This is a genomic window from Agromyces sp. NPDC060279 (assembly GCF_042726785.1).
In the GTDB taxonomy this organism is placed as follows: Bacteria; Actinomycetota; Actinomycetes; order Actinomycetales; family Microbacteriaceae; genus Agromyces.
Genome location: NZ_JBHXBK010000001.1, coordinates 1,663,559 through 1,773,029 on the forward strand (window position 1 = coordinate 1,663,559; position 109,471 = coordinate 1,773,029).

The window sequence follows — 109,471 nt, forward strand, 5'->3', positions numbered from 1 at the left end:
ACGGGGGGTGTGGGGGGGGGGGGGGGGGGGGGGGGGGGGGGGGGGGGGGGGGGGGGGGGGGGGTGTTTCCGCGGCCTTTCGGCCGCCCCCACCCCGGATCATCCGGCCGACCAGTCGGTCCAGCGCTGGATGACCTCGTCCTGGTTCTCCCCCCACCAGGCGTTGTCGATCTGCCAGGAGAGGTCGCGGTGCTCCTGCAGGGACGAGTCCCAGGCGGATGCCGCGGCGTCGAGCTTCGGCGTGGCGGTGAGGTTCGCCGGGCCGTACGCGATCGACTCCGCCCAGACCGTCTGCGGGCCCTGCGAGACGGCGAAGTCGATGAACTGCTGGGCGGCCTCGCGGTTGGGCGAGCCCTTCACGATCGCGAGCGAGGCCCAGTGGTAGGAGTTGTCCTCCCACATGGGCGCGTAGGGCGCGCCGTTCTGCACGGCCTCGTAGCCGCGGCCCGACCAGACGAGGATCATGTCGGCGCGCTGCTCCTCCATGATCGCGACCTGCTCGGCCCCGGAGCTCCAGAACACGGTGTCCGCCTTGACCTTGTCGAGCATCTTGAAGGCCCGGTCGTAGTCGAGCGGGTACAGCTCGTCGGGCGCGACCCCGTCGGCCATCAGCGCGAGCTCGAGGTTGCCCTCGGCCGGGTCGCTGCCCATCGAGCGGGTGCCGGGGAACTTCTCGAGGTCGAAGAAGTCGGCGATCGAGGTGGGCGGGTTGTCGCCGTACTTCTCCTCGTTGTACGCGACCATGTACGAGTAGGTGTCGACGGGCACGCCGCACTTCTCGACGGTGCCGGGCGCGAAGTCCGCCTCGTCGATGTTCGAGAGGTCGAGCTCCTCGAAGAGGGTGCCGCAGTAGGCGGGCACGTCCTGTTGGCCGGCGAGGTAGACGTCCCAGGTGGGGTTGCCGGCCTCGACCATGACCTTGAGCTTGGCGGGATCGACGGGGCTCTCGACGGTGACGTCGATGCCGGTCTCCTCGATGAACGGGTCGACCATCGACTTCTCCTGCGCCTCCTGGAAGGCGCTGCCGTAGGTCACGAAGGTGAGGCGCTGGTCGCCGCCTCCGTCGCCGCTGCCGCCGTCGGCGGGGGTGGAACTGCAACCGGCGAGCAGAGCGACGCCGACGGCGCCCGCGAGCAGGGCCGTCCGGGGGATGGTGCTTCTCATGGTGCTGACTCCTCGTGGTGATGAGTGCTGCGGTGGTGTGGGTCGTGCTGGTCGTGCGAGTGGTGCTGGTGGTGCGTCGGTGGTGCGGTGCCGGCGGCTGCGCCGGCACGTTCGATGGCCTCCAGCTGGTGCGGGAGGAGGTCCTGTTCGGGCGTGTGCAGGTGCCGCCCGTAGGGGTCGTGCAGCTCGGTCTCCGCCTCGGCCTCGAGCAGGGCGGCGACGACCGCCGCGCCGCAGATCGGGGTGTAGAGCGGCGAGTAGCCGCCCTCCTGGGCGATGACGAGCCGGCCGCCGCAGAGCTCGTCGGCGAGCTCGATCGTGCGGCGGGTGAGGTCGCCGAACGTGGCGCTCGTGAGCGCCATCTGGCTGCTCGGGTCGAGGAAGGCGGCGTCGTACCCGCAGGCGACGACGATGAGCTCGGGCTGGAAGGCCCGCAGCGCCGGGGCGACGACCCGGTCGAAGGCCGCGAGATAGGCGCCCTCGCCGCTGCCGGCCGGGAGCGGGATGTTCACGGTGGCGCCGAGGGCGGCCTCACCACCGCGCTCCTCGACGGCACCGGAGTCGACAGGGTAGAGCCGGTCCTGGTGCAGGCTGATCGCGAGCACCTCGGGGTCGTCCCAGTAGATCCGCTGCGCCCCGTTGCCGTGGTGCACGTCCCAGTCGACGATCGCGACACGGCCGAGCCCCTGCCGGGCGCGGGCGAGCTCGAGCGCGATCGGGATGTTCGCCAGCAGGCAGTAGCCGCGGGCCCGGTCGGGCTCGGCGTGGTGGCCGGGCGGCCGCACGAGGGCGTAGGCGCGATCGAGTTCGCCGTCGAGCACCGCGCGCACGGCGGCGGCGACCCCGCCGGCGCTGCGCACCGCGATCTCGTAGGAGCCGTGCCCGAAGCCGGCGAAGTCGCCGAGCTCGCCGCCGTTCGCGGCGGACTGCGCCCGGAACGCGGCGAGGTAGTCGGCCGTGTGCACCCGGGCGAGATCGGCCTCGGCGAGCGCGAGCGGCTCGAGCGGCGTCATCCGGCGGCGCAGACCGAGCCGCTCGATGAGGTGCAGCAGGCGGCGGCGGGCCTCGGGCGTCTCGAGCTGCACGCCGGGCTCGACGGAGGGGCCGAAGTCGGCCCTGGACTCGTGCCAGAAGCCCGCTTCGTCGGCGACGAGGCCCACGCGGCGATGGGTGGATCGGGGCATCCGTTCCCTTTCGGTTCTGGGCGGCACCGCGCGGCGCGTGGGCCGCGGCGGTGCGGCGATGGCTGATCGACTCGACGAAATATCGTCGTGTTTTACAACAACGTTTTATGAAGGGTAGCCTTGGAGCACAGACCCGTCAAGGTCGCATCCGGACCGTGGTGCACTAGGGTCCAATCAGCCCGCATGCGGGCGCGCGGAGGGGGATGCCGAGATGCCGATCGAGGTGGACGAGAGCGAGCGCCTCGCCGAGATCGCCGACGCCACGGTGGCCGTCGCGAGCGAGCGGGGCACGCGCGCCGTGACCCTGCGGGCCGTCGCGGAGCGCCTCGGCCGGTCGACGGCGTTCATCACGAACTTCGTCCCCTCGCGGGCGCACCTCATGGTGAACGCGCTCGAGCACGCGCAATCGCACTGGCGCACCGAACGCGCCTCCCTGCTGCGCGACGCCACTGGCATCGAGCGCCTCGTCGCGGTCGCCCGCTGGATGTGCTCGACGACGCCGGAGGACAACGTGCTCCGCAGCCTCTGGGTCGAGGTCATCGGCGATGTCCGCGGCGACACCCGTCGCGCGTACGACGTCGTCCGCGAGGTCACCGACGCCACCTACCAGGAGTTCGTGTCGAGCGCCGAGGCGACCGACCTCGACCACCCCGAGTACATCGCCGACATCCTCTACCTCTACTGCCGCGGCTTCCACGTGAAGACGGTCGAGGACCCGGAGGCCTGGACCGACGAGCGCGTCAACGCCTCCCTCGAGGTGCTGCTGCGGGCCCTGCTCGGGCCGCGGCTCGACGCGCTCACCGGCTGACCGCGGTCGCTGCGTGCCTCAGAGCGCGAGCGGAGGCGGGGTCGCCTACAGCTCGAGCGCTGACCCGCCCACCGGTTCGATTTCCGGGAGCCCTGCGGCGAAGATGCGCTCGAGTCGTTCCGCCGCCTGCTCGTTGAGAGCATCGCCTGGGAAGAACTCCTCGAGCAACTCCTCGGCGTCCTCCGAGCGGCGGATGCCGTTGACCGCGAGCAGGTAGGCGACATCGCGCTCATCACGACCCCTCCGCCCCGCCATGGCTTTGAGCTTCATCGCGAGCAGTGCGTCGGCGGGCGCGAGCCAGATCGAGATGGTGACATCGTCATGCAATGGCACCCACTCGACCGTCTTGCCGTAGCCGGGGATGAACTTCGCCGCGTCGTCATTCAGCCAGTCCGACGGCCAGCCTCGTTCCGCGGCGATGTCGGCGATGATCGGCGCAAGCACGGCCTTCGGCTCGATCCGCGCATCGATGTCGAAGGTCGCGGGCCGATCGAAGTAGCCGAGGCGGATCGCCGCACCGCCGACGATGAAGATGCGCACCCCGCCGATGCCCGCGGCGCGCACCCGTGCGGCGAGTTCACGAAGCCCGCTTTCGAGCTCGGCGAGCCCCAGCAGCGCGGGCATCAGACGCTCGCCAGGGTCGACTCGTCGAGCAGCACGTTTCGTTCGAGGAATGCCGTCGGTACGCGATCAGGGTCAGGTGCACCGACGTACGGTCCGAGGTCGAGCGGGGTCGCCTCCGGCAGCCTCCGGTCTCCCCGTGCGAGCCATCCAGGGATCGGGAGCCGCCCCCGTTCCAGCCAGTACGCGCTGAGCCCCGCGACCGCGGCATCCCACTTGGGGTCGCCGATCGTGGCCGGTTCTGCAGCGGTGAGCACGACCCTGCCGGTTGCATCGGCGGCTTTGAGCGCGTCGGAGTAGCTCAGGAAGACCCGGAACGCCCGCTCGCCGTCAGCACCCTCGATCGACGACGCAATCTCGGCCGCCGCTTCGACTCCGCTGAGCCCCAGCACGGGAGCCGCGATGAGTTGATGGCCGGCGCTTCGGAGGATCCGCTCGAGCGTGTCGACCGTCGGAGTGCGCCGGCCCCGCTCGATCAGCGACAGGTCGGGCTGCGCCGTGCCGGCACGTCGGGCGAGTTCTGCCTGGGGAATGCTCTGACTGAGCCTCGCTGCCCGCAGCAGCTGCGCTGCGCGCTTGGCTGAAATCTCCATGCGGCCCTCCGTTCCCTCTGCCCTTCTGAACCCAGAATATCGCCTTCGATATATTTGCGCCGGAGTTCTCCACAGCGTGCGCCCCCGCGACCCCTAACGGCGGGACACCGCGCGGCCGAGAGTGGAGAGCGGCGGCCGCCCCGGTCGCCCCTGCAGCTTCGGGGGACCCATGATCGTCGTGACACGACTGAACGGCAGCAGCTTCGCGCTGAACGCCGACCTCGTCGAGCGCATCCACGCGACTCCCGACACGACGCTCCTGATGGTCGACGGCACGAACTACGTCGTGACGGAGTCCGTCGAAGAGGTCATCGAGCGGGTCGTCGAGTTCCGCGCCCGCGTGCTCGCCCGCGCGCAGGAGCTCGACCGCGGCACCCCCGCCCCCGTGACCCGCCTGACCCTGGCACCGAAGGCGGACTGACCGTGGACCCCTCCCTGCTCATCGGCCTCGTCCTCGCGTTCGGCTCGCTGTACGCGATGATCACGCTGGAGGGCGCGCACGTCGAAGCGCTGCTCCTCCCTGCGCCGATGGCGCTCGTCTTCGGCGCGACGATCGCCGTCGGCATCGCCGGCGCGACCCTCAGCGACGCATTCCGCGCGGTGAAGGCCCTGCCCCGCGCCTTCCGCGGCAAGACGGCGAAGCCGCAGGGCACGATCGACCGCCTCGTCGAGATCGCCGAGAAGGCGCGGCGCGAGGGTCTCCTCTCGCTCGAGCAGGATGCCTCGGAGACCGACGACCCGTTCCTCCGCAACGCCCTGCAGAACATCGCCGACGGCACCGACGGCGACGAGCTGCGCTCGCTGCTCGAAGAGGAGATCGCCTCCAAGGAGCGCGACGGCATGCAGTCCGCGAAGTTCTACAAGGCGCTCGGGGGCTATGCGCCGACCATCGGCATCATCGGCACCGTCGTCTCGCTCACCCACGTGCTCGAGAAGCTCGACTCCCCCGACACGCTCGGCCCCTCCATCGCGACCGCCTTCGTCGCCACCCTCTGGGGCCTGCTGTCGGCGAACTTCATCTGGCTGCCGATCGGCGACCGCATCGCCCGCCTCACCACGCTTGAAGCCGAGCACATGACCCTCGTCATGGAGGGCGCGCTCGCCATCCAGTCCGGCAGCCAACCGCGACTCCTCGGCGAACGCCTGCGGGCCATCGCCCCGGGCCTGGGGCAGCAGCAAGAGGCGGCATGAGCGCCCGGCGGAAGCGTCGCGCGTCGAACGGCGAGGTCCACAACGACGAGCGCTGGATGGCGTCGTACATGGACATGGTCACCGTGCTCATGTGCATGTTCATCGTGCTCTTCGCCATGTCGACCGTCGACGCGGAGAAGTTCAAGGCGCTCAGCAATTCGCTCGCCACGGGCTTCGGCCAAGAGGTCAGCGACAAGGTGGATGTCTCGGACGGCTTCGTCGTTCCCGCCGACATGCGCAGCGAGGAGACGGAGCAGGAGCCGACGCCGCTCGAGCTCGCGAAGCAGGAGCTGCAGGACCTCGTCGAGATCCGCGACCGCATCGACGCGGGGCTGAAGCAGGCCGGTCTGCGCGACGCCGTCGCCTTCGACATCGACGAGCACGGCCTCATCATCCGCCTCGTCGGAGCCGAGACGTACTTCACCGGCAACAGCGTGGAGCTCAGCGAGCTCGCGCAGCGGGTGCTGACGATCGTGGGCGGGGTGCTGAAGACCATCCCGAACGAGATCCGCGTCGAGGGGCACGCCGACCCGCACGGTTCGCCGGGCCCCTTCCCGACCGACTGGGAGCTCGCGAGCGGCCGCGCGGCCCGCGTCGTGCGGTACTTCGTCGAGCAGGGCTCGCTCGCGCCCGAGCGCGCCGTCGCGATCGGTTACGGCTCGGCCCGGCCGATCACGGCGCGCACGGACGAGGCGGGGATGTCGCTGAACCGCCGCGTCGACCTCGTCGTCGTCTCCGACCAGCCCGAGGACGTGCGGGCGCTGCTGCCCGCGCTGTACGACGAGCTCGAGGCGGCGACGACGGCAGGGCGGTAGCCGCCCTCGTTCCCCGAGCTCGTCGAGGGGCGCTTCGACAAGCTCAGCGAACCAACCCTGGTTCCCCGAGCCCGTCGAGGGGCCCGCTCGTTCCCCGAGCCCGTCGAGGGGCCCGCTCGTTCCCCGAGCCCATCGAGGGGCGCTTCGACAAGATCAGCGAACCAGCGCTTCGACAGGCTCAGCGAACCAACGCTTCGACAGGCTCAGCGAACCAACGCTTCGACAAGCTCAGCGAACCTGGCTAACCGCGCCGGGGACGGCGACCGATAGTCGGAGTCGTGCTGACGAGAACCGAGGAGCAGGCCGAGACGCCGACGCGCGCCGCCGAGCCCTACGACTTCCGTCGCCCCACGACCCTCGCCCGCGAGCACTCCCGCGTGCTCGAGCTCGCCTTCGAGAGCTTCGCCCGGCAGTGGGGCACGCAGCTCACCGCGAACGTGCGCGCCCGCTCGCAGGCGACGTTCCTGCAGGTCGGCATGCACACCTACGACGACTACGCCGCCTCGCTGCCGCCCGCGACGACGATGGTGCTCTGCCGGCTCGCGGGCGACGAGGCGAAGGCCGTCATCCAGTTCCCCGCCTCGGCCGCGCTCGGCTGGATGACGCACATGCTCGGCGGCTCCGGCGAGCGCATCGAGCCCGAGCGCACCTTCACCGAGATCGAGCAGCAGCTGCTGCGCGCGCTCCTCGACGACCTGCTCGACGACCTGCAGTACTCGCTCGGCCGCATCCTCCCCGCCCGTCCGGAGTTCGACTCGCTCCACCACACGGCGCAGTTCGCGCAGGCCGCGCCGACCTCCGCGCTGATGATCGTCGCGAGCTTCATCGTGGAGTGCGCCGAGCGCGAGACGACGGCGACCCTGGCCCTGCCGGCCGACGCGGTGCTGCGCGGCCTCGGCGAGTCGAACCCGGTGGTCGCGACCGACCGCGCCCGCAGCCTCGTCGCGGCGCAGATCGAGCTGACCCCGGTGCCGCTCGGCGTCGGCCTCGCCCCGGTGCCGGTCACCCCGCACGACATCCTCGAGCTCGCCGTCGGCGACGTGATCCCGCTCGCGCACGCCGCGAGCGAGCCGTTCCTCGTCACGGTCGACGGTCGTGCCGTCGGCCGCGCCGCGATCGGCCGCACCGGCAACCGGCTCGCCTGCACCATCACCGAGACTCTGGAGATCCCCTGATGACCACGACCGCCTCCGCCGCGCTCGCCGCCGACGCCGCCGCCGAGCTCGCCCGAGCCCTGCCGAGCGAGAACGGCTACACGGTCGGCGGCCCGGCGGGCCGGGTGGCCCCCGCGGAGTCGTTCGAGGCGAGCTCGGTCGGGCAGGTCTCGGTCGACGTCGCGGTCGGCTTCCTCGGCGTCGGCACGATCGCTCACGACGGCCTCGCCGTGCAGAACCTCGTGCACCCGGCGCTCGCCGCCGCGGCGCGCGTCTACGGCACGGGCGTGCTCGGGGAGGTGCGCGAGGGCGCCGGACTCTTCGACGACCCGGACGCCGAGGTCTTCGAGCTGCTCGACGGCGAGACGATCGTCGGCTGGTTCGCCGTGCGGCCGCGCCGCTCGGCTCGTCAGGGCGGTCCGCTCGGGGGCGATCCGGAGGAGCGCCTGAACCGCATCAACGGCGTCGAGATGGCGCTCACGGTCGAGATCGGCCGGACGCGGATGACGGTGCGCGACGTGCTGGGGCTCGAGCCGGGCGCCGTGGTGGAGCTGGACCGCTCCGCCGGCGCCCCCGCCGACATCCTGCTGAACGGCCGCATCATCGCGCACGGCGAGGTCGTCGTCGTCGACCAGGACTACGGCGTGCGCGTCACCCGCATCCTCGACGCCCAGGAGGGCGCCCGCTAGTGGATGCCGTCTTCCTCGTCCTCCGCGTGGTCGTCGCCCTCGGCGTCGTCCTCGCCGTCATCTGGGTGGCGCACCGCCAGCTCAGTCGGCGGCGTTCGGGGTCGAAGAAGGCGAGCCTCGTCCAGGTCGTGGCGCGCCAGTCGCTGTCGCCGAAGGCCTCGGTCGCGATCGTGGATGCCGACGGCCGCCGTCTTGTGCTGGGCGTCACCGAGCACGGGGTGTCGGTGCTGAGCGACCGGCCGGCGCCGGTGCACGACGCCGAGTTCGACGCGGTGCTCGCCGCCGCCGTCGCGCCCGCCGAGCCCGTGCCCGTCGAGGCATCCGCGCAGCCGTCGGCCGACACGGACGCCGACGCGCCCCCCACCCGCCGCGCCGCCCTCGCGGCGGCCTCCACCGGACCCGCATCGCACGGATCGCGCCGCGGGTCGATCCTCTCGGCCGAGACATGGAAGCGCTCGCTCGCCGGGGTGAAGGAGGGCCTCGGCATATGACGCGCCCCTCGGCCGGCAGCAGCCGGTCGGGGAAGCCTCTGCGGATCGCCGCCATCGCGGCCGCTTCCATCCTGATCGCGCTCCTCTGGGTCGTGCTCTCCTCCGCAGCCGGCTTCGCCGTGGAGATCGACCCCAACGCCCCCACTCCGCCGAGCGACCCCGTCGCCCCCGTGGATCCCGGGCAGGGCGGCTTCGGCGTGTCCATCAACGGCCCGGACGGCACGCCCTCCTCGGCGATCGTCACCCTCATCGGCCTCACGCTGCTCGCCGTCGCCCCGGCGCTGCTGATCATGACGACCTCGTTCACGAAGATCTTCGTGGTGCTCGCGATGGCCAGGAACGCGCTGTCGCTGCCCGCCATCCCGCCGAACCAGGTGCTCGCCGGCCTCGCCCTGTTCCTCTCCTTCTTCGTCATGCAGCCCGTGCTGGCGCAGGTGAACGAGCTCGGCATCCAGCCCTACCTCGCCGGCCAGCTCGACGCGAGCCAGGCCTTCGAGGCGGGCGTCGCGCCGCTGCGCGACTGGATGCTGTCGTTCACCCGCGAGGAGGATCTCGCCCTGATGACCAGGGCCGCAGGGCTCCCGAACCCCGCCGACCCCTCGGCGGTCGACCTGTGGACGCTGATCCCTGCCTTCGTCATCTCGGAGCTGCGCTCGGCGTTCATCATCGGCTTCGTCGTGTTCGTGCCGTTCCTCGTCATCGACCTCGTCGTCTCCGCGGTGCTGATGTCGATGGGCATGATGATGCTGCCGCCGGTGATGATCTCGCTGCCGTTCAAGATCCTGCTGTTCATCCTCGTCGACGGCTGGGGCCTGCTCGCGACGACCCTCGTCTCCAGTTACCGGGGAGGCTGAGTGGACACCGCCGCCGTCCTCGACATCGGCCTGCAGGGCCTCCTCGTCGCCGCGAAGCTCGGTGCGCCGGCGCTGCTCACGGCGCTCGTCGTGGGCTTCGCGATCTCGCTGCTGCAGTCGATCACGCAGATCCAGGAGGTGACGCTGTCGTTCGTGCCGAAGGCGGTGGCCGTCGGCATCGCGCTCGTCGTCTGCGGGCACTGGATGATCAGCGAGATCGTCGCCTTCACGCTCGGCCTGTTCGAGCGCATCCCGAGCCTCGTGGGGGCCGGCTGATGGACTTCGCCTTCGACCCCGCCTGGCTCGAGGCCGTGATGCTCGCGAGCGTGCGGATGGCCGCCTTCCTCGTGATCGCCCCGCCGTTCTCGAACCGGGCGGTGCCGATGCGGGTGAAGGCGGGGCTCGCGCTCGCGCTCGGGCTCGCCGTGTCGCCGGCCGTGGTACCCGGCTACACGCCGCCCGACGGCGCCGGCTTCCTCGGCGCCCTCATCGCCGAGGTCGGCACGGGGGCGCTGCTCGGCTTCCTCGTCTACGCCGTGTTCAGCGCGATCCAGTCGGCCGGCGGGCTGCTCGACCTCTTCGGCGGCTTCCAGCTCGCGCAGGGCTTCGACCCGCAGTCGATGGTGCAGGGCGCCCAGTTCGCCCGATTCTTCAACCTCGCGGCGATCGCCCTGATGGCCGCCTCGGGCGCGTACCTCGTGGTGCTGATGGGCATGTTCCAGTCGTTCGACGCGATCCCGCTCGGCGTCGGCATCGACGTGGCCCGCTCGGCGGAGTCCGCGGTCGACGCGGCGAGCGGCATCCTCGTCTCGGCGGCGCAGATCGCGGGCCCGCTGCTCGTCGTGCTGTTCCTCGCCGACGCGGGCCTCGGCCTGCTGACCCGCGTTGCGCCCGCCCTGAACGCCTTCGCGATGGGCTTCCCGCTGAAGATCCTGCTGACCCTCGCCCTCGCCGGAACCGTCTTCGTCGCCCTCCCCGGCGTCGTCGACGCGCTCACGGAGACCGCGATCGGCGCGATGCGGAAGGGGTGGTGAGCGATGAGCGACGTCGGTGAGCGCAGCGAACAGGCGACGGACAAGCGGATGCGCGAGGTGCGCCGCGAGGGCAAGCTGCAGCGCTCGCAGGACCTCACGGCCTGGGTCGGCATCGGTGCGATCGCCGTCGTGCTCCCGGCGACGATCGCGGTCGGGACGGATGCCGCGGTGGCGCAGTTCCACCTCGTGACGGATGTCGCCTCCGCCCCCTCGGGCGCCGCGGCGACCCAGGCGCTCGAAGCCGGCCTCGCCTCGATGCTGCCGACCCTCGGCCTCGCGTTCGTCGTCGTCTCGATCGTCGTGCTCGCCGCGGCGGTGCTGCAGGGCGGCGTGCACTTCCGGCGCAAGTTCTGGCGCTTCGAACAGTTCGACCCGGTGAAGGGCATCGGCCGGGTGTTCGGCTTCCAGGCGCTCTGGCAGGGCGCCAAGGCGCTCGCGAAGACGGCGGTGCTCGGCATCGTGCTGTGGTCGGTCGTGCAGTCGCTCATGCCGATCCTCGCCGGCGCGGGCGGGCTGCCGCTCACGACCGTGCTGCAGGCCGCCTCGGACGGGGTCGCCGCGCTCGTCGTCACCGCCGTCGCGGTGGGCCTCGTGCTCGCCGCCCTCGACGTGCTCGTCGTGCGCCGCCGCAACCGCAAGCACACGATGATGACGAAGAAGGAGGTGCGCGACGAGGCGAAGCACACCGACGGCGACCCGCTCGTGAAGTCGCAGCGCCGCTCGCGGCAGCTCGCCATGAGCCGCAACCGGATGATCTCCGCGGTGGCCGACGCGAGCGTCGTCGTCGTGAACCCCACCCACGTCGCCGTCGCCCTGCGCTACGAGCCCGGCCGCAGCGCACCCCGCCTCGTCGCGAAGGGCAAGGGGCACATCGCCGCCCGCATCCGCGAGGAGGCCGAGCGCGCCGGCGTGCCGATGGTGCGCGACGTGCCGCTGGCCCGCGCCCTGCACGCCGCGTGCCGGCTCGGCGAGGAGATCCCCGTCGAGCTCTACCAGGCCGTCGCCGTCGTGCTCACCTTCGTGCAGGCCCTCCGCCGCCGCGGCAGCGTCGCCGGCGTGCACGCCCTGACCACCATGACCCCCGCCGGAGGTGTCGGATGAACCGCAGGCTCTCCATGATCGCGGTGCCGCTCGGCGTCGTCGGCATCCTGCTGCTGCTGATCGTGCCCGTGCCCGCCTGGATGCTCGACGCCCTCATCGTCGTGAACATCCTCTTCGCGCTCGTCATCCTGCTGACGACGATGTTCGTGAAGAAGCCGCTGGACTTCTCGGTGTTCCCCTCGCTGCTGCTCGTGGCGACCCTGTTCCGGCTGGGTCTCAACGTCGCCTCGACCCGCCTCGTGCTCGGCGAGGGCTACGCGGGGCAGGTGATCGCGGCCTTCGGGCACGTGGCGGTCGGCGGCTCGATCATCATCGGCGCGGTCGTGTTCCTCATCCTCGTCGTCATCCAGTTCGTCGTCGTGACGAAGGGCGCCGAGCGCGTCGCCGAGGTCGGCGCGCGCTTCACGCTCGACGCGATGCCCGGCAAGCAGATGGCGATCGACGCCGACCTGAACGCGGGGCTCATCACGGAGACCGAGGCCCGTCGCCGCCGCGAGGAGGTCTCGGCCGAGGCCGACTTCTACGGCGCGATGGACGGCGCCTCGAAGTTCGTCAAGGGCGACGCGATCGCCGGCATCGTGATCATCCTGATCAACATCATCGGCGGCATCACGATCGGTATGGTGCAGCGCGGCATGGAGATCGGCGACGCGCTGAACACCTACACGCTGCTGACCATCGGCGACGGCCTCGTCACCCAGATCCCGGCTCTGCTGATGGCGGTGTCGACGGGCATGGTCGTCACCCGCTCGAACAGCGAGACCGACATGGGCGACAGCGCGGCGGCGCAGCTCATGCAGTCGCGCACGGCGCTCGGCATCGCGGCGGGGGCCGCGGTGCTGATGGGCTTCATCCCCGGGATGCCGATCCTGCCGTTCCTCGGCGCCGGCATCGTGCTCGCCATGCTCGCGCAGCGGGTGCGCACGAGGGAGCGCACCGCGGAGCAGCAGGCGCGGGCCGACGAGATCGAGGCGGCGGCGCCGCGCGCGGAGACCACCGAGGACCTGCTCGCGCAGGCCCGGGTGCACGCGCTCGAGATCGGCCTCGCGACCGACCTCGTCGACCTCGTGAACGGCTCGGCCGACGACCTCCTGGCCCGGGTGAAGGCGCTGCGGCGCAAGCTCGCGATGGAGATGGGCTTCGTCATCCCGCCGGTGCGCACGCGCGACAGCGTCGAGCTGCCGCCGTCGAGCTACTCGATCCGCGTCGCGGGCGTCGAGGTGGGCCGCGGGCAAGCACCGCCCGGCCGCGCCCTGGCCCTCGGCGACCACCTGGAGTCGCTGCCCGGCGAGCCGACGATCGAACCCGTGTGGGGGCTCGCCGGCAAGTGGGTGCCGACGGAGTCGCGCCGCAACGCCGAGCTGCTCGGCGCGACCGTGATCGACCGCGTCTCGGTCATCGTGACGCACCTGTCGAGCATCGTCGGCGACCACGCCGCGCGCCTGCTCAGCCGTGAGGACGTGCGCGTGCTCACCGAGGGCGTGCGGGCCGAGAACCCGGCGGCCGTCGAGGAGCTCACGCCGACCCCGCTGTCGCTCGCGGAGGTGCAGCGGGTGCTGCAGGGCCTCCTCGCCGAGCGGGTGCCGATCACCGACCTGCCGCGCATCTACGAGGCCGTCTCGCTGCGGGCGAAGACGACGACCGACCCGGAGCTGCTCGTCGAGGCCGCCCGCGACGCCCTGGGCGCGGTGCTGCCGGCCGCCTTCGCCGACGACGGTGTGCTCCGGGTCGTGATGATCGACCCGATGCTCGAGCAGCGCATGCTCGAGGGGCTGCGGCCGAGCGAGCACGGCAGTCAGATCCTGCTGCCGCCCGAGACGATCGAGCGCGTGCTCACGGGCGTGCGCGAGCGGATCCGCTCGGCGGAGGCCGAGGGCGGCCGGGCGGTCCTCGTCTGCGCTCCCGCGCTGCGGCCCGCCGTGCACCGGCTCGTCGCGGCGCAATCGCCGGGGACTCCGGTGCTGTCCTACCAGCAGGCGTCCGCGGGCGCCGCCACCATCGAGACCGTGGGGGTGATCCGGAGCGATGCCGAGCTTCCGGCGTAAGGCGGCCAGCCTCGAGGAGCTGCGCATGCAGGTGCTCCTCGCCTACGGGCCCGAGGCCCGCATCACCGAGGCGACCCGGGTGACCCGCAAGGGCCTCGGCCGCTTCCTCGCGCACGAGGAGATCGAGGCGACGGTCATCGTGCCGGACGACGCAGCGCCCGCGGGCGGGATCGCCCCCGAGCGGGTCGACCGCGCGGGCATCGCGGCCCTCCTCGCCGACGCGGACCGGGCGGACGGCGGCGCGGGCCCGGGCGGCCCCTCCTCCACCCGTGCGGCCGCAGCGATCGAGCCGGCCGCCGGCCCGCAGGCCTCGACGTCGAGCCGGGCCTTCGCGACGCTGCTCGCCGACGTCGAGCGGGCGATCGCCGTGCCGCCGCTCGCGGGTCAGGCGGCCGCACCGGCGGCGGCACCGGCGGCGGATGCCCCGGGCGGCGACGGCGTCGCGGCCGCACTCGCCGAGACGGACGCCGAGGACCGCCCGATCGTCCTCGAGGCCGTGCGCTCCTCGCTCGTGGAGTTCGAGGCTCCCGGCATCCCGCTCGTCGCCGACCGCGCCTCGCCCGGCGACTTCGTGCTCGTCGTCGGCCTCGGCGACGACGCCGAGACGGCGGCGCGCGGACTCATCGGCCAAGCGGCCGGCGCGCCCCTGCTGCTGCACGGCCGGGCGGCGGACGCCGAAGCCGACGTGCCCGACCGGCGGGCGGCGCTCGCCGCGCGGATGCGTGCCGTCGAGCAGCACGCCGCCGTCGTGCTCGCGGTCTCGCTCGGGCTCGACGACGACCTCGCCGCGCTCGCCGAGCTCCGGCCGGACGAGGTGTGGGCGGCCGTCGACGTCAGCCGGCGCACCGACGACACGGCGTACTGGCTCGCCCGGGTGGATGCCGCGCTGCCGATCTCGGCGCTCGCCGCCGTCGGCACGGAGCGGACGAGGCATCCGCTCGACGTCTCGCGCTTCGGCCCGCGGATCGGATGGCGCCAGCCGCAGAACCGGTGACTGCCGCGCATGATGGTGGTGAGGCCGCCGGGGAGTCTGCGGCCAGGAGGAGTGAAGCAGGGATGCTGGTACTGACCCGCAAGTCGAACGAGCGCGTGCTCATCGGCGACGACATCGTCATCACCGTGCTGGAGGTGCGGGGCGACAGCTCCGTGCGGCTCGGCATCGAGGCCCCGCGCGATCGGCGCATCCAGCGCGAGGAGATCGTGGTCGGCGTGAGCGACGCGAACCGCGAGGCCGCCGTGCTCGGCGCGGGCGCCGAGTCGGAGCTGCTCAAACTGCTCGGTCGCTGAGCCCGCCGAGCGAAGGGACGGATGCCGTCGCGACGTGCGCGACGATCCCGAACGTTCGGGTCATCCGAGGTCGCATCCGCCCCTTCTCCGAGCGCGTGTCGATCACGCCTCGGCCGTGCGCTTCGTTTGGAATACCAGGTCCGACCGCCGTGTGCTGCGTTCGGGGCATACGAAGTGCGCCGCGCCCAGCATATGGGCGGCCAGCCGGAAGCGCCATGGGTAGTTCTTCCCGCGCTCGCCACCCTTCACCGAAAGGGTCGTTTCGCGACCCCCGCTTGGGACCGCGGCCGTGGCGCTGCCGGAATTCGACCCCCTCGAGGGAGGAGCGGGGAGAGGTGCGAGGAGAGGGGCGGAGGGCGGGGACGCCGCGGGGTCAGGCGGCGGCGAGCACCTCGGCGAGCGGGGCGCGGAGCGGCCAGTCGCCCCGGTCGAGGATGGTCTGCCGGGCGCGGCCGTCCGCGGCGACCACGATCGGCGCCTGCAGGTTGACGGTGGTGGGCTCCGCCGAGGGGTTCACCACGACGTAGACGGCGGGCTCGGCGTCGCCGAGCTCGTCCAGGTCGATGCGCGGCACGATCGGGTGGTATCCGGGCAGATGCAGCGCGGCATCCAGCAGGTAGAGGCGCGCGTCGCCCGACTCCGCGCGGAGGGCGAGCAGGCCAGGTGCGCCGTCGACCCCGGCGAGCTCGAAGTCCGTGTCGGCGAGCCCGAAGGGCGGGGCGAGGAAGGTCAGTCGGGTCATCGCAGGTAGTCCATCAGGGTCGGGCGCACGGCGCGGGCGGTGGCGGCGAGCGCGGCCTGGTGCGCGATCTCGCTCGTCGAGAGCTCGATGGCGGCCGTGGCCACGTCGATGTCCTCGAGCCGGCTGCGGGTGGCCTCGAGGTCGATCTTCTGGGCGAGGTTGCGGTCGACGGCCTGGAGCACGGTGGCGTGCCTCGCACCCGCCGCCGCGTGCGCGTCGAGCACGGCCGAACGGTGCGCGTCGAGTGCGCTGAGCTCGGCGCCGACCGGGGTGCCCGCGCGGAGGCCGGCGGCGATGCGGTCGATGGTCGCGAACACGGAGTCCGCGCCCACGCCGAAGACGCTCGAGCCGTCCACGTCGACGCGGACGGTGGTGCCCGCGTCCACCCGGCGCTCCACGGTGCCCGCCCCGCCGGAGAAGGCATAGCTCGCATCGAAGGCCGGCTGGTCGGAGGTGCCGGCGAACACCTGCCGCCCCGCGTAGCTCGAGTTCGCCTGCGCGAGCAGCAGATCGCGCACGGCGTCGAGCTCGGCGGCGATGGCGTCCTTCTGCGTCTGCGAGAGGGCGCCGTCGTTCGCGCCCTGGAGGGTGAGATCGCGGGCCCGGCCGAGCAGCGAGGTCGTCGACTGCAGCGCGGAGTCGATCGTCGAGAGCCAGGCGTTGCCGTCCTGGATGTTGCGCGCGTACTGCAGATTCGCGCGCTGCTCGGCGCGCACCTGCATGGCGCGCGCGGTCGCCGCCGGGTCGTCGGAGGGCTTCGTGATGGCCTTGAAGTCGGTGGCGCGCTGCTGCGCCCTGGCCAGCTGGGATGCCGCGAGCTGCAGGTTGCGCGCCGAGGACTGCGCGATGGACATCGTGGTGACGCGGTTCATCATGGTTACCTCCCGACCACGCCGGTGCGGGTGATCAGCACTTCGAGCATCTCGTCGATCGCGGTGAACACCCGCGCCGCCCCCTGGTAGGCGGTCTGCGCGGTGACGAGCGCGAGGTTCTCCTCGTCGAGGTCGACCGCCGACTCCGACTGCTGGCGGCCCACGGCGTCGACGAGGCCGAGTGCGGCGACCTGCGCCCGCGAGGACTCCGCGCCGGAGGCGATGCCGACCTTCCCGACGAAGGAGCCCCACAGCTCGTCCGGCGAGCCCGCCGCCCGGCCGATGCCGGCGATGCGGTCGGCGATGGTGCCGTCCTTCGCGCCGGCACCGGGCAGGGCGGCGGCGATGCCCGAGACGTCGGTCGGGATGACGCGCAGGCCGAGCGCGGCCGGCACGCCCGGGTCGAACGCGAAGAAGTCGAGGCCGGTCGTGCCGTTCGGCGTCGCGCCGGTGCGGTGCACAGCGTTCACCTGCTCGGCGAGCGCGGTCGCGACCGTGTCGTAGGAGGCGAGCGCCTCGTTCAGCGGGCCGCCGGTGCCGCCGGAGGCCGGCGCGAGCATGGAGAGCGCACCGGCGAGCTCGCCGCCGTCGAGGTCGATGGCGGTGCCCGGACGGCGCTCCCACTGCACGGAGACCGCCCCGGTGCCGCCCGGGGTCGTCGGCCCCGCGAGCACGAGCCGGTTGGCGGTCGTGCCCGTGACGATCGGGTTGCCGGCGACGAGCACGTCGACGGTGCCGTCGCCGCGGTCGTACACCTGGCCGCCGGCGATGGAGGCGAGGTCGGCGGCGACCCGGTCGCGCTCGTCGAGGAGCTCGTTGACCTGCCCGCCGGCGAGCGTGGAGCGGCGGATGGTGTCGTTCAGCTCGGCGACCCGGGCGGCGGCGTGGTTGACCTGGTCGACCATCGTCGCGGCATCCTTCCGCAGCGCCGTCCACTGCGAGGAGACCGCGCGGGAGCCGTCGGCGATGCGCGCGGCGAGGGTGGCCGCCTGCTGCAGCACGACGGCCGCCGCCGCGCCGTCGCCGGCCGCGTTGCCGAGGTCCTGCCACGACGCCCAGAACTCCTGCATGCGGGCGGAGAGGCCCTCCTTGCCGGGCTCGCGGAGGCCCGTCTCGAGGGTCTCGAGCGCGGCCGCGCGGGTCGCGTGGTACCCGGAGCTCGCGGAGGCCTCGCGGACCCCCTCGTTCAGCATCTCGTTCGCGAGGCGGGCGATGCCGGTGACCATGACGCCCTGGCCGGGGCCGGGGCGCGAGAGCGCGAGCACGCCGATGGGGCCCGCGACCGGCGAGGAGGCGAGCTCCGCGCGCTGACGCGTGTAGCCGGGCGTCTTCACGTTCGCGATGTTCTGGCCGGCGACGTCGACGGCGGTGCGCGCGGCGTTCAGGGCGGTGTGGCTGGTGTTCAGCCCGCCGAAGGTGCTCATCAGGTCTCCTCGTCCACCAGGGTGGCTTCGACGACGTCCCGGGTCAGGCCGCGGGCGTCGTAGGTCGTGGTGCCGCGCCGGGCGGCGTGCTGGGCGACGCCGGCGGGGCGGGCGGCCTGCTTCAGCAGCTGCTCGTTCGCGTCGCGGAGCTCGCTGATCTCGCCGGTCACCTCGCGGAGGGCCGCGAGATGGGCGAGCAGGATGTCGCGCCAGACCTCGTCGCCGACGGTGTCGGCGAGCTCTTGGAGCGTCGCCTCCGCCGGCAGCTGCAGCTCCTCGGCGACCTCGGCGGACTCGACGGCGCGCGCGAGCCCGACCTCCTTGAGGCGGGCGGTGAGGAACTCGATCTCGTGCGCCGCGCGGCCGAGCCAGCGGCGGCGGTCGGTGGCGAGCAGCAGGCGCTCCACCTCGAGCTTGTAGAGCAGCACGTCGAGCAGCTCCCGCTCGCGCCAGAGCACGGCGGAGAGTTCGTGCAACGACATGCGGACCGCCTCTCCTCGATGCATCCGACTATCGGCCGTGCGCCCGCCCGCGGTAAGCGCGCTCCCCCGTTCCCCTTGCCGACTTGCCCGACTTTCATGAAAGTCGGGCAAGTCGGCACAAAGGCGGACCGTGCCGCGCATGTATCTCTTGCCGGGATGTCCGCACTAATGAGGACACCGCCGATGGCACCGAATCGGCGGCCCGGCGGGTGGACCCGCACCCGCTGCACACACGATCCAGGGCCCGCGAGGGCCGAACCCGAGGAACGAGCACGATGCCAGCAGAACAGACCACGACCGCCCCGCACCCGCTGGAGGGGTGGACCGAGCGCCGCGACCACGCCGACGGCGTCTCATACTGGCGCCGCGGCGAACGGCACCGCGCCGTCGGCTGGGCGGTCGACCGCGCCGGCGCCCGCGAGGCGTGGCTGTTCGGCCGGCGCATCCCGACGCCCGCGCACCCCGAGGAGCTGTGCTTCGCCGGCCAGGCCGCCGACGGGGTGCTCGAGTGGCACGACGAGGCCGGCCGGGTGCGCGTGCTGCGCTGGACCACCGCCGGCGGTGTCGAGGAGACCCGCTACCTCGGCGAGAACGGCGCCCCCGAGACGCACCCGGGCGGCTACCACCGCGTCCGCGTGCTGCGCACCGGCGAGCGCCGCTACTACGAGGAGGCCGCGGGCGGACCTCGCCTGCACCGGCTCGATGGCCCGGCCCTCGAGGACGCCGGCAGCGCGCGCCGCTCCCGCTGGCTCGAGCACGGCGCGCCCGTCGCCTCGCCCGAGGAGCTGCTGAACGACGCCAAGCGCCGCGCGATGGCCGCCTGGAACCGGGGCGTCGACGCTCCGGCGCACGTGCTCGCGGAGGCGGATGCCGAGCGCATCGCCGCGGTCGTCGCGGCCGAGCCCGACTGCGAGCTGGCGTGGGAGTTGTCGATCGCGTTCCCGACGCCGTGGATCGCCGGGATGCGACGCGCCGGACTCGCCGAGCGTCCCCCAGTCCGGGGGTGAAACGGACGGGTCCGCCCGCGTCGCCGACCCCCTGCTCGCCCGGAATCACGCGGATCCGCCGGGGGTGAGCGCGCGCTCCCGAAGCGGATTCGTCAGGGGCCCTTCCCACCTCCTTGCCCAAGCTGTGCAACGGCTGTGAGAATCGCCGCAGCGGCCGGTGTTCCGGCGTTCGGATTCGGGTTCCGAATGTCTCCGGCCGCCTCGGCGACCGCGGGGGCGGTCGCCGTGGCGTGCGCGCAGCGCCGCCGGATTCGGGGTATGGAATGGGCGACGACAGCTCGGCGCCGACGCAGTACGCGTCGGGTCCTGGCCTCGCCGTCGCGCGCCCGCGCCACGACGCCCCGCCCACTCGCGGGATCTCCACCCCGCACGGCGTCGTCCGCCCCGGCGCCGCCCGGCACGGCGTCGCCCTGCACGACGGCGACGCCGAATGGGAGGCGCGCGTCTCGCGGCTGCGCGAGCACCTTGCCACGAGCGGGCGACCGCCGCGGGATGCCGCGAACGCCCCCGAGGCGGAGCGCGCCACCGCCCGCTGGCTGAAGCGGCAGCGCGAGCTGCTCCGCGCGGGCGCGCTGCCCGAGCGCCGCCTCCGCCACCTCGACTCCGTCGTGCCCGGCTGGCGCGACCCCCGCGGCACCGACTGGCACGGCACGGCCGTCGCCGTCGGGCTGCACCTCGCGGAGACGGGCGCCTACCCCTCGCCGAGCGCGCCCGACGCCGCCGAACGACGCCTCGCGACCTGGCTGCGCACGCAGCGGCGGGCCGAGGCATCCGGCCGGCTCGCGCCCGACCGCCTCGCCTGGCTGGAACTGAACCTGCCGAGCTGGCGGCGCCCCGCCGACGAGGGCTGGGACGACACCCTCGCCGCCGTCGCCGGCTTCATCGCCGAGACCGGCCGCTTCCCGCGCGAGGCGGCCCAGGAGGAGCCGTCCGAGCGACGACTGGCGGGCTGGCTGCGCCGGCAGCGCGAGGCCGCGGCCGACGATCGACTGGACGACGAGCGTCGTCGGGCACTGGACGACGCAGTGCCCGGCTGGCTCGACCCGGCCGCCGCGCGGTGGACCCGCACCGCGCGGCGACTCGCCGGATGGGTCGCGGCGCACGATCGCCTGCCTGCGAAGCACGCCGCCGACCCCCTCGAGCGCCGACTCGGTGAATGGCTGGCCGGGCAGCGCCGGCTCGCCGCCGCCGGTTCGCTTCCCGCGGCCCGTGCGGCCCGGCTCGACCGTTCGGTGCCGAGCTGGCGCGAGCGGCCGGATGCCGCGTGGCGCCGGCGTCTCGACGAGCTCGTCGCGTTCATCGCCGAGACGGGCCGAGCCCCGGCGCGCACGACCGACGCCGGCGACGACGAGCGCCGTGCCGCCGCGTGGCTCGCCGAGCAGCGCACGGCGGCGCGCGCGGGCAGCCTGAGCGCCGCCCGCCGCGCCGCGCTGGACGCCGCGGTCGTGGGCTGGTTCGACGACGAGCGCGAGTGGCGGCAGCAGGCCGACCGGCTCGCCAGTCGGCTCGCGCTCGGGGCCGCGGCGCCCGCGAGCCGGGCCGAGGACCCCGAGGAGCGTTCGCTGGCCAGGTGGCTGCAGCGGCAGCGCAGCCTCGCCGGAACCGGCGAGCTCGACGAGTCGCGCGAGCGCTGGCTCGACCGCCAGCTCCCCGGCTGGCGGGACCACCGGTTGAACGCCTGGGAGCACACCGCCGCCCGCCTGCTCGCCTTCCGCGCGGAGCACGGCCGGCTGCCGGCCCGCGGAGCCGGGGCGACCGCCCTCGAGCTCGAGCTCGGCGTCTGGCTGAACAACCAGCGCTCGGCGGCCCGCCGCGGCGGCCTGAGCCCGGCGCGCGAGCGGTGGCTCGACGCCCGCATCCCGGAGTGGCGCGATCCGCGCCTCGCGAGCTGGCTCCGCCGCGCCGCGGAGCTCGCGGCCTACGTCGCGGAGCGCGGACGCCTGCCCTACGAGCGGTCGACCGTCGAACGGTCCCGCCGCCTCGGCACCTGGCTGCAGACGCAGCGGCGGGCGCACCGCGACGGCACGCTCGATGCCACCCGCATCGCCTGGCTGGATGCGAACGCCCCGGGCTGGGCCGGCCAGGGCAGCGGCCCGCGGCCGATGCCGCCGTCGGAGCCCGCGACGCCCCAGCGCGTGCCCGGCGAGCGGCGCCTCGGCGACGACGACGGCCTGCCGCGCATCGCCTGACCAAGCGCGCCGCGCGGCCCGCGCGCGTGCCGCGGCCTGCACGCCCCGTGCGTTACGGCCGCAGCAGCACCTTCACCGCGCGGCGCTCGTCCATCGCGGCGTACGCCTCGGCGGCCTCCTCGAGCGGCAGCTCGAGGTCGAAGACGAGCCCCGGACGGATGGCGCCGGAGCGCACGTCGGGCAGCAGCTCTTCGATGTAGCCGCGCACCGGTGCGACGCCGCCGTTCACGCCGACGTTCGTCTCAAACAGCCGGCGCACCGGCAGCTCGGGCCCGCCGTTCGGCACGCCGACGTAGCCGACCATGCCGCCCGGGCGGGCCGAGCGGATCGCCTGGTCCATGGACTCCTTCGTGCCGACGCATTCGAGCACGCGGTCGGCGCCGATGCCGCCGGTGAGCTCGCGGACCGCCTCGATGCCGGCCTCGCCGCGCTCGGCGACGACGTGCGTGGCGCCGAACTCCCGGGCGAGCGCCTGCCGCTCGGGGTGTCGACTCATCGCGATGATCGTCGTCGCGCCGAGCCGCTTCGCGGCGATGACGGCGCAGAGGCCGACCGCGCCGTCGCCGACGACGGCGACCGCGTCGCCCGGGCCGACGCCGGCGGAGACGGCGGCGTGGTGGCCGGTGCCCATGACGTCCGAGAGGGTCAGCAGGCCCGGCACCTCCTCGTCGGCGACGGGGCCCGGCACGACGGCCAGCGTGCCGTCGGCGAGTGGAACTCGCACCCGCTCGCCCTGCGCCCCGTCGGCGAAGCCGCCGTCGCGGTCGGCGGAGCCCCACCAGCCGCCGTGCAGGCACGAGGTGGACACGCCGTTGCGGCAGTTCGCGCAGCTGCCGTCGCAGACGTAGAAGGGGGCGATCACGAAGTCGCCCGGGCGCACCCGCTCGACCTCGTCGCCGACCGCCTCGACGACGCCGACGAACTCGTGGCCGATGCGGCGCGGCTCCCGGGTCGGCGTCACACCGCGGTACGGCCAGAGGTCGGAGCCGCAGACGCAGGCGGCGACGACCCGCACGATCGCGTCGCGGCCGGTCGAGAGCACGGGGTCGGGCACGGTCTCGACGCGGATGTCACCGGGGCCGTGGATCAGAGTGGCACGCATGAGGGCGAGCCTACGCCCTCATGCGCGCACGGTCGTCGCTAGGCGCTGCGGCGGCGGCGCACCGCGAGCAGCACCAGCAGAGCGAGCCCCGCGAGGATGCCTCCCGCCGCCAGCAGCATCGGCAGCAGCGTGTCGATGCCGGTGTGGCTGAGGCCGCCCGGCGTGCCGCCGCTCCCGCCCTCGCCGCCGTTCCCGCCGTCGCCGGGCACCGGCGCGGGCACCACGAGGCGGGTCTCCGCCGCGAGGAGGCGCGCCGAGCCATCCGCTCCGACGCCGCTCGCCGCGAGCGCGTGCCCGCCGGCGGCGAGCGTCTCGGGAACGGTGACCTCCGCCGAGAAGGCGCCCGAGGCGTCGGCGACGGCCGAGCCGAGCGGCGTGAGGGTCGAGTAGACGCCGAGCGCGATCGGCGCACCCGGGAGGAAGCCCTCGCCGGAGACCGTCAGCGTCTGGCCGCGACGGAGCTCGGCGGGCACGCCGCCGAGCGCGCCGTCGACCGCGGCCGGCAGCTGCGACGGCAGCGCGACCTCGTCGGTCACGGTGAGCGAGAACTCGAGCACGTCGTCGCCGGAGGCGTTCGTCGCGGTGAGCTCGATCGCCGACGTCGCGGCGTCGCCGAGCGCGGGGGTGCCGCTCAGGGTCGCGGTGCCGTCGCCGTGGTCGACGAGCGAGAGCCACGCGGGCAGCCCGCTCGCGGTGATCGCGGGGGCGGGATGGCCCGTGGCGGACACCTCGATTGTGCGGGCCGCGCCGGGCAGCACCGTGACGTCGGACTGCGCAGCGAAGGCGGGCACCTCGCCCACGGTGAGCGTCGCCTCGGCGCTCGTGGCCTGCCCGGCCGCGTTCGTGAAGACCGCCCGGTAGCGGGTGCCGTCGTCGGCGAGGGCGGCGGTGAGCGTCAGCGTCTCAGCGGTCGCGCCGGCGATCGGCTGCCAGCTGGCACCGTCGTCGGCCGAGCGCTGCCACTGCACGCCGGGCGCCGGGAAGCCGCTCGCCGCGGCAGCGAGCTCGAGCTCGGTCCCCGCGACGACCGAGGCGTCGACCGGGTTCTGCGTCACGAGCGGGGCCTCGTTCACCGTGAGGCGGACGAGCTGCCGGTCGCTGCCGTAGGCGTTCGAGATGAGCAGCCCGACCTCGACCGTGCCGCCCGCGCCGGCCGGCGGGGTGCCGACGAGCCGCTGCGAGCCGACCGGGCCGGTGAGGCCCAGCCAGGTGGGCACCGTGCCGTCGAAGACGACCGCACCGGCGGCGGGGTAGCCGCCGTCGACGGTGATCGGCAGCTCGCCGGGGGTGCCGACCGTGAAGGTCGCGGTGCCGGGGCTCGTGATCGCGGGCGCGCGCCCGACGACGAGCTGGATCGTCTGGTGCAGGGCGCCCACGCTGTTGGCGACGTCGATACGGGCCGTGTAGAAGCCCGCGTCGGCGGGGGCGGCCGTGCCGTGCAGTCGGACGCGCCCGTTGCCGAGGTCGGTGAAGGTGATGCCGGTCGGCAGCGCGGAGTTCTCGAGCGCCGTCACGGTCGGGACGGGGGCGCCCGAGAAGACGAGCGTCTCGTCGATGCTCGTCCCGGCCGCCACCGAGTAGAAGCTCGGGCCGTGGTAGCTGGGGGCGGACTCGACGGTGAGGGTGAAGGACTGCGTCGCCACCCCGGTGCTGTTGCCGAGCCAGAGCGTGAAGGTGTGCGTGCCGCCCGCGTTCGCCGGCGGCGTGCCGACGAGCCGGGTGCCCGACGTGGTGTCGATCCGGAGCCAGGACGGCGCGCCGCTGAGCTGCGGGACGCCCGTCGCGGCGGGGTAGCCCGGCGTGAAGGTGATCGGCACGCTCTGCTCCGTGCCGTTCGAGGTGAAGGTCGCGAACGCGCTGCTCGTGATGGTCGGCGGGGCCGTCACCGTGACCGCCATGACGTCGACGCGGTCGCCGAAGACGTTCGTCGCCTGGAGCGTGATGGGCTGCACACCGGTCGCCGTCGGCCGCCCCGTGAGCTTCGCGGTCCCGTCGCCGGCGTCCGACAGCGTCAGCCCGGCGGGGAGGGACCCCGTGGCGACGATGGTGTCGGCGACGTCCCCTCGCGTGCGGATCGTGACGTCGACGTTCTCGCCTTGCTGCACGGTGAGATCGCTGAGCCCGTCGAAGTCGGGGGCCGAACCGACCGCGATGGTGAGCGTCTGCTCGACCGTCGCCCCGTTGTCCGCGCGCAGCACGATCGGGTAGCTGCCCCGGGCGCCTGCGGTGGGGGTCCCCGAGATGTTCGCGGCGCCGGGCGCGCCGGGCGAGAACGACAGGCCGGTCGGGAGCGCGCCCGAGACGAGGCTGATCGTCGGCGCCGGGGCGCCCGTCGCCGTGACGGGGAAGGAGACGGCGTTGCCGATCGGGGCGACGAGGGTCGCCGGGCTCGTGAAGTTCGGCACCGCGCGCACCGAGATGGCGATCGGGATGGTCGCGGCGTCGAAGCTGAGGCTCGCACCGCCGGCCCCGCCCGTCGCTCCGGCCGTGAACGTGGCGCCGGCCGTGCCCGCGCTGAGCGCCGCCGACGCCGGGGAGACGCTGGAGCCGCTGGGCCCGGAGGCCGCCCAGGCGACCGTCGCCCCGTCGAACGCGGTGAGCTTGGCCGGGGCCACCGGCAGGCCCGCGGAGTCCCGGCCGAACGAGGCGGTGAGCGCGGTCGAGCTTCCCGAGTCGACGGTCGAGGCCGCGGCGCTCGCCGCGAGCGTCAGGAACGGCGCGACCGTGCCGCCCGGCAGCTCCGCGAGATCGCACGGCGCGGTCGACGGACCGGCGTTGCAGCCCCACCAGTTCAGGGTGGCGCCGACGGTGCTCGAGGCATCCGCCCGGAACGCGGCCGCGCCGCCCGTGTTGCCGGCGATGCGGTTGTACTGGGCGGTCGCCGGCCCGTCCGCGAACGCGACCGCAGCGCCGAAGCCCGCCGTGCCCGCGACCGCGTTGCCGGTGAAGGTGTTCGCCGTGATCGTGGCCGGGCCGGAGAGCTGACGCACCGCCCCGCCGAGGGCCGGCGACTGGTCGCCCGTCGTCACCTGGTTGCCGCTGAACACGGAGCCGCTGATCGCGACGGCGGCCCCGGCCGCGTCGTAGGCGACGGCGCCGCCGCCGTTGTCCAGGCCGGCGGCCGCGACGACGGAGTTGCCGGTGAAGGTCGAGCCGGTGATCGTGAGCGCCTGGTCGCTCGGGTCGCCGAGCGCCTGGTAGAAGACGGCGCCGCCCGCGCCGAGTCCGGCCCAGTTCTGGTCGAAGAGGGAGTCCTCGATGGCGAGGCTGCCGCCCATGACCTGCACCGCGCCGCCCGGGGCGAAGGAGCCGGCCGTCGAGCGGTTGTCGCGGAAGACGGCGTCGCGGATGACGAGCTCGTCGCGGGCGGCCGCGTCGGCGGAGCCCGCGATGATCGCGCCGCCGCCGATCTGCGCGTCGCGCCCGCCTTGGAAGGTGAGTCGCTCGAGCGTCACGGCGACGCCGCCGCCGACGTTGGGGTCGACGCTCAGCAGCTGCGTCGTGCCGTTTCCGATGATCGCGGCCTCGCCCGAGGCCGGGCCGGTGACCGTGATGTCGGCGCCGGGTGCCGTGCCGAGCTCGAGTGCGCCGGCCGCGCCGAGCCGGTAGTCGCCGGCGGGCACCGAGATCTGCTGCGCGCCGCCGAGGTTGTTCGCCACGCAGAACGCGTTGCGGAGCGTCACCGGGTCCGCCGTCGTCGTGACCGTGTCGTCCCCGCAGGCGTTGTTCGCGTCGCCGTCGGCGGTGGTCGTGACGGTGATCGCGTCGGCGGCGTACGCCGGGGGCGAGACGAGCACCCCGCCCGCGAGCAGTGCTGCGATGGAGAGTGCCGCTGCGGCACTCCGGACGTGTCCAGCCCGCAAACGAAGCCCTTTCCCGATGCGCCGTCTCGAGGGCGCGTTGCACCCCAACTGGGTACGTCGGAATGCTATCGGCTGATTCGATCGGAGAGATAGTGTGGGCCCGCCGCCCAGTTCGGGGGGTCTCGGGATCTCAGGAGCGACGTGACGTCAGGACTCTCACGCCGCACCGCTCTCGGCGCCGGCGCAGCTGCGCTCGGTGCCGCGGCGGTCGGCACGGCTGCGCCGGCGCAGGCGCAGCAGGCGGCGCGCACGGCGGCCGCCGCGCCCCCCTCGGCCGCGAGCAGCGGCCTCGACCCGGCGATGCCCGTCCGCTCGCAGTTCCTCGGCCGCGAGGGCACCGGCTACGACGGCGCGTCGCAGTGGTCCGCCCATCGGCTCGAGCTCGCCTTCGTCGGCGACCTCCCCGGCGACGGCGACGCGGAGCACCGCTTCGCCGTGCGGTTCACGACGGATGACTCGGCGCGCGACGGCATCTACCGGCTGACCGCGCCCGGCGAGCCCGACGCGATCCTGTACCTCACCCGCGTCGGCGGCGGCGCGCCGACGCTCGAGGGCGTCGTCGATCGGAGGTCCGCCTGATGGCCGAACCGTTCCTCGGCGAGATCCGCGTCTTCGCCGGCTCCTACGCGCCGGTCGGCTGGGAGCTCTGCGCTGGACAGCTGCTCTCGATCAGCGAGAACGAAGCCCTCTACACCCTCATCGGCACCTTCTACGGCGGCAACGGCGTCACGACGTTCGCCCTGCCCGATCTGCGCGGCCGGGTGCCGGTGCACCAGGGCACCCTGCCCGGCGGCGGCACGTATGTGCTGGGCGCGCCGGGCGGCGTCGAGCAGGTGACGCTGACCACGAACCAGCTCCCCGCCCACACGCACACGGCCCGCGCCACGGCAGCCCCCGACCGCACGACCCCCGGGGATGCGATCTGGTCCTCGCAGACCACTGGCGCGTACCAGGCCGCGAACCCCTCGACGACGATGAAGCCGCAGGCGGTCCAGGAGGTCGGTGGCTCGCACCCGCACGACAACATGCCGCCGTCGCTCGCGGTGACGTACATCATCGCCACCAGCGGCATCTACCCGAGCCGGCCCTGAGGAGCAGCGCACCATGGCAGATCCATTCGTCGGCGAGATCCGCCGCATCGCCTTCGACTGGGCCCCGAGAGGCTGGCTCCTGTGCCACGGCCAGTTCCTCGCGATCCAGACCAACCAGGCCCTGTACGCGCTGCTCGGAACCACGTACGGCGGCGACGGGCGGACCACGTTCGCCGTGCCGGACCTTCGCGGCCGCAGCCCGATCGGGGTCAGCCAGAACGTCCAGTGGGGCGCCGTCCTCGGCGAGGAGAGCCACGCCCTCACGCAGAACGAGATGCCGATGCACACGCACCAGGTGCTCGCGACGAACAGCGCCGCCGCCGGCACCTCCCCGGCAGGCGCGGTCTGGGCGCAGACGGAGCAGGCGGCGTACGGCACCGGCTCGCCGACGACCCAGCTGCGGCCCGGCGCGATCCCGTCGGTCGGCGGCAATCAGCGGCATGAGAACCGGTCGCCGTTCCTCGTCGTCAACTACATCATCGCCACCCAGGGGATCTTCCCCTCGCGCAACTGAACGCGCGGACGGTCCGAACGGAGCATCATGGCAGACCCCTACATCGGCGAGATCCGCACCGTCGCCTTCAGCTACGCACCGTACAACTGGGCGCCCTGCAGCGGGCAGCTCATGCCCATCGTGCAGAACTCCGCCCTGTACTCCGTGCTCGGCACGACGTACGGCGGCGACGGCAAGTCCACCTTCGCCCTGCCCAATCTGAACGGCCACCTCGCGATGGGGCAGGGCGACGGCCCGGGGCTCACGCCCCGCTCGCTCGGGATCGACGTCGGCAGCGCGACCGTGACCCTGCTGTCGACCGAGATGCCGCGCCACACCCACGTGCCCGGGGCGGTCGACGCGGGCGGCACGACCGGCTCCGCGACGGACGGCGTCTGGGCCCAGCCCCGCTACGGCCGGGTCGGCCGGAAGGCGTACGCGAACGTCACGGACGCGCCGATGCGCGGCGACGCCCTGGCGATGGCCGGCGGCGGCCAGCCCCACAACAACCTGCCGCCCGTGCTCGGCATGTACTTCGTCATCTCGCTCGTCGGCGAGTGGCCGCCGCGCCCCTGACGCGCCGATGACGGTCGAACACGACCCGCGGCATCCGCTCGTGCAGCAGATCGCGAGCGAGGTGCTGCGCGAGCGCCTGGCCGGCCTGCCTGCGGAGCTCGCCGCGCCGCTCGTCGGTGCGCAGCTGCGGGCGAAGTTCGAGGCGATGCGCGCCTCACGCCCTGCGGCCACCGCGGAGCTGCTGCCGACCGGTCGGGGCGACGCCGACGACGCGCTCGGCTACCTCCTCGTGGACCGCAGCGGCGAGGAGCTCCGGCTCGTCGACCTCGCCGTCCGCGCGGAGGCCCGCGGCCGCGGCGTCGCGAGCGCGGCGCTCGGCTCGCTCACGGCCGAGGCGGATGCCGCGGGGCGCGCGATCACGCTCTCGGTGTGGGCGGGCGACCCCGCCGAACGGCTGTACGCGCGGCACGGCTTCGTCCGGATCGAGGAGGCCGGAGCGCGTGAGGATGCAGCCGGCGGCTACGTCGAGCTGCGCCGGCCGCCCCGGCCGACCGCACGCCAGAGCAGCGTGTGCACGGGCGACACCAGCACGAGCAGCAGCAGCGCCCAGTAGCCGATCGCCGGCACGAGGATCGATAGGGCCAGCGCGACGAGGAAGAGCCCCGTCGTGATCACGTCGGCGAGGATGCCGCGGCGCAACCGCACCTCGGCGACCGAGTGCAAGGCGGGGTGCCGCAGCAGGTACCAGCGGATGGCGAGCGACATGCCGCTCGTCAGCACGAGACTGCCGATGTAGACGAGTTTCTGCGCGGCGTCGGTCTGCATCGAGCCGAGCATCGCGGTCGGCACCGGCAGCCACACGATCGTGAACATCCAGCCGATCGTGAGCCAGAGCAGCACCGGGCTCGTGCGCTCGACGCGGGCGAACACCCGGTGGTTGGCGAGCCAGAATGTGGCGATGAGCACGAAGCTCAGCGCGAAGCTCATCAGCTGTTCGGCGTGCTCACCGAACCAGGACGCGACGCCGCCGCCCTCCGCGCCGGCGTCGGTGACGCTCTCCATGAGCGGCAGGATCAGCAGCGTCATCGCGATCGCGACGACCGCGTCGGTGAAGGCCTTCAGCCGCTCGGCGGAGGTGGTCGTCGGCCCGGTGCCGTCGTCGGGCTCGTCGCGCTCCTGCGAGGTCATGCAGGCAGGCTAGCGGCTCACACATGGGGGACGAAGCGCTGCCACGCGACCCGCCGCTCACCGCGGGGATCGGCCTCCACCCGGTCGCGTCGATCGAGGATCAGGGTCAGCCGCTCCGGCTCGGCGTACTGCGGCCAGTCGAGCCATCCGTCGTCGCCCGGCGCCGCCTCCCCTCGCCCGAGCGGGGAGCGCGCCAGCTCGGGACGGCCGCTTGCGGCGAACGCCGCCCAGCGCGCCTGCATCCGCCGGCCGACCGCCACGAACATGCCGCGGTCGCCGAGCACCGTGAGCCCGACGCCGACGGGGGTGTCGAACTTCTCGAACAGCGCGAACAGCTCGAGGCCGTGCGTCGCGTCGAGGCCGAGCAGCCGGGCCATCCGCGGGGCCGCGTCGAAGCGGTAGCTCCACGTCGGTGCGAAGCGCGCGTGCCGTTCGGCGAGCTTCACGCTCGGGAACCAGAACGTGAAGTCCCCGGCGAAGTCCGCGGCCGGCCGACGATCGGGCAGGCCCGGGTACTGCCGCTTGATCTGCTTGCGCGCCTTCTTCTTGGTGTTCGCGAAGATCGCCCGGATGCGCGGCTTCGTCGTCGGCAGGATGTCGATGCGGCCCTCGAACAGCGAGCCCTCCCGGTCGTTCGTGCCGATCACGAGCGGCACCCGGTGAGCCCGCCCCTCCTTGAAGGCGTCGAGCGGCCGCCAGGGCAGCAGCTCCCCATCGATGACGGGGGCCAGGCTGATCGTGCCCGGGTTCTCGTCGGGCGTGCGCACGGCGAGTTCCGTCGTGGCGCGGGCGAGCACGGTCGGGTCGGCGGTGCGGAGCATCCTGGCCGCGTCCTCCGGCGCCTCGCTGTCGAGGTCGTCGTCGTCCACCAGGCGGCTGAGGAGGCGCACGTACTCGGCCGCCCAGCGCTGCGCGACCTCGGCCGGATACACCGCGTTGGCCGGGGAGGACTGCGCGATGGCCCGCGCGAAGAGCCCCTCGGCGGCGGGCACCGTCATGAGCGTCGTCACGGAATTCGCCCCGGCGGACTCGCCGAAGAGCGTCACCCGCGAGGGGTCGCCGCCGAACGCGCGGATGTTCCGCTGCACCCACTCGAGCGCGGCGAGCTGGTCGCGGAGCCCGAGGTTCGCCTCGATCGGATGCTCCGGCGTCGAGTAGGCGCGCAGATCGAGCCAACCCAGGGCGCCCAGGCGGTAGTTGCAGCTGACGTAGACCACGCCGTGCCGCGCGGCGAAGAGCTCGCCCTGGCGCGGATACTCGCCCGAGGAGCCGACGCTGTAGGCGCCGCCGTGCAGGAACACCATGACCGGCAGCCCGGCCGTCGGCCCGGCGCCCTCGGGCGAGAGCACGTTCAGACTCAGGCAATCCTCGCTGCGCGGCAGGTGCGGCGCAGCCCCGATGAACTGGCCCCGCCGCAGCTGCGGCGCGACGGGCCCGAACTCGTGCGCGGCGCGCACGCCGTCCCAGCCCTCGGCCGCGCGCGGCGCGCGGAATCGCCCGGCACCGGCGGTCGATGCGGCGAAGGGGATGCCCCGCCAGCTGCGCACCCCGCCGCGGCGCACACCGTGCACCGCGCCGAGCTCGGTCTCGACCAGCAGTCCGTCCACCGCGGCCCCGCCTGCAGCCCTTCGCCCAGCCCTCCCCATGCGCGCATGCTAGCCGTCCCGGGTGACCGGCGAGGCACCACGAGCCCCCACCTGCCAGACTCGGGCCATGGAGCTCGGAGTGCACTTCCGTCTGAACGATGCCGAGGCCGCGCGGGTGCGCGAGGCCGCCGGCGACGACGAGCGGCTCGGCGCGGTGCTCGCCGAGCTCGAGGCCGACGAGGAGGTCTGGGCCCGGGCGTGCGAGACCGACAAGGCCTGGGACCCGATCGCGTGCGCACTCGCCCCGGCCGGCGAGTCGGACGAGTGGCCGGCGCGCGGCGTCATCGGCGGCGCACGCTCGCTGCAGGAGGACGACGACGAGTCCTGGGTCACGCACCTCGACCCGGCTGAGGCCGCCGAAGTCGCCGACTACCTCGCCGGCCTCGACGACGCGGCGTTCGCGGCCGCCTACGCCGAGATGCCCGAGGAGCTGCGCAACCCCGAGTTCGGCCCCGACGAGCAGGAGTACGCGCTCGCGATGCTCGCGGGACTCCGCCCGTTCTTCGAGGCGGCGCGCCGCGAGGGCCAGCACGTCGTCTTCACCGTCGGGTTCTGAGCGCGCCGCTCCCGACGCGGCTCAGCGCTCGAGCGCGCGGATGGCGAGCCAGGCCGCCGTGCGATCGTCGGGGCTCGCGAGCGAGAGCCCGGTGAGCTCCTCGATACGGTGCAGGCGCGAGGCGAGCGTCTGCCGGTGGACGCCGAGGGCGGCCGCGGTCACGCCGAGCGCGCCGTGCTCGGCGAGGTAGACGCGCAGGGTGCGCAACAGTTCGCCGTCGCCGCCCGCGAGCGGCTCGAGCAGATCGCCGATGCGCGCCGAGGCATCCTCGTCGAGCCGGTCGAGCACGTAGGCGACGGTCGGCAGCGCGCGGTACCGCACCACCGCCCTGGCGTCGGCGACGGCCGCCTCGTGCGCCTGCCGCGCCTCGCCGGCGCTGCGGGCGAGGGCATCCACCGGCGCGGAGGAGCCGAGCCCGAGCCGCAGCACGACCCGGCCGTCGAGCAGGAACTCCTCGACCCGGCGGGCGAAGCCGTCGACCTGGCCGTCGCGCAGGAAACCGATGACCCGCTCGTGCGACTCGGTCACGACGTGCACCGCACCGAGCTCGTCGAGCCAGCGGGTGACCAGTCGCTCGAGATCGACCCCCTTCGAGCGGCTGGTCAGTGCGAAGGCGGTGAGGCTGCGGTCGCGCACGCCCCAGCGATGCAGGAGCTCGGATGCCTCGGCGCCGCCCGCGAGCAGCGTGTCCACCATGACCGAGCGGCCCAGCCGTTCGGTGCCGCCGTGATCGTGGGTGCGCAGCAGCAGGTCGAGGAGCGCGGCGGCCTGCGAGGCGAGGTCGCGGGTGCGGCTCGTCGAGGCCTCCCGCGTGGAGACGACGAGGTAGGCGGTGAGGTCCTCGCCGGGGCCGACGGCGTGCACCTGCAGGCCCGGATGGCGCACCCGGACCGGTCGGTGGAACGCGACGGCCACGGCGTCCTGCACGTGCAGCCCGCCCGCGCCCGCCGTGGTGATGACTTGGCCGTGCACGTCGAGCAACACCGCCCAGCCGTCGATCCGGTGCGCGAGCTCGGCGACCACCGCGCGGGCCCCGCCACGACGGGCGACCTGCGTGAGCACCTTGGTGCCGGTGGTGACGAGCCGGTCCTCGGCGGCGCGGTCGTCGGCGAGCTGGGCGACGAGCGCGGCGAGCAGCAGCTCGGGCGGCTGGCCGCGGCCGAAGACGGCGGTCGCCCCCGTCTCGGCGAGCGCGGCGCGCAGCGCGGTCGTCGCGGCGGGGGCGACGAGCACGGCTCCGGCGAGCGCGGCCGAGCGCGCGTCGCCCGCGCGGAGCGCTGCGCGGAGTTCGGCCGCGGTCCCCACGACGAGCGTCGCGAAGGCCGGATGCCCGACCACTGCGAAGTCGGCGAGCGGCAGGGCGGCGTCGACGGGGGTCGAGGGGCCGACGCGCCCCTCGACGAGTTCGCCGCCGAGCGTCGCCGCGACGGAGTCGAGTCGGCGGGCCATCCCTCGATTGTACGGAATGTCGATCGAATGGGCCTCGGTTCACACTTCTTCGCAATGACGGACCCTCGACTCCTTGCCTAGCATCGGCATGCCCAGCAACAGATCCAAGGGAGCATCATGAAAGCCATCGTCTTCCGCGAGCCGGAGGCGCCGATCGAGGTCGCCGAGGTCGCCCTCGCCGCCCCGAAGGCCGGCGAAGTCCGCGTGAAGATCGCCGCGGCCGGAGTCTGCCACTCCGACCTGCACGTGAAGCGAGGGGAATGGGATGCCCCGGCCCCGCTCGTGATGGGCCATGAGGGCTCGGGCGTCGTCGTCGAGCTCGGCGAGGGCGTCACCTCGCTCGCCGTCGGCGACCACGTCGTGCTCAGCTGGGTGCCGCCGTGCGGCGAGTGCCGCTACTGCCGCTCGGGCCACGAGGCACGCTGCCAGAAGGTCGCCACCGTCGTCGCGCCGAAGGGCGTACTCTTCGACGGCACCTCGCGCCTGAGCAGCGGCAACGAGGAGCTGCACCACTACCTCGGCGTCTCCTCCTTCGCCGAAGAGGTCATCGTCCCCGCATCCGGTGCGGTGAAGGTGCGCGACGACGCCCCCCTCGACGTCATCGCCGTCGTCGGCTGCGCCGTCGCCACCGGCGTCGGCGCCGTGCTCAACACCGCGGCCGTCGAGCCCGGCTCGACCGTCGTCGTCATCGGCTGCGGCGGCGTCGGTCTGAACGTCGTGCAGGGCGCGAAGCTCGCCGGCGCCGAGCGGATCGTCGCGATCGACGTGCTGCCCGAGAAGACCCAGCTGGCGCTGCAGTTCGGCGCCACCGACCGCATCGACGCCTCGAAGGGCGACGCCGTGGAGCAGCTGTTCGAGCTCATCCCCGACGGCGTCGACTACGCCTTCGACGCGATCGGGCGCACCGTCACGACCGAGCAGGCCATCCGCATGCTCGGCCTCGGCGGCGCCGCCGTCATCGTCGGCCTGCCGCCGACCGGCGCGAAGGCCAGCTTCGAGCCGCTCGTGCTCGCGGAGGCCGACCAGCGCATCCTCGGCTCGAACTACGGCTCGGTGCGCCCCTCGATCGACATCCCCGCGCTCGTCGACCGCTACATGGACGGCCAGCTGAAGCTCGACCCGCTCATCTCGGCCCGCCGCCCGCTCGTCGAGGCCGCCGCAGCGTTCGACGACCTCGAGTCGGGCGAAGCGCTGCGCACCCTTCTCATCCCCTGACGCACCGCTCTTCCTCCGTTTCCCCCAACCCGACTCATAGGAGAGTTGCCATGACCGCCCCCACCCAGGCCGGCGCCCCCGCGCAGGCCCCCGTCGACGCCGGCCTCCGCCGCGGCGTCATGAGCGGGCCCGAGCTCGCCGCCCAGGCCATCGCCAACATCGCCCCGAGCGCCGTCATCGCGTTCACCGCCGCCGGCATCTACCTCGGGGCGGGCAACGGCACGATGCTCTCCTTCGTGCTGGCCACCCTCGTCATCCTCGCCGTGGGCTACTGCGTCGCCGTGTTCGCCAAGCGGCATGCCTCGGCCGGCTCGCTGTACACCTACGTGTCGAAGGGCCTCGGGCCGTTCGGCGCGTACCTCGCCGGCATCGCCCTCCTCGTCGGCTGCTGGGGCATCGCGGCCGGCTCGCTCGGCGGCGCCGTCTCCTACATGAACCAGTTCCTGCTGCTCATCGGCGTGCCCGCCGAGGGCCTGGGCTGGTCGATGGCGCTCGCGGTCGTGCTCGGCGGCCTCGCGACGCTGTTCACGATCCGCGGCATCCGCCTCTCGGCGCGCGTCTCGCTCGTGCTCGAGCTCGTCTCGGTCACGATCATCCTGATCCTGCTCGTGCTCGCCCTCGTCTGGGCCGGCCCGGCCGCGTGGGACCCGGCGCAGTTCTCCTTCGAGGGCGTGCCGTTCCAGGGCGTCGCGGCGGGCATGGTGCTCGGCATCCTGGGCTTCGTGGGCTTCTCCTCGGCCGACGCGCTCGGGCGCGAGGCGCGCAACCCGTACACCGCGATCCCCCGCGCCATCATGTGGAGCGCGGTCACCGTCGGCATCCTCTACGTCTTCGCCGCCTACACGCAGATCGCGGTGCTCGGCGAGGACCTCGGCACCGTCGCGAGCCCGCTCGAGGCGATCGCCACGCAGATCGGCATGCCGGCGTGGTTCGCCCCGATCCTGACCTTCGGCGTCGGCGCCTCGTTCTTCGCCGTCGTGGTCGCCCCGCTGAACGTCGTCGGCCGCATCATCTACGTCATGGGCAAGGAGGGCGTGGTCGCCGAGCGCTTCGGCCGCACCCACGACCGTCACCTCACGCCGCACCGCGTGCTGCTCATCGCCGGCCCCGCCGCGATCGTGCTCGACCTGATCCTGCTCGCGATCGGCGTGAACCCGATGGACATCGTCGTGTGGGTCGACACCTACGGCACCTACGGCTACATGGTCGCCTACGCGCTCGTCGCGATCGCCTGCGTGGCCTACACGCAGCGCGAGAAGATGCGCAACGGCCTCGTGTGGTTCTGCGCGATCGTGTCGGTCGCCGCCATGGCCTACGTGTTCTTCGCGAACGTGTGGCCGGTGCCGGCGTGGCCGCTGAACGTCATCCCCTACCTCTTCCTCATCACGATGATCGCCGCGATCGCCTGGTACCTGCACCTCGCCAAGCGCCGCCCCGAGGTCATCGCCCGGATCGGCAACACCGAGACCGACGCGCTCGAGGGCGTCGGCTAGGCCCCACGACTCGCGCTTCGTCGTCGTCGATCCGGCGGTGGGGCGTGGCTGACCGCAACGGCGTCCGGTTCCCCCGACCGGACGCCGTTGTGGTATCCCCGGCCCAGCTCGATGGATGCGTGAGGCGCGGCCGCGCGTGTACGGTTGCCGTGTGCGCATCGAATCGACGGGCGATACGGCGGTGGACCGGGTCTTCACCGGCCTGCGGGACGACATCATCGCTGGCATCCGGCCGCCCGGTACGCGCATCGTCGAGCGCGCGGTGGCCGAGGAGTTCGAGGTGAGTCGACTGCCGGTGCGCATCGCGCTGCGCCGTCTCGAACTCGACGGTCTCGTCGACCATCGCGCCCGCCACGGCACGACCGTCCGCGCGATGTCCGTCTCGGAGGCCGCGGACCTCTCCGAGGTGCACTCGGCGCTCGACCGCCTCGCGGTCCGTCAGGCCGCGATCCGCCGCACCGAGGCGGATCAGCTCCGCTTCGCCGACCACGTCGACGCCGCGCAGCGCGCGGTCGACGCCCACGACGTCGAGCAGCTCATCGCGGCCGGCGTCCGCTTCCGCTCCGACGTGTACCGCGCCACCAGGAACGCGCCGCTCCTCGCCATCCACGACGGCACCCTCGGCCGCACGCTCCGCATGTTCACGCTCGGCGAGCCGGCGGCCGTCGAGCCCATGGCGCACGTCCGCAGCGTCGCCGACGCGCTCGAACGACGCGACCCGTCCGCCGCCGAGCGTGCGATGGTCGAGTTCAACGAGTACATCCGCTCGGTCAGGCGGGAGCACGTGCTGGCGCAGCTCGACGACGACTCCGCGACCTCGCCGCGACGGGTGCGCCCGGAGGACGGCCCGTCGGAGGACGAAGAGCCGGCCGGCGCCGGGCGCGTCACCGCCGACGTCCGTGCGGCGATCCTCGCCGGTGAGCTGCGGCCGGGCGACACGGTCTCCGAGCGCATCCTCTCCGAGCGGCACGGCGTCGGTCGCATCCCCGTCAGGCATGCCCTCGACGCCCTCGCCGGCGAGGGCCTCATCACGGTGCCGACGTCCCGGGTCTCCGCGAAGGTGCGCGACCTCTCGCGGGAGGAGACCGAGGACCTCTTCGACGTCTGCGTGACGCTCGACGTGCTCGCGACGCGGCTCGCCGCCGAGCGGCGCACGAGGGAGGAGATCACCCGGCTCGAGGCGGAGCTGCGCACCGTCGAGCGGCTGGCCGAGCGCCCGATGGGTGCCGCGGAGCGCGCGGAACTGCTCGACCGCATGTTCGCCTTCCGCCGGCACATCTACGTCATGGCCGAGAACCGCGCGCTGCTCCAAGTCGACCGGATGGTCGAGACCCGGATGCGGCTCGCCGTCGCTCGGCTGCCGATCACCGGGGAGGCGCTTCGCGGGCAGCGCTTCCTGTTCGAGGCGATCGCGAGCCGGGAGACGAATCTCGCCGAGGCGATCTACCTCAACGTGTTCCCCGGTCGCGCCCGCCGCGCACGCGTGTTCGGCGAGAGCTACGGGCGGCCCGGCGAGGGCTGAGCGCGCGGCGGCTCCGGCTCCAGGGGCACGAAGCGGCGCGCGCCGTCCTCGACGACGATGCGGCCGAACCGCTGCCCCGGGAGGTGGGCCGCGACGACGAGGTCGCCCCGCGCGGCGGCCTCGTCGGCGAGCCGATTCCGGGCGCTCGACGCCGCCAGCGGGTCCCGGTCCCAGACCACGGTCCAGTCGCGTTCGGCGAGCTGCACGGGCGAGTGCACGACATCGCCGAGCAGCAGCGCGCGCGAGCCCTCGGAGGAGAGCTCGACCACCGTCGAGCCGGGGGTGTGCCCCGGCATCCAGCGCAGTGCGACCCCGTCGACGAGCTCGACGTCGGCGTCGAAGCGTTCCAGCAGCGGCTCGATGGGCCGCAGCTTCTCGAGCACGTCGGCGCGCGCCCCCGGCCCCTCGACGAAATGCGCCCAGTCCGCGCGGTGCACGCGGTGCACGGCGCCCGGGAAGGTGGGGATGCCATCGACCGAGGCCCAGCCGATGTGGTCGAAGTGCAGGTGGGTGAAGACGACGTCGGTGACGGACCGCGGCGAGACGCCGTGGTCGGCCAGCCGGTCGATGAGGCCGCCCCCGGCGTAGTCGCCGTCGTCCATGGGCCCGACTCCCGCGTCGACCACGATCACGCGCGCACCTGCCCGAACGAGGAAGCCGCCGACGGGGAACTCCCAGCGCCCGTCGTGGCCGAACGCCTCCGGATGCGCGCGCCAGGCGTCGGGGTCCGAGAACCGGGAGATGATCTCGCCGGCGAACTCGCGCCCGACGCCGTCGATGAGGGGGTGGACGTCGATGGCACCGATTCGCATGGAGCCACCGTACGCGCCCGAGGCCCCGCTCCGGTCGATCGCTGCTCGCGCGGCGCATCGCTCGTTAGGCTGGCGACATGGCGCCGCCCGAACCGTCCGTTTCCGCCCCCGACGCGCCCACCGCCCCCGGAGCTGTGAAACCCCTACACAGTTGAGGGATCCGCGTCATCCGCCCCGGCATCCGCCGTCTCTCAAGGCATGACCCGTTCCCCCGCCCTCCCCGGTGCCGCCCCCATCGAGCACGCGGAGATCTTCACCGTTCCCGAGACCGGCGAACGCATCCGCGTGCGCTGCCGCTGCGGCCGCGCCGCCGACCACGAGTTCCGCCGCGAGAGCGGAAGCCAGGACGGCGGCAGCACGACCGTGCTCGCCGATCCGGTGCGGATCAGGCGCGACTGAGTTCCAGCGAGAACTCGACCGAGCCGTTCGGCTCGACCGAGACGAAGCCGAGGTTCGGCGCCTCGACGCCGAAGTCCGCGAAGGTGATCGGGATACTGCCGGCGACCTGACCGGTCGCACCGTTCAGCACCGCCTGCAGCTCGACCGTGACCGCCTTGGTGACGCCTGCGAGCGTGAGCTCGCCCGTCGCCTGGACGGTCCGCACCTCGCCGACCGTCGGTGCGGCATCCACCGTGATCGGCTCGGTGAGCACGAAGCTCGCGGTCGGGAACTCGTCGGTGCGCAGCGCCTCGGTGCGGAAGTAGTCGTCACGGTTCGCCGAATCGGTCGCGATCGAGGCGACGTCGACTTCGAAGGAGGCCGATTCGAGCGTGAGGCCCGCGACCGTCAGCTCACCCGTGACCTGCTCGGTGCGGCCCGTCACGGTGACGTCAGTGCCGTTCAGCACCTCGTCGACGCGGTAGCCCGCGAAGGAGCCGTCGGCGACGGTCCAGCTGCCGCTGAGGTCGCCCGACTCGGCGGGGTCGCTCGTGCTCGCCTCGGGCGCCGCCGTGACCGTGGGGGCCGTGTCGGGCTTCGCCGCGATCAGGTCGCGGTAGACGATGGGGCCGGCGATCGCGGCGGTGGCGCCGAGCACGAGGGCTCCGGCGACGATCGAGGCGGTGATGATCTTGGTGCGCTTCTGCATGGGACTCTTTCGTTCATCGTGTCGACGGTTCGCGTCGGGTCGCGGTGACGGGATTCCAAGCGTGGCGCACGAACGTATGAGAAGCCATGGAGTTTCCCTGGAAGGCGCCGCAGATGACGCGACATGACGACATCCCGACCGATCCGGCGGATGACGCGCGAGCTGCGAGACTCGGTGGATGGACAATGCGCCGATCGACACCGACGCCGCCCACGCCCTCTGGGCCGAGTACCGCGCCTCCGCGCCGGCGCACTGGATCGAGGACGGGGCGCCCTCGATCGAACGCTTCGGCGACCACGCCGAGCTCACCGACGAACTGCTCGGCCTCGTCATCGACGGGCCGAAGCGCGCCACCGCGGGGCTCGTCGCCGAGTTCGAGGCGGCGGGCGAGCCGCTCCCGCGGGTCGGCAGCCACTGGATCGCGTGCGACTCGACGGGCCGGCCCCGCGTCGTGCTCCGTTCGGTCGAACTCCGCGTCGGGCCGTTCACGAGCGTCGACGAACAGTTCGCCTTCGACGAGGGCGAGGGTGACCGCACCCTCGCGAGCTGGCGGGAGGGTCACCGCGCCTACTGGACGCGGGTCGGCGGGGCGCTCGGCATCGAGTGGACCGAGGCGCACGACATCGTCTTCGAGCGCTTCGAGATCGTCTGGCCGCCCGAGCACGCCGACGCCCGCCCGTAGCGGGTCGGCGGCACGCCCTCGCATGACGGCACTTTTTGCGGGTCAGCGGGCCACGGCACCCGCAAAAAGTGCCCGCATGGCCCAGCGACCGAGCAGCAGCACGACCGTCGCGGCGATCGCCCACATCGCGACGGCGGTCTCAGTCATCCGCCACGCCCTCGCATGACGGCACTTTTTGCGGGTCAGCGGGCCGCGGCACCCGCAAATACTGCCGTCACTCCATCGCAGGCCGCCGCACCCAGCCCCGTGGTATCCACCCAGAGCCCACACGCATACGTCGAGGCAGTGAGACGCTGTCTATACGGGAGGGAAGTGCTTGACGCGTGGCATCCCGTGAATTCACAATGACGTGAGTCCAGAACTGAGGGAGAAGCCGATGAGCACATCAATCCCGGCCGCCCTGGCCGGCGCGGCGGGCGCGCTGCTCCTGCTCGTCGGCTGTACGAGCCCCGCGGCAGAAGCCGAGAGCGCGCCGATCACCCGAGCAGAGCTGCCCGCGATCTCCCCGAGCGAGGAGCAGCAGGCCGCGATCGCCGACGGCGAGGTCGACGAAACCGAGTACACCGACGGCTTCGAGCGCTACGAATCCTGCATGCGCGAGGCCGGCTGGAGCCTCGTCGGCGTCGACCGGACCGGATACCTCATCGAGTACTCGGTGCCCGACGAAGCCGTGGTCCGAGGCGACGACGACCGCTGCTCCCAGCGGGAGTTCGCCGAGATCGACACCCTGTGGCAGCTCGCGCACGAAGACGAGTCGTACACCACGCGCCTGTACCAGCACTGCCTCCGCGAGGCCGGTGTCGACCCGGCCGAGGACGCAGCCGCCGTCTTCGCCCAGCTCGGCGAACACGACCTCGACCCGAAGGACTGCCTCGTGTACGCCGACCTCGTGCGCCCGTAGTGCCGGCGCCGCGACGCGACCGCTAGGCCGTCGTCGGCTTCCAACCGAGGCTCGGGGCGACGTGCTCCGCGAACGCCGTGATGAGCCGCAGGTTGAACGCGACGCCGAGCTGCGACGGGATGGTGAGCATGAGCGTGTCGGCCGATCGGATCGCGGCATCGCGCTGCAGCTGCTCCACAAGGCGCTCGGGGGTGTCGGCGTAGGTCTTGCCGAACGTCGAGCGGAAGCCGTCGATGTAGCCGACGCCGTCCGACTCGTCGCGCCCGCCGAAGTAGAGCTCGTCCTCGGCCGTGGTGATCGGGAAGATCGAGCGGCTCACCGAGACGCGCGGCTCGCCCGCGTGGCCGGCCTCGCGCCAGGCGGCGCGGAACGCCTCGATCTGCTCGGCCTGCAGCTCGTCGAAGGGGATGCCGCGGTCCTCGGTGAGGAGCGTGGACGACATCAGGTTCACGCCCACGCGCCCCGCCCACTCGGCGGTGTCGCGGCTTCCGGCGCCCCACCAGATGCGGGAGCGCAGGCCGGGGCTGTGCGGTTCGATGCGCTGCAGACCGGTGCCGCCGCCGAACGGCGACGAGGCATCCCGCTCCGCGAGCCCCTCGCCCTCGATCGCCTGCAGGAAGCGGGCGAAGTGATCGCGGGCGAGGTCGGCGCCGCGCGGGTCCTGCGAGCCGGTGTAGCCGAAGGCCTCGTAGCCGCGCACGACCGTCTCGGGTGATCCGCGGCTCACGCCGAGCGCGAGTCGCCCGCCGGAGATGAGGTCGACGGCGGCCGCGTCCTCAGCCAGGTGCAGTGGGTTCTCGTAGCGCATGTCGATGACGCCGGTGCCGACCTCGATGCGCTCGGTACGCGCCGCGATCGCGGCGAGGAGCGGCATGGGCCCGGCCTGCTGCCGCGCGAAGTGGTGCACGCGGAAGTACGCGCCGTTGACGCCGAGCTCGTCCATGCCCTGGGCGAGGTCGATCGCCTGCAGCATCGAGTCCGCGGCGGTGAGCTCGCGGCCGCCGCCGAGGGGGCCGTAGTGACCGAAGGAGAGGGTTCCGAAGCGTTCCACGTCGGTGGCAACAGGCGCCGGCGCAGGTCTATTCCGACGCATGGATGCCTCGCCGGCATCCGTGCGTCCGGCTACGCCTGCGCGGTGGAGCCGGCGAAGCGCTCGGCGATCCAGTCGGCGGCGAGCGAGGGCGCGTGCTGCGGATGCATCGTGCCCGAGTGGTGCGTCGGCCACCAGCGGCTCGTGAGCTCGACGCCCGCGCGGCGGTAGGCCCGCAGCAGCGCGGCGGAGAGCGGCGCCGGCGCGACCTCGTCGAAGCGCGCGGCGTCGATGCGCACCGGCGCGCGGAAGCCGCGCAACCCGGCCACCTCGTTCGCCCGGAACGAGGCGAAGAGGCGCTCGAACAGTTCGTCCCCGCGGGCGCCGCCGATCCGGCCCGGCGCGAGCGCCCCCCAGGAGTCGGCGGCAGCGAGCTCGCTGAGGCAGCGCTCGTCGAGCTCGGCCCAGCGTGCCGCGGCGGCCGGGCTCAGGCCGTCGCCCGCGATGAGCTCCCGCAGCCGCTCGTCGCCCGTCGCGGCGCCGCGCAGCATGAGCGCGACGAGGGCCGAGACGATCCCCGATCCGGGGAAGCGCACCCCGATCCGCACGGCCACGCCGATGCTGCGGTCCATGCGCGTCACCGGGGCGAAGGCGGCCGTGCCGAGCAGACGGGACGCGGCATCCGGCTCGGCGGCGACCGAGGCGTGCAGTGCAGCGACCGCGCCCTCCGAGTGCCCCGCCGCGACCCACTGGTCGCCGAGCGGGGCGCCGAAGCGCTCGCGTGCACGGACCATCGCGGTCATCGACTCGGCGAGCGAGGCGCCGATCAGGTACGGGTGCACGCCCGGGCCGCCGATGCCCTCGTAATCGGGGCGCAGCACCGCGATGCCGCGGGCGAGGAGCGCGTCGCACAGCACGTCGCCCTGCGACATCCGCCGCCACTCCGGGTGCGAGGGCTCGCCTGTGCTCGGCGCGGAGCGCGGCGAACCGCCCGTGGTCATGTGGCCGTACACGACGATGGGGAAACCGCCCGCGGGTGGGCGCATCTCGGGAAGCTGCAGGAGCCCCGTCTGCTCCTGCACCGCCCCGTCGATCCCGCGCGCGGGGAAGGCGACGACCCGACGCCCGGCCGTCACCAGCGCCCCCGTGGCAAACGCCGGCGGAGCCCGGCCGGCATCGTGCCGAGCCGCCGTCCGTCGTGCCGCTCGGCGTCGTCGACGACGTCGGCGAAGAAGTCGACGACCGGCACGAGCTGCGCCCGGTCGATGCGGTCGATCGTGTCGGCATCGTCGTAGAGGTACAGCGGCCCGGAGATGAGGCTCACGGTCGGCACCCCGGAGACGAAGGTGAACGAGGCGTCGGTGGGGATGCCTCCGGCGAAGAACTCGAGCGCGCCCGCCCCGAGCAGGCTCGTGCCGTGCAGTCCGCGCCGACGCACCGCGCGGGCGATGCGCCAGGTGAACGCCGGGTTCACGTTCACGAAGATCCCGCGCGGCTCGGTCTCGCCGGTCGAGGCGAAGCCGCCGTCGGCGCCTTCCACCGCGCGCAGCCCGATGTGCTCGATCGTCGCGTTGAGCACGACGTTCCAGGGCGCGTCGCGGGCGAGCACGTGCCGCCTCGCGAACGCCCGGTGCGCCTGGTACCCCGTGAAGTGCGTGTCGAAGGTGACGAACAGCAGGGTCTTCTCGCGCTCGGCGCCGGCGCGCGCGGCCGCGCCGTAGCGCTCGGCGAGGGCGATGACGGCGGCGGTGCCCGAGGCGTCCTCGACCGCGCCGGGTCCGATCGAGTCGTGGTGCGACTGGATCATCACGGCGTCGCGGGTGCGGCCGGGCAGCACGCCGACGACGGTGCGCGAGACGACCTCACGGCGGCTGACGTCGAGGGTCAGCCCGGCGCGCGGCTCCCGCCGCAGCGTCGCGCGCAGCCGCGCCCCCTCGGCCCGGGTGACCCACACGCCGGGCAGCGGGAAGAGGGTGCGGCGGTAGTACTCGTTGTGGTAGTTCCGCGAGTCCGGGTAGTCGCGCAGCACGCCGATGACGCCGACCGCACCCGCCTCGGCGGCCTCGCGCATGGTCCTGGCGAGCGAGGTGACGTAGGGGTTGCGACTGCCGAGCACCTCGCGACGCAGCACCCGGCGGCCGGGGTCGTGCAGGAAGAGCGTGAGCGGCAGCGAGTGCGCCACGGTCATGTCGAAGCTGAGGTCGAACAGGACGATCGAGCCGCGGACGTCGTGGCGGCGGACCCGGTCCGCCCCGATGTCGACGACGGGGGCCTCGAGCCGGTGCTGCACCTCGCCGGTCCACTCGTGCCCGGCGAGGCCGGAGTGCAGGATCGGCGAGCAGGGGAACGCCGTGTCGCCGAGCCTGAGCCCGCACGCCTCGGCACGCCAGGCGAAGGACGGCACCTCGAGCACCTCGGTCCGCAGTCCCGCCTCGGCGAAGCGCCGCTCGACGTACGTCGCCGCGGCGGCCCCGCCCGGCGAGCCGGTCGCCCGAGGGGCCATGGCGACCAGGTCCTCGATCGTCGCCATCATCGTTGCCTCGCTCGCCATGCAGCCGAGACTAGGCAGACCGCGCCTTCCTACGATTCCCTGGGCAGGATCCTTCACTTGTCGCGGACATCTGCGTACGATCCGTCAGATGGATGCCTTCGACGAACTCGACCTCGCGATCGTGCACGCACTGCAGATCGACGCGCGAGCACCGTGGACGCGCGTCGCCGCCGCCACCGGGGCCGACCCCGCGACCGTCGCCCGGCACTGGCAGGCGCTGCGCGAGGCATCCCTCGCCTGGCTCACGGCCTGGCCGACGCCCGAGCGCTGGTCCTCGACCACCGACATCGCCGTCGTGCTGCTCGATCGCTCGACGACACCTGAGCGAATCGACGAGCTCGCCCGGCTCAGCTGGGTGCTGAGCGTCGACGAGACCTCCGCGGGCTGGCTCGTGCTCGTCGCGGGCGCCGCGGGGCTCGCGGCCCTCGGCGAGCGCGTGCGCACGCTCGGCGGATTCGGCGAGGTGCACCGCGCGGACATCGCCGCGGCGATCCCCGCGGAGGACTCGGGCTGGCGGCTGCGGGTGCTGTCGCGCGCCCAGCAGCGCACGCTCAGCGCCCCGCCGCGCGACGCGGAGGCGCGCCCGCCGCGGCCGGAGGTGGTCGCTGAGCTCGCCGAGGCGCTCGAGGAGGATCCGCGGATGCCGGCGGCGGCACTCGGCGTCGCGCTCGGCGTCTCGGAGGCGACCGCCCGGCGCACGGTGGAGCGGGCCGTCGCGGCCGGGGTGCTGCGGCTCGGCTGCGATCTCGCCATGCCCGCGGCGGGATATCGTCGCGGCGCCGTGCTCTGGGGTCGCGCGGCCGACGTGGAGGCGGCCGCCGCACGGGCGGTGCAGCTGCCCGAGGCGCACCGCGTCGGCATCCTCGTGAGCGGGGCGCCGCTCTTCGTCTGCATCCGCGCGCGCTCGCTCACCGAGCTGCCGCGCATCGAGCAGGCCTGGGGCGCCGAGCTCGAGCTCAGCGAGCGCTGGACCGTGCTGCGCGAGGTGAAGCGGAACGGGCACCTGCTCGATGCCGAGGGGCGCTCGACCGCCCGGGTGCCCGTGCGCTGGTAGCGGCTCAGCCCGCCTCGCGGGGCGCCGCGTCGGCAGTGGCCGCCTGCCGCAGCCGGGCGTCCAGGCGGTACCGCGACAGCGGCACGAGGCTCACGGCGCAGAGCAGCGCGGGGATCGCGGACACCCCGAGCACGATCGCCCACTGCGCCCCGCCCGACTGCGCGACGACGTCGCCCGCCGAGGCGCGGTACCCGCCGAGACTCAGCACGAGGCCCAGGATGGCGGGGCCGAGCGCGTAGCCGAGCAGCTCGAAGCCCGACCAGACGCCCGAGATCATGCCGATGCGATTCGTTCCGCTGCGCTTCGCGTCCTCCGCGGCGAGGTCGGGCAGCATCGCGAGCGGGAAGAGCTGGGTGCCCGCGTATCCGACCCCGACGACGCCCGCGGCGACGAGCAGCACGGTCGTGTCGCCGGAGCGCGCGCCGAGGAGGCCGATGAGCCCGACGGTCAGCACCCCGCTCGCCACGGCGAAGCCGCGCTGCTTGCCGATCGCCCGGCCGAGCCGCGACCACGCCGGGGTGAGCACGATCGCGGGGGCGACGAAGCACACGAAGGCGATCGTGGCGACGCCGGGATCGTGCACGACGTGCCGCGCGACGTAGACGACGCCGCCGAGCACCATGCCGATCGCGACGGCCTGCAGCACGTACGCGACGATGAGGTTCCGCGCGTCGCGGTCGCGCAGCACCTCGGCGAGCTGCCCGAAGAGGCGACCACCCGCGACCTCGTCGCGGGTGAGCGGCACCCGCCGGGTGCCCCACCACACGCCGAGGGTGCCGACGAGGATGAGCAGGGCCATCGCCCCGGCCATCAGCCGGTACCCGGCGACGCCGCCGGCGAGCTCGACGAGCGCGGGCGCCGCGGCTCCCGACACGAGGATGGCGAGGCTGAACACCACGACGCGCCAGGCGATCAGCCGCGTCCGCTCGCTGTAGTCGTCGGTGATCTCGGCCGACATCGCGAGGTAGGGCACCTGGAAGAAGGCGTACACGGTCGCCGAGGCGAGGAACAGTGCGAGCACCCAGAGCGCACCGGCGAGCGGCGGGGCGGTCGGGCCGAAGAACATCGCCGCGAAGGCGAGGGCGAGCAGGATGCCGGCGCGCAGCACGAACGGCCGGCGGCGGTCGTGCGGATGCCTCGAGCGGTCGCTGATCCGGCCGGCGACCGGGTTGAGGAAGAAATCCCACGCCTTCGGCGCGAACACGATCATGCCGGCGACGGCCGCCTCGACGCCGAGGAGGTCGGTGAGGAACGGCATGAGGATGAGGCCCGGCACGGTGCCGTAGGTGCCGGAGGCGATGCCGCCGAGCGCGTAGCCGATCCGCGAGCGGCGCGTGAGCGCGGTCATGGAGCCGATCGTAGGGGCGCTCGCGCGATCGACAGGCCCGCCTGCCGCGGATCCGTCATCGCGGCCGGGCCATGACGGCTGATCCGTCATCGCGTCGCCGTGCAGGCCGGCGCGGCGTGCACGCGGCGGACCCTGGCGGCCCCGGGGCATCCGGTCTACCGTGAGCGCAGGGGGATTCCGCGGAGGCATCCAGGAATATCGAACCGAGCACCAAAGTTGAGTTCAGTAGACTCAACTTTAGGACGACGGGACCGAGTTCCCAGAAAGGATCGACTGCGTGGCCAACATGCAGGGTGCGCCGAGCTCGCAAGAGGAGCAGAAGTCGGCGCTCGAACAGTACGGCGTCAACCTGACCGACCTCGCGAAGGCCGGCAAGCTCGACCCGGTCATCGGCCGGGACTCCGAGATCCGGCGCGTGAGCCAGGTGCTCACCCGGCGCACGAAGAACAACCCGGTGCTCATCGGCGAGCCCGGCGTCGGCAAGACCGCCGTGGTCGAGGGCCTCGCCCAGCGCATCGTCGCCGGCGACGTCGCCGAGTCGCTGAAGGACAAGCAGCTCGTCTCGCTCGACATCTCCGCGCTCGTCGCGGGCGCCATGTACCGCGGCCAGTTCGAGGAGCGGCTCAAGGCCGTGCTCAAGGAGATCAACGAGGCCGAGGGCGGCATCATCACCTTCGTCGACGAGCTGCACCTGCTCATGGGGGCCGGCGGCGGCGAAGGCTCCGTCGCGGCATCCAACATGCTGAAGCCCATGCTCGCCCGCGGCGAGCTGCACCTCATCGGCGCGACCACCCTCGACGAGTACCGCGAGTACATCGAGAAGGACGCGGCCCTCGAGCGCCGCTTCCAGCAGGTCTACGTCGGCGAGCCCTCGGTCGAGGACACCATCGCCATCCTCCGCGGGCTCAAGGGCCGCTACGAGGCGCACCACGGCGTCACCATCTCCGACGCGGCCCTCGTCGCGGCGGCCTCGCTGTCCAACCGCTACATCACCTCGCGGCAGCTGCCCGACAAGGCGATCGACCTCATCGACGAGGCCATGAGCCGGCTGAAGATGGAGATCGACTCGAGCCCCATCGAGATCGACCAGCTCAAGCGCCAGGTCGACCGCATGAAGCTCGAAGAACTCGCCCTCAAGAAGGAGAAGGACGACGCCTCCAAGGAGCGCCTCGCGAAGCTCCGCGAGACCCTCGTCGAGCAGGAGCGCGAGCTCGCCGCCCTCGAGGCGCGCTGGGCCCGCGAGCGTCAGGGCCTGAACCGCGTCGGCGAGCTGAAGAAGCAGCTCGACGAGGCCGTCACCGAGCGCGACCGCGCCATGCGCGAGGCCGACTACGCGCGCGCCTCGAAGCTCGAGTACGAGACCATCAAGCGCCTCGAGCGCGACCTCGTCGAGGCCGAGCGGGCGGATGCCACGGCCGACGCCAGCGAGGGCCGCATGGTCAACGAGCAGGTCACCGACGAGGACATCGCCGCCGTGATCGCCGCCTGGACCGGCATCCCCGTCGGCCGCCTCATGCAGGGCGAGACCGAGAAGCTGCTGCACCTCGAGCGCGAGCTCGGCAAGCGCCTCATCGGGCAGAAGCCCGCGGTGACCGCGGTCGCCGATGCCGTGCGCCGCTCCCGCGCGGGCATCAACGACCCGAACCGCCCGACGGGCTCGTTCCTCTTCCTCGGGCCCACCGGCGTCGGCAAGACCGAACTGGCCAAGGCGCTCGCGGAGTTCCTCTTCGACGACGAGCACGCCATGGTGCGCATCGACATGTCGGAGTACGGCGAGAAGCACTCCGTGTCGCGGCTCGTCGGCGCCCCGCCTGGATACGTCGGCTACGACCAGGGCGGGCAGCTGACCGAGGCCGTGCGGCGTCGGCCGTACTCGGTGATCCTCTTCGACGAGGTCGAGAAGGCGCACCCCGAGGTGTTCGACGTGCTGCTGCAGGTGCTCGACGACGGGCGCCTCACCGACGGCCAGGGGCGCACGGTCGACTTCCGCAACACGATCCTGATCCTCACCTCGAACCTGGGCTCGCACTACCTCGTCGACCCCTCGCTCACGTGGGACGAGAAGGAGCAGGCGGTGCTGCAGACCGTGCGGCAGTCGTTCAAGCCCGAGTTCGTGAACCGGCTCGACGACATCGTCGTGTTCTCGGCGCTCAGCCAGCAGGACCTCGGCGAGATCGTCGGCCTCTACATCGACCGGCTCACCGCCAGGCTGCACGAGCGGCGGCTCGAGCTCGGGGTCACGCCCGACGCCAGGGCCTGGCTCGCCGAACGCGGCTACGACCCGCTGTACGGCGCCCGGCCGCTGCGCCGGCTCATGCAGCGGGAGATCGACGACCGGCTCGCCCGGGCGCTGCTCGACGGCTCGATCCGCGACGGCGACACCGTCGTGGTGGGGCTCGCCGACGACGGCGAGGCGCTGACCGTGTCGCGCGCCGAGGTGCCCGGCACCGGGCCCGCCGGCGAGGACGACGTCGTCGAGGCCGAGCTGCTCGACGAGTAGCCCGGGCCCGGCCACCGGCATCCATCCCCGGCGCCGCTCACTTCCTCCCGCCAGCGCCACTTCGGCTTCCACGCGCCACTCCAGCGGGCGCAACGACGCCGAAGTGGCGCTGGCGGATGCCTCGACGCGGGTGCGGCCCCTCCGCTACGGTGGGCGCATCGGACGCGCTCCGGACGACCCCGGAGCGGCCGCGCTCCAAGGGGGATGGACGCATGACCGAAGAGTTCGAGGCGGGCGGCGCGGTGCTGAACCGCACGCAGGTGAACGTGGTGCGGCTGACCGGGCTCGCCGGCATCATCGGTGGGATCCTGCTGATCATCGTGGCCGTCGTCGCCTGGGTCGGCGTGTCGTCGCAGCTGCGCGCGGAGCAGATCGTGATCCCGGACGACGCACCGATCCTCGCGGGCAAGGTCGTCGACGGGCCGATCGACGCATTCGTGCAGGCCGGGGTCATCGACATGCACGCGCGCGAGATGGCCGACGGCAAGACGTACGCCGAGCTCGATCAGGACGACCCGCTGCGCACCGTCGTGATGAACGCCTCATTCCTGCGCGCCTCGCTCTTCACCTCGGTGATCTCGTTCGGCATTGCGCTGTTCGCCGGTGGCGCGGGCGTGCTGTTCCTGCTGTTCGGCTGGGCGATCCGCACGATGGTGCCGCCCCTGCCGCGCAATCGCTAGCGCTCGCGCTCGCGCGCGTCGTCCGCCGCCGCCCCGGGGGCCCCGGCGCCGCCGGCCGCCGCGCCGACCGTGACGCCGTTCGCGGCGGGCGGCACCCGGCGCTCGAGCGCGATCGCGAGCGCGCAGATCGCGACGCAGCCGGCGACCATGACGGCGATGTACCAGCCCGACAGCCCCTCGCCCAGCAGCACGCCCGCGGCGATGGGCCCCGTGATCGCCCCGCCCTGGAACGCCGCCGAGTTGATCGCGTTGTAGCGGCCGCGATTGCGGTCGCTCGCGAGGTCGTTGTAGATGGCGGGCACCGAGGGCTGCAGCATGGTCTCGCCGAAGGCGAAGACCCCCATGAACGCGAGCACGCCGATCGCCGCCGCGAGCGAGTCGGGCAGCAGGCCGGTGGCCCCGAGCAGCAGCCACGACACCGCCCAGATGAGCGCCATGACCTGCATGACCCGGGTGCGCCGCCGCCCGCTGATGAGCCGCAGCACGGTGAACTGCAGCAGCACGATGACCGCGGTGTTCACGGCGAAGGAGAGGCCGACGACGCGCGTCGACACCTCGGACACCTGCCGGGCGAACGCCGGGAAGCCGGCCTCCATCTGCCCGTAGCCGATGAACACCGAGATGAAGGTGAGCAGCGTCAGCCAGAGCACGGCCGGCTGCCGCAGGATGGCCCGGTACCCCGCCACCGGCGCCTCGCCCGACTCGGGGTCGCCCTGCGTGCGCACCCGGCGCAGCGGCCCGAGCAGCAGCGCCATGGGGATGAGCGTCGACACGGCGTCGACGAGGAAGATCGCGGTGAACGTGCTCGGGTTGTGCACGTCGACGAAGAAGCCGCCGATGATGCCGCCCACGCCGATGCCGAGGTTCACGAGCGCGAAGTTCACGCCGAAGTACTGCTGCCGCACTTCGCCGTCGACGACCGTGGCGATGAGCGCGTTGAAGCCGGGCCAGGAGACGCCGAAGTTCACACCGATGAGCACGAGGGCGACGGCCGCCACGGCGGGATGGGTCGCGAAGGCGAGCAGCGTGCAGCCCGCGATCATCGCCGCGAGCCCGACGAGCAGCACCCGCTTGGCGCCGTAGCGGTCGATGAGCGTGCCGCCCGGGCCGGTGACGAGGAGCCCGGTGATCGCGATGAGGCTCATCAGCGCCCCGGAGAGCCCGAGGTCGAAGCCGCGCACCTCGTGCAGATAGATGATCGTGAACGGCAGCGTCATGCCGCGACCGAGCGTCTGGATGGCGACGGTGGACAGCAGCCAGCGCCCCTCGGTGGGCAGGGCCTGCCAGAAGGTCTTCATGCCGGTCACCTGAGCATTCTGCCGGAGGCCGCCGACATCCCAAGAAGCCGGTCGGATGAGCGAAGGCGGGAAGGGTTCCGGGCGGCGTACCGTTGGAAGTGCAGACGCAGCCGTTTCGACGAAGGGAATCCCCATGCCGCTGCAGGGCGAGTACGCACCGAGCACTTCCGAGTGGGCGCGCAAGCAGGCCGAGGCCTTCGAGGCATCCGCGGGCGCCGAGGCCAACGAGCTGCGCGGCCGCCCCATCATCGTGCTCACGACGCTCGGCGCGAAGTCGGGCAAGCTGCGCAAGACGGCGCTCATGCGCGTCGAGCACGACGGCGAGTACGCGGTCGTCGCCTCGCGCGGCGGCGCCCCGGAGCATCCGCAGTGGTACTGGAACCTCAAGGCGCACCCCGAGGTCGAGCTGCAGGACGGCGACGAGAAGCACGACTACGTCGCCCGCGAGGTCGAGGGCGCCGAGCGCGAGGAGTGGTGGGCGCGGGCCAACGAGACCTGGCCCGACTACGCGAGCTACCAGGCGAAGACCGAGCGGCAGATCCCGGTCTTCGTGCTCAGCCGGGTCTGACCCCGCCGCGCCTCACAGTCCGCGCATCGTGAACACGCGGGCGAGTGCGGCGCGCGCCGGGGGCAGCGCGAGCAGGCGCACGGCGAGGTTCCGCAGGGCGAGACGGATGCCTCGCGCCGGGCCGCCCATCGCCATGTTGAACGCCGCCCGGCGGATCGCCCGGGCGGCCGCCCGCCGGCGGCGTCGCGCGTAAGCCGCGAACGGCTCCGAGGCATCCGCGCCCGCCGTCCCGCCGTTCGGCGACGCGGCCGCCAGCGCCCCCGCCAGCACGTCGGCGAGCTCCTCGGCGTCGCGGAAGCCGAGGCTCATGCCCTGCCCGCCGATCGGGCTGATCTCGTGCGCGGCGTCGCCGACGAGCGCGATGCGCCCCTCCGCGAAGCGTGCGGCGAGCCGCTGACGGGCGACGAAGCCGCTCGGTTCGACGTCTCCGGGGAGGCGCACGCCGACCCGATCCGCGACGATCGCGGCGAACGCCCCGGCATCCGGCCAGTCGGACGTCGCGGGCGCCGCCGTCGCCGGCGTCGCCGGCGTCGCGGGACCGGCACGGCGCCGGCCCGGTCGCCCCAGGTGCGCGACCCAGCGCAGGCCGCCCGGGATCGGCAGCGCCTCGACGACGCCGCCGGGCTCGAAGCAGAGCCGGGCCTCGGCCGCGGACCCCGCGACGACGCCGCCCGCCTCGGGCCCCGTGACGTCGGCCATCGCGTAGCGGGCGCTCCCCCGGCGCAGCCGCCAGGCGATGCCGAGCTCGGCGCGGAGCCGGCTGCGCACCCCGTCCGCCAGCACGGCGTACTCCGACGCGAGCACCGCGCCGTCGCCGAGGCGCACCCGCACCCCCGCCCGTGCCGAGCCGGCACCGGAACTCGACTCGATCCCGACCGCCTCGGCCCCGCGGCGCAGCGCCCCCGGCCGCAGCTCGGCGAGCCGCGCCTCGAGCGCCGCCTCGACGAGGTGCTGCGGCACGGAGCGCACGGCGGCGTCGCCGGGGAAGCGCATCCGCCCGAGCACCCGCCCCGCGTACTCGACCGCGCCGCCGACGATCGCGACGCTGCTCGCTTCGAGCCGCTCGGCGACCCCGGCCGACTCCAGCACCCGCCAGCCGGGCGCGTGCACGCCGACCGCCTTCGGCCGCGTCGCGATGCGCGCACGCTGCTCGAGCACGACCGGCTCGAGCCCGCGCTGCGCGAGCAGCACCGCGAGCAGCAGGCCGACCGGCCCGCCGCCGACGATCACGACGTCGCATCGGGTGCGGGAGTCGTCAGACACGCGCGCGCCCCGCGGCATCCGCCTGCCAGACGAGCTCCAGCCGCGCCGGGAACGCCCGGCGCACTCGCCAGCCCGCCGGCAGGATCGCCTCGAGCTCGGCCGCGGTGTGGCTGCGCCGGATCGACGTCAGCCCGTCCGCGCGGATGAACGAGCCGCGCAGCAGCGTCGCCTCGAACGGCAGCGTGCCCGCCGCGAACGCCGCGTAGGCGAGCCGGCTGCGCTCGATGTCGGCGTGCACGACGGTGCCACCGAGCTCGGCGAGCCGCTCCGAGTCGGCGAGCAGCGCGCCGAACTCGTGGCCGTCGAGGTGGTGCAGCACGTGGTTCGAGCAGACGAGGTCGAAGTGCTCGTCCGCGGCGGCGAGCTCGGCGGTCGTCGCGTCGAGCAGGGTGAGCCCGTCGAGGCCCGCCGTCCGCGCGGCGGCGAAGGCGAGCGCGCGCCGGTCGGGGTCGATCGCCGTGACCCGCAGACGCAGCCCGTCCGCGGCGGCCCAGCGCAGCCAGAGGGCCGGCAGGTCGGCGGCGCCCGTGCCGACGTCGAGCAGCCGCGTGTCGAAGACGGGCGAGAGGCGCGGCCGGATCCACCGCAGGTAGCGCTCGCGCGGCGCGGACACCGCCCGGTTCACGGGCGTGAAGCGCGCGTAGGTCTTCGCGAGGGCCGCCTCGTCGCACTCGGGGTCGTCCATGAGCTCGACGGCGTCGGCGTCCCGGCTGCCGAGCTCCCGCCACCAGCCCATCGCCGGCCCGCTCAGCCGGCCACGGTGAGCAGGGCGGACTCGACCGTGAGCCCCGGGCCGAAGGCCATCGCGGCGACGCGCTCGCCCGGCATCGCGGGCCGGGCGGTCGCCTCTCCGCCGGGGCGGGCGGCGTCGGCGCCGTCGAGGATGCGCTGCAGCACGAACAGCACGGTCGCGCTGGACATGTTGCCGTACTCGCGCAGGATGCCCCGGGCGGGCGCCAGTTGCGCCTCGCTCAGCGCGAGCCGCGCTTCCACCTTGTCGAGGATGCTGCGTCCGCCGGGATGGATGGCCCAGTGCTCGACGGCCTCGCTCGAGGCATCCGCGGCGAGCGCGGCCGCGAGCCCGTCCTCCTGGGCGAAGAGCGGCTCCAGGGCGCCGGTGATGTGCGCGTCGATGATCGCCGGCACGGCCGTGGACAGCACCATCTCGAAGCCGTGGTCGCCGATCTTCCATGCCATGTCGCCCTCGCCCACCGGCGTGATCCGGGTGGCGAAGCCGTCGAGCAGGTAGGCCGGCTCGCTCGGCTCCGGCTCGCGGGTGCTGACGATCGCGGCGCCGGCGCCGTCCGCGAAGAGCGAGGAGGCGACGATCGTGTCGGGGTCGTTCGAGGCGCGCAGGTGCAGGGTGCACAGCTCGACCGAGACGACGAGCACGACGGCGTCGGAATCGGCCTCGCAGAGCTGGCTCGCCAAGCGCAGCGCCGGGATTGCGGCGTAGCAGCCCATGAAGCCGAGGTGATAGCGCTGCACGCCGGGGTCGAGGCCGAGGTCGCGGGCCAGCACGTAGTCGGGCCCTGGGGCGTAGAAGCCCGTGCAGCTCACCGTGATGACGTGCGTGACGTCGGCGGCGTCGAGGCCGGGCGTCGCGGCGATGGCGGCCGCCCCGGCCTCGAGGTACAACCGGGTGGCGTGCTCGATGAACAGCTCGTTGCGCGCCTTCGTGCCCGGCAGCAGGAGTTCGCCGCTCGCCGCGTCGTAGAACACCGGGTCGTCGGCCTGCGCACTGCGGGTCAGCTCGGCGAGCACGGTGTGCCGGGTCTCGATGCCGGACACGTCGAAGCTCGTGCCGACGATGCGCTGGCCGAGCCGGTTGAGCCCGGGTTGGGCGGCGAACACGTCGCGCACCTCGGGCTGCACGAGCACCGTGGCCGGGACGACGGTGGAGAGGCCTCTCAAGGTGGCGCGCATGGTCCGCAGTCTAGGTGGCCGGTCGAACCGGGCACCATGGGGTTGCGCTCGGGTCGGAGGCTCTTCCCAGGCGAGGCATCCGTCGGTAGCGTGAGGGTGCGGCGACGCTGCCGCGCCGATTCGCGGTCGCCCGCGCGACCGCCTGGCATCCGGGGGGATCCATGGCGAACGAGTCCACAGGCAAGCCGGCGTTCTCGGGCAAGATCGCGCTCGACGTGCGCGATTCGGTGGCCGACTGGGCGCCCTACGAGCGAGCGAAGGCGCCAGAGGGAGCACCGAACATCCTGGTGATTCTCTACGACGACACGGGCATGGCCTCGTGGTCGCCGTACGGCGGGCGCATCAACATGCCGACGCTCGACCGGCTCGCCGAGAACGGGCTGACCTACACGCAGTGGCACACCACGGCGCTCTGCTCCCCGACGCGCTCGACGTTCCTCACCGGCCGCAACCACCACGTGAACGGCATGGGCAACATCATGGAAGGCACGAACGGCTTCCCCGGTCTCTCCGGGCACATCCCCGACGAGTGCGCGACCATCGGTCAGGTTCTGCAGCAGAACGGCTACTCGACCTTCTGGGTGGGGAAGAACCACAACGTGCCGGAAGAGGACGTCTCCGCCGGCGGCAGCAAGTCGCAGTGGCCGCTCGCGATGGGCTTCGACCGCTTCTACGGCTTCCTCGGCGGCGAGACGAACAACTGGTACCCCGACCTGGTGGAGGACAACCGCTTCATCGAGCCGCCGTACACGCCCGAGGAGGGCTACCACCTCTCGAAGGACCTCGCCGATCAGGCCATCCGGATGATCCGCGACCAGAAGTCCTCGAACCCCTCCAAGCCCTGGTACACCTGGTTCTGCCCCGGCGCGAACCACGCCCCGCACCACGCGCCCGAGGAGTACATCGAGAAGTACCGCGGCGTCTTCGACGACGGCTACGACGCGTACCGCGGCTGGGTGCTGGAGCGGATGATCGAGCGCGGCATCCTGCCCGAGGGCACCGAGCTGACCCCGCTGAACCCGATGCCCGAGGACGAGGCCAACCCGGCCGACTGGGTGAAGCCGTGGGCCGAGCTCTCGGCCGACGAGCAGCGGCTGTTCAGCCGCATGGCCGAGGTGTTCGCGGGGTTCAGCGAGTACACCGACGCGCAGATCGGCCGCGTGATCGACTACCTCGAGGCATCCGGCCAGCTCGACAACACGCTCATCTTCTACTGCGCCGACAACGGGGCGTCCGGCGAGGGCTCGCCCGACGGCTCGGTGAACGAGAACAAGTTCTTCAACGGCTTCCCCGACGACCTCGCTGAGAACCTCGCGAAGATCGACGTGCTCGGCGGCCCGGAGACGTACAACCACTACCCGACGGGCTGGGCGGCGGCGTTCTCGACGCCGTTCCAGATGTTCAAGCGCTACTCGCAGTTCTCGGGCGGCACGTGTGACCCGATGATCGTGCACTGGCCCGCCGGCATCCGCGCGAAGGGCGAGGTGCGCCACCAGTACCACCACTCGACCGACGTGGTCGCGACGATCCTCGACGTGATCGGCATCGAGTTCCCGCAGGTGTTCCGCGGCGTCGAGCAGCGGCCGCTCGACGGGGTGTCGATGAAGTACAGCTTCGACGCAGCCCCCGACGGGCCGACCGAGAAGCACGTGCAGTACTACACGATGCTCGGCACCCGGGGCATCTGGAAGGACGGCTGGAAGGCGTCCGCCATCCACGCCCCGCTCACCGGGCACGGCCGCTTCGACGAGGACCGCTGGGAGCTGTACCACGTCGATGCCGACCGCTCGGAGTCGAAGGACCTCGCCGCCGAGCACCCCGAGAAGCTGCAGGAGCTCATCGACGTCTGGTTCGCCGAGGCGGAGAAGAACCACGTGCTGCCGCTCGACGACCGTTCGGCCCGCGATCAGCTGACCGTCGAACGGCCGCAGGCCGAGCCGCCGCGCACGCGCTACGTCTACTACCCCGACACGGGCGCCGTGCCGGAGAGCGTCGCGGTGAACGTGCGCGGGCGCTCGTTCAAGATCATCGCCGACGTGCGGCTCGAGGCCGGCACGGAGGGCGTGATCTTCGCGCACGGCTCGCGCTTCGGCGGGCACACGCTGTTCCTCAAGGACGGCCGGCTGCACTACGTGTACAACTTCCTCGGCATCCCGCCGGAGCAGCACTTCGTCTCGGAGGCGCTGGAGCCCGGCGACCATGCGCTCGGGATGGAGTTCGTTCGGGAGTCGGCGGGCGAGCACGGCGAGTCGATCGGCACCTGCCGGCTCTACGTCGACGACCAGGTCGTCGCCGAGGGGCCGATGCGCGCGCAGGTGGGCAAGTTCACGCTCTGCGGCGACGGGCTCTGCGTCGGCTACGACAGCGCGGATGCCGTCAGCAGCGAGTACACGAACCCGTTCCCGTTCCGGGGCGGCGAGCTGCTCGGCGTCGCGGTCGACGTGAGCGAGGAGCAGTACCTCGACCTCGAGCTCGAGGCGCTCGCCGCACTCGCCCGCGAGTGATCACCCCCTGAACCCCCGAGTTGCCCGACTTTCATGAAAGTCGGGCAACTCGGTATTCGACGCAGGGTTGCCCGACTTTCATGAAAGTCGGGCAACTCGCGTGTGCGCGCCGTCAGGCGCCGAGGAGCTTGGCCTTGGCCGCTGCGAACTCCTCGGGCGTGATGAGCCCCTGCTGCTGCAGCGTCGCGAGCTTCTGCAGCTCGCCGACGAGGTCCACGCCGGGCGCGGCGGCCCCCGCGGGTGCCGCGGCCTGGGCTGCGGGCGCCTGCGCGGCCGCGGCCTGCGCCGCCGCCTGCTGCATCGCCTCCTGCTGCTGGGCCGCCTGGTACTGCTCGGCCTCGTACTGCTCCTGCGCCTTCGCCTGCTGGCGCCGGGCCATCCCGCCCGACACCGCCGTCGCGGTGCCGGCGACCACCGCGGTGCGCGCCGCGAGACCGATGAGGCCCGGGCGTCCGACTCGCCTGATGAACGGCATCGCCGCCTCCTATTCCGCCTCGGTGCTCGCCTCGGCGAGCACCTGGTTCACGACCGGCGCGGGGATCCGCACCGACTCCAGCACGACGCCGCCCGCCTCCGCGAAGCGCGAGGCGAGCCGCTTGGCCCAGACGAGCTCGACCGCGAGCAGCACCGCCGAGGTGCCGCGCTCGATCGTCTCCGCGAACTCCGCGACGTCGTCGTGCCCGACCAGCCCGCTCGCGGGCAGCTCGAGCGCCGTCACGTCGAGCTCGTCGCCGAGGTCTTCGATCTCGATCGCCTCGAGGCCGCCGTCCTGGTCGCGCGAGACGAGCAGCGCGTCGAGCAACCGGATCTGCCCGGCCTCCACGAGCTCCGCCAGCGCGTCGAGCGTGCCCGCCGAGGGCCGCTCGTTCTGCAGTGCCACGACCACGATCTCGACCGGGCCGTACTCGAATTCCGCCATGAATCCCCCCTTTTGTCCGTGAGCCTAGGCCCGCTCGCGTTCGGGCGGAACCCCCGAGAGGCGGCGCAGAGGCCGCGGCAGCCGGCCCACCTGTTCCACAATCGGCTTCGGGTCGCCTGCACGGTACGCGATGAGCGCGGCGTGCTAGGCGGCGATATCCGTGAGCAGACCAGCCGAGACGGGCACGACGACCGGGCGGGCGACCTCCTTGTTGCGAAGCATCGCTTGCCCGAGCGCCTGTCCGGTGCGGCTGTTCCCATCGGTGAATGAAGGCGCTCTCGCCCCCGCTGCAAAGGTCGGAGAGGTAGAATGGCGGTCGTGCACGCCTTCGAGACTGTCCATGCGGAGCCCCGGGATTCTGTTGAATCCCCACTGTTCCGGGTGAACTTCTGGCAGCGCAGTTCTCCCGGGGCCGCGTGGACTTTGGACGCGTACATTGTCACCGACACCCGCGATGTCAACGACGTGCTGCGCTGGGTCGATCTTCATGCCAATGGGCGCCGGTTCGAGGTCTTCGCCGAGATAGATCCGGAGCCGGTCGGAGCGTTCCAAGAACCTCGCACAACTTCCCTGCTCCGCCTCATCGGAGAGGATCCGAACGCTGGTGAATCGGTCCCGATCGGCCAATTTATCAAGAAGTAGTCTCGGACGAGAGAATTCAGGAACGAGGAGAAGGGGGAGAGGGGAATCATCCCCTCTCCCCCTTCTGCATGCGCCTCGCTTTCGAGGAGTTGACTCACGTCAGCCGACGAGATCATCACGCACGAACGTGACGGAAACGGACGAGCTGATTTCTGAGTCATCATTCAAAGCGGAGAACGATACTCCACAAGCAACGGTTCTCACGGTGCCCCACTTGCTATTCTTCGCAGACCCTACCAACGTGTAGCCGGCCGGCGGTGAGATGACGCCCTGAGCCCAGCCGCCAAAACTTGCCGGCCCCTCACTGCAATTCACTGCCCGGTTGTTTTGGAGTGAAGCCTTGCCCACGTTCGTCTTCTGCCCAGCGCCCCATTGCTTATAGTTCGGTGTCGTCCGAATCAACGAGTAGTCCAATTTGAGGCTTCCGGCCGGCCCGGAACAGGTGATCACCGCTACGCCGTTGATCGTGCCTGACACGTGACTCGAAGCATGCACGTACTGCACATCCAGACCACAGGTGATGGTCGCCGCCAAGGTGTTCAACTCTTCGGCGGAAGGGGTAGGTCCGGTAGCTGGCAGCACAGTCAGTTGTGAGCCCTCAGTTGTGAACGCTCTGGCGCCGTCCGCCCCGATGGCCCCGCCGAGGCTTTCCACGGACACCGGCGGCTGGTCGCCCGTCGTGCGCCCCGAAGCGTTCGCTGTGGTTGCTGTCAAAACGACTCCGCAGAATGCAAGTGCGGCCACTCCGGTCATCCCTCTCCGTATGGACGACTTCATCATTCATTTCTCCTTTATCTGTAGGGATTTCCGGGGGCCTTCGGAGCATAGGCGTTTCTAGCCCGCCAGGCAATCGACGATCCTGTCCGATTCATGAGCATCGGGGCCTGGTAGCCCGTTCGCCTACTCGCCGACGCAATCGGGCAGCAGAATGCCTCGACTATCGGACATTTCAGAGTCTCAGTACCGGCAGATCGCCCGGCTGAACCTGCTCGGAGGAACGGGGGCGCTGAGCGGCGCGGTCGCGAAGCTCTCGCTGTGCCGCTAGCAGCCTGAGCCGCTGCGCACGTGAGCCTAGGCCCGCTCGCGTTCCGGCGGAACCCCCGACAATCGGCGCAGCACGCCGGCGCCCGGGTCGGGTTCCACGAGCAGCGCCCGCACGAGCAGCGTGAGCGGGATGCACAGGATCGCCCCGATCGGCCCGATGACGAGCGCCCAGAACACGACCGAGAAGAACGTCAGCGTGAGGCTGAGTCCCACGGCGTCGCTCACGAACTTCGGCTGCACGAGCACCTGCAGCACCACGTTGATGACGCTGTACGCGAGCACCACGACGAGCGCGAGCGGCCAGCCGCCGACGACGAGCGCGAGCACCGCGGGCGGGATCACGCCGATCACGAAGCCGATGTTCGGGATGAAGTTCGTGACGAAGGCGAGGATCGCCCACACGAGCGGCGCCGGCACGCCGAGCGCCCAGAGCAGCAGCCCGTCGAGCACCGCGACCACGGCGCCGAAGCTCGCGTTCACGACGTAGTAGCGGCGCACGCCGGTGAAGTAGCGGCCCGCGATGCCCTCGCCCGCGCCGCCGCCGAAGGCCGCCCCGCCGCGGCGGAAGCCCGAGGCATCCGCCGCCATGAAGATCACGTAGGCCAGCACGAAGAAGAACGCCGTCGCGAAGCCGAGCACCGCATCGGCGATGGAGGCCGCGATCGGCACGAGCGTCTCGGGGTGCAGGGCGGATGCCGCAGCGGAGGCCGTGGCATCCGTCGCGCCCAGCGATTCGAGCCAGCCGGCGATCTCCGTCGCGGTGCGCTGCAGCTCGTCGGCGTAGTCCGGCAGCATCGCGACGAACTGGGCGGAGGCGACGACGAGCAGCGCGGCGAGCGCCGCGAGGATCAGGTAGGCGACCACGATCACCGCGGTCGTCGCGAGCCAGCTCGGCCAGCCGCGGCGTTCGAGCGGGAAGCGCACGGGGTGCGCGATGATCACGACCACGGCGGCGACCGCGGCGGGCGCGAGCACGTCACGGGCGAACCACACCCCGGCGAACACGACGACCGCGGCCGCGAGGGTGAGCAGTACGCGCGTGCCGTGCGCGAGCCCGCCGTCGGCCATCAGAACTGCCCGATGCCCTTGCCGATGACGACCACGCCGATGACGAGCAGCAGCACGGCCATGACGGTCGCGTTGTTGTGCACGAGCCAGTGCCGCAGCGACTCGAGCGGTCCCGCCATCTTCGCCGAGGCGACGAGGTAGGCGACGACCGGCACCGCGACCGAGCATGCGGCGATCACCGTGAAGATCACGATCGCGAGCGTCGCCTCCCCGCCGCTCAGCCCGCCCGTGCCGATCGCGACGCCCGCCGCGACCGCCATGAGCAGGTTCTTCGGATTCACCGCGGAGAGCAGGAAGCCGAGCCCGGCGCCCTTCACGGCCGTCAGCTGGTCGATCGCCGCCATCCACTTCGGCATCGGCGGCTCGGCGTCGCCCTTCGGCCGGGAGCGCCACTGCTTCAGCGCGAGCAGGAGCAGCAGCACGCCGAGCACGATCTGGATGGTGCCGGCGATCGGCTTCGAGGCGTCGGGGTCGGAGGCCGGGATGATCGAGCCGAGCAGCGTGAACACGACGACCGCGACCACGATGCCGAGCACCCAGCCGAGCAGGAAGCCGACGCTCGTGCCCTTCGCCTTCGGCGAGAGCAACATGAGGATGGCCGCGATGATCGGGATCGGACTGATCGCGATCCCCAGCGCGAGCGGCAGGATGCCGCCGATGACCCCGTTCACGCGGCCGCCTCCTTCACGAGCTCCGGCAGTCGCCAGCTGCTGTCGAACCAGGGCTCGAGCGGGCCGTACAGCCGCAGCATCGGGAACCAGCTCTTGCCCGGCGCGGTCTGGATCCAGTTCGACTCGCGCCCCTCGGGCGCCGTCGGGCCGAACCAGAGCACGTGGCTGCCGTCCTCCTCCGCCTGCAGGGTGCCGGCGAGGCTCGACAGCGCCGGGTACGGCGTCGCGGGCACCTGCAGCAGCGAGCGGGTCTGCGTGTCGTAGAGGTCGATCGACCAGAAGTTCTTCGCGGGCGGGTTCGCCGGCACGCGGAGCGAGTACGTCGCCCCGCCGTCGAGCACGTGCCCCTCGGCATCCTCCGCCGTGTAGGCGTAGGCCGAACCCGCGCCCACCTGCGCGTGCGCCATCGCCGGGGTGATCACGGTCGCGAAGTAGTGGAACTGCGTGCGGGCGTCGAGGAGGCGGGCGCCGTTGCGCAGGAACTCGGAGCTGCCGCCGACGAAGGCGTTCTTCCAGGAGACGCCCTCCCAGAAGAAGGTGGCCGGGTCGCGCGGCTTGTAGACGAGTGCGCGGGCGATCGCGGCGCCGAGCTTCGCGCCCCGGTCGAGGAGATCGAGCCGGTGCGCATCGGGGGCGAAGGGCTGCCCGTGCACGATGCCGAGGGCGGCGAGCTGTCCCGCGCGTTCCACGTCGAGCGCTTCGACCGGCTCCTCCTGCACGAGCTCGTCGATCTCGCGGAAGAAGTCCGCGTCGTTCGAGTGCACCGTGTTGATCTTCGCGTCGGCGACGTTGACGAAGACGTTCTCGCGCGGGGCGTCGGCCTCGGAGAGCGGGTAGATGCGGGTCTGCTTCATCGCCGGCACACCGCCGAGCGCGCGCAGCACGACCCAGTTCGTGTACGTCGGGCTCTCGAAGGTGAAATACCCCTCGGGCCGCTCCCCGTCGTAGCCGGGCGGGAGGAAGAGGTACGAGCCGCCGGCCCCGCGGTCGGGTCCCGGGATGCCCATATCGGCGACGTAACGGAACCAGAAGTCGTCGACGACGCAGAGCGACTCGGGCGGCGCCTCGATCACGGTCGGCCCCCACGCCCGCAGGTCGAGGAACGTCGTGCCGTAGGTCGTCTCGGTGTTCGGTGTGAGGTAGATCCCGCCGGAGTTCGCGCGCGGGTCGGTGATGCCGATGATCTCCGGGCTCGTGAGGCCCGCAGCCCGCAGGCCGCGGCGCATCGCGACGAGCGAGGCCCCGGGCATGGCGTTCAGGAACGCCTCGGCGGCCCGCATCAGATCGAGGCCGTCGTAGAGCGTCGCGACGCTCGCCTCGCGCGGCACCCCGTCGAAGAGCTCGATCCGCCCGAACGGGGTGTCGAGCTCGTCGGGTGTGCTGAGCCGCTCGACCGCCTCGGCGAGCTCCTGCTCGCTCATGCTCGTCGCGTCCTGCTGCGTTCCCATCTGGTCCCCCCGGTCCCTTGCTGGTTTCGGTGACGGCGGCTCAGACGCCGCCGTGCTCGGTGGTGTCGTGCACCGTCTCCCCGGCGAGCGCCGCGAGCGCCGCGCGGTTGGTCTCGTACGTCGCTCGATCGCCGAGCAGGCCCAGCTGCGCGAGCCGTGCCCTGGCATCCGGGCGCACCCGGCTGAAGCTGAGGTCGATGCGCTCGCGTTCGAGCCAGACCAGCAGCGCCTCGAAGCTCTCCGCGCCGGTCACGTCGACGTCGGTGACCGCCTCCATGTCGACGACGACATGGAGGACCGGCCCGTTCCCGGCCGCCCGCGCGCGTTCGACGGACCGCTTCACCGCGTCGCTAAACACGGAGCCGTTCGCGAAGAACAGCGGCGCCGCGAGCCGCACGACGACGACGCCCGGCGCGGTGACCTGCCCCTTCGGCGCCTCGTCGAGCAGCGAGTCGCTGGGCTCGCCGCTCGAGGCGAGCACGTCGATCGCGGGGTTCGCCGCGCGCTTCGCGAGGTTCACGAGCGCGAGCACGAAGGCGACGACGATGCCCGGAATGGAGCCGATGAAGAGCGTCACGAGGAAGCAGACCGCGCCGACGACGAACTCGAAGCGGTCGGCCTTCCAGAGTCCGACGAAGTCGCGGATGCCGAGCAGCGGCAGGATCGCGACGCCGACGATCGCCCCGATCGCCGGGCTCGGGATGTCGGCGAGCAGCGCGGTGCCGAACAGGAGCAGCAGGAGGGTGCCCACCGCGAGCACGAGCGAGGGCAGCTGCGTGCGCGAGCCCGCCTGGTCCATCGCGGCCGTGCGCGAGGTCGAGGAGCCGACGGCGAAGCTGCCCGAGGCGCCCGCGGCGAGGTTGCCGAGGCCGAAGGCGAAGAGGTCGCGGTTCGGGTTCGTCGGGTAGCCGCGCTTCTCGCCGTAGGAGCGCGAGACGAGCAGGCCCTCGGCCGTCGTCACGAGCGTGAGCGCGATCGCCGAGGGGATGAGCATGAGCCACGTCGTCCAGTCGATGACCGGCCAGGTCAGCGCGGGCGGACCGGCGGGCACCTCGCCGAGCACCGAGACGCCGGCGTCGTCGAGGCTCGCGAGCACGACCACGACCGTCGCGACGACGAGCACGACGAGCGCCCACGGCACGGCGGGCAGGAAGCGCTTGCCGGCCAGCAGCACGATGACCGACAGCACGGAGATCGCGAGCGAGATCAGGTTCGTCGTGCCGAGGCCGGTCACGAGGCCGGCCACCTTGTCGACGAACTCGCCGCCCGAGTCGATCTTCACCCCGAGCATCTTCGCGATCTGGCTGACGAGGATGTCGAGGGCGAGGCCGCCGACGAAGCCCACGAGGATCGGCTTGGACAGGAAGTTCGCGAGGAAGCCGAGCTTGAACACCGCGAGCAGCAGGAACATGATGCCGCAGAGGATCGCCTGCGCGAGGGCGAGCGTCGCGTAGTCGTCGCTGCCGGCCACGGCCAGCCCGCCGATGGAGCTCGCGACGAGGGCGGCGGCCGCGGCATCCGGCGACGCGATCAGCTGCCGGCTCGAGACGGTGAGCGCGTAGACGATCGTCGGCACGATGAGCGCGTAGAGCCCCGCGGTCGCCGGCAGCCCCGCGATCTGGGCGTAGCCGATGTTCAGCGGAATGGCGATGGCGATGAGCGTCACGCCCGCGACGAGCTCGCGGACGAGGTTGCGGCGCGTCAGCCCGGCCAGCGGTCGCTGCACGTGATCCCCCCTCACGACGCCGCCGGCGGGGCCACGGTCCCGGGCCGCTCCGACGGGTGCACCACGAGCTCCGGCGCCTTCGTCACGAGCAGCCAGACCGGCAGCACGATCACGCACAACAGTGGCAGAACCAGGGGGTCCCCGACTAGAGCGACGCCGACGAAGATCGCGATCCAGCCGTCCTTGGTCGCCGCGAGCACGATGCCGAGCGCGCCGCAGGCGATCGCGAGCGACAGCGGCAGGCCGGGGATCAGGGCGTAGCCGAGCAGCCCGATCGCGACGCCGATGAACACGGCGGGGAAGATGCGGCCGCCGCGGAACCCGGCGGCCGCGGCGATCACGAGCGCCACGAGCTTGATGCCCGCGAAGAGCGCGAGCTGGCCCGCCCCGTAGCGCTCCGGGTGCTCGATGAGCTCGCCGGTCTGCTCGAGCCCCTTGAACAGCGTCATCGGCCCGCCGATCATGCCGAGCACCCCGAGCACGAGCCCGCCGAGCGTCGTGTAGAGCAGCGGATGCCGCATCGAGTGGAATGCGCGATGCACGGCAGGCAGCGCCCAGGCGGCGAGGATGCCGGCGAACGCGGACACCGCCGCGACGAGCAGGCCGGTGAGCAGGAACACCGGCTCGACCTCGCCCATGGGCGTCACCGTGAACGAGATCGACGCGCCGCCGAGCAGGTGCATCGTCACCGCGCCGGCGCCGGCTGCGGCGAGCGGCAGGAAGAGCTTGTCCCAGAGCGCGCCGCCGCTCTTGACCGCGGCGACCGCGCCGGTCAGCACGAGCGCCGCCGCGACGGGCGTGCCGAACAGTGCGCCGATCGTCGCCGCGCTCGCGAGCAGCACCACGAGCTGCTGCGGCACCGCCTTGGCGAGTCGGGCGAGCAGGGCCACCGCGATGGCCGTGTTGATCGCGATGATCGGGTTCTCGGGCCCGAGACTGACGCCGCCGGCGAGCCCGAGCACGACGGCGACGAGCAGGCTGGGAACGACGAACAGCGGCATGGGGGCCGCATCGAGCTCGGTGGTCGCCGAGTCGGCGCCACCGTGGCCGGGGGCGAACTGCACCACGAGGCCCACGGCCGCGCCGGTCGCGGTGAGCACGACGAGGATCCACCAGGGCGTCGCGGCGTCCGCACCGAAGACGCCGGGCAGCGCCTCCCACAGCACGACGTGCAGTTGCTCGGCGAGGAGGTCGACCAGCCAGAGCACGACGGCGGAGGCGACGCCGATGGCGAGCGCCGGGATCGAGAGCAGCAGGAGCTGACGCACCGTGGGCGAGCCCGATGCCCCGGCGGCGGGGGTGACCTGCATGCTCGCTTCCTTCCGATCGGGCCGATCAGATCTCGAACGGCGGGGTGAGCGGTGCGGCGGGCGGATCGCTCGTCACGGTCACGGGGATGCCTCGTTCGGCGAACGCTGCGGCGAGCGCGTCGACGACGGCGGAGCTGACGGTGGTGCCGTGCTTGGGGTGGTGCCAGAACCGCACCCGTAGACCTGGCGCTCGGGTGAGCGGCTGCGGCTCAGCACGTCGACGTGCTCGCGCTGGTGCACCCCGTCGACGGCGCGCACCGCCTCGGCGATGGCCTCCGGCATCCCGTCGGCCGCGCCGCCGACACGCACCTCGACCTCGCTGCGTCGGGCGCCGTGCGCGCTCTCGTTGACGAGCGGCTGCTGCAGCACGGTGCCGTTGGGCAGGTGCACGAGGCGGCCGTCGAAGGTCTTCACGACGACCGCGCGGCCGTTGAGCTCGACGACCTCGCCCTCGATGTCGTCGCTTGTGAGCACGTCGCCGACCTCGATGGGCCGCCGGGTCTGCAGCACGACGCCGGCGGCGAAGTTGTCGGCGATGCCGCGCAGCACGAGGATCAGCACGACGCCGACGATGAGGGCGATCGCGAGCAGGGGCTGCACGGAGGCGCCGAGGAAGCCGAGCGCGACCCCGACGCCGAGCAGGATGATCGCGTAGACGACGACCCGGACGATCGCGGTCTTCACGCCTTCGCCGAGCGATGGCAGGCGCACGAGGAGCGTGGTGACGCCCCGCCGGGCGAGCCGCGAGAGGATCCAGCCGGCGACGAGGGCGAGGGCGGCGAAGAGCAGACTCCAGCCGTCGATGTCGAGCGACGCGACCCACTCCGCCATGCGATCCCCCCTTGCGGCCGAGCGTAGCGCGTAGGAAGGACTACTGACACGACACGCCGTGTCGCGCTATGGTGCAGACGGAAGCATCATCCGGGGGGAACGCGGCGCTGGCTGCGATGCGAGCCCGAGTGCGACCTCCGGCCGCTCGAGCGGTCGCGATCCTCGAATCGGAAGGGCTCACTCATGAGTTTCTGGCAGAGCTTCTGGGACATCATCTGGTGGACCATCTGGATCTTCGCGTTCTTCGCGTACCTCTGGGCGGTCATCGCGATCATCACCGACCTGTTCCGCGACCACAAGCTCAACGGCTGGTGGAAGGCGCTCTGGATCATCTTCCTGCTCTTCTTCCCGTTCGTGACGGCGCTGATCTACCTGATCGCCCGCGGCCGCGGCATGGCCGAGCGTGCGCAGAAGGACGCCGTGCAGGCGCAGCAGGCCACGGCCGAGTACATCCGCCAGGCCGCCGGCACCTCGGCGAGCCCCGCCGACGAGATCGCCAAGGCGAAGGCGCTGCTCGACTCGGGCACCATCACGCAGCAGGAGTACGACCTCCTCAAGGCGAAGGCGCTCGCCCACCAGGGCTGATCGCGCGACCCGCAGAACGGGGCCGGATGCCGCGAGGCATCCGGCCCCGTCGTCGTCCGTGGGCGGTGTGGCCTACTCGGCGAGGACCGTCGCCAGACGATCGAGCGAGCCCGGCACGAGGGCGTAGTACGCCCAGCTGCCGCGCCGGGTTCGACTGAGGAACCCCGCCTCGGTCAGGATCTTCAGGTGGTGCGAGACCGTCGGCTGCGACAGCCCGGTGGGCTCGGTGAGGTCGCAGACGCAGGCCTCCTGCCCCTCGGCTGCGGCGACGATCGAGAGCAGCAGCACGCGGGTGGGATCGCCCAGGGCTTTGAACAGGCCCGCGGTGGTCGCCGCCTGCTCGAGCGTGATCGGCGCGCTCGCCACCGGTGCGCAGCAGCTGTCCTGCTGGACCACGGGGAGCTCGATCATCTCGGTCATGACACGACTCTACGCCATATTGACATTCTTCGATACAGGGTGGATGCTGAGCTGCATCGATGTTCTTCGATGCCAAGGAGGCACCCGTGACCCTCGTCGAGCTGACCGCCCCGACCCTGCACGACGATCCCCTCGACGGCCTGCCCGTCGCGATCATCGGCGCCGGCCCCATCGGCCTGGCGGCCGCAGCGAACCTCGTCGAGCGCGGCATCCCGTTCGAGATCTACGAAGCCGGCGACCGGGTGGCCGACTCGATCCAGAGCTGGGGCCACACCCGCCTGTTCACCCCCTGGCGCCACTTGATCGACCCGGCATCCCGCCGACTCCTCGAGGCCACCGGGTGGACGCACCCTCGCGAAGACGCCCTGCCGACCGGGAGCGAATTCGTGGAGGCCTACCTGCGTCCGCTCGCCGCGCTCCCGGCGATCGCCGAGCACCTCTCGATCGGAGCGGTGGTCACGGGAGTCAGCCGGGACGGCGCCGACCGCACCCGCACCAGGGGCCGCGAACGCACCGCCTTCCTCCTCCGCGTCGGCGGAGCCGACGGCGCCCGCGAGGTGCGGGCACGCGCGGTCATCGATGCCTCGGGCACCTACCGCTCGCCGAACTCGCTCGCCTCCTCCGGACTCGACCCGCTCGGCGCCGACGAGGTGCAGCACGCCATCTCGCCTGCGCTGCCCGACGTCCTGGGCGCGGAGCGCGAGCGGTTCGCCGCCCGCCACACGATCGTCGTGGGCGCCGGGCACTCCGCCGCGAACACGTTGCTCGCGCTCGCCGAGCTCGCGGCCACGGCCCCCGGCACCACAGTCACCTGGGTCATCCGGAACAGCGCCGCGGTGCGCGTCAGCTCCGCGGCCGACGATGAGCTGCCGGCGCGCGCCTCCCTCGGCGGTCGCGTGCAGCAGCTCGTGGCGCATGGGCGGGTGCGCCTCGTCGACCGCTTCGAGATCGTCCGGCTCCGCCGCGACGGCGAGCGGGCGACGCTGATCGGGCATCGCGGCGACGCGCTCGAGGAGCTCACGGCCGACACGGTCGTGAACGCCACCGGCTTCCGCCCGGACCTCGACCTGCTCCGCGAGATCCGGCTCGACCTCGACGAGGTGGTCGAGGCGCCGAGGCGGCTCGCCCCGCTGATCGACCCGAACCTGCACAGCTGCGGCACCGTGCGGCCGCACGGCTTCGCCGAGCTCCAGCATCCGGAGCCCGGATTCTTCCTCGCCGGCATGAAGTCCTACGGCCGCGCCCCCACCTTCCTGCTCGCCACCGGCTACGAGCAGGTCCGCTCGATCGTCGCCCACCTCGCCGGCGATCGCGTCGCCGCGGCGAACGTCGAGCTCGTGCTCCCAGCGACCGGCGTCTGCTCGTCGAACCTCGGCGGCCCCGCCTCGGCGAGCTCCTCGTGCTGCGGGCCGGCGTCGCCGTCGAGCTGCGCGTAGCATCCGTTCACCCGAGTCAGGAAGCATGGACTCCATGACCGATCCCCGCCCCACCGTCCTCTTCGTCTGCGTCCACAACGCCGGCCGCAGCCAGATGGCCGCCGGCTACGCCCGCGCCCTCTCCGGCGGCGCGGTCGACGTGCGATCGGGCGGCTCCGAACCCGGCGACGCGATCAACCCCGTGGCGATCGCCGCGATGCGCGAGGAGGGGATCGACATCAGCGAGGCGGTGCCCCAGCTGCTGCAGACCGACGACGTGCGCGCCGCCGACGCGGTCATCACGATGGGCTGCGGCGACGCGTGCCCGATCTTCCCGGGCAAGCGCTACGAGGACTGGGAGCTCGAGGACCCGGCCGGTCAGGATCTCGAGACCGTGCGACGCGTGCGCGACGACATCAAGGGGCGCGTGCAGCGCCTGCTCGCGGAGCTCGGCTCAGCCGCGGGCGGGCGTTGAGCGGTCCGGAGCCGAGCGCTCCGGCGCGGAGGGCTCCGACACCGAGGGCTCCGGTGCGCCGCCGGCCGCCCCCGCAGTGCGCAGGAAGACGATGATCCAGCTGAAGATCAGGCACGCCGCGACGAGCTCGACGGCCGTCAGGTTGTAGTAGCCGGTGGCGAAGAACACCGCCATCACGATGATCACGACGACGTAGAGGTACCCGAGGCCGACGAACACGCGGGGCACCGTGCGGATGAGCCACGGCAGGAACACCACGATCGCCGCGAAGCAGACCGCCATGCCCGTCGCGACCGTGTTGTGCAGCAGGAAGAAGCGGTCGACGGGGAAGATCCCGACGCATGCGAGGAAGATCCCGATGAGGATCAGCCCGATCCGCACGAGGTCGCGCCCGCGCCGATCGGGCGGGTTGCCGGCCGGCAGCGTCGCCGTCGCGTACCTCGCGATGATCGTCACGATCGCCCCGGCCACGATGAGCGTCAGGTTGAACGCCATCGCGGAGACGTCGTTCGTCATGCCGAGCGCGGAGAGGTTCTCCTTCCACCAGTGCGGGTCGCTCGCCGAGAGCATGCTCGTGAGCGCGCCGACCACGAGGAACACGGCGAGCACGAGCGAGAGCAGCATCGGCGTCATCCGCGCCGCCGAGAGGAAGCAGACGTAGCCGGTCAGCGCCATCGCGACCGCGGCGAGCGCCGCCCCCGGCAGTGTGAACACCACGGCGTCGCGGAAGCAGAACTCGAGCACCGTGGCGAGCGCGAACCAGCTGAGCAGAGCGATGGCGCCGTGGGCGATCGCGAGCGCGGTGACGTCGAACCAGTGCAGGCGGGCGCCGGGCACCGACAACCCCTGCCCGATCTCGCGGCGGAGCGCGGGGTTCGCGGTGCGCCGCACGAGCACCCGGCCCAGCACGAAGGCGACGACCGCGACGACCGCTCCGGCGATGCCGACGAACTCGCCGAGCGAGCCCTGCCCGCCGGCGATGGGCAGGTCGCGGCCCCAGAAGACGGTGAGCGAGACGAGCCCGCCGACGACGAAGAACGCGCTGCCGGCGAGCAGCGCCACCGACTCCAGCGACTCGGCGCTCTCGGCCGGATGCCGCAGCGCGGCGCGCAGCGAGACGGGATCGTCGTGGCCCGTGGGCGCCGCTCCGGCCGGCTGCTCCTGCGTCGTGCTCATGGCGCCTCCCCCGCGGCGCGCCCGACCACCGGCCGCGCTCGGCACCACTCTAGGGCGCGGTCGCCCGGCGGCGGCGGAATCCGATCGCGACGCGCGCGCCGAGCAGCAGCAGACCGGCACCCCCGACGAGCAAGCCGGTGAGCGCCGGGCCGAGCGCCTCCGGCCCGGTCTCGGGCAGGTGCGGGCGGAACCGCGCCGCATTCGGCGACGCCAGCCACGGGCCGACGCCCGCCGCGTTCGCCGCGGCCACCTCGGCGACGACGTCCACCCCGTCGGCGACGCCCGTGAACGTCTGCGGGGCCGGGGCGCCGAGCACCACGCGCTCCTCGAGCGGTTCGCCGGCCGTCGAGCGGAGGCGCACCACGTAGGACTCGACGCCGGGCTGCGCGTCGGTCCAGTCGACCTCGACCCTGCGGTCGCCCTCCGTCAGGCTCACCTGCTGCACTGCGGCCGGGAGGCCGTCGATCGGCCCGACGACGATCCGGCCGGAGAGGTTGTCGAAGCCGATCGAGCGGCCGACGAAGAAGACGTTGCCGGTGTTGAAGTAGGGGCCGCTCGCCGCGAGCGCCGCGGCATCTGCATCGGCATCCGCCTCCCCGCTCGGCGACGCGCCGCTCGGCTGGTACAGCCCGGCGGCGCGATATCCGTCGGCGACCGTCCGCGTCCAGAACGGCGTCTGGCCGGGTACGGCGAAGGAGATCGGCGTCCCCGCGTTCAGGTGCGCGATCTCCTCGGCGCCGCCGCCCGGGAACGGCGTCGGTGAGGGGACCGGCGTCGCCCAGGCTCCGAAGTCGCCCATGAGCACCGAGCCGCGCTCCCCGGAGTCGACCGTCGTGGGCAGGCAGTTCATGGTCGTGTCGATCGACCAGCAGCTCTCGACCTGCTTCGCGTACATCGGGTGATCGCTGCCCGGGTAGTCGCCGCCGCCCGTGAGCGCGGGCTGGAAGACGGCATCCGCCTCGCCAATGAGGGGTGCGCCGAGCGTCAGCGTGCCGATCCGCTCGCCCGGCGCGGCGGGGGCGTGCTCGATGCGGATGGTGTGGCCGTCGCCGGCGCCGTCGGGCAGCTGGGCGATCGCCGACCACCACGGGTACCGCGTCTCGCCCTCCTCGCCCCAGGTGCGGAGCCCCTGGCTCACGCCGAGGATGCCGTCGAGGCCGTCGTTCCCGCCGAGGCAGTCGACGGGTTCGCAGCGGTGGGCGAGCACGAACGGCAGTCGCGCGGGCTTCGTCCCGCCGATCGTGACGTCGGCGAGCGCGACATGCCCGAAGACGTGCGCGCCGTTGTAGTCCGGATCCGCGACGACCGCGGTGCGCTCGACCGTGGTGTCGCCCTCGAGCCGGTTCGGGTAGACGACGAGCCCCTCCGAGCCGGTGTCGAGCAGCAGGGTGAGCGTGCGCTCGCCCACCTGCACCTCGACGGCGGGCAGGAAGGTGCCACCGCGGAGCGACTCGGCGATGATCGGCACCTCGCCGGGCTCGACGAGCGGTTCGGCGGCGAACGCCGCCGTCGACGCGGTGGTCGCGGCCGCGCCGGCGAGCACCGCCCCTGCGGCGACCAGGGCCGCCGTCCTCAGCATCCGTCCGCGCATGCCCGTCCCCCGTCGTCGCGCTCGAGCGACGCGATCCCGTGACGCCGCGTTCGCACCCTATCCATGCGCGGCACGCGCGCGGAAAGCCCGCGGGGCGTCGACCCTTCAGGCGCGGTGCAGCTCAGGCATCCATCGGGTCGAGGATCTCCAGCATCGAACCCTGCACGAAGCCCGCCCACTCGTACGCCGCACGCAGGTAGTCGTCGCGCTCCTCATCCTCGGCGTAGCCGCCGTCGTCGGTGACGCCGACGCGCTCGGCGAGGATCAGCCGCAGGTCGGTGAGGAACGTCAGCCAACCCCACGCCTCCGACTCGTCGAGCTCGATCTCGACGAGGTCGCGGCCGTCGCTCACGTCGGTGGCGTCGCGCACCGACTGCGCCGCCTGCCGCTTGCCGTCGACGAGGCTGCCGCGGGTGTACCGCTCGAACTCGCCCGCCGCCTCGACGTCGTCGGGGTACGCGTTCGGCAGCAACCGGTCGATCGCCGGGTCCTCGCCGGAACCGAGCAGCAGCACCGAGTCGACCTGATCGGCGAGCTCGGAGAGCAGCATCGCCTCCTCGGCCTCGAGCACGAGCCGGACGCCCTCGCCGCTGCGACCCGCGACGATCACGGTTCCGCCCTCGCGACCGTCGCCTGCAGGCCATAGCCGTGCATGGCCTGCACGTGCCGTTCCATCGCCTCGCGGTTGCCCGTCGCGACGACGGCCTTGCCGGTCGTGTGCACGAGCAGCATGAGCCGCTCGGCCTCCTCGCGGGAGTAACCGAAGTAGCTGCGGAACACATAGCTCACGTAGCTCATCAGGTTCACCGGGTCGTCCCACACGATGGCGCGCCAGGACCGCGCGGCGCCCTCGCGGGTGGCGCGGTCGAGGTCGACGTCGAACTCGACGACGGTGGCTTCGAGGATCCCGGTCACGCCTCCAGCCTGACACGATGCCGCCGGGCGCGCACCCCCGTCAGCGCCCAGCCGGGGCATCCGGCTCCCGCGGCCGGTACACGAACGTCACCAGCACCACCGAGATGATCATGAGCAGGAACCACGACACGAGCTTCGAGGCGGAGACGGGGTGCCAGCCGTCGAGCTGGTCCGGGTACAGCCACGCCCCGCCCCAGGTCGCGATGTTCTCCGCGAACCAGATGAAGAGGGCGACGAGGCCGAACGCGACGAGCAGCGGCATGCGGTGCACGCGCCGCCACACCCGGAAGTGCATCATCGCCGGCCACCACAGCACGACCACCGCGGCGAGCAGCACCCAGCGGAAATCGACGATGAAGTGATGCCCGAAGAAGTTCGCGTAGATCGCCGCGGCGACGATCGCCGTCAGCCAGCGGCGCGGATAGCGCGTGAAGCGCAGATCGAAGAGCCGATAGACGCGCACCATGTACGAGCCAACGGCCGCGTACATGAAGCCGGAGAACAGCGGCACCGCCCCGATCCGGAGCACCCCGTCGCCGTCGTAGCTCCACGAGCCGACATCCGTCTTGAACAGCTCCATCGCGGTGCCGGTGAGGTGGAACAGCACGATCACCCACAGCTCGCGGCCGGTCTCGAGGCGTGTGGCGAGCATCACGATCTGGATCGCGACGGCCGCCAGGGTCAGGGCGTCGTTGCGGGCGAGCCAGGCGTCGTCCGGGTACCAGAGGCGTGCCGCGACGATGACGGCGAGCAGCGCGGCACCGAACACGCAGGCCCAGGCCTGCTTCGCGCCGAACACCAGGAACTCCAGCAGCTTCGCGCGCGCCCCGTGCTCGGGTGCGCCCGCGAGCAGGCGGTGCGCGGCGGCGTCGATGCGCTGCTCGACGGAGGTGAGGCGGCGCGGATCGGGCCGCTCGTCGTCGGCCGGCTGCCCCGCGTCCGTCACGCGCCCCGCCGGGATGCCGTCACCGTGAACTTCGCGTTCCTGGCGATCTGCCGCGTCGGGCCGACGAGCCGTTCGAGCAGGGGGCGGTAGCGCAGGTGCGAGTTCCAGACGCACCAGAGCTCGCCGCCGGGCGCCAGCACCCTTGCGGCCTCGGCGAAGAGGTGGCCCGCGATGCCCGTGGACAGCGCCGCGTCGCTGTGGAACGGCGGGTTCAGCAGCACGAGCGGTTCGCTCGCGTCGGCGAGGAGCTCGAGGCCGTCGGCGCGTTCGACCGCGACCCGGTCGCCGACCCCGTTCGCCGCCGCGGTGAGGCGGGCGGATGCCGCGGCCGCCGCGGAGCGGTCGCTCGCGGTCACCCGAATGCCCGGTCGGGCGAGCGCGAGCTTCGTCGCGATGACGCCGCTGCCGCAGGCGAGGTCCACGGCGGATGCCGCGTCGGGCACGGCCTCGGCGAGGTGGCCGAGCAGGAACCGGGTGCCGATGTCGACCTTCGTGCCCGCGAACACGCCGCCGTGCGCGACGACCACGAGGCCGAGCTCGTCGTGCCGCTCCCGGCGCGGCCAGCGTGCGGGCGAGGCGGCCGTCGAGGCATCCGCTCCCGCTCCACCGGGCGCCGGCCGCAGCTCGGCGCGGGCCTCGCTCGCCCGCAGCACCCGCGATTTCTGCCGCGCGAGACTCACGTCGAGGCGCGCGAACGCGCGGCCGAGCACCTCGTTCATCGCGATCGACATGTGCTTCAGGCGGCCGCCGGCGACGATCACCACGTCGGGATCGGCGTGCCGGGCGACGAGCTCGGCGATCTCATCGAGGCGGTCGAGCGAGCGCGGCAGCCGCAGCAGCACGAGCCGCGCCCCGGCGACGAGCGACGGGCCGAACGCCTCGGAGCGCACCTCGTGCGCGAGGCCGAGCCGGGCGGCGTTCTCGGCGAGCGCGCGCTCACCGGTGATCGGGTCCTGGTGGACCCGCACGTCGCGCGCGCCGAGCTCGACCGCGCCGAGCGCGAGCGCCCCGAAAGCGTCGTCGATCACGACGAGCTCACCGGGCGCGAGCGCCCCGACGGCGGCCCGGGCCTCGTCGAGGATCAGCCGGTCGGCGGCATCGGATGCCTCGAGTCCGGGCCCCTCGACGTCGGGATGCCGGCGCAGCGCAGTGAAGTCCACCTCGGCAGGCTACCCGGCGCCGACTGGGTGCGCTCTGGAGGGATCCAGTCGGGTTTGCTACCCTCGCATCCGCATGCGTCACCGCCGGTTCCCCCGCTCCACCGACCCGGCCGTCGCCCCGAACCCCGGTGCGGCGGCGCGCGAGCGACCCCGCAGCGACGACGCACGTCCGCCCGTCGCCCGCCGCTTCGCGGCCCTCTTCGCCTCCGTCGTCGTGCTGGGCACGACCGCCGGGCTCGCGCTCGCGCCGAGCTCACCGGCCCCCGACCCGGCGGCGGTCGCCCTCGTCGCCGACGGCTCGGCCGACACCGTCGCCGAGGCGGTGCAGTCGATCGAGGTGCACGACGCCGCGGTGCTGCCGGGCGTGGCCGAGGAGTCCTACGTCGCCTCGACCGGCACCGAGACGCTCGTCGCGGGAGGCACGAACGAGGACTGGGCGAAGCTCGTGCTGATCGAGGGCGACTGGCCTGTGACCGACGAGAACGTCACGTTCATGATGCGCTGGATGCGGCAGGAGAACGGCGCCGACAACTGGTGGAACCGCAACAACCCGCTGAACAACGGGCAGGGCTCCGGCGGCGGCTCGGGCCTCGGCAGCTACCCCGACCTCGTCGTCGCGGCGTACTACGCGGCGGAGAACCTGCGCTCGGGGCGCTACCCCGCGGTCGATGCGGCGCTGCAGCGGGGCGACTCGGCCGACGCCACCGCGCAGGCGATCTGGGCCTCGCCGTGGGCGTCGAGCCACTACGGCTACGGGACGCACTGGAGCTCGCGGCCGTATGACGTCATCGAGGCGCCCGCGGAGGCCTGGGGGCGCTGAGCCGGCTGCTCGCGGGCTTCTTACTCGTGCTCGAGGGGGCGCCAGACGACGAGCGCGTTCTCGCGGCGCACCCGCGTGCCGGCCTTGAGCGTGACCACCTCGCCGGCAGAGCCGGCGGCGAACACGCGGCGACCCGGCCGGTTCAGCATCTCATCGGCGAGCGCGGCCTCGAGCTCGCGCACGCGGGCGCGCAGGCTCTGCACCTCGTCCTCGAGGCCGAGCACCCGGCGGATGCCCTCGAGGCTCACGCCCTCGGCCGAGAGCTGGGCGATCTCGCGCAGCTGCACGACGTCGCGCATCGAGTAGCGGCGCGACTTGCCCGCCGTGCGGGTGGGCGAGACGAGCCCGAGCCGGTCGTACTGCCGCAGCGTCTGCGGATGCATGCCCGCGAGCTCGGCCGCGACCGAGATCACGAAGAGCGGGCTCGTCTCGTCCATCGCTAGCTCCGGGCCTTGGCGAGGAGTTCTTCTCGCGGGTCCTCGTCGGGGAGGGCGGCGGCGAGCGCCTCGACGGCCTCCTTCGCCTCCTTCGAGAGGTGCGAGGGAACCGCGATCTGCACGACGGCGAGCAGGTCGCCCGTGCCCTTCTTCGTCTCGACGCCGCGGCCCTTCACGCGCAGCACGCGGCCGCTCGGAGTGCCGGGCGCGACGCGGAGCTTGACGGGGTCGCCGCCGAGGGTCGGCACCTGGATCGTGGCGCCGAGCGCGGCCTCGGTGAACGTCACGGGCACGGTGACGCGGAGGTTCAGCCCGTCGCGTTCGAAGACCGGGTGCTTGCGCACGTGCACGGTGAGGATGAGGTCGCCGGTCTCACCGCCGTCGGGCGAGGGGTGGCCCTTGCCGCGCAGCTTGATCTTCTGCCCGTCGGCGACGCCCGCGGGGATGCGCACCGTGATGGGCTTGCCGTCGGAGGTCTGCAGGGTGATCTGCTCGCCCTTGGTCGCCGTGATGAAGTCGAGCGTGGTCGTCGCCGTGACGTCGCGCCCGCGAGTCGGCCCGCCGAAGCCGCGGTAGCCGCCCGAGGGCTGCCCGAAGCGGCCGCCGCCGAAGAGCCCGCCGAGCAGGTCGTCGTAGTCGCCGCCCTGCTGGAACGTGTAGCGCTGACCGCCGCCGCCCTGATTGAACATGCCGCCGAAGACGTCCTCGAAGCCGCCCTGGCCGCCCGCGCCGGGCGCCGTGAAGCGCGCCCCTGACCCCATCGCGCGGATGGCGTCGTACTCCTTGCGCTGCTCGGGGTCGGAGAGCACGGCGTTCGCCTCGGAGATCTCCTTGAACTTCGCCTCCGCGGCGGCGTCGCCGGGGTTCTGGTCGGGATGGTACTTGCGCGCGAGCTTGCGGTAGACCTTCTTGATCTCGCTGTCGCTCGCGTCCTTGGAGACGCCGAGCACCTGGTAGAAGTCCTTGTCGAACCAGTCCTGACTGGCCATCGGCACCTCCTTTCCTTGAAGTCTGTCGTATCTACTGAACGGAGCGGGAGGAGATTCGCTGCGGCGGAGGGCGGATCGAACGATCCCATCCTCCCCTGGCGCGAATCTCCTCCCGTCTCGTGGGGCCGTCTGCCGGGGCTCAGCCCTGCGGGCTCTTCACCACGACCTTGGCCGGCCTCAGCTGGACCTCGCCCAGCTGGTAGCCGGTCTCGACGACGTCGGCGACCGTGTCGACCTCCACGTCGTCGGCGGGCTGCTGGAAGATCGCCTCGTGCAGCTGCGGGTCGAACGGCTCGCCGACCGCGCCGAAGCGCACCAGCCCGAGCCGCTCGGTGACCTGCCGGAGCTTCGCGGCGATCGTGGCGAAGGCGGTGTCGCCCTCGAGGTCGCCGTGCTTCTCGGCCCGGTCGAGGTCGTCGAGCACGGGCAGCAGCGCGGCGACCGTCTGGCCGACCGCCCGGTCGCGCTCGAGCTCACGGTTCTGCTCGGTGCGCTTGCGGTAGTTGGCGTACTCGGCGGTCACCCGCTTGAGGTCGGCGAGGTGCTCGTCGTTCGGCTCCGCAACCTCGGCCTGCGCCGCGTTGAGGATGTCGTCGACCGTGAGCTCGGCCTCGTCGGCGGATGCCGCGGCGTCGGCCGCGGCATCCGCCTCGCTCGAGGGCTCGCGAACCGCACCGGTCTCGGGGTCGATCTTCCGCTTGTCGCGGATGACCGGCTCGTCGGGGTTCTGGTTCTCGTCGGCCATGGTTACTTCGCCTGTCCCGTCGAGGGGTCCTCGTCGTCCACGACCTCGGCGTCGACCACGTCCTCGTCGGACGCCTGGTCGGATGCCTGGCCGCTGGCGTTCTGGTCCTCACCGGCGCCGGCGGACGCCTCGGACTGCTGCTGCGCGTAGATCGCCTCGCCGAGCTTGCCCTGCGACTGCGAGAGCTTCTCCAACGCGGCCTTCACCGCGTCGTCGTCCTCGCCCGCGAGCGCGGACTTCAGCGCGTCGACGTCGCCCTGGACCTCGGTCTTGACGTCCTCGGGCAGCTTGTCCTCGTTGTCCTTGATCAGCTTCTCGACCGAGTAGGCGAGCTGCTCGGCCTGGTTGCGCTGCTCGGCGGACTCGCGGCGCTTCTTGTCTTCGGCGGCGTGCTCCTCGGCCTCGCGCACCATGCGGTCGATGTCGTCCTTCGAGAGCGACGAGCCGCCCGTGATGGTCATCGACTGCTCCTTGCCCGTGCCCTTGTCCTTGGCGGACACGTGCACGATGCCGTTCGCGTCGATGTCGAAGGTGACCTCGATCTGCGGGATGCCGCGGGGCGCGGGCGCGATGCCGGTCAGCTCGAAGGTGCCGAGCGCCTTGTTGTCGCGCGTGAAGTCGCGCTCGCCCTGGAAGACCTGGATCGCGACCGACGGCTGGTTGTCGTCGGCGGTCGTGAAGGTCTCGCTGCGCTTGGTCGGGATGGCGGTGTTGCGCTCGATGAGCTTCGTCATCATGCCGCCCTTGGTCTCGATGCCGAGGCTGAGCGGGGTGACGTCGATGAGCAGCACGTCCTTGCGCTCGCCCTTCAGCACGCCGGCCTGCAGCGCGGCGCCGACGGCGACGACCTCGTCGGGGTTCACCCCCTTGTTCGGGTCCTTGCCGGTCTCCTGCTTCACGAGCTCCGAGACGGCGGGCATGCGCGTCGAGCCGCCGACGAGCACCACGTGGGCGATGTCGGAGACCTTGATGCCGGCCTCCTTGATGACGTCCTCGAAGGGCTTCTTCGTGCGGTCGAGCAGGTCGCTCGTCATGTTCTCGAACTGCGCGCGGGTGAGCGTCTCGTCGAGGTTCGCCGGGCCGTTCTCGGTGAGCGAGAGGTAGGGGAGCTGGATGCTCGTCGACATGCTCGACGAGAGCTCCTTCTTGGCCTGCTCGGCGGCCTCCTTGAGGCGCTGCTTCGCGATCTTGTCGTTCGAGACGTCGACGCCGGTCGACTCCTTGAAGCGCTTGATCAGCCACTCGACGACGCGCTCGTCCCAGTCGTCGCCGCCGAGGCGGTTGTCGCCGGCGGTCGCGCGGACCTGGATGGTCGAGAAGTCCTCGTCCTTGCCGACCTCGAGGAGGGACACGTCGAAGGTGCCGCCACCCAGGTCGAAGACGAGGATGAGCTCGTCCTCCTTGCCCTTGTCGAGGCCGTAGGCGAGCGCGGCCGCGGTGGGCTCGTTGATGATGCGCAGGACGTTGAGGCCCGCGATCTCACCGGCCTCCTTGGTGGCCTGGCGCTCGGCGTCGTTGAAGTACGCGGGGACGGTGATGACCGCGTCGGTCACCGTGTCGCCGAGGTACTGCTCGGCGTCGCGCTTGAGCTTCTGCAGGATGCGCGCCGAGATCTCCTGCGGCGTGTACTGCTTGCCGTCGATCTCCTGCGTCTTCCAGTCGGTGCCCATGTGGCGCTTCACCGACGAGATGGTGCGGTCGACGTTGGTGACGGCCTGGCGCTTGGCGGTCTCACCGACGAGCACCTCGCCGTCCTTCGTGAATGCGACCACCGAGGGGGTGGTGCGGAAGCCCTCGGCATTCGCGATGACGGTGGGCTCGCCACCCTCGAGGACGCTGACCACGGAGTTCGTGGTGCCGAGGTCGATTCCAACTGCTCGTGACATGTGTTTCTCTCCTTCTGCTGACCGGTGTCCGGCGGCGCGGATGCGCCTGTGCGAGACCCCGGTTCAGCGCGCGGCTCGGCCGTGCTGGCCCGCAGCCGAAGTCTCTGTCATCTCTGACGGCCATCGCTGGCCCCGTCAAGACTTGAGTCCCGACGGCTCAAGTGTCGCAAATCGAGGTGAACGCGTCAAGTCGATCCGGTGAAACTTGAGTACAGTTGACTCAACTTCTGGAGCGCGTGCGATATTCCCGCCGCAGAAGGATTTGCCTGGTCGAAGCGGTTATCGCTGCGACCAGACGCCCAGCTCGTTGCCGCTGGGGTCGGCGAAATGCAGGCGACGGCCGCCGGGGAACTCGTACGGCCCCTGGGTGACCCGGCCGCCCGCCGCGGTGATCGCCTCGGCCGTGCCGTCGAGATCGTCGCTGTAGAGCAGCACGAGCGGCCCGCCGGTGGTGACCTCGTCGACCTGCATCAGCCCGCCGGCCTCGTCGCCGCCGCGCTCGGCGGCCGTGCGGATGCCGGCGTACTGCGGCCCGTACGGCGTGAACTCCCACCCGAAGGCGGCGCCGTAGAACGCCTGCGCGGCCGGCAGGTCGGTGACGGAGATCTCGATGTAGTCGATCGTGCGCGGGATGCCGTGCGTGTGAGAGGTCATGACGCGAGTCTCGCGCCCGCCACCGACATCCGCGCCGACGCCCCGCATTGACTTGTCGGATGGCCCGGCCTATGGTTGCCGGGGCCCTTCCGGCCCCCGGGCCTCACGCCGACTCCGGCACGAGGCCGCCCCGATCGAAGGCAGGTGATGCGACATGTCCGGTGATAGTAGCCGCGCCGCCGCCTCGCCCCTTCGAGCCGGTCTCCCGCGGCACTGATCGTCCCGCCCGCAGCGCTCCGCGTCCCCGACGCCGCGCGGATGCGGCACGATCGCACGTCCGCCCGAGGCATCCGTCCCTCGCTGGTCCGAGCGGTGGCATCCGTGCGCCGAGCGCGCAGCCCCCGCGACGTCGTGGGCGTCGCGCGATCGACCCAGACGAGGTGAGACGAAATGATGACCCTGATCGACAACGGCGTGTACGTGGACGGCCTCCGCACCGCCACTCCCGAGAACCTGCAGCAGACGTCCGAGGTGATGCGGTCCGGCGGAGGCATGGCCTGGATCGGCCTGTACCGCCCGAGCCCCGAGGAGGTGCGCTCGGTGGCCGAGCAGTTCGAGCTGCACCCGCTCGCCGTCGAGGACGCGCTGACCGGCCACCAGCGCTCGAAGCTCGAGCGCTACGGCGACACCCTCTTCGTCGTGCTGCGCCCCGCCCGCTACGTCGACGAGCACGAGGAGGTCGAGTTCGGCGAACTGCACCTGTTCGTCGGGCCCGACTTCGTCGTGACGATCCGGCACGCCGAGGCCCCCGACCTCCGCCGGGTGCGCCGGCGGCTCGAGGGGTCCCCCGAGCTGCTCGCGATGGGCCCGGAGGCGGTGCTCTACGCCGTGCTCGACGAGGTCGTCGACGAGTACGGCCCCGTCGTCGCGGGGCTCGAGAACGACATCGACGAGATCGAGGACCAGCTGTTCTCCGGCGCCGAGGGCGTGTCCCGGCGGATCTACGAGCTCGCCCGCGAGGTGCTCGACTTCCAGCGCGCGGCGCAGCCGCTCGTCGGGATGCTCGAGGGGCTCGCCCGCGGCTCGGACAAGTACGGCGTCGACGTCGAGCTGCGCCGCTCGCTGCGCGACGTGCTCGACCACGCCCTGCGGATCGTCGAGCGGGCGGGGGCGTTCCGGGCCATCCTGGACAACGCCCTGCAGGTCGAGGCGACGCTCGTCGCCCAGCGGCAGAACGAGGAGATGCGCCGGATGACGGAGCTGAACCTCGCCCAGAACGAGGAGATCAAGAAGATCTCCTCGTGGGCGGCGATCCTGTTCGCGCCGACCCTGATCGGCACCGTGTACGGCATGAACTTCGACGTCATGCCCGAGCTGCACTGGAGCCTCGGCTACCCCTTCGCGCTGCTGCTGATGCTCGGCATGAGCGCCGCGCTGTACGGGGTCTTCAAGCTCCGCCGCTGGCTCTGACCCTGGTTCGCTGAGCTCGTCCTCTGGTTCGCTGAGCTCGTCCTCTGGTCCGCTGAGCTCGTCGAAGCGAACTCGAAGCGAACTCGATACGCTTCGACAAGCTCAGCGAGCCAGGCAGGGTCAGGCGGCGGGGCGGCCGTAGGCCTCGAGCAGGCGCAGCCAGACCTCGCTCATCGTCGGGTAGGCGGGCACCGCGTGCCAGAGCCGGTCGATCGGCACCTCGCCGACGATCGCGATCGTCGCGGCCTGCACGAGCTCGGCGACGTCCTGCCCGACGAAGGTCGCGCCGACGACGACCCCGCGGTCCTCGTCCACGATCATGCGGGCCGTGCCGCGATAGCCGTCCGCGAGCAGCGAGGCGCCCGCGACCCAGCCGAGCTCGTAGTCGAGCACCCGGGTGCGCAACCCGGCCTCCTCGGCGCCGGCCGCCGTGAGCCCGACGGCGGCGACCTCCGGATCGGCGAACACCACCTGCGGCACCGCGTGGTGGTCGGCGGTCGCCACGTGCGCGCCCCAGGGAGCGTCGGATGCCTCGTCGCCGCGGGCCCGTGCCGCGATCACGTCGCCCGCGGCCCGGGCCTGGTACTTGCCCTGGTGCGTGAGCAGCGCCCGGTGGTTCACGTCGCCGACGGCGTAGAGCCAGTCGTGCCCCGGCACGCGAAGCGTGTCGTCGACCTCGAGCCAGTCGCCGGGTTCGAGGCCGATCGTGTCGAGCCCGAGTCCGTGGGTGCGCGGGGTGCGCCCGGTCGCGACGAGCACCTCGTCGGCGACGATCGTCTCGCCGGTCGACAGCTCGATGCGCACCTCGCCGGACGAGGCGTCCGAGGCATCCGCGGCGTCCGCCGCCCCGTCCCGCTCGACCCGCACCGGGGACGCCCCCGTGATGACCCGCGCGCCCTGCTCGACCAGCCCCTCACCGACGAGCTCGCCCGCGAAGGGCTCGAACTCGCGCAGCAGCCCGCTGCGCGCGATGACCGTCACCTCGGTACCGAAGGAGGCGTAGGCGGCGGCCATCTCGACGCCGACCACGCCGCCGCCGATGACCGCGAGCCGCCGCGGAGCCTGCTCGGCGCTCGTGGCCTCCCGGCTCGCCCACGGCCTGGCCTCGGCGAGCCCCTCGATGCGGGGGACGAGCGGGTCGGAGCCGGTCGCCACGACCACCGCGACGCGAGCCAGCAGCTCGACGCGGCCGCCGTCCGGGGCGTCGACGACGACGCGGCGCTCGCCGTCGAGCCGGCCGTGCCCGCGGACGAGCTGGATGCCGGCCCCGTCCAGCCACTCGAGCTGGCCGCTGTCGTTCCAGTGCTTGACCACGTCGTCGCGGTGCGCGAAGAGCGCCTGCACGTCGAGTTGCCCGGTCACGGCCTCCGCCGCACCGGGCACCCGGCGGGCCGCGCTGATCGCGGCGCCGGCGCGCAGCAGGGCCTTCGACGGCATGCACGCCCAGTACGAGCACTCGCCGCCGACGAGCTCGTGCTCGACGATGACGGTGCTGAGCCCGCCCTGCACGGCCCGATCGGCGACGTTCTCGCCCACGGGGCCGCCGCCGATCACGATGAGGTCGAATTCCTGCTGCATGCTGCTCCCCTCGTCGCACCGCCTGGCGCGGCACTCCTTCCATCGTCGCCGCGCTCGCGCGCGAGCACCAGCCTCTGCTCCGCCGACACCCGCACCGGCTACGATGCGCCCATGCCGTCGACGACCACCGCCCCGCGCAGCATCGTGCACCTGGTCGAACGGCTCGACGCGGACCCCGGCGCGACGGCGCCCGCCGCGCTCCGCCTGCCGCGGCGACTCGGCACCGGCGGCCGGATCGCCTTCGTCGTCGTGAGCCTCGCCGCGTCCGCCGGCACCGCGACCGGCATCGTGCTGCTCTGGACCGAGCAGACGCCGGGCTGGTGGTTCAGCCTGCTCTTCTCGGTGCTGCTCGGCGCGCTCGGCCTGATGCCGTGGCTCGTGCTGCTCGGCTCGATCACCGCGGCCCGGCAGGACGTCGCGGCGCAGACCGCGTGGCGCACGGCCCGCGAGCGGGCGACGGCCAGTTCCGGGCGGGTCGTCGCGCGACGCACCCAGCTCGCCGAGGAGGGCACCCCGACGTCCTTCGAGCTCGACGTGGAGCTCGCCGACGGCTCGCGGCTCACCGCCGAGTGGCAGCTTGAGCGGGCGACGCAGCGGCTGCTGCAATCGCAGGTCCCGGGCGTCGGCGCGGCCGCGCGGGTGTGGCGGGCGGCGGGGATGCCGGAGGCGCCCGTCGTCGTCGAGGTCGCGGACCCGAGCGTGGTGGGCTGAGGCGGAGGGCCCCAGCCCACCGGCGCACGGCCCGAGGCGCACGGCCCCAGCGCGCGTGAGCGCGCTCAGCCGCGGAACGGGTCCGCGATGCCGACGTACCTGGTGTCGAGGTACTCTTCGATCCCCTCGAAACCGCCCTCGCGCCCGAGGCCCGACTGCTTCACGCCGCCGAACGGCGCCGCCGGGTTCGACACGATGCCCGTGTTCAGCCCGAACATGCCGACCTCGAGCTCCTCGGCGAGGCGCAGCCCGCGATCGAGGTCCCGGGTGAAGGCGTAGGCGACGAGCCCGAACTCGGTGGCGTTCGCGAGCGCGACCGCCTCGGCCTCGTCGGCGAACGTCACGATGGGCGCGACCGGTCCGAAGATCTCCTCGCGCAGGATCCGCGCGTCCGCCGGCACATTCGTCAGCACGGTCGGCTCGTAGAAGTAGCCCGGGCCGGGAACGGGCCTTCCGCCGAGCGCGACGGTCGCCCCGTCCGCCCGCGCCGACTCGACGAGCTCGTGCACCTTGTCCCGCGTGCCGGCGTCGACGAGCGGCCCGAGCTTCGCGCCCGGCTCGGTGCCGCGGGCCACCGGGTAGTCCGCGATCCGCGCGGTCAGCCGCTCGGCGAACTCCGCCGCGACCCGCTCGTGCACGAGCAGCCGGTTCGCGGCCGTGCACGCCTCGCCGCCATTGCGGAGCTTCGCGAGCAGCGCCCCCTCGACGGCCTGGTCGAGGTCGGCGTCCTCGAAGACGAGGAACGGGGCGTTGCCGCCGAGCTCCATCGAGACGCGCAGCACCTGGTCCGCGGCATCCGCGATGAGCCGGCGGCCCACCTCGGTCGAGCCGGTGAACGAGAGCTTGCGCAGCCTCGGGTCGCGGATGAGCGGGCCCGTGACGCGGCCCGCGCTCGTCGTCGGGATGACGTTCAGCACGCCGGGCGGCAGCCCGGCCTCTTCGAGGACGGCGGCGAAGAGGAGCGCGGTGAGCGGGGTCAGCGCGGCGGGCTTCAGCACCATCGTGCAGCCCGCCGCGATCGCGGGCGCGATCTTGCGGGTCGCCATCGCGAGCGGGAAGTTCCACGGCGTGATGAACAGGCTCGGACCGACGGGGCGCTTCAGCACGAGGAGGCGGCTGCGGCCGTCGGGGGCGGTCGCGTACCGGCCCGAGACGCGCGACGTCTCCTCGGAGAACCAGCGCAGGAACTCCGCCCCGTAGGCGACCTCGCCGCGGGACTCCGCGAGCGGCTTGCCCATCTCGAGCGTCATCAGCAGGGCGAAGTCCTCGGCGCGGGCGGTGACGGCGTCGAAGGCGCGGCGCAGGATCTCGGCGCGCTCACGGGGTGCGGTCCCGGCCCAGCCGGCCTGCGCCCGGTGGGCTGCGGCGAGCGCGGCCTCGCCGTCGGCGGGGGTCGCGTCGGCGATCGCGAGGAGCGCGGCGCCGGTGGCGGGGTCTTCGACGACGAAGGTGCCGCCGTCGGATGCCTCGCGCCATTCGCCGTCGATGAGGAGCCCCGTGGGCAGCGAGGCGAGCAGGGCGCGCTCGGCCGGTCGCATCGTGGAGCCGGCGCCCGAGTTGGTGCCGCCGCTGGCGCCGCCGCTGGGCTGGGTGTCGCTCACAGCGCCTCCCTCAGGATCTCGATGATCTGTTCCTGGCTCGGCTGCAGCGGCGCGTTCACCGTGACGGCGTCGGCGAGGGTGTCGGCGGCGAGCGAGGGCAGCACGTCCTCGGTCACCCCGAACCTCGACAGCGGGCCGACGAGGCCGATCGATCGGGCGAGGCCCGTGACGGCGTCGATCGCGGCATCCGCGTTCTCCTCGTCCGTGGCCGCGGTGTCGCCGACGCCGAGCGCGAATGCGGCGCGCGCGAGGCGCTCGACGCGCACGTCGCGGCTCAGGCGCAGCACGCCGCCGATGACGATCGCGAGGGCGAGGCCGTGCGGGATGTCGAAGCGGCCGCCGAGCGGATGCGCGATGCCGTGCACGAGCCCGAGCCCGGTGTGCGAGAAGCCGACGCCCGCCACGTGGCTCGCGAGGAGCAGCTCGGAGCGGGCCTCGAGGTCGCCGCCGTCGACGACCGCGCGCGGGAGGTGGGTCGAGACGGTCGCGAGCACCTGCAGGGCGATGCCGTCGGAGTAGGGGTTCGCCCGCACCGAGAGATAGGACTCGAGCGCGTGCGTCAGCGCGTCGAAGCCCGTCGCGGCGGTCGCGCTCGGCGGCAGGCCGACGGTGAGCTCCGGGTCGAGGATGGCCGCCTTGGCGAGCGCCGTGTCGTGCCCGACGTAGAACTTGCGGTGCCCGACGATGTCGGTGATGACGCCGAAGGCGTTCACCTCCGCCCCGGTGCCGGCGGTCGTGGGGATCGCGACGATCGGCAGCGCCGGGCGGGCGAAGGCGGCGCGGTAGTCGAGCTCGACGCCGCGCTCGGGGTTCACGGCGCCGAGGGCGATGCCCTTCGCGGCGTCGAGTGAGGAGCCGCCGCCCACCGAGACGATCGCGTCGGCGCCGACGCGGGCGGCGAGATCGCTGCCCGCGTCGAGGTTCGTGGTCGTCGGGTTCGGCGTCACCTCGCCGTAGACGTGCACGGCGAGCCCGGCGGCGTCGAGGGAGGCGCGCACCGCGGCGACGATCGGCGAGCCGGCGAGGAAGGGGTCGGTGACGATGAGCACCGTGCTGGCGCCATGCGCGGCGACGATCGCTCCGGCCTCGGCGACTCGGCCGCGACCGAAGTACGCGATGGGCTTCGGGTCGAGCACGAGCTCGGTCTCGGCGAGCGGCCGCGGCAGCGCGGCCAGGCGGGTGCCGGTCATGCCGCCACCGCCTCGCGGCGCAGCGGGCGGCCGATGAGGTCCTCGTAGAGCTGCACGGGCGTCATCTCCCCGGCGAGGTCGCCGTACTGGGCCTTCGCCCGGCGGTAGATCTGCTCGACGACCGCGGAGAGCTCGGCCGGCACGCCGACCGATCGGGCGAGGTCGATCGAGAGGCCGAGGTCTTTGCACGCGAGGGCGATCGCGAAGCCCTCGTCGTAGTCGCCGCGGTCGAGGACCGAGAGCACGTCGTGCTCGACGAAGTTGGAGTTGGCGGGGCTCGCGATAAGCGAGTCCCGCAGCACGTCGAGGTCCACGCCGGCCTTGACGCCGATCGCGAGCACCTCGGCCGTGGCCACCAGGTGGGAGAACCAGAGCTGGTTGATCATGAGCTTCACCGCGTACCCGGCGCCGGCGCCGCCGACGTGGAGGATCCGCTCAGGGTCGCCCATGGCCTCGAACACGGGACGGAGCCGCGCGACGTCCTCGGCCTCGCCGCCGACGAAGATCTGCAGCATGCCGTTCGCGGCGCCGACCGACATGCCGCTGACGGGGGCGTCGAGGATGCGCAACCCGCGTGCGCCGTGCGCCCGGCGCACGGCGTCGGCCACCTCGGGCACGGAAGTCGACATGTCCACCCAGGTGCCGCCGTCGGCGATGCCCGCGAGGATGCCGTCGGGTCCGTTCACCACGGCGTCCACGTGCCCGGGCGTCGGCAGCATCGTGATCACGACGTCGCTTTCGGCCGCGGCCTCGGCCGGGGTCGCCGCCCAGCGCGCGCCACCGGCGACGAGTTCGGCGGCCGACTCGCGGCGCAGATCGTTCACCACGAGCGGGAATCCCGCCCGCTGCAGGTTCCGGGTCATCCCGGACCCCATGTTGCCCAGGCCGATGAAGCCGACCGTGGGGAGGGCTGCGTGCGTCATGCTGTGCTCTCTCGCGTTTCTCTCGCAGTTCGGGCGGGCGTCAGAGCGCGCCGTCGCCCAGGTTGATCCAGGTGGTCTTGAGTCCGGTGTAGGCGTCGAAGGCGTGCAGCGAGCGATCCCGGCCGGCGCCCGACTGCTTGAAGCCGCCGAACGGCGTGATCACGTCGGCGACGTCGAAGGCGTTCACCCAGACGGTGCCGGCGCGGAGACGGCGGGCGACCCGGTGCGCCCGCGTGACGTCGGAGGTCCAGACGCTCGCGGCGAGACCGTAGGCGGACTCGTTCGCGAGGCGCACACCCTCCTCGGCATCCCGCACCGTGGTGACGGCCAGCGCCGGCCCGAAGATCTCCTCCTGGCCGATGCGCCCGGCGTTGTCGACGCCGTCGAAGACGGTCGGCTCGACGTAGTAGCCGCCCTCGAGCCCGGGCGGGCGGACGCGCCCGCCGCCGTGCACGGTCGCCCCCTCCGCGCGCGCCACGTCGACGTAGCCGAGCACGCGCTCGAGCTGGGTCTCGCTCGCGATGGTGCCGAGCTGCGTGCGCTCGTCGAGCGGGTCGCCCTGCACGAGCGAACGGCCGACCTTCAGCACCTCCTCGAGGAGCTCGTCGTGCACGCGCTCGTCGACGATGAGGCGGCTGCCGCCGTGGCAGGTCTGCCCGGCGTTGTAGAAGATGCCCCAGGCGACCGCGGAGGCGCACGCCTGCAGGTCGCCGACGTCGGCGAGCACGAGCTGCGGCGACTTGCCGCCGAGCTCGAGGCTCACCTGCTTGCCGTTCGACTCGCCCGCGTAGCGGAGGAAGCCGCGGCCGACGGCCGGCGAGCCGGTGAACGCGATCTTGTCGACGAGCGGATGCCGGCCGAGGGCCTGCCCGGCGACGGGCCCGAGCCCGGGGACGACGTTGAACACGCCGTCCGGCACGCCGGCCTCCGCGGCGAGCGCGGCGAGCTTCAGCGCCGACAGGCTGGTGAGCTCCGCCGGCTTCAGCACGACCGAGTTGCCGGCGGCGAGCGCCGGGGCGATCTTCCACGCGGTGATGATGAGCGGGTAGTTCCACGGCACGACGGCGCCGATCACGCCGAGCGGCTCCCGGGTGACGAGCGCGAGCGCGGACTCGGGGGCGGGGGCGATCTCGTCGGTGAGCTTGTCGATCGCCTCGGCGTACCAGCGCACGACGCGGGCGGCGTTCGGCACGTCGACGTTGAGGGAGTCGCCGATGGGATGGCCCGAGTCGAGTGCTTCGAGCAGCGCGAGCTCGTCGCGGTGCTCCAGCATGAGCTCGGCGAGCCGCAGCAGCACGCGCTGCCGTTCGCGGCGGTCGGCGCGCGACCAGACCCCGGCCTCGAAGGCCCGGTGGGCGGCGCGCACCGCGGCGTCGACGTCGGGCTCGGCGGCCGCCGCCACGCTCGCGATCCGACGGCCGTCGCGCGGGGCGAAGGTGTCGAAGACGGCGCCGTCCGCGGCGTCCCGGAACGCGCCGTCGATGAACAGCCGGGTCTCGGGGGTGAGCGCCGCCGCGGCGGCGATCCAGTCGGTCATGGTGCAGCTCCTCGTGCTCGTCGTCAGACCGTGTAGCGGGCGACGGCATCGTGGTCGATCTCGACGCCGAGCCCCGGGGCATCCGGCACGACGAGGTCGCCGGCCGCGTCGATCATCAGCGGCGTCATGAAGAAGTCGCGCCGTTCGGGCGTCCAGCCGGGCGGGTCGAACGGGAACTCCAGGTAGGGGCCGGCGTCGACGCCGGCGGCCACGTGCAGGTTTGCCAGCAGGCCGAGCCCGTTGGACCACGTGTGCGGGGTGAACAGGCGGTGCCGGAGGTTGGCCGATTCGGCGACCTGGCGGGCCCGGTACATGCCCACGGCGAGGGCGACGTCCGGCTGGTAGACGTCGAAGGCGTCGGCCTCGATGAGCGCCATGATCTCGGGCAGGCTCCGCACCATCTCGCCGCCGGCGATCTGGATGCCCGTCTCGGCGCGCACGCGCTGCGCACCGACGACGTCGACCTGGGGCAGCGGCTCCTCGAGCCAGAGCACCCCGAGCTCGGTGAGTTCCGCGGCGACGCGCTGCACCTTCGCGAGCGGCAGCGCCGCCTCGATGTCGCCCGACATCCGCCACATCTGGTTCAGGTCGACCATGAGCTCGAACTCGTCGCCGACCGCCTCCCGCGCTGCGCGCACGGCGGCGACACCCTCGGCCAGCCGATGCCTGGCGATGCGGATCTTCATGGCGCGGAAGCCGAGCTCCTTCGCGGCGAGCGCGGACTCGGCGCGCGCCTCCGGGGCCTTCAGCTCGCCGCTGGACGCGTAGGCGGGCAGCCGGTCGCGCGCGCCGCCGAAGAGCACGCTCACGGGGAGGCCGGCGACCTGGCCGATGATGTCCCAGAGTGCCGCCTCCAGCGGCCAGTACCGGCCGCCGTGGAAGTTGATCGTCTCGATGCGGCGCACCTGGTTCAGGATCTGCAGCGGGTCGGTGCCGATGAACAGGTGCTCGAAGGCCTCGAAGCCGTCCATCGTGTCGCCGGAGCCGTAACCCGTGATGCCTTCGTCGGTGTGCACCGTGACGAGGGTCGCGGCGAATTCCGTGCGCGGGTTCGGGTCCCAGGCCGCCGCGAACGGCGGATCGAGCGGCTGCAGCAGCCGGGTGAGCGTGATGGCGGTGATCTTCATGCTGGGTCTTTCGGCGTGTAGAAGGGGTTCGATGGCGCGTGCCGGGCGGCGATGACGTCGTCGGTCTCGGGGAGGTGCCTGGCGCCGTTCTCGAGCGCGGTGCGCACGGAGCGTCGGTTGTGCTCGAAGACGGCGTCGGCGTCGTCGGCGCCGGGGTTCACCCAGACGGCGGCGATCAGCACGTGGCTGTCCGCCTCCTGCCGGGTGATCACGCCGTCCGCGAGTGCGTCGGCGACCCCGGCGGCGATGCCCGCCTGAGCGGGCCCCCAGATCAGCAGGCCGTGCTCGTCGCTCGCCGGCGCCGACTTCGTCACGAAGAGGGTGAGCGGCTTCACCGGCAGCGACGGTCGGAGCACCGTCACGAAGGGCACGTGCCCCGCGCTCGGGGTGGCGAGCGCGGTCGCCCACGCCACCCCGGCCGGGCCCTCGCGGTGCCCGAAGACGGTGTTCACGTGCGCGGCGTTCACGCCGTCGCCGACGAAGCTCTCGCCGATCAGGAGGCCCTCGCTCATCAGATGAGGCCCTGCTCGGTGAGCCAGTCGGTGGCGACGTCCTCGGGGTCCTCGCCGTCGACGTCGACGAGGGCGTTGAGCTTCTGCATCTGCTCGGTCGTGAGCAGGGGCGTGAGCAGGCCGATGACGTCCGCGATCTCGGGGTACTCGTCGAGGGTGGACTGCTTGAGGGTGAAGGCGCCCTGGTAGGCGGGGAAGAACTGCAGGTCGTCCTCCATCACCACGAGGTCGAGCGCGGGGATGCGGCCGTCGGTCTGGAAGACCTCGCCGAAGTTGCAGTCGTCGCCCTTCTGCGTCGCCGTGTAGATGACGCCGGTGTCGAGGAGTGCGACGTTCGAGTCGGGGACGTCGATGCCGTAGGCGGCCTTGAGCCCCGGCCAGCCGTCGTCGCGCGTGGAGAACTCGCTCTCGACGCAGAAGGTCTGCTCCTCGACCGGCAGGGCGGCGACGTCGCTCAGCGTCTTCACGCCGAGCTCCTTCGCCTTGTCGGCCCGGATGGCGAAGGCGTAGGTGTTGTTCAGCGGCGCCGGGTCGAGCCAGGCGATGCCGTTGGCGGCGTCGGCCTCCTTGGTGGCCTCGAACTGCGCCTCCTCGCCCTTCACGGGCTCGGTGTTGCCGTTGTAGGTGATCCAGGAGGTGCCGGTGTACTCCCAGTAGCCGAGGAACTCGTCGTTCTCGAGCGCCTGGCGCACGTTGGCGGAGCCGACGAGCTTCGTGTTCGCGACGGTCTCGGCGCCGTGGGCGTTCAGCAGCTGGCTCGTGAGGTGGGCGAGGATGAACTGCTCCGAGAAGTCCTTGGCGCCGATGTCGCCCTTCAGGCCTTCGAGTTCGGTGCCCTGGCTGCCGGTGGCGGCGCCGCCGGAGGAGCAGGCGGAGAGGGCGAGGGCGCCGGCGGCGGCGAGCGCCAGTGCCGACAGGAGGGTGCGCGTCTTCATTGATGGACTCCTTGTGTGCGGGATTCGGGGGGGGATGGGTGGAATGCGGGACGGGCGGACTGGCGGGAGCGGAGGCCGCTCAGATGCCCTTCGGCTTCAGCAGGTCTTCGGCGAAGCCGGCGATCCAGTCGATGAGCAGGGCGATGCAGGCGACGAGCACGGCGCCGACGACGAGCACGGGGTAGCGCTGCAGCTTCAGGCCGTTGACGATCATGTCGCCGAGGCCGCCGGCGTTGATGAAGGTCGCGATCGTCGCGACGCCGACGCAGAAGACGAGCGCGGTGCGGAGGCCCGCGAGGATCACGGGGACGGCGAGGGGCACCTCGATGCGCGTGAGCACCTGGTTCGGGGTCATCCCCATGCCGCGGGCCGACTCCCGGACGTTCGCGTCGACCTGCTGGATGCCGATCATCGTGTTGCGCAGCACGGGCAGGAAGGCGTACACGACGAGGGCGACGAGCGCCGTCGTGTACCCCGTCTGCCAGAGGATGGCGAGCAGGATCACGACGCCGACGGCGGGGGTCGCCTGGCCGATGTTCGCGATCGCGAGGATGACGTTCCGCACGGTCGCCGAGCGTGTCTTCGCGAGCAGGATGCCGGTGGGGATCGCGAGCACGGCGACGAGCGCCGAGGCGACGACGGTGAGGCTGAGGTGCTCGCCGACGCGGAGCGTGATGTAGCTCCAGTTGAGCGTGCGCTGCTCGATCGAGTCCAGCTGCAGCGTCGAGACCCAGAGCAGCAGAAGCGCGAGCACGACGACCACGACGATCGGCGTCGTGAAGCGGCGCCAGGTGAAGAACCGCGGCCGCGCCGGCGCCTCGGCGGCGCGCGTCGCGCCGATCGCCTGGGTCTCGGTGGTGACGGTCATCGTGCGCCCGCTCGCGAGCCGGCCGTCCGGCCGGGCAGTTCGGCGCCGAGGACCGCGGAGATGCGGTCGACGGTCAGCGAGCCGACCGCCCGCCCGTGCTCGTCGACGACGTCGACGGCCGGGAGCCCCGTGAGCACGAGCACGTCGAGCGCGTCGCGGAGGTTCCCGGCGAGTTCGATGGTCGGGGCGCCGCTCGTCCCGACCGCGGCGCCGAGCGTCGCCTCCACGACGGGCACGAGGGCGAGGCGCTTGAGCGCGGCGCCGTGCCCGATGAACGAGGCCACGTAGTCGTTGGCCGGCTCGGCGAGGATGTTCGCCGGGGTGTCGAACTGCTCGATGCGGCTGCGGTCGGAGAGCACGGCGATGCGGTCGCCGAGCCGGATGGCCTCGTCGAAGTCGTGGGTGACGAAGATGATGGTCTTGCCGATCGACTCCTGGAGGCGCAGGAACTCGGCCTGCAGCTTCTCGCGGGTGATCGGGTCGGTCGCGCCGAACGGCTCGTCCATCAGCATGACGGGCGGGTCGGCGGCGAGCGCGCGGGCGACGCCGACGCGCTGCTGCTGCCCCCCGGAGAGCTGCTTCGGATAGCGGTTCGCGAAAGTGCCGGGGTCGAGCTGCACGGTCTCGAGCAGTTCGTCCACCCGCTCCGCGATGCGCGGCTTCGACCAGCCGAGGAGCTTCGGGACGGTCGCGATGTTCTCGGCGATCGTCATGTGCGGGAAGAGGCCGATCTGCTGGATGACGTAGCCGATGTGCCGGCGCAGCTCGTTCGGGTCGAGCGAGAGCACGTCGCGGCCGCCGATGGAGATGGACCCCGAGCTCGGCTCGATGATGCGGTTGATCATCTTCATCGTGGTGGTCTTGCCGCAGCCGCTGGGGCCGACGAACATGACGAGCTCGCCGGGGGCGACGGTCATCGAGAAGTCCTCGACGGCGGGGGCCTGCTGGCCGGGGTAGACCTTGACGACCTGGTCGAGGACGATCTCGACGCCGCTCGTGTGCTGCGCGATCGCGGTGATGCCGGTGGCGGTGGATTCAGACACGGAGACCCCTTGACGTCGTGGAGCGGCTGATGAGGACGAAGGCGCCGTCGACGACGAGCGCGAGGAGGACGACGCCGAGCGTTCCCGTGAGCGCGAAGTTCAGCGCGTTCTTGGAGCCGAGGGACGACAGTCCTTGGAAGATGAACTGGCCGAGGCCGGGCCCCGCGACGTAGGCGGCGATCGCGGCGATGCCGATCGTGAGCTGGGCGGCGACGCGCACGCCCGTGAGGATGATCGGCCAGGCCATGGGCAGCTGCACGGCGAAGAGGATCTTCACCGGCGACATCCCCATGCCCTTCGCCGATTCCATGATCGCCGGCGAGACCTCGCGGAGGCCGACCACGGTGTTCCGGACGATGGGCAGCAGCGAGTAGAAGACGAGCGAGAGCACGGTCGGCGTCCAGCCGAGCCCGAACACGGGGGTGATGAGGGCGAGGAGCGCGAGCGAGGGGATCGTCAGGGCGACGCCGGCCGCGGCGATCGTCAGCGAGCGCGGCACCGGCCGGTTCCAGACCAGGATGCCGATGAGCACGCCGACGACGGTCGCGATGAGGAGCGAGAGCGCGACGACGGCGAGGTGCTGGAGCACGAGCTCGAGGATGTCGTCCCACCGGCGGCCCCAGAACGTGAGCAGACCGTCGAGGTCGAGTGCGTTCACGTCGCGTGCTCCCTTCTCATCGTCGAGAACCGCCGAGGGCTCGGTGGTCGATGCAGCGACGATACGTCGGGGTCACGATATGCGCAACTGCTGTTGCGCAAGTGTCAACGCCGCTCTACGCTGGCCCCATGACTCCACCGACGACGGCGGCGACGGGGCAGCGGCGCAACTCCGCCGGGCTCCGCCGCGATCTCGAGCTCCTCGAGGCGCTCGGCAGCGACGAGGCGCTGCAGCAGGGCGGCCTCGGCGTCGTGCGGCTCGCCGAGCTCGCCGGCCGCGACAAGGGCCAGGTCTCCCGCACCCTCGCGACGCTCGCCGACGCCGGGCTCGTCGCCCGCGACCCGGTGACCCTCGGCTACAGCCTCGGCTACCAGCTCTACGCGCTGGCCGCCCGCACCGCAGAGGCTCGGCTCGTGCGGGAGGCCACCGGCTACCTCCGTCGCATCGTCGCCGCGACGCACGAGACGACGCATCTCTGCGTGCTGCGCGGCGGCAGCGTGCTGACGCTCGCGAGCGAGCTCAGCGAGCACGCCTTCCGCGGCCTCGGCTGGGAGGGCGTGAGCACGGCGGCCTGGCGCACCTCGGCCGGGCGGGTGCTCGTGAGCGGATGGTCCGACGAGGAGCTCGCCGCCTGGTACGAGCTGCACGGGCACGACGAGGCGATCGTGAGTCCGGCCTCCTCGCGCCCCTCGGGCCCGAGCGTGGTGCCGCCGCCGCCACCGCCGCCCGGCAAGCTGCTCGTGACCGACTTCGACAGCCTGCTCGCCGAGATCCGGCGCATCCGCGAGCGCGGCTATGCCACCGTCGACGAGGAGTTCGAGGCGGGCGTCGTCGGCGTCTCCGCCCCCGTGTACGACTTCCGCGGGCAGATCATCGCCGCGGTGAACATCAGCGCCCCGAAGCCGCGCCTCGGCGCCCACCTCGACGCCGCCGGCCGGCTGGCCGCGCGCGGCGCGGCCGAGCTCTCCGCGCAGCTCGGCGCCCCCGTGCTCACCCCACCCGGGTGAGCTCCTCGAGCATGCCGGGCTCCCGCCAGTGCCGGCTCGGGATGCTGTCGCGCAGGCGCCGGGTGTAGTCCTCGGCGGGATCGTCGAGCACCGCGCCGGTCTCGCCCTGCTCGACGAGCCGGCCGTGGTGCAGCACCACGACGTCGTCGGTGAGCTGCCGCACGACGGCGAGGTCGTGGGAGATCAGCAGGTAGGCCGTGCCGAGCTCGTCGCGGAGTTCGGCGAGCAGGTTCAGGATCTGCGCCTGGATCGAGATGTCGAGCGCGGCGACCGCCTCGTCGAGAATGATCAGCCGCGGCTCGACGGCGAGCGCCCGCGCGATCGCGACGCGCTGCCGCTGCCCGCCCGAGAGCCCCACCGGACTGCGGTCGAGCTGCGCCGGCGTCAGCCCGACGAGGTCGCCCAGCTCGCTCGCGCGGGCCGCGACGTTGCCGCCGCGCGGCGGGTGCAGGCGCAGCACCTCGACGAGGCAGGAGCGCACGGTCTGCCGCGGGTCGAGCGAGCCGTACGGGTCCTGGTAGACCATCTGCACGAGCTTCGCCCGGCGCAGCCGTTCGGCCCGGGAGCGCGACTTCGAGGTGAGGTCCTCGCCGTGCACGAGCACCCGGCCGCTCGTCGGCTGGTCGAGGCCCATGATGATGCGCGCGAGGGTCGACTTGCCCGAACCGGACTCCCCGACGATGCCGAGGTCGCGACCGGCGCGCATGGTGAAGGAGACGCCGTCGACGGCGACGGTGCGGCGCCCGCGCTTGCTGAAGACCCGGGTGACGTCGTCGACGACGACCGCGGGCGTCGCCTCCGGCTGCTCGGCGCTCATCGCGCTCCTCCTTCTGACGCGGATGCCTCCGACGCGGATGCCCCGCCGGCGCCGCCTGCGGCCACCGCCGGCGCGGTGAGGAACGCCTCGCGGTCGGCCGCCGTGATCGTGGGCAGCCGGGGCATCCGCTCTTCGATGCTCGGCCGCGAGCGCAGCAGGGCCAGGGTGTACGGGTGCCTCGCGCCGCCGTGCAGCTGCTCGGCCGGCAGCTGCTCGACGATGCGCCCGCGGTACATGACGCAGATGCGGTCGCAGAGCGCCCCGGCGAGCTCCAGGTCGTGCGTGATGAAGATGGTGCCGAGCCCGCGTTCGCGCGTCGCGGCGCGCAGGATCGCGGCGATCTCCGCCTGCCGGGTCACGTCGAGCGCGGTCGTGGCCTCGTCGGCGAGCATGAGCCGCGGATCGGTCGAGAGCGCCGCCGCGATCACCGCGCGCTGCAGCATGCCGCCGGAGAGCTGGTGCGGGTACTCGGCCAGGCGCTGCGCGGGCTCGGCGATGCCGACCTCGCCGAGCAGCTGCTCGGCGCGCGCGTACGCTTCGGCCCGAGGCATCCGCTTCGTCTTGCGCAGCCCCTCGGTGACGTACTCGCCGACCGTCGTGACGGGGTTCACGGAGGCGCGCGGGTCCTGGAAGACCATGCCGAGCTCCTCCGAGCGGAAGCGGGCGAGCTCGCGCTGGCGGAACGCGAGCACGTCGCGCCCGTCGAAGCGGATGCTGCCGCTCACGCGCGCCGAGGCCGGCAGCAGCCGGGCGACGGCGTTGACGGCCGTCGACTTGCCCGAGCCGGACTCGCCGATGAAGCCGACGATCTCGCCCGGCGCGACGGTGAAGCTCACGCCGTCGAGGGCGCGCACCCACTCGGCGCCGTCGAAGAGCTCGACGACGAGGTCCTCGACCTCCAGCAGCTCGGTCATCGTCCCTCCCGGTTCAGGCTGACCCGATCGGCGAGCCGGTCGCCGATCAGCGAGACGGCGGCCACGACGATCACGATGGCGAGGCCCGCGAACGTGGCCTCCTCCCAGTACCCCTGCAGCACGCCGCGCTGCCCCTCGGAGATCATGAGGCCCCAGTCTGCGTCGGGCGGCTGCACGCCGAGCCCGAGGAACGACAGCGCCGCGAGGTCGACCATCGCGTAGCCGAAGGAGATCGTCGACTGGGCGAGCACCGTCGGCATCACGGCGGGCAGCAGGTGGCGCCCGGCGATCCTGGTGCGCGACTGGCCGACCGTGACGAGGGCGCTGAGGTACGGCAGCGACATCTCGCCGACCGCGACGCTGCGCACGATCCGCGCGATGAAGGGGATGTAGGCGATCGCGAGGGCGAGCACCGCGGTCGTGAAGCCCGGCCCGAGCACCGAGACGGCGAGGATCGCGAGCAGCAGCCCGGGGAAGGCGAAGCCGATGTCGAAGATGCGGCTGAGGATGCGGTCGACCCAGCCGCCCGAGATCGCGGCGACGAGCGCGAGCAGCGTGCCGACGACCGCGGCGACGAGCACCACGACCGCCGGGCCGAGCAGGCTCGTGCGGGCGCCGTAGAGCAGCCGGCTCAGGATGTCCCGGCCGGAGCCGTCCGTTCCGAGCAGCGCCCACGGCTCCATCGGGCGGTAGGTGAGGCCGAAGTCGACCTCGTTCGGGTCGTACGGCGCGATGACGGGCGCGAGCAGCGCGGCGAGCACCGCGAGGCCGACGACGGCGGTCGCGACGATGCCGGTGACGCCGAAGCCGCGGCTCGTGCGCGTGCGGCGCCGGCGCATCCGGAGCGCTTCGAAGACGACGGTGGTCATGCGGCGATCCCCTGACGCTCGCGCACCCGCGGATCGATCACGACCTGGATGACGTCGACGATGAGCACGACGATGACGACGGCGGTGATGAGCAGCAGGCAGATCGCCTGCACCACGCCGAAGTCCTTCTTCGCGACGGCCTCGGTGAGCAGCGCGCCGATGCCGTCGAGCGCGAAGGCCCGCTCGACGACGACGGAGCCCACGATGAGGCTCGTGAGGGTGAGGCCGACGACCGTCGCGACCGGCGTGAGGCCGTTGCGCAGGATGTGCCGGCCGATGATCGTGCCGCGCGGCAGACCGCGCGCGACGGCCGCCTTCACCTGGTCGCGCGCCGCCTCCTCGCGGAGGGCGGCCCGGGTCACCCGGATCACGTAGGAGCCGGAGGCGAGCGTCAACGCGATGACCGGCAGCGTCAGGTGGTAGAGCCGATCGAAGAAGCCGTCGCCCGGCCCGAACGCGGGGAACCAGCCGAGCCCCACCGCGAACACCGAGATGAGCGTCGAGGCCGCCACGAAGGAGGGGATGGCGACGCCGATCGAGGTGCCCGCGAGGATCACGTCGCTGAGCGCCCGGCGGGAGAGCGCCGCGACGATGCCGAGCCCGACGCCGATCACGACGATGACGACGAGCGCGTAGGCGATGAGCAGTGTCGTCGTCGCGAGCCGCGGCCCGAGCAGCGACAGCACGTCGTCGCGGTAGGTGATCGAGCGGCCGAGGTCGCCCGAGAGCACGTCGCCGAGCCACGCGACCCAGCGCACGAGGAAGGGGTCGTCGAGGTGGTACTGCTCGCGCAGCGCGGCGATCGCCTCGTCGCTCAGGGTGCGGTTGCCGATCAGGTAGCTGAGCGGATCGCCCGGCGCGAGGTACAGCGCCCCGAAGATCAGGAACGAGGACACGAGGAGGGTCGCCAGTCCCTCGAGCACACGGATGGCGATGAAGCGGGGCAAGACGACGACCCTCCTCGGTCGGGTTCGGACGGGGCTCGGCGCTACTTGGCGCCGATGCCCGCCGCCCACGGGTAGTAGAGGAACGCGAGCGAGGCGGTCGCGCCGGAGATGCGGTCGTTCAGGTACAGCCGCATGCCCGGGTTCACCAGGTTGATGAGCCCCATCGAGTCGACGAGCCCGGCCTGTGCGGCCACGAGGGACTCGGCACGGGCCGTGTCGTCGAGCTCGCCGAAGGCGGCCGCCACGTTGTCCGTGACGCTCGGCTCGTCGAGCTGCCCGTAGTTGTAGGCGCTCAGCGGGGTGAACTCGCTCAGGGACACGATCGGGTCGGCGACGCCGGCGCCGTACTCGTTCACGATGAAGGCGTCGTATTCGGCGCGGGCGGCCGCGTCGAAGTAGAGCGCGTTGAAGCTCGTGAGCGGCAGGGTCTGCGTCTTGACCTCGATGCCGATGGCCTTGCCGGCCGCGGCGAGCAGTTCGGCGGCCTTGTTGTCGGCCTCGGTCTCGGCGGGCAGCGCGACGGTGATGCTCTGGCCGGCGAGTCCGCTGTCGTCGACGAGCTGCTTCGCGGCATCCACGTCCTGCGCGACCGGCGGGAGTTCGGCGGCGCCCTGCTCCCAGACGTCCTTCGCGTAGCCCCACGCGCCCGGCTGGATCGGCGTCAGCGAGGGCGCGGCGGTGCCGCGGTAGACCGTGTCGGCGAGCGCCTGACGGTCGTAGGCGAGGCTCAGCGCGCGGCGGAGCTCGGCGTTCTGGAACGGGCCGTCCTTCTCGGTGGGGCGCACGGCGACCCAGTCGGTGCTCGCGCCCAGGTAGAAGCTGCCGGAGTCGGAGTTCATGAGCGGCTCGGTCGCCGAGAGCGGCACCCGGTAAGTGCCGTCGATGTCGCCCGAGAGCAGGCTCGACGCGATGGTCGACTCGTCGGTGACGAAGGTGAGGGTCGCGGAATCGGCGAGCGCGGCGCGGTCGTCGTTCCAGTAGTCGGCGTACCGCGACATGGTGATGTTCGTGCCCGGCTTCCAGCCGTCGAACTGGAACGGGCCGGTGCACATGATGCCGCCGGACGCGGTGCCGTAGGCCTCGCCGGCCTGCTCGACGTACGCCTTCGAGCCGATGACGCCGGCCGCGGTCGCGAGCATCCGCTCGAAGAGCGCGTCGGGCTCGGTGAACGTGATGGTCACCTGCAGCTCGCCGGTCTGCTCGATGGAGGCGACCCGGTCGTAGAAGGGCACGCCCCAGTAGGAGCCGGCCGCGTCGTCGAGGTTGCGGGAGAGGCTGAAGACCACGTCTTCGGCGGTGAGCGGGCTGCCGTCCCAGAAGGTGACACCGGAGCGGATGGTGAGCACCATCGTCGTGTCGTCGGGGCGGTCGACCTTCTCGGCGAGGCCGGGCTCGAGGCCGAAGTCGGGCGTCTGCAGCATGAGGCTCTCGCACATGTTCGCGAGGGTGGTGTTCTCCGAGTCGCTGTAGGCGTAGATCCAGTCGAGCGAGGCGGGCTCGCCGCTCGTGAGGTTCCACGTGAACGAGTCGATGGGGCCGGAGGCGGCGGGCGTCGTGGTGATCCAGTCGAGCTCGGCGCCGGCCGAGCCGCCGCTGGCGCTCGGGCTGGGCCGCTCGGCCGAACAGGCGGCGAGGCCGACGGCGAGTGGGACGACGAGCGCCGCCGCGGCGACGCGGTACGAGGTGCGGGACATGTCAGGACTCCTTCGGGGGTGCGGGAGTGGTGCTGCTGGTGCGGTGCTGCTGCGTGCGGGGGAGTCGACGGCCTACCAGAGGTCGAGGACGGGGGCGAGGTCGACCGCACCGTCGGCGGTGATGACCACGTTGCGCTCGAAGGTGGCGGCGGTGCCGCCCATCACGACGAAGCGCTCGAGGGCGAGGGTCATGCCGACCTCGATGGGCCGGTCGTTCTCGGGGCGGATCCACGGGGCCTCGAAGCCGAGGCCGAGGCCGTGGCCGCCGGCCTGGAACTCGGCGTGCTCGAAGTCGTAGCCGCCCTCGGCGAGCAGCTCGTCAGCCGCGCGGGCGAGGTCGCCGACGGTCGCGCCGGGCTTGGCGGCGTCGGCGGCGGCGTCGATGGAGGTGCGGGCGAGGCGGTAGGCCGCCTCCTGCGCCGCGGTCGGCTCGGCGCCGACGACGCGGCTGCGGGCGAAGTCGAAGAAGTAGCCGCGGTAGGCGCCGGTGAGATCGACGGTGAAGAGGTCGCCGGCCTGCAGCACCCGGTTGGAGTAGGTGGGCGGGGTGGGGATGCCGGGCGCGTCCGCGCCGAAGGTGTAGACGAAGGCGTTGGCCATGACGGCCTCGTTGCGGGTGAGCTCGGCGACCATCGCGGCGACCGCGTCGGTCTCGCGCGCACCGGGCACGAGGAACTCGGCGCCGGCGGTCAGCGCGCGGTTGCCGATCTCGCCGGCGCGTCGGAGCAGCGCGATCTCGGTGTCGGACTTGATGGACCGCACGGTCTCGACGAGGTCGTCGGCGAGCACGAGCGCCCCACGGCGCAGGCCTTCGGTGGCGCGGTCGACGGCGGCGAGCTGCTTGGCGGTCATCGTGTCGCTGCCGACGACGCCGATGCGCAGGCCGCTGCCGCCGCGCAGCGCCTCGCCGACGAGCTCGCCGAGGCTGCCGCCGGTGCGGCCGTCGAGGGCGAGGTGGCGGGTGGCGCCGATCGGTTCGGCGTCGACGTCCTCCGAGCAGAGCACGAGCTCATCGGCGGTGACGACGACGGCCGCGTAGCCGCGGTCGCTCCAGACGCCGGGCACGTCGCGGATGGTGGGGAAGACGGCGTAGTGGCCGCAGAGGTAGAGCACGTTGCCGTAGCGCTCGATCGTGCCGCCGCCGCGACCCCACACGACGATCGCGTCGAGCTCGGCCTCGGCCATCAGCCGGCGCACGCCCGCGACTCGGGCGGCGTACTCGCTCGGGGTGATCTGCAGCTCGACAGACACTGACAACTCCTTCGTTGATCCACCACTTGACTACTGGTTAGTTTGTAGGACGATTAGTCGGAGAGTACCGGCGCACGACTCCGGCGTCAACGCCCGAGCTCGCCGAGCAGGACGGACCGTCCGGAATCCCCCGCACGGGCAGTCGAGCTGATTCAATCGACTCGGAAGGGAACCGCATGGACTGGACTGAGATCGAGCAGGGTCGCACGCTGTCGGTGCCGGATCGGCTGTCGATCCGGCTGGAGCGACTCATCCTCGACGGCACGCTGCAGCCCGGCGAGAAACTCCCGCCCGAGCTCGAGCTGACCGAGCGCCTCGGCGTCTCGCGCGTCTCGCTCCGGCAGGCGCTGCACGAGCTCGAGCGTCGAGGCCTCATCGACCGCAAGCCCGGTCGCGGCACCGTCGTGCTCTCACCGGCCGACGCGCGGGATGCCTCGGGCGCGGCCCTCGCCGAGGTGCTCGGTTCGACGGGCGGGGAGATCGCGCACATCCTCGAGCTGCGCTCGATCATCGAGCCGCCCATCGCCGCGCTCGCCTCGCAGCGCGCGACCCCGCGCGACCTCGTGCAGCTCGAGCAGCTCGTCGACGAGATGGCCTCGCCGGAGTCGAAGGAGCACTACGCCGAGCTCGACCGGGCCTTCCACCAGGCGATCGCCCAGTACACGCACAACCCGCTGCTCGCGATGCTGAACGAGCAGATCGCGAACCTCATCGCGCCGAGCCGATCGACCGCCCTCCAGACGCAGGAGCGGCGCGACACCTCGACCGCGGCCCACCGCCGCATCCTCGCGGCGATCGCCTCGGGCGAGCCCGAGGTCGCCCAGCACGAGGCGGCGCTGCACATCGGCGCCGTGCGCGAGCAGATCGAGCACGCCGCGGCGGCGCTCGCGGCGGGCGACGGCACGGCCTGAGCCGAGGCATCCGGCCCGACCGTACCGCGGCCCGCAGCGCCCGGCCGCGACGCCTCCAGGCGGGTCGGGGAAAGTTTGACAGTTGGTAGGACCAAATGTCACGCTGTCAGCACCGACGCATCCGCCGTGCGGATCGACGCGTCGCGATCGTCCGCAATGAGAAGGCCCCGCCCATGACCACCAGCTCACCTCTCGGCGCCGTCGCGAGCTCGCACTACCTCGCCACCGAGGCCGGCGCGGCCGCGCTCCGAGCCGGCGGCACCGCCGTCGACGCCGCCATCGCCGCCGCCGCGGCCCTCTGCGTCGTCTACCCGAACAACGTGGCCCTCGGCGGCGACCTCGTCGCCCTCGTCCGCAGCCCCGAGGGCGAGATCAGCTTCGTGAACGCGACCGGCCGCTCCGCGGCGGGCGAATCGCTCGACGCGCTCCGCGCCCGGCACGGCGGGGGCCTGCCGTCCCGCGGCGTCGACACCGTCACGGTGCCCGGCGGCATCCGCGGCTGGGAGGCGCTCGCGGCGATCGGCGGCCGACTGCCGTGGGCCGACCGGCTCGAGGCGGCCCGCCGCTACGCCCGCGAGGGCGTGCCCACCGCGACCTCGGTCGCCCGCGCCATCCGCGACGAACGCGCCGCCCTCGAGGCGGACGCCGGATGCCGCGCCCTGTTCCTGCCCGGCGGCCGCCCGCTCGACGAGGGCGAGCCGCTCGTGCAGCCCGCGCTCGCCGACACCCTCGACCGCATCGCCGAGCACGGGCCCGACGAGTTCTACACAGGCGAGACCGCGACCCGCTGGATCGACGGCCTCGCCGCCCTCGGCAGCCGCATCACGGCGGTCGACGCCGCGGCCGCCCGCGTCGTCGTCGAGGCGCCGATCTCCGAGACCGTCGACGAGCTCGAAGTCGTCACCGCCTCGCCGAACACCCAGGGCTTCTCGCTGCTGCGCACGGTCAGGGCGCTCGCGAACGGCCTGCTCGGCACCCCCGCCGACGCCCTCGGCGCGGGGGCCGGGGCACTCGCGAACGTCTTCCACGACAACAACCGCGTGCGCGGCGCCTGGCTGTCCGATCCCGACGTCGCCACCGTCGACGCCGCCGGGCTCGTCGCCGCCGACGTCCCGCCGCTCGACGAGCTCCGCGCCGACCTCCCGGCCACCGGCGACACCGTGGGTCTCACCGCGGTGAGCGCCGACGGCTGGGCCGTGTCGCTCGTGCAGTCGGTCTACTGGGCGTTCGGCGCCTGCGTGCTGGAGCCCAGCACGGGCGTGCTCTTCCAGAACCGCGGCACCTCGTTCTCGCTCGACCCCGGCCACCCCGCCGCCTTCGGACCGGGTCTCCGCCCGCCGCACACCCTCATGCCCGTGCTCGTGCTGCGCGACGGCGAGCTGCTGCAGGCGCAGGCCACGATGGGCGGCCAGGCGCAGCCGCAGATCCACGCGCACCTGCTGCTGCGCACCCTCGCCGGCGCCTCCGCGCTCGAGGCGACGAGCTCGCCGCGCTGGGTCGTCGGCGTGCAGGACGCCGGCGACGTCGAGGCCACGATCACGATCGAGCGGGATGTGCCTGAGGCGACGCTCACCTCGCTGCACGCGAGCGGGCTGAAGCCCAGGCTCGTGCCGCCGCGCGACGAGAACCTCGGGCACTCGAACCTCATCCGCGTCGTCGCCGGAGGCTACGACGCCGCGAGCGACCCGCGCTCCGACGGCTCGGCGATCGTCGTCGAGGCGGCCGCCGAACTGCTCGAGGAGGCCGCCCGATGATGCCGGAGCGCACCCGCCTGTCGATCTGGGTCCTGATCCTGCTCGGCCTGATGATGGGCTACTTCTCCGGCCTCTTCGGCGTGGGCGGCGGCGTCGTGCTCGTGCCGACGCTGATGCTGCTCGGCATCGACCAACGCATCGCCGCGGGCACCTCGACCGCGGCGATCCTGCCGACGGCGATCGTCGGCACGATCAGCTACGGCGTGACCGGGCATGTCGACTGGCTCGCCGCCGCGCTCATCGCGGTCGGCATGATCGGCGGGACGCAGCTCGGCACCTACCTGCTCGCCCGGCTCCCGCGCGGCATCCTGTTCTGGGGCTTCCTCGGCTTCCTGGCCGTCGTCGCCGTGAGCCTCTGGCTCGTGGTGCCCCAGCGGGACGCGGAGATCGGCATCGACGTCTGGACGGGCGCGGCGCTCGTCGCGGTCGGCCTGCTGACCGGGGTGCTCTCGGGCCTCATGGGCGTCGGCGGCGGCATCATCCTCGTGCCGATCCTGATGTTCTTCTTCGGCGCGAGCGACCTCGTCGCCAAGGGCACCTCGCTCGCGATGATGGTGCCCGGCTCGATCTCCGGCACCATCGGCAACGCCCGCCGTCGCAACGTCGACTTGCGGATGGCGGCCGTCATCGGCGTCACGGCGTGCGTGGCCTCCCCGCTCGGCACGTGGACGGCGCAGGCGATCACGCCGTTCGTCTCGAACATCGCCTTCTCGGTGCTGCTCGCCTTCGCCGCGTGGCAGCTGATCCAGAAGCATCTGAAGGCGCGACGCGCCTCGGCCTGACGCGGAGGAACGCGAAGGGGGCCCTCCGAAACCGGCGGGCCCCCTCGCGTCGTTCGATCAGTAGCTCGAGACGCTGCCGGAGTTGACGGCCGCCACGATGATCACGATGTAGATGATGAAGAAGATGACGCCGAGCGCGGTGAGGATCGAGCCGACGATCACTCCGGCCTTGGCGAGGCCGTTCGGGTAGCCCGCCTTCTTCGACTGCGACTGCGCCACCGCGCTGATGATCAGACCGATCAGCGGCGTGATGATGGCGAGCACGAGACCGACGATGCCGAGGGTCTTGCCGGGGTAGTCGGCCGGCGGCTGAGCGGGAGTGTTGCTCATGAGGGGTGCCTCTCTGGGGTAGGGATCACGCGCTCCCGCGGAGCGCACCCGAGAGCGTAGCGGGGAAAACGGCGGCGCGGCAACGATTTCACCGGTCGAAGTAGCCAAATGACCCCCGTTCCGTCCGGAACGGGGCATGGACATGGCGGGTGAGCGGGCGTAAGCTGCGTGTTCGGTCGCCTGAGCGACCGAGACCGGCCGCATCGACGGCCCGCAGGATCGAGAGAGAGGAGCGAGTGATGACCGACGCCTTCGTCGCGCGTTCAGCAGACACCCTCCTCGAGGCCGCCGCCGCCTAAGCCCGTCGCGGCACCCGGTGGCCTCACGATCCGAAAGCCACCATCGTGAACTTCCTCTCGTCTCTCGACGACTCCGCCGGCGCGCCGCTCGACGCGGCATCCGGTCTCTTCTTCTCCGCCGCCGAACCCGGCGACGGCCAGCGCTGGTCGACCTGGCCGGCCACCATCCCCACCGAACGCGGCCCCGAGCCGCGCCCCGACTGGCTCGTGACCTCGGCCGGCGCGATCGACACCGAGCTCGGTGTCGTGAAGAGCGGCAAGGAGGCCGATCTGTTCCTGCTCGAACGCGCCGTGCCGGGCGCCCTGCCCGGGACCGTCGGCGAGCACGTCGTGCTCGCCGCGAAGCGGTACCGGGGCATCGAGCGCAGCGACTTCCATCGGTCCTCGATCTACACCGACGGCCGCGGCACCCGCCGCAGCCGCGACCAGCGCGCCATCGACAAGCGCTCCACCTTCGGTCGCGAGGTGGCGCGGGTGCAGTGGGCGAGCACCGAGTTCCAGGCGCTCAGCGAGCTGACCCGGCTCGGGGCGGCGGTGCCGTACCCCGTGCAGGTGCAGGAGACCGAGGTGCTGATGGAGTTCATCGGCGACGACCGGGTCGCGGCGCCGCGGCTCGCCCAGGTGCGGGCGGAGCCGGCCGAGCTGCGCGAACTGTTCCACCAGCTCGTCGAGTTCATGCACGTGCTCGCCGGAGCCGGGCTCGCGCACGGCGACCTCTCGCCCTACAACGTGCTCGTGCACCACGGCCGCGTCGTCGTCATCGACCTGCCCCAGGTGGTCGACGTCATCGCGAACCCCGCAGGGCTCGAGCTGCTGCACCGCGACTGCGTGAACCTCTGCGAGTGGTTCACCCGGCGCCGGCTCGAGTGCGACGCGGAGGAGCTGTTCGGCGAGCTGGTGGGCGTGCTGCACTGGTAGCGGGCGAGTCGGCCGGGGCGGCATGAGCATGCGAGGCCTACTCCGACCAGTGCAAGCCGTGCCTGCGCATCGCTTCGACAAGATCGGGGAGGTCCTCGGCAACGCGGACCGGCATCCGATTCGGCAGGAGGCACTGACTGCGCTCTGCGTCGTGTCCCCGCTCGAAGAGTGCCCACATGCGGATCTCGTCCCCGTGTCGGGATCGAAACTCGATGCCATCGACAAGTTCATCGCGACGGTCACCACGGAGGTCGTAGAGCCACCGTGCGATCGATCGTGTCAAGACGCGGTCACGCGCGTCCTTCAGGAGAGCAGCATCGACGTCGACTAGGCCAAGCCCGTGCCGCGCGAAGGGGTAGTGCTGCTGCAGCGCGGCAATCGTGCGGGAGTGAGTGATGTAGCAGTACTTGCCCGACTGAATCGCTGAGCCATATTCCCGGCCTTCGAGCCAGGAGTATCCGACGCTCCCCGCTGCTTGATCTGGGAACTGGGCCATCGTGCCATCATCGTCCTCGATCTCATCCAGCGCTGAAACGAGTGGGGCGCTGGGCCGAAATCGCGCGAGCAATTCAAGGAAGCAACCGAGCAAGCTGTCCGCGGTGTAAATGGTGCGGAATTCGCCGAGTTCGTCGTCCCAACGTCCATCGAATCGTCCAGCGTCATTCGCGTAGTGCCACGGCGCCCACGCCCAAGGATCTGGGGCGAAACCGACGTGCAATACCGTGCCAGGCTCGCTCGCGATCACGAGGCCAGGGACACTCATCCGAGCGTTGCGAACGACTTCGCGGCGGAGATCACCTCACGAGCACCGTCGAATGGGTCACCTTCACGCAGCACCTGCGCTGGCGCAGCGTCACCGAGCGCCGGGTTCATTCCCTTGAACCACGACTGCACCGTCGTGACGTCGTACCGCTCACGCAGTAGCGCC

109 protein-coding genes (1 of these 109 only partly in view) are annotated in these 109,471 nt (G+C 72.6%); 45 read left to right on the forward strand and 64 right to left on the reverse strand.

The window, feature by feature from the left end:
* Positions 1-98: 98 nt before the first annotated feature.
* Both ACFWE1_RS07895 and ACFWE1_RS07900 read right to left on the reverse strand, forming a co-directional pair.
* The gene (locus ACFWE1_RS07895) at positions 99-1,163 is read right to left on the reverse strand and encodes a polyamine ABC transporter substrate-binding protein (RefSeq protein ID WP_376932905.1); all 1,065 of its coding nucleotides are present in this window, start codon (positions 1,161-1,163) and stop codon (positions 99-101) included.
* Positions 1,160-2,347: a class II histone deacetylase gene (locus ACFWE1_RS07900; RefSeq protein WP_376932906.1), complete on the reverse strand. Its 1,188-nt coding sequence runs from the start codon at positions 2,345-2,347 to the stop codon at positions 1,160-1,162. Before ACFWE1_RS07900 ends, ACFWE1_RS07895 begins: the two co-directional genes overlap by 4 nt.
* Before the next feature lie 211 nt (positions 2,348-2,558).
* Between ACFWE1_RS07900 and ACFWE1_RS07905 the strand changes: the two genes are divergently transcribed.
* Entirely contained in the window at positions 2,559-3,155 is a 597-nt protein-coding gene (locus ACFWE1_RS07905; protein WP_376932907.1) for a TetR/AcrR family transcriptional regulator, read from the forward strand.
* A 45-nt stretch (positions 3,156-3,200) separates the two neighbouring features.
* Here the strand turns inward: ACFWE1_RS07905 and ACFWE1_RS07910 are convergent, their stop codons facing one another.
* Positions 3,201-3,779 carry a hypothetical protein gene (locus ACFWE1_RS07910; protein WP_376932908.1) on the reverse strand — a complete coding sequence of 193 codons (579 nt, stop codon included), beginning with the start codon at positions 3,777-3,779 and terminating at the stop codon, positions 3,201-3,203.
* Positions 3,779-4,369: a helix-turn-helix domain-containing protein gene (locus tag ACFWE1_RS07915; RefSeq protein WP_230767294.1), complete on the reverse strand. Its 591-nt coding sequence runs from the start codon at positions 4,367-4,369 to the stop codon at positions 3,779-3,781. Before ACFWE1_RS07915 ends, ACFWE1_RS07910 begins: the two co-directional genes overlap by 1 nt.
* Before the next feature lie 169 nt (positions 4,370-4,538).
* On the opposite strand from ACFWE1_RS07915, the gene ACFWE1_RS07920 reads away from it, so the two are divergent.
* The 13 genes from ACFWE1_RS07920 to ACFWE1_RS07980 all read left to right on the forward strand — a co-directional run bounded on the left by ACFWE1_RS07920 (position 4,539) and on the right by ACFWE1_RS07980 (position 15,030).
* A complete protein-coding gene (locus ACFWE1_RS07920; protein ID WP_285462444.1) occupies positions 4,539-4,790 on the forward strand; it encodes a flagellar FlbD family protein in 252 nt (83 codons plus the stop codon).
* 2 nt (positions 4,791-4,792) lie between these two features.
* On the forward strand, positions 4,793-5,560 hold the full coding sequence (locus ACFWE1_RS07925; protein ID WP_376932909.1) for a motility protein A: 768 nt from the start codon (positions 4,793-4,795) through the stop codon (positions 5,558-5,560).
* A complete protein-coding gene (locus ACFWE1_RS07930) occupies positions 5,557-6,375 on the forward strand; it encodes a flagellar motor protein MotB (RefSeq protein WP_376932910.1) in 819 nt (272 codons plus the stop codon). Before ACFWE1_RS07925 ends, ACFWE1_RS07930 begins: the two co-directional genes overlap by 4 nt.
* Positions 6,376-6,653: 278 nt before the next feature.
* A complete protein-coding gene (locus tag ACFWE1_RS07935; RefSeq protein ID WP_229781532.1) occupies positions 6,654-7,550 on the forward strand; it encodes a flagellar motor switch protein FliM in 897 nt (298 codons plus the stop codon).
* Positions 7,550-8,218, forward strand: coding sequence for a flagellar motor switch protein FliN (gene fliN / locus ACFWE1_RS07940; protein WP_230767288.1), 669 nt, complete (start codon positions 7,550-7,552; stop codon positions 8,216-8,218). Before ACFWE1_RS07935 ends, fliN begins: the two co-directional genes overlap by 1 nt.
* On the forward strand, positions 8,218-8,709 hold the full coding sequence (locus ACFWE1_RS07945; protein WP_376932911.1) for a FliO/MopB family protein: 492 nt from the start codon (positions 8,218-8,220) through the stop codon (positions 8,707-8,709). The genes fliN and ACFWE1_RS07945 overlap by 1 nt, the downstream gene beginning before the upstream one ends.
* Positions 8,706-9,563 carry a flagellar type III secretion system pore protein FliP gene (fliP, locus tag ACFWE1_RS07950; RefSeq protein WP_376932912.1) on the forward strand — a complete coding sequence of 286 codons (858 nt, stop codon included), beginning with the start codon at positions 8,706-8,708 and terminating at the stop codon, positions 9,561-9,563. The genes ACFWE1_RS07945 and fliP overlap by 4 nt, the downstream gene beginning before the upstream one ends.
* Positions 9,564-9,839 (forward strand): flagellar biosynthetic protein FliQ, encoded by a 276-nt coding sequence (locus ACFWE1_RS07955; protein WP_189084186.1) that lies wholly within the window; start codon positions 9,564-9,566, stop codon positions 9,837-9,839.
* Positions 9,839-10,597, forward strand: a complete 759-nt coding sequence (locus ACFWE1_RS07960; protein WP_189084185.1) for a flagellar biosynthetic protein FliR — start codon at positions 9,839-9,841, stop codon at positions 10,595-10,597. The genes ACFWE1_RS07955 and ACFWE1_RS07960 overlap by 1 nt, the downstream gene beginning before the upstream one ends.
* Positions 10,598-10,600: 3 nt before the next feature.
* A complete protein-coding gene (locus ACFWE1_RS07965) occupies positions 10,601-11,698 on the forward strand; it encodes a flagellar biosynthesis protein FlhB (protein WP_376932913.1) in 1,098 nt (365 codons plus the stop codon).
* Entirely contained in the window at positions 11,695-13,743 is a 2,049-nt protein-coding gene (gene flhA / locus ACFWE1_RS07970; RefSeq protein WP_376932914.1) for a flagellar biosynthesis protein FlhA, read from the forward strand. The genes ACFWE1_RS07965 and flhA overlap by 4 nt, the downstream gene beginning before the upstream one ends.
* A gap of 25 nt (positions 13,744-13,768) precedes the next feature.
* On the forward strand, positions 13,769-14,737 hold the full coding sequence (locus ACFWE1_RS07975) for a hypothetical protein (protein WP_376932915.1): 969 nt from the start codon (positions 13,769-13,771) through the stop codon (positions 14,735-14,737).
* Between the two features lie 62 nt (positions 14,738-14,799).
* Positions 14,800-15,030, forward strand: coding sequence for a carbon storage regulator (locus ACFWE1_RS07980; protein ID WP_376932916.1), 231 nt, complete (start codon positions 14,800-14,802; stop codon positions 15,028-15,030).
* A 373-nt stretch (positions 15,031-15,403) separates the two neighbouring features.
* On the opposite strand, the gene ACFWE1_RS07985 is transcribed toward ACFWE1_RS07980, so the two are convergent.
* From ACFWE1_RS07985 to flgN, 4 genes are read right to left on the reverse strand one after another with little or no spacing between them, the layout of a single operon-like run.
* A complete protein-coding gene (locus ACFWE1_RS07985; RefSeq protein ID WP_376932917.1) occupies positions 15,404-15,772 on the reverse strand; it encodes a flagellar assembly protein FliW in 369 nt (122 codons plus the stop codon).
* Positions 15,769-16,647 carry a flagellar hook-associated protein FlgL gene (gene flgL / locus ACFWE1_RS07990; protein WP_376932918.1) on the reverse strand — a complete coding sequence of 293 codons (879 nt, stop codon included), beginning with the start codon at positions 16,645-16,647 and terminating at the stop codon, positions 15,769-15,771. The genes ACFWE1_RS07985 and flgL overlap by 4 nt, the downstream gene beginning before the upstream one ends.
* Positions 16,648-16,649: 2 nt before the next feature.
* The gene (gene flgK, locus ACFWE1_RS07995) at positions 16,650-18,068 is read right to left on the reverse strand and encodes a flagellar hook-associated protein FlgK (protein ID WP_376932919.1); all 1,419 of its coding nucleotides are present in this window, start codon (positions 18,066-18,068) and stop codon (positions 16,650-16,652) included.
* Entirely contained in the window at positions 18,068-18,550 is a 483-nt protein-coding gene (gene flgN, locus ACFWE1_RS08000; protein WP_376932920.1) for a flagellar export chaperone FlgN, read from the reverse strand. The genes flgK and flgN overlap by 1 nt, the downstream gene beginning before the upstream one ends.
* A gap of 275 nt (positions 18,551-18,825) precedes the next feature.
* On the opposite strand from flgN, the gene ACFWE1_RS08005 reads away from it, so the two are divergent.
* Entirely contained in the window at positions 18,826-19,557 is a 732-nt protein-coding gene (locus ACFWE1_RS08005) for a hypothetical protein (RefSeq protein ID WP_376932921.1), read from the forward strand.
* A gap of 263 nt (positions 19,558-19,820) precedes the next feature.
* Positions 19,821-21,746: a Helicase associated domain protein gene (locus ACFWE1_RS08010; RefSeq protein ID WP_376932922.1), complete on the forward strand. Its 1,926-nt coding sequence runs from the start codon at positions 19,821-19,823 to the stop codon at positions 21,744-21,746.
* A 52-nt stretch (positions 21,747-21,798) separates the two neighbouring features.
* On the opposite strand, the gene ACFWE1_RS08015 is transcribed toward ACFWE1_RS08010, so the two are convergent.
* Both ACFWE1_RS08015 and ACFWE1_RS08020 read right to left on the reverse strand, forming a co-directional pair.
* Positions 21,799-22,848, reverse strand: a complete 1,050-nt coding sequence (locus tag ACFWE1_RS08015; protein WP_376932923.1) for a zinc-dependent alcohol dehydrogenase family protein — start codon at positions 22,846-22,848, stop codon at positions 21,799-21,801.
* A gap of 38 nt (positions 22,849-22,886) precedes the next feature.
* Positions 22,887-26,711: a beta strand repeat-containing protein gene (locus ACFWE1_RS08020; RefSeq protein ID WP_376932924.1), complete on the reverse strand. Its 3,825-nt coding sequence runs from the start codon at positions 26,709-26,711 to the stop codon at positions 22,887-22,889.
* A gap of 141 nt (positions 26,712-26,852) precedes the next feature.
* On the opposite strand from ACFWE1_RS08020, the gene ACFWE1_RS08025 reads away from it, so the two are divergent.
* From ACFWE1_RS08025 to ACFWE1_RS08045, 5 genes are read left to right on the forward strand one after another with little or no spacing between them, the layout of a single operon-like run.
* Positions 26,853-27,290, forward strand: coding sequence for a hypothetical protein (locus tag ACFWE1_RS08025; protein WP_376932925.1), 438 nt, complete (start codon positions 26,853-26,855; stop codon positions 27,288-27,290).
* A complete protein-coding gene (locus ACFWE1_RS08030; RefSeq protein WP_376932926.1) occupies positions 27,290-27,802 on the forward strand; it encodes a phage tail protein in 513 nt (170 codons plus the stop codon). Before ACFWE1_RS08025 ends, ACFWE1_RS08030 begins: the two co-directional genes overlap by 1 nt.
* A 13-nt stretch (positions 27,803-27,815) precedes the next feature.
* Positions 27,816-28,316, forward strand: a complete 501-nt coding sequence (locus ACFWE1_RS08035; protein ID WP_376932927.1) for a phage tail protein — start codon at positions 27,816-27,818, stop codon at positions 28,314-28,316.
* 27 nt (positions 28,317-28,343) lie between these two features.
* Positions 28,344-28,871 carry a phage tail protein gene (locus tag ACFWE1_RS08040; protein WP_376932928.1) on the forward strand — a complete coding sequence of 176 codons (528 nt, stop codon included), beginning with the start codon at positions 28,344-28,346 and terminating at the stop codon, positions 28,869-28,871.
* A 7-nt stretch (positions 28,872-28,878) separates the two neighbouring features.
* Positions 28,879-29,424, forward strand: a complete 546-nt coding sequence (locus ACFWE1_RS08045) for a GNAT family N-acetyltransferase (RefSeq protein ID WP_376932929.1) — start codon at positions 28,879-28,881, stop codon at positions 29,422-29,424.
* Here the strand turns inward: ACFWE1_RS08045 and ACFWE1_RS08050 are convergent.
* Together ACFWE1_RS08050 and ACFWE1_RS08055 are read right to left on the reverse strand one after the other, a co-directional pair.
* Positions 29,331-29,999: a TMEM175 family protein gene (locus ACFWE1_RS08050; protein WP_376932930.1), complete on the reverse strand. Its 669-nt coding sequence runs from the start codon at positions 29,997-29,999 to the stop codon at positions 29,331-29,333. The two genes, ACFWE1_RS08045 and ACFWE1_RS08050, sit on opposite strands and share 94 nt — an antisense overlap.
* 17 nt (positions 30,000-30,016) lie before the next feature.
* Positions 30,017-31,606 (reverse strand): carboxylesterase/lipase family protein, encoded by a 1,590-nt coding sequence (locus ACFWE1_RS08055; RefSeq protein ID WP_376932931.1) that lies wholly within the window; start codon positions 31,604-31,606, stop codon positions 30,017-30,019.
* A gap of 106 nt (positions 31,607-31,712) precedes the next feature.
* On the opposite strand from ACFWE1_RS08055, the gene ACFWE1_RS08060 reads away from it, so the two are divergent.
* On the forward strand, positions 31,713-32,201 hold the full coding sequence (locus tag ACFWE1_RS08060) for a DUF1877 family protein (protein ID WP_376932932.1): 489 nt from the start codon (positions 31,713-31,715) through the stop codon (positions 32,199-32,201).
* A gap of 21 nt (positions 32,202-32,222) precedes the next feature.
* On the opposite strand, the gene ACFWE1_RS08065 is transcribed toward ACFWE1_RS08060, so the two are convergent.
* On the reverse strand, positions 32,223-33,650 hold the full coding sequence (locus ACFWE1_RS08065; protein ID WP_376932933.1) for a PucR family transcriptional regulator: 1,428 nt from the start codon (positions 33,648-33,650) through the stop codon (positions 32,223-32,225).
* Positions 33,651-33,767: 117 nt separating this feature from the next.
* Here ACFWE1_RS08065 and ACFWE1_RS08070 point away from each other — a divergent pair, with 117 nt between their 5' ends.
* The 3 genes from ACFWE1_RS08070 (at position 33,768) to ACFWE1_RS08080 (ending at position 37,880) form a co-directional block, all read left to right on the forward strand.
* Positions 33,768-34,865, forward strand: coding sequence for an alcohol dehydrogenase catalytic domain-containing protein (locus ACFWE1_RS08070; RefSeq protein WP_376932934.1), 1,098 nt, complete (start codon positions 33,768-33,770; stop codon positions 34,863-34,865).
* Between the two features lie 119 nt (positions 34,866-34,984).
* The gene (locus ACFWE1_RS08075; RefSeq protein WP_376933082.1) at positions 34,985-36,358 is read left to right on the forward strand and encodes an APC family permease; all 1,374 of its coding nucleotides are present in this window, start codon (positions 34,985-34,987) and stop codon (positions 36,356-36,358) included.
* Positions 36,359-36,509: 151 nt separating this feature from the next.
* Positions 36,510-37,880, forward strand: a complete 1,371-nt coding sequence (locus ACFWE1_RS08080) for a GntR family transcriptional regulator (protein ID WP_376932935.1) — start codon at positions 36,510-36,512, stop codon at positions 37,878-37,880.
* On the opposite strand, the gene ACFWE1_RS08085 is transcribed toward ACFWE1_RS08080, so the two are convergent.
* Entirely contained in the window at positions 37,856-38,692 is an 837-nt protein-coding gene (locus tag ACFWE1_RS08085; protein WP_376932936.1) for an MBL fold metallo-hydrolase, read from the reverse strand. The genes ACFWE1_RS08080 and ACFWE1_RS08085 overlap by 25 nt on opposite strands.
* Before the next feature lie 198 nt (positions 38,693-38,890).
* Between ACFWE1_RS08085 and ACFWE1_RS08090 the strand changes: the two genes are divergently transcribed.
* Positions 38,891-39,091 (forward strand): hypothetical protein, encoded by a 201-nt coding sequence (locus tag ACFWE1_RS08090; protein ID WP_376932937.1) that lies wholly within the window; start codon positions 38,891-38,893, stop codon positions 39,089-39,091.
* Here ACFWE1_RS08090 and ACFWE1_RS08095 read toward each other — a convergent pair.
* Entirely contained in the window at positions 39,078-39,779 is a 702-nt protein-coding gene (locus ACFWE1_RS08095; RefSeq protein ID WP_376932938.1) for a YceI family protein, read from the reverse strand. The two genes, ACFWE1_RS08090 and ACFWE1_RS08095, sit on opposite strands and share 14 nt — an antisense overlap.
* Before the next feature lie 178 nt (positions 39,780-39,957).
* Between ACFWE1_RS08095 and ACFWE1_RS08100 the strand changes: the two genes are divergently transcribed.
* Positions 39,958-40,461, forward strand: a complete 504-nt coding sequence (locus ACFWE1_RS08100) for an ASCH domain-containing protein (protein WP_376932939.1) — start codon at positions 39,958-39,960, stop codon at positions 40,459-40,461.
* 376 nt (positions 40,462-40,837) lie between these two features.
* Positions 40,838-41,362, forward strand: coding sequence for a hypothetical protein (locus tag ACFWE1_RS08105; RefSeq protein ID WP_376932940.1), 525 nt, complete (start codon positions 40,838-40,840; stop codon positions 41,360-41,362).
* A 22-nt stretch (positions 41,363-41,384) separates the two neighbouring features.
* On the opposite strand, the gene ACFWE1_RS08110 is transcribed toward ACFWE1_RS08105, so the two are convergent.
* The 3 genes from ACFWE1_RS08110 to ACFWE1_RS08120 form a co-directional block, all read right to left on the reverse strand.
* A complete protein-coding gene (locus ACFWE1_RS08110; RefSeq protein ID WP_376932941.1) occupies positions 41,385-42,413 on the reverse strand; it encodes an LLM class flavin-dependent oxidoreductase in 1,029 nt (342 codons plus the stop codon).
* Between the two features lie 71 nt (positions 42,414-42,484).
* On the reverse strand, positions 42,485-43,528 hold the full coding sequence (locus tag ACFWE1_RS08115) for a lipase family protein (protein ID WP_376932942.1): 1,044 nt from the start codon (positions 43,526-43,528) through the stop codon (positions 42,485-42,487).
* Positions 43,525-44,943, reverse strand: a complete 1,419-nt coding sequence (locus ACFWE1_RS08120) for a M28 family peptidase (protein ID WP_376932943.1) — start codon at positions 44,941-44,943, stop codon at positions 43,525-43,527. The genes ACFWE1_RS08115 and ACFWE1_RS08120 overlap by 4 nt, the downstream gene beginning before the upstream one ends.
* An 88-nt stretch (positions 44,944-45,031) precedes the next feature.
* Between ACFWE1_RS08120 and ACFWE1_RS08125 the strand changes: the two genes are divergently transcribed.
* Positions 45,032-45,997 (forward strand): AsnC family transcriptional regulator, encoded by a 966-nt coding sequence (locus ACFWE1_RS08125; RefSeq protein ID WP_376932944.1) that lies wholly within the window; start codon positions 45,032-45,034, stop codon positions 45,995-45,997.
* Between the two features lie 4 nt (positions 45,998-46,001).
* Here the strand turns inward: ACFWE1_RS08125 and ACFWE1_RS08130 are convergent, their stop codons facing one another.
* Positions 46,002-47,345 carry an MFS transporter gene (locus ACFWE1_RS08130; RefSeq protein WP_376932945.1) on the reverse strand — a complete coding sequence of 448 codons (1,344 nt, stop codon included), beginning with the start codon at positions 47,343-47,345 and terminating at the stop codon, positions 46,002-46,004.
* A 286-nt stretch (positions 47,346-47,631) separates the two neighbouring features.
* Between ACFWE1_RS08130 and ACFWE1_RS08135 the strand changes: the two genes are divergently transcribed.
* The gene (locus ACFWE1_RS08135) at positions 47,632-49,845 is read left to right on the forward strand and encodes an ATP-dependent Clp protease ATP-binding subunit (protein ID WP_376933083.1); all 2,214 of its coding nucleotides are present in this window, start codon (positions 47,632-47,634) and stop codon (positions 49,843-49,845) included.
* Between the two features lie 212 nt (positions 49,846-50,057).
* On the forward strand, positions 50,058-50,525 hold the full coding sequence (locus ACFWE1_RS08140; RefSeq protein ID WP_376932946.1) for an aromatic ring-opening dioxygenase LigA: 468 nt from the start codon (positions 50,058-50,060) through the stop codon (positions 50,523-50,525).
* On the opposite strand, the gene ACFWE1_RS08145 is transcribed toward ACFWE1_RS08140, so the two are convergent.
* On the reverse strand, positions 50,522-51,823 hold the full coding sequence (locus ACFWE1_RS08145) for an MFS transporter (RefSeq protein ID WP_376933084.1): 1,302 nt from the start codon (positions 51,821-51,823) through the stop codon (positions 50,522-50,524). The genes ACFWE1_RS08140 and ACFWE1_RS08145 overlap by 4 nt on opposite strands.
* Before the next feature lie 133 nt (positions 51,824-51,956).
* Between ACFWE1_RS08145 and ACFWE1_RS08150 the strand changes: the two genes are divergently transcribed.
* A complete protein-coding gene (locus ACFWE1_RS08150; RefSeq protein ID WP_376932947.1) occupies positions 51,957-52,391 on the forward strand; it encodes a nitroreductase family deazaflavin-dependent oxidoreductase in 435 nt (144 codons plus the stop codon).
* 12 nt (positions 52,392-52,403) lie between these two features.
* On the opposite strand, the gene ACFWE1_RS08155 is transcribed toward ACFWE1_RS08150, so the two are convergent.
* The 3 genes from ACFWE1_RS08155 to ACFWE1_RS08165 are packed head-to-tail and all read right to left on the reverse strand — an operon-like array spanning position 52,404 to position 55,580.
* Entirely contained in the window at positions 52,404-53,654 is a 1,251-nt protein-coding gene (locus ACFWE1_RS08155) for an FAD-dependent oxidoreductase (protein ID WP_376932948.1), read from the reverse strand.
* On the reverse strand, positions 53,647-54,390 hold the full coding sequence (locus ACFWE1_RS08160) for a methyltransferase domain-containing protein (RefSeq protein WP_376932949.1): 744 nt from the start codon (positions 54,388-54,390) through the stop codon (positions 53,647-53,649). Before ACFWE1_RS08160 ends, ACFWE1_RS08155 begins: the two co-directional genes overlap by 8 nt.
* Before the next feature lie 11 nt (positions 54,391-54,401).
* Positions 54,402-55,580 (reverse strand): type III polyketide synthase, encoded by a 1,179-nt coding sequence (locus ACFWE1_RS08165; RefSeq protein ID WP_376932950.1) that lies wholly within the window; start codon positions 55,578-55,580, stop codon positions 54,402-54,404.
* A gap of 161 nt (positions 55,581-55,741) precedes the next feature.
* On the opposite strand from ACFWE1_RS08165, the gene ACFWE1_RS08170 reads away from it, so the two are divergent.
* Complete coding sequence (locus ACFWE1_RS08170; protein WP_376932951.1) at positions 55,742-58,084, forward strand: arylsulfatase; 2,343 nt, start codon at positions 55,742-55,744, stop codon at positions 58,082-58,084.
* A 112-nt stretch (positions 58,085-58,196) separates the two neighbouring features.
* Here the strand turns inward: ACFWE1_RS08170 and ACFWE1_RS08175 are convergent, their stop codons facing one another.
* Complete coding sequence (locus ACFWE1_RS08175) at positions 58,197-58,559, reverse strand: SHOCT domain-containing protein (protein WP_376932952.1); 363 nt, start codon at positions 58,557-58,559, stop codon at positions 58,197-58,199.
* 9 nt (positions 58,560-58,568) lie between these two features.
* A complete protein-coding gene (locus ACFWE1_RS08180; protein WP_243570106.1) occupies positions 58,569-59,003 on the reverse strand; it encodes a DUF6325 family protein in 435 nt (144 codons plus the stop codon).
* A gap of 318 nt (positions 59,004-59,321) precedes the next feature.
* Here ACFWE1_RS08180 and ACFWE1_RS08185 point away from each other — a divergent pair, with 318 nt between their 5' ends.
* Entirely contained in the window at positions 59,322-59,645 is a 324-nt protein-coding gene (locus ACFWE1_RS08185) for a hypothetical protein (RefSeq protein WP_376932953.1), read from the forward strand.
* A gap of 99 nt (positions 59,646-59,744) precedes the next feature.
* Here ACFWE1_RS08185 and ACFWE1_RS08190 read toward each other — a convergent pair whose 3' ends face one another.
* From ACFWE1_RS08190 to ACFWE1_RS08220, 7 genes are all read right to left on the reverse strand, one after another.
* The gene (locus tag ACFWE1_RS08190; protein WP_376932954.1) at positions 59,745-60,398 is read right to left on the reverse strand and encodes a hypothetical protein; all 654 of its coding nucleotides are present in this window, start codon (positions 60,396-60,398) and stop codon (positions 59,745-59,747) included.
* 318 nt (positions 60,399-60,716) lie between these two features.
* Positions 60,717-61,757, reverse strand: a complete 1,041-nt coding sequence (locus tag ACFWE1_RS08195) for an AI-2E family transporter (RefSeq protein WP_376932955.1) — start codon at positions 61,755-61,757, stop codon at positions 60,717-60,719.
* The gene (locus tag ACFWE1_RS08200) at positions 61,757-62,428 is read right to left on the reverse strand and encodes a GAP family protein (protein ID WP_376932956.1); all 672 of its coding nucleotides are present in this window, start codon (positions 62,426-62,428) and stop codon (positions 61,757-61,759) included. Before ACFWE1_RS08200 ends, ACFWE1_RS08195 begins: the two co-directional genes overlap by 1 nt.
* Positions 62,425-63,876 carry a DUF1254 domain-containing protein gene (locus ACFWE1_RS08205; protein ID WP_376932957.1) on the reverse strand — a complete coding sequence of 484 codons (1,452 nt, stop codon included), beginning with the start codon at positions 63,874-63,876 and terminating at the stop codon, positions 62,425-62,427. Before ACFWE1_RS08205 ends, ACFWE1_RS08200 begins: the two co-directional genes overlap by 4 nt.
* 40 nt (positions 63,877-63,916) lie before the next feature.
* Entirely contained in the window at positions 63,917-65,602 is a 1,686-nt protein-coding gene (locus ACFWE1_RS08210; protein WP_376932958.1) for a SulP family inorganic anion transporter, read from the reverse strand.
* 11 nt (positions 65,603-65,613) lie between these two features.
* Positions 65,614-66,912, reverse strand: coding sequence for an ion channel protein (locus ACFWE1_RS08215; protein ID WP_376932959.1), 1,299 nt, complete (start codon positions 66,910-66,912; stop codon positions 65,614-65,616).
* A gap of 78 nt (positions 66,913-66,990) precedes the next feature.
* A complete protein-coding gene (locus ACFWE1_RS08220) occupies positions 66,991-67,743 on the reverse strand; it encodes a mechanosensitive ion channel family protein (RefSeq protein ID WP_376932960.1) in 753 nt (250 codons plus the stop codon).
* A 183-nt stretch (positions 67,744-67,926) separates the two neighbouring features.
* Here ACFWE1_RS08220 and ACFWE1_RS08225 point away from each other — a divergent pair, with 183 nt between their 5' ends.
* Entirely contained in the window at positions 67,927-68,328 is a 402-nt protein-coding gene (locus tag ACFWE1_RS08225) for an SHOCT domain-containing protein (protein ID WP_189084125.1), read from the forward strand.
* Positions 68,329-68,400: 72 nt separating this feature from the next.
* Here ACFWE1_RS08225 and ACFWE1_RS08230 read toward each other — a convergent pair whose 3' ends face one another.
* Positions 68,401-68,748 (reverse strand): ArsR/SmtB family transcription factor, encoded by a 348-nt coding sequence (locus ACFWE1_RS08230; protein ID WP_376932961.1) that lies wholly within the window; start codon positions 68,746-68,748, stop codon positions 68,401-68,403.
* 86 nt (positions 68,749-68,834) lie between these two features.
* Between ACFWE1_RS08230 and ACFWE1_RS08235 the strand changes: the two genes are divergently transcribed.
* A complete protein-coding gene (locus ACFWE1_RS08235) occupies positions 68,835-70,184 on the forward strand; it encodes an NAD(P)-binding domain-containing protein (protein ID WP_376932962.1) in 1,350 nt (449 codons plus the stop codon).
* Between the two features lie 34 nt (positions 70,185-70,218).
* Complete coding sequence (locus ACFWE1_RS08240; protein WP_376932963.1) at positions 70,219-70,638, forward strand: arsenate reductase ArsC; 420 nt, start codon at positions 70,219-70,221, stop codon at positions 70,636-70,638.
* Here ACFWE1_RS08240 and ACFWE1_RS08245 read toward each other — a convergent pair.
* The 6 genes from ACFWE1_RS08245 to ACFWE1_RS08270 form a co-directional block, all read right to left on the reverse strand.
* On the reverse strand, positions 70,618-71,814 hold the full coding sequence (locus ACFWE1_RS08245) for a DUF998 domain-containing protein (RefSeq protein WP_376932964.1): 1,197 nt from the start codon (positions 71,812-71,814) through the stop codon (positions 70,618-70,620). The two genes, ACFWE1_RS08240 and ACFWE1_RS08245, sit on opposite strands and share 21 nt — an antisense overlap.
* A gap of 49 nt (positions 71,815-71,863) precedes the next feature.
* Positions 71,864-73,393: a hypothetical protein gene (locus ACFWE1_RS08250; protein WP_376932965.1), complete on the reverse strand. Its 1,530-nt coding sequence runs from the start codon at positions 73,391-73,393 to the stop codon at positions 71,864-71,866.
* Between the two features lie 133 nt (positions 73,394-73,526).
* Positions 73,527-74,015 carry a DUF2017 family protein gene (locus ACFWE1_RS08255; protein WP_243570096.1) on the reverse strand — a complete coding sequence of 163 codons (489 nt, stop codon included), beginning with the start codon at positions 74,013-74,015 and terminating at the stop codon, positions 73,527-73,529.
* Complete coding sequence (gene clpS / locus ACFWE1_RS08260) at positions 74,012-74,320, reverse strand: ATP-dependent Clp protease adapter ClpS (RefSeq protein WP_376932966.1); 309 nt, start codon at positions 74,318-74,320, stop codon at positions 74,012-74,014. Before clpS ends, ACFWE1_RS08255 begins: the two co-directional genes overlap by 4 nt.
* 40 nt (positions 74,321-74,360) lie before the next feature.
* Positions 74,361-75,266 (reverse strand): DUF817 domain-containing protein, encoded by a 906-nt coding sequence (locus ACFWE1_RS08265; RefSeq protein WP_376932967.1) that lies wholly within the window; start codon positions 75,264-75,266, stop codon positions 74,361-74,363.
* On the reverse strand, positions 75,263-76,426 hold the full coding sequence (locus ACFWE1_RS08270) for a class I SAM-dependent methyltransferase (protein WP_376932968.1): 1,164 nt from the start codon (positions 76,424-76,426) through the stop codon (positions 75,263-75,265). Before ACFWE1_RS08270 ends, ACFWE1_RS08265 begins: the two co-directional genes overlap by 4 nt.
* A 73-nt stretch (positions 76,427-76,499) precedes the next feature.
* Here ACFWE1_RS08270 and ACFWE1_RS08275 point away from each other — a divergent pair, with 73 nt between their 5' ends.
* A complete protein-coding gene (locus tag ACFWE1_RS08275; protein ID WP_376932969.1) occupies positions 76,500-77,246 on the forward strand; it encodes a hypothetical protein in 747 nt (248 codons plus the stop codon).
* Positions 77,247-77,266: 20 nt separating this feature from the next.
* Here ACFWE1_RS08275 and ACFWE1_RS08280 read toward each other — a convergent pair whose 3' ends face one another.
* The 5 genes from ACFWE1_RS08280 to ACFWE1_RS08300 all read right to left on the reverse strand — a co-directional run bounded on the left by ACFWE1_RS08280 (position 77,267) and on the right by ACFWE1_RS08300 (position 81,957).
* The gene (locus tag ACFWE1_RS08280; RefSeq protein WP_376932970.1) at positions 77,267-77,683 is read right to left on the reverse strand and encodes a heat shock protein transcriptional repressor HspR; all 417 of its coding nucleotides are present in this window, start codon (positions 77,681-77,683) and stop codon (positions 77,267-77,269) included.
* A gap of 2 nt (positions 77,684-77,685) precedes the next feature.
* The gene (locus ACFWE1_RS08285) at positions 77,686-78,672 is read right to left on the reverse strand and encodes a DnaJ C-terminal domain-containing protein (RefSeq protein ID WP_376932971.1); all 987 of its coding nucleotides are present in this window, start codon (positions 78,670-78,672) and stop codon (positions 77,686-77,688) included.
* A gap of 139 nt (positions 78,673-78,811) precedes the next feature.
* On the reverse strand, positions 78,812-79,417 hold the full coding sequence (locus tag ACFWE1_RS08290; protein WP_376932972.1) for a nucleotide exchange factor GrpE: 606 nt from the start codon (positions 79,415-79,417) through the stop codon (positions 78,812-78,814).
* Between the two features lie 2 nt (positions 79,418-79,419).
* The gene (gene dnaK, locus ACFWE1_RS08295) at positions 79,420-81,303 is read right to left on the reverse strand and encodes a molecular chaperone DnaK (RefSeq protein ID WP_376932973.1); all 1,884 of its coding nucleotides are present in this window, start codon (positions 81,301-81,303) and stop codon (positions 79,420-79,422) included.
* 279 nt (positions 81,304-81,582) lie between these two features.
* The gene (locus ACFWE1_RS08300) at positions 81,583-81,957 is read right to left on the reverse strand and encodes a VOC family protein (protein WP_376932974.1); all 375 of its coding nucleotides are present in this window, start codon (positions 81,955-81,957) and stop codon (positions 81,583-81,585) included.
* 393 nt (positions 81,958-82,350) lie between these two features.
* On the opposite strand from ACFWE1_RS08300, the gene ACFWE1_RS08305 reads away from it, so the two are divergent.
* Entirely contained in the window at positions 82,351-83,367 is a 1,017-nt protein-coding gene (locus tag ACFWE1_RS08305; protein WP_376933085.1) for a magnesium and cobalt transport protein CorA, read from the forward strand.
* Positions 83,368-83,487: 120 nt separating this feature from the next.
* Here ACFWE1_RS08305 and ACFWE1_RS08310 read toward each other — a convergent pair whose 3' ends face one another.
* Positions 83,488-84,945, reverse strand: a complete 1,458-nt coding sequence (locus ACFWE1_RS08310; protein WP_376932975.1) for a dihydrolipoyl dehydrogenase family protein — start codon at positions 84,943-84,945, stop codon at positions 83,488-83,490.
* Positions 84,946-85,056: 111 nt separating this feature from the next.
* On the opposite strand from ACFWE1_RS08310, the gene ACFWE1_RS08315 reads away from it, so the two are divergent.
* Entirely contained in the window at positions 85,057-85,656 is a 600-nt protein-coding gene (locus ACFWE1_RS08315; protein ID WP_376932976.1) for a hypothetical protein, read from the forward strand.
* Between the two features lie 65 nt (positions 85,657-85,721).
* Here the strand turns inward: ACFWE1_RS08315 and ACFWE1_RS08320 are convergent, their stop codons facing one another.
* From ACFWE1_RS08320 to ACFWE1_RS08365, 10 genes are all read right to left on the reverse strand, one after another.
* Entirely contained in the window at positions 85,722-87,194 is a 1,473-nt protein-coding gene (locus ACFWE1_RS08320) for an NAD-dependent succinate-semialdehyde dehydrogenase (protein ID WP_376933086.1), read from the reverse strand.
* 59 nt (positions 87,195-87,253) lie between these two features.
* Positions 87,254-88,447 (reverse strand): iron-containing alcohol dehydrogenase family protein, encoded by a 1,194-nt coding sequence (locus ACFWE1_RS08325; RefSeq protein WP_376932977.1) that lies wholly within the window; start codon positions 88,445-88,447, stop codon positions 87,254-87,256.
* Entirely contained in the window at positions 88,444-89,370 is a 927-nt protein-coding gene (locus ACFWE1_RS08330; protein WP_376932978.1) for an NAD(P)-dependent oxidoreductase, read from the reverse strand. The genes ACFWE1_RS08325 and ACFWE1_RS08330 overlap by 4 nt, the downstream gene beginning before the upstream one ends.
* 40 nt (positions 89,371-89,410) lie before the next feature.
* Positions 89,411-90,907 carry an aldehyde dehydrogenase gene (locus ACFWE1_RS08335; RefSeq protein ID WP_376932979.1) on the reverse strand — a complete coding sequence of 499 codons (1,497 nt, stop codon included), beginning with the start codon at positions 90,905-90,907 and terminating at the stop codon, positions 89,411-89,413.
* Between the two features lie 23 nt (positions 90,908-90,930).
* Positions 90,931-92,034 (reverse strand): mandelate racemase/muconate lactonizing enzyme family protein, encoded by a 1,104-nt coding sequence (locus tag ACFWE1_RS08340; protein ID WP_376932980.1) that lies wholly within the window; start codon positions 92,032-92,034, stop codon positions 90,931-90,933.
* Positions 92,031-92,546: a formaldehyde-activating enzyme gene (gene fae, locus ACFWE1_RS08345; protein WP_376932981.1), complete on the reverse strand. Its 516-nt coding sequence runs from the start codon at positions 92,544-92,546 to the stop codon at positions 92,031-92,033. Before fae ends, ACFWE1_RS08340 begins: the two co-directional genes overlap by 4 nt.
* A complete protein-coding gene (locus tag ACFWE1_RS08350; protein ID WP_376932982.1) occupies positions 92,546-93,481 on the reverse strand; it encodes a glycine betaine ABC transporter substrate-binding protein in 936 nt (311 codons plus the stop codon). Before ACFWE1_RS08350 ends, fae begins: the two co-directional genes overlap by 1 nt.
* A 79-nt stretch (positions 93,482-93,560) precedes the next feature.
* Positions 93,561-94,349 (reverse strand): ABC transporter permease, encoded by a 789-nt coding sequence (locus ACFWE1_RS08355; protein ID WP_376932983.1) that lies wholly within the window; start codon positions 94,347-94,349, stop codon positions 93,561-93,563.
* Positions 94,346-95,392, reverse strand: a complete 1,047-nt coding sequence (locus tag ACFWE1_RS08360; RefSeq protein ID WP_376932984.1) for an ABC transporter ATP-binding protein — start codon at positions 95,390-95,392, stop codon at positions 94,346-94,348. The genes ACFWE1_RS08355 and ACFWE1_RS08360 overlap by 4 nt, the downstream gene beginning before the upstream one ends.
* Positions 95,385-96,026, reverse strand: coding sequence for an ABC transporter permease (locus ACFWE1_RS08365; protein ID WP_376933087.1), 642 nt, complete (start codon positions 96,024-96,026; stop codon positions 95,385-95,387). The genes ACFWE1_RS08360 and ACFWE1_RS08365 overlap by 8 nt, the downstream gene beginning before the upstream one ends.
* 152 nt (positions 96,027-96,178) lie before the next feature.
* Between ACFWE1_RS08365 and ACFWE1_RS08370 the strand changes: the two genes are divergently transcribed.
* Entirely contained in the window at positions 96,179-97,057 is an 879-nt protein-coding gene (locus ACFWE1_RS08370; RefSeq protein ID WP_376932985.1) for an IclR family transcriptional regulator, read from the forward strand.
* Here the strand turns inward: ACFWE1_RS08370 and ACFWE1_RS08375 are convergent.
* The 6 genes from ACFWE1_RS08375 to ACFWE1_RS08400 all read right to left on the reverse strand — a co-directional run bounded on the left by ACFWE1_RS08375 (position 97,041) and on the right by ACFWE1_RS08400 (position 103,549).
* Entirely contained in the window at positions 97,041-97,874 is an 834-nt protein-coding gene (locus ACFWE1_RS08375; protein ID WP_376932986.1) for an ABC transporter ATP-binding protein, read from the reverse strand. The two genes, ACFWE1_RS08370 and ACFWE1_RS08375, sit on opposite strands and share 17 nt — an antisense overlap.
* A complete protein-coding gene (locus tag ACFWE1_RS08380) occupies positions 97,871-98,788 on the reverse strand; it encodes an ABC transporter ATP-binding protein (protein WP_376932987.1) in 918 nt (305 codons plus the stop codon). Before ACFWE1_RS08380 ends, ACFWE1_RS08375 begins: the two co-directional genes overlap by 4 nt.
* Positions 98,785-99,657 (reverse strand): ABC transporter permease, encoded by an 873-nt coding sequence (locus ACFWE1_RS08385; RefSeq protein ID WP_376932988.1) that lies wholly within the window; start codon positions 99,655-99,657, stop codon positions 98,785-98,787. The genes ACFWE1_RS08380 and ACFWE1_RS08385 overlap by 4 nt, the downstream gene beginning before the upstream one ends.
* Positions 99,654-100,604 (reverse strand): ABC transporter permease, encoded by a 951-nt coding sequence (locus ACFWE1_RS08390; protein WP_189084093.1) that lies wholly within the window; start codon positions 100,602-100,604, stop codon positions 99,654-99,656. The genes ACFWE1_RS08385 and ACFWE1_RS08390 overlap by 4 nt, the downstream gene beginning before the upstream one ends.
* Before the next feature lie 41 nt (positions 100,605-100,645).
* A complete protein-coding gene (locus ACFWE1_RS08395) occupies positions 100,646-102,298 on the reverse strand; it encodes an ABC transporter substrate-binding protein (RefSeq protein WP_376932989.1) in 1,653 nt (550 codons plus the stop codon).
* 72 nt (positions 102,299-102,370) lie between these two features.
* On the reverse strand, positions 102,371-103,549 hold the full coding sequence (locus ACFWE1_RS08400) for a M24 family metallopeptidase (protein WP_376932990.1): 1,179 nt from the start codon (positions 103,547-103,549) through the stop codon (positions 102,371-102,373).
* Between the two features lie 176 nt (positions 103,550-103,725).
* Here ACFWE1_RS08400 and ACFWE1_RS08405 point away from each other — a divergent pair, with 176 nt between their 5' ends.
* The 3 genes from ACFWE1_RS08405 (at position 103,726) to ACFWE1_RS08415 (ending at position 106,996) form a co-directional block, all read left to right on the forward strand.
* A complete protein-coding gene (locus ACFWE1_RS08405; protein ID WP_243570071.1) occupies positions 103,726-104,460 on the forward strand; it encodes a FadR/GntR family transcriptional regulator in 735 nt (244 codons plus the stop codon).
* 173 nt (positions 104,461-104,633) lie between these two features.
* Entirely contained in the window at positions 104,634-106,214 is a 1,581-nt protein-coding gene (locus ACFWE1_RS08410; RefSeq protein ID WP_376932991.1) for a gamma-glutamyltransferase, read from the forward strand.
* Positions 106,211-106,996, forward strand: coding sequence for a sulfite exporter TauE/SafE family protein (locus tag ACFWE1_RS08415; RefSeq protein WP_376932992.1), 786 nt, complete (start codon positions 106,211-106,213; stop codon positions 106,994-106,996). The genes ACFWE1_RS08410 and ACFWE1_RS08415 overlap by 4 nt, the downstream gene beginning before the upstream one ends.
* A gap of 57 nt (positions 106,997-107,053) precedes the next feature.
* Here the strand turns inward: ACFWE1_RS08415 and ACFWE1_RS08420 are convergent, their stop codons facing one another.
* Positions 107,054-107,326, reverse strand: coding sequence for a DUF4190 domain-containing protein (locus ACFWE1_RS08420; RefSeq protein WP_376932993.1), 273 nt, complete (start codon positions 107,324-107,326; stop codon positions 107,054-107,056).
* 344 nt (positions 107,327-107,670) lie between these two features.
* On the opposite strand from ACFWE1_RS08420, the gene ACFWE1_RS08425 reads away from it, so the two are divergent.
* A complete protein-coding gene (locus ACFWE1_RS08425; protein ID WP_376932994.1) occupies positions 107,671-108,543 on the forward strand; it encodes a serine protein kinase RIO in 873 nt (290 codons plus the stop codon).
* Between the two features lie 37 nt (positions 108,544-108,580).
* Here the strand turns inward: ACFWE1_RS08425 and ACFWE1_RS08430 are convergent, their stop codons facing one another.
* A complete protein-coding gene (locus ACFWE1_RS08430) occupies positions 108,581-109,288 on the reverse strand; it encodes an RES domain-containing protein (protein WP_376932995.1) in 708 nt (235 codons plus the stop codon).
* 14 nt (positions 109,289-109,302) lie between these two features.
* Positions 109,303-109,471: the 3' end of a hypothetical protein gene (locus ACFWE1_RS08435; protein WP_376932996.1), read on the reverse strand. 230 nt of this gene lie beyond the right edge of the window; only the last 169 of its 399 coding nucleotides appear in the window; the start codon falls outside the window, past its right edge; its stop codon occupies positions 109,303-109,305.

Excerpts from the sequence above, each read along its gene's own strand:
- ACFWE1_RS07895 (WP_376932905.1), bottom strand. The coding sequence starts at position 1,163 with ATGAGAAGCACCATCCCCCGGACGGCCCTGCTCGCGGGCGCCGTCGGC.
- ACFWE1_RS08245 (WP_376932964.1), bottom strand. The coding sequence starts at position 71,814 with ATGAGCACGACGCAGGAGCAGCCGGCCGGAGCGGCGCCCACGGGCCAC.
- ACFWE1_RS08240 (WP_376932963.1), top strand. The coding sequence starts at position 70,219 with ATGACCGATCCCCGCCCCACCGTCCTCTTCGTCTGCGTCCACAACGCC.
- ACFWE1_RS08005 (WP_376932921.1), top strand. The coding sequence starts at position 18,826 with ATGCCAGCAGAACAGACCACGACCGCCCCGCACCCGCTGGAGGGGTGG.
- ACFWE1_RS08030 (WP_376932926.1), top strand. The coding sequence starts at position 27,290 with ATGGCCGAACCGTTCCTCGGCGAGATCCGCGTCTTCGCCGGCTCCTAC.
- ACFWE1_RS08140 (WP_376932946.1), top strand. The coding sequence starts at position 50,058 with ATGACCGAAGAGTTCGAGGCGGGCGGCGCGGTGCTGAACCGCACGCAG.
- ACFWE1_RS08230 (WP_376932961.1), bottom strand. The coding sequence starts at position 68,748 with ATGACCGAGATGATCGAGCTCCCCGTGGTCCAGCAGGACAGCTGCTGC.
- ACFWE1_RS08190 (WP_376932954.1), bottom strand. The coding sequence starts at position 60,398 with ATGACCGGAGTGGCCGCACTTGCATTCTGCGGAGTCGTTTTGACAGCA.
- ACFWE1_RS08205 (WP_376932957.1), bottom strand. The coding sequence starts at position 63,876 with ATGGGAACGCAGCAGGACGCGACGAGCATGAGCGAGCAGGAGCTCGCC.
- ACFWE1_RS08045 (WP_376932929.1), top strand. The coding sequence starts at position 28,879 with ATGACGGTCGAACACGACCCGCGGCATCCGCTCGTGCAGCAGATCGCG.
- ACFWE1_RS08320 (WP_376933086.1), bottom strand. The coding sequence starts at position 87,194 with ATGCGACCGGCCGAGCGCGCCCTGCTCGCCTCGCTGCCCACGGGGCTC.
- ACFWE1_RS08130 (WP_376932945.1), bottom strand. The coding sequence starts at position 47,345 with ATGACCGCGCTCACGCGCCGCTCGCGGATCGGCTACGCGCTCGGCGGC.
- ACFWE1_RS08010 (WP_376932922.1), top strand. The coding sequence starts at position 19,821 with ATGGGCGACGACAGCTCGGCGCCGACGCAGTACGCGTCGGGTCCTGGC.
- ACFWE1_RS08170 (WP_376932951.1), top strand. The coding sequence starts at position 55,742 with ATGGCGAACGAGTCCACAGGCAAGCCGGCGTTCTCGGGCAAGATCGCG.
- ACFWE1_RS08380 (WP_376932987.1), bottom strand. The coding sequence starts at position 98,788 with ATGACCGAGCTGCTGGAGGTCGAGGACCTCGTCGTCGAGCTCTTCGAC.
- ACFWE1_RS08095 (WP_376932938.1), bottom strand. The coding sequence starts at position 39,779 with ATGCAGAAGCGCACCAAGATCATCACCGCCTCGATCGTCGCCGGAGCC.
- ACFWE1_RS08410 (WP_376932991.1), top strand. The coding sequence starts at position 104,634 with ATGACCACCAGCTCACCTCTCGGCGCCGTCGCGAGCTCGCACTACCTC.
- ACFWE1_RS08220 (WP_376932960.1), bottom strand. The coding sequence starts at position 67,743 with ATGGCGGAGTGGGTCGCGTCGCTCGACATCGACGGCTGGAGTCTGCTC.
- ACFWE1_RS08285 (WP_376932971.1), bottom strand. The coding sequence starts at position 78,672 with ATGGCCAGTCAGGACTGGTTCGACAAGGACTTCTACCAGGTGCTCGGC.
- ACFWE1_RS08395 (WP_376932989.1), bottom strand. The coding sequence starts at position 102,298 with ATGTCCCGCACCTCGTACCGCGTCGCCGCGGCGGCGCTCGTCGTCCCA.
- ACFWE1_RS08300 (WP_376932974.1), bottom strand. The coding sequence starts at position 81,957 with ATGACCTCTCACACGCACGGCATCCCGCGCACGATCGACTACATCGAG.
- fliN (WP_230767288.1), top strand. The coding sequence starts at position 7,550 with ATGACCACGACCGCCTCCGCCGCGCTCGCCGCCGACGCCGCCGCCGAG.
- ACFWE1_RS07900 (WP_376932906.1), bottom strand. The coding sequence starts at position 2,347 with ATGCCCCGATCCACCCATCGCCGCGTGGGCCTCGTCGCCGACGAAGCG.
- flgL (WP_376932918.1), bottom strand. The coding sequence starts at position 16,647 with ATGATGAACCGCGTCACCACGATGTCCATCGCGCAGTCCTCGGCGCGC.
- ACFWE1_RS08325 (WP_376932977.1), bottom strand. The coding sequence starts at position 88,447 with ATGACCGGCACCCGCCTGGCCGCGCTGCCGCGGCCGCTCGCCGAGACC.
- ACFWE1_RS08415 (WP_376932992.1), top strand. The coding sequence starts at position 106,211 with ATGATGCCGGAGCGCACCCGCCTGTCGATCTGGGTCCTGATCCTGCTC.
- ACFWE1_RS08355 (WP_376932983.1), bottom strand. The coding sequence starts at position 94,349 with ATGACCGTCACCACCGAGACCCAGGCGATCGGCGCGACGCGCGCCGCC.
- ACFWE1_RS08335 (WP_376932979.1), bottom strand. The coding sequence starts at position 90,907 with ATGACCGACTGGATCGCCGCCGCGGCGGCGCTCACCCCCGAGACCCGG.
- ACFWE1_RS08315 (WP_376932976.1), top strand. The coding sequence starts at position 85,057 with ATGCCGTCGACGACCACCGCCCCGCGCAGCATCGTGCACCTGGTCGAA.
- ACFWE1_RS08120 (WP_376932943.1), bottom strand. The coding sequence starts at position 44,943 with ATGGCGAGCGAGGCAACGATGATGGCGACGATCGAGGACCTGGTCGCC.
- flhA (WP_376932914.1), top strand. The coding sequence starts at position 11,695 with ATGAACCGCAGGCTCTCCATGATCGCGGTGCCGCTCGGCGTCGTCGGC.
- ACFWE1_RS08090 (WP_376932937.1), top strand. The coding sequence starts at position 38,891 with ATGACCCGTTCCCCCGCCCTCCCCGGTGCCGCCCCCATCGAGCACGCG.
- ACFWE1_RS08405 (WP_243570071.1), top strand. The coding sequence starts at position 103,726 with ATGGACTGGACTGAGATCGAGCAGGGTCGCACGCTGTCGGTGCCGGAT.
- ACFWE1_RS08175 (WP_376932952.1), bottom strand. The coding sequence starts at position 58,559 with ATGCCGTTCATCAGGCGAGTCGGACGCCCGGGCCTCATCGGTCTCGCG.
- ACFWE1_RS07985 (WP_376932917.1), bottom strand. The coding sequence starts at position 15,772 with ATGACCCGACTGACCTTCCTCGCCCCGCCCTTCGGGCTCGCCGACACG.
- ACFWE1_RS08385 (WP_376932988.1), bottom strand. The coding sequence starts at position 99,657 with ATGACCACCGTCGTCTTCGAAGCGCTCCGGATGCGCCGGCGCCGCACG.
- ACFWE1_RS07920 (WP_285462444.1), top strand. The coding sequence starts at position 4,539 with ATGATCGTCGTGACACGACTGAACGGCAGCAGCTTCGCGCTGAACGCC.
- ACFWE1_RS07915 (WP_230767294.1), bottom strand. The coding sequence starts at position 4,369 with ATGGAGATTTCAGCCAAGCGCGCAGCGCAGCTGCTGCGGGCAGCGAGG.
- ACFWE1_RS08250 (WP_376932965.1), bottom strand. The coding sequence starts at position 73,393 with ATGCTGAGGACGGCGGCCCTGGTCGCCGCAGGGGCGGTGCTCGCCGGC.
- ACFWE1_RS08290 (WP_376932972.1), bottom strand. The coding sequence starts at position 79,417 with ATGGCCGACGAGAACCAGAACCCCGACGAGCCGGTCATCCGCGACAAG.
- ACFWE1_RS08375 (WP_376932986.1), bottom strand. The coding sequence starts at position 97,874 with ATGAGCGCCGAGCAGCCGGAGGCGACGCCCGCGGTCGTCGTCGACGAC.
- ACFWE1_RS08145 (WP_376933084.1), bottom strand. The coding sequence starts at position 51,823 with ATGAAGACCTTCTGGCAGGCCCTGCCCACCGAGGGGCGCTGGCTGCTG.
- flgK (WP_376932919.1), bottom strand. The coding sequence starts at position 18,068 with ATGAGCACCTTCGGCGGGCTGAACACCAGCCACACCGCCCTGAACGCC.
- dnaK (WP_376932973.1), bottom strand. The coding sequence starts at position 81,303 with ATGTCACGAGCAGTTGGAATCGACCTCGGCACCACGAACTCCGTGGTC.
- ACFWE1_RS08180 (WP_243570106.1), bottom strand. The coding sequence starts at position 59,003 with ATGGCGGAATTCGAGTACGGCCCGGTCGAGATCGTGGTCGTGGCACTG.
- ACFWE1_RS08105 (WP_376932940.1), top strand. The coding sequence starts at position 40,838 with ATGAGCACATCAATCCCGGCCGCCCTGGCCGGCGCGGCGGGCGCGCTG.
- ACFWE1_RS08275 (WP_376932969.1), top strand. The coding sequence starts at position 76,500 with ATGCGTCACCGCCGGTTCCCCCGCTCCACCGACCCGGCCGTCGCCCCG.
- ACFWE1_RS08050 (WP_376932930.1), bottom strand. The coding sequence starts at position 29,999 with ATGACCTCGCAGGAGCGCGACGAGCCCGACGACGGCACCGGGCCGACG.
- ACFWE1_RS08225 (WP_189084125.1), top strand. The coding sequence starts at position 67,927 with ATGAGTTTCTGGCAGAGCTTCTGGGACATCATCTGGTGGACCATCTGG.
- ACFWE1_RS08060 (WP_376932932.1), top strand. The coding sequence starts at position 31,713 with ATGGAGCTCGGAGTGCACTTCCGTCTGAACGATGCCGAGGCCGCGCGG.
- fliP (WP_376932912.1), top strand. The coding sequence starts at position 8,706 with ATGACGCGCCCCTCGGCCGGCAGCAGCCGGTCGGGGAAGCCTCTGCGG.
- ACFWE1_RS07975 (WP_376932915.1), top strand. The coding sequence starts at position 13,769 with ATGCAGGTGCTCCTCGCCTACGGGCCCGAGGCCCGCATCACCGAGGCG.
- ACFWE1_RS07960 (WP_189084185.1), top strand. The coding sequence starts at position 9,839 with ATGGACTTCGCCTTCGACCCCGCCTGGCTCGAGGCCGTGATGCTCGCG.
- ACFWE1_RS08070 (WP_376932934.1), top strand. The coding sequence starts at position 33,768 with ATGAAAGCCATCGTCTTCCGCGAGCCGGAGGCGCCGATCGAGGTCGCC.
- ACFWE1_RS08195 (WP_376932955.1), bottom strand. The coding sequence starts at position 61,757 with ATGGCCGACGGCGGGCTCGCGCACGGCACGCGCGTACTGCTCACCCTC.
- ACFWE1_RS08420 (WP_376932993.1), bottom strand. The coding sequence starts at position 107,326 with ATGAGCAACACTCCCGCTCAGCCGCCGGCCGACTACCCCGGCAAGACC.
- ACFWE1_RS08065 (WP_376932933.1), bottom strand. The coding sequence starts at position 33,650 with ATGGCCCGCCGACTCGACTCCGTCGCGGCGACGCTCGGCGGCGAACTC.
- ACFWE1_RS07965 (WP_376932913.1), top strand. The coding sequence starts at position 10,601 with ATGAGCGACGTCGGTGAGCGCAGCGAACAGGCGACGGACAAGCGGATG.
- ACFWE1_RS08040 (WP_376932928.1), top strand. The coding sequence starts at position 28,344 with ATGGCAGACCCCTACATCGGCGAGATCCGCACCGTCGCCTTCAGCTAC.
- ACFWE1_RS07980 (WP_376932916.1), top strand. The coding sequence starts at position 14,800 with ATGCTGGTACTGACCCGCAAGTCGAACGAGCGCGTGCTCATCGGCGAC.
- ACFWE1_RS07930 (WP_376932910.1), top strand. The coding sequence starts at position 5,557 with ATGAGCGCCCGGCGGAAGCGTCGCGCGTCGAACGGCGAGGTCCACAAC.
- ACFWE1_RS08125 (WP_376932944.1), top strand. The coding sequence starts at position 45,032 with ATGGATGCCTTCGACGAACTCGACCTCGCGATCGTGCACGCACTGCAG.
- ACFWE1_RS07905 (WP_376932907.1), top strand. The coding sequence starts at position 2,559 with ATGCCGATCGAGGTGGACGAGAGCGAGCGCCTCGCCGAGATCGCCGAC.
- ACFWE1_RS08085 (WP_376932936.1), bottom strand. The coding sequence starts at position 38,692 with ATGCGAATCGGTGCCATCGACGTCCACCCCCTCATCGACGGCGTCGGG.
- ACFWE1_RS08340 (WP_376932980.1), bottom strand. The coding sequence starts at position 92,034 with ATGAAGATCACCGCCATCACGCTCACCCGGCTGCTGCAGCCGCTCGAT.
- ACFWE1_RS08075 (WP_376933082.1), top strand. The coding sequence starts at position 34,985 with ATGAGCGGGCCCGAGCTCGCCGCCCAGGCCATCGCCAACATCGCCCCG.
- ACFWE1_RS08215 (WP_376932959.1), bottom strand. The coding sequence starts at position 66,912 with ATGCAGGTCACCCCCGCCGCCGGGGCATCGGGCTCGCCCACGGTGCGT.
- fae (WP_376932981.1), bottom strand. The coding sequence starts at position 92,546 with ATGAGCGAGGGCCTCCTGATCGGCGAGAGCTTCGTCGGCGACGGCGTG.
- ACFWE1_RS08310 (WP_376932975.1), bottom strand. The coding sequence starts at position 84,945 with ATGCAGCAGGAATTCGACCTCATCGTGATCGGCGGCGGCCCCGTGGGC.
- ACFWE1_RS08150 (WP_376932947.1), top strand. The coding sequence starts at position 51,957 with ATGCCGCTGCAGGGCGAGTACGCACCGAGCACTTCCGAGTGGGCGCGC.
- ACFWE1_RS08370 (WP_376932985.1), top strand. The coding sequence starts at position 96,179 with ATGACTCCACCGACGACGGCGGCGACGGGGCAGCGGCGCAACTCCGCC.
- ACFWE1_RS08160 (WP_376932949.1), bottom strand. The coding sequence starts at position 54,390 with ATGGGCTGGTGGCGGGAGCTCGGCAGCCGGGACGCCGACGCCGTCGAG.
- ACFWE1_RS08135 (WP_376933083.1), top strand. The coding sequence starts at position 47,632 with ATGCAGGGTGCGCCGAGCTCGCAAGAGGAGCAGAAGTCGGCGCTCGAA.
- flgN (WP_376932920.1), bottom strand. The coding sequence starts at position 18,550 with ATGTCGTTGCACGAACTCTCCGCCGTGCTCTGGCGCGAGCGGGAGCTG.
- ACFWE1_RS07910 (WP_376932908.1), bottom strand. The coding sequence starts at position 3,779 with ATGCCCGCGCTGCTGGGGCTCGCCGAGCTCGAAAGCGGGCTTCGTGAA.
- ACFWE1_RS08280 (WP_376932970.1), bottom strand. The coding sequence starts at position 77,683 with ATGGACGAGACGAGCCCGCTCTTCGTGATCTCGGTCGCGGCCGAGCTC.
- ACFWE1_RS08305 (WP_376933085.1), top strand. The coding sequence starts at position 82,351 with ATGACCCTGATCGACAACGGCGTGTACGTGGACGGCCTCCGCACCGCC.
- ACFWE1_RS08350 (WP_376932982.1), bottom strand. The coding sequence starts at position 93,481 with ATGAAGACGCGCACCCTCCTGTCGGCACTGGCGCTCGCCGCCGCCGGC.
- ACFWE1_RS08100 (WP_376932939.1), top strand. The coding sequence starts at position 39,958 with ATGGACAATGCGCCGATCGACACCGACGCCGCCCACGCCCTCTGGGCC.
- ACFWE1_RS08035 (WP_376932927.1), top strand. The coding sequence starts at position 27,816 with ATGGCAGATCCATTCGTCGGCGAGATCCGCCGCATCGCCTTCGACTGG.
- ACFWE1_RS08015 (WP_376932923.1), bottom strand. The coding sequence starts at position 22,848 with ATGCGTGCCACTCTGATCCACGGCCCCGGTGACATCCGCGTCGAGACC.
- ACFWE1_RS08165 (WP_376932950.1), bottom strand. The coding sequence starts at position 55,580 with ATGCGCGCCACCTTGAGAGGCCTCTCCACCGTCGTCCCGGCCACGGTG.
- ACFWE1_RS08330 (WP_376932978.1), bottom strand. The coding sequence starts at position 89,370 with ATGACGCACGCAGCCCTCCCCACGGTCGGCTTCATCGGCCTGGGCAAC.